Source organism: Streptomyces sp. NPDC094448, assembly GCF_044763775.1.
In the GTDB taxonomy this organism is placed as follows: domain Bacteria; phylum Actinomycetota; class Actinomycetes; order Streptomycetales; family Streptomycetaceae; genus Streptomyces.
In genome coordinates this window covers 191576-305785 of sequence record NZ_JBIWGU010000011.1, presented here as the reverse complement: position 1 = coordinate 305785, position 114210 = coordinate 191576, and the positions used below count along the sequence as shown (strand labels likewise).

Annotated in this window: 96 protein-coding genes, 13 tRNA genes, 1 other RNA gene, 4 pseudogenes and 1 riboswitch (2 of these 115 only partly in view); of the genes and pseudogenes, 52 read left to right on the top strand and 62 right to left on the bottom strand. The window is 71.6% G+C overall.

Going from position 1 to position 114210, the window contains the following annotated elements; all coding sequences use genetic code 11:
• Positions 1–596: the 3' portion of a tRNA (guanosine(46)-N7)-methyltransferase TrmB gene (trmB, locus tag ACIQ9E_RS23075; protein WP_403709822.1), read on the top strand. 316 nt of this gene lie to the left of the window's left edge; only the last 596 of its 912 coding nucleotides appear in the window; its start codon lies beyond the left edge, outside the window; the stop codon is at positions 594–596.
• A 436-nt stretch (positions 597–1032) separates the two neighbouring features.
• Positions 1033–2358 (top strand): PrsW family intramembrane metalloprotease, encoded by a 1326-nt coding sequence (locus ACIQ9E_RS23070; RefSeq protein ID WP_403709869.1) that lies wholly within the window; start codon positions 1033–1035, stop codon positions 2356–2358.
• A gap of 198 nt (positions 2359–2556) precedes the next feature.
• Here the strand turns inward: ACIQ9E_RS23070 and ACIQ9E_RS23065 are convergent, their stop codons facing one another.
• The 7 genes from ACIQ9E_RS23065 to ACIQ9E_RS23035 all read right to left on the bottom strand — a co-directional run bounded on the left by ACIQ9E_RS23065 (position 2557) and on the right by ACIQ9E_RS23035 (position 8863).
• Entirely contained in the window at positions 2557–3573 is a 1017-nt protein-coding gene (locus ACIQ9E_RS23065; RefSeq protein ID WP_403709820.1) for a M23 family metallopeptidase, read from the bottom strand.
• Between the two features lie 11 nt (positions 3574–3584).
• Positions 3585–3730, bottom strand: a riboswitch (cyclic di-AMP (ydaO/yuaA leader).
• 305 nt (positions 3731–4035) lie between these two features.
• On the bottom strand, positions 4036–5277 hold the full coding sequence (locus ACIQ9E_RS23060; protein ID WP_403709818.1) for a PP2C family protein-serine/threonine phosphatase: 1242 nt from the start codon (positions 5275–5277) through the stop codon (positions 4036–4038).
• A gap of 209 nt (positions 5278–5486) precedes the next feature.
• Positions 5487–5560 (bottom strand) — tRNA-Met (locus ACIQ9E_RS23055).
• A gap of 107 nt (positions 5561–5667) precedes the next feature.
• Positions 5668–6414, bottom strand: a complete 747-nt coding sequence (locus ACIQ9E_RS23050; RefSeq protein WP_403709816.1) for a MerR family transcriptional regulator — start codon at positions 6412–6414, stop codon at positions 5668–5670.
• A 117-nt stretch (positions 6415–6531) separates the two neighbouring features.
• Positions 6532–7863 carry an RNA polymerase sigma factor gene (locus ACIQ9E_RS23045; protein ID WP_403709814.1) on the bottom strand — a complete coding sequence of 444 codons (1332 nt, stop codon included), beginning with the start codon at positions 7861–7863 and terminating at the stop codon, positions 6532–6534.
• Between the two features lie 110 nt (positions 7864–7973).
• Positions 7974–8384, bottom strand: a complete 411-nt coding sequence (locus ACIQ9E_RS23040; RefSeq protein ID WP_403709812.1) for a YciI family protein — start codon at positions 8382–8384, stop codon at positions 7974–7976.
• A 224-nt stretch (positions 8385–8608) separates the two neighbouring features.
• Positions 8609–8863 (bottom strand): hypothetical protein, encoded by a 255-nt coding sequence (locus ACIQ9E_RS23035; RefSeq protein ID WP_403709810.1) that lies wholly within the window; start codon positions 8861–8863, stop codon positions 8609–8611.
• 282 nt (positions 8864–9145) lie between these two features.
• On the opposite strand from ACIQ9E_RS23035, the gene ACIQ9E_RS23030 reads away from it, so the two are divergent.
• Complete coding sequence (locus ACIQ9E_RS23030; protein ID WP_403709867.1) at positions 9146–9832, top strand: HNH endonuclease family protein; 687 nt, start codon at positions 9146–9148, stop codon at positions 9830–9832.
• 55 nt (positions 9833–9887) lie between these two features.
• Here the strand turns inward: ACIQ9E_RS23030 and ACIQ9E_RS23025 are convergent, their stop codons facing one another.
• Positions 9888–10958: a methyltransferase domain-containing protein gene (locus tag ACIQ9E_RS23025; protein ID WP_403709808.1), complete on the bottom strand. Its 1071-nt coding sequence runs from the start codon at positions 10956–10958 to the stop codon at positions 9888–9890.
• Between the two features lie 554 nt (positions 10959–11512).
• Here ACIQ9E_RS23025 and ACIQ9E_RS23020 point away from each other — a divergent pair.
• Entirely contained in the window at positions 11513–12121 is a 609-nt protein-coding gene (locus tag ACIQ9E_RS23020) for a choice-of-anchor C family protein (RefSeq protein ID WP_403709807.1), read from the top strand.
• A gap of 48 nt (positions 12122–12169) precedes the next feature.
• Here the strand turns inward: ACIQ9E_RS23020 and ACIQ9E_RS23015 are convergent, their stop codons facing one another.
• The 7 genes from ACIQ9E_RS23015 to ACIQ9E_RS22985 form a co-directional block, all read right to left on the bottom strand.
• Positions 12170–12907, bottom strand: a complete 738-nt coding sequence (locus tag ACIQ9E_RS23015) for a VOC family protein (RefSeq protein WP_403709805.1) — start codon at positions 12905–12907, stop codon at positions 12170–12172.
• 505 nt (positions 12908–13412) lie between these two features.
• Positions 13413–13485, bottom strand: a tRNA-Lys gene (locus tag ACIQ9E_RS23010).
• Positions 13486–13617: 132 nt separating this feature from the next.
• The gene (locus tag ACIQ9E_RS23005) at positions 13618–16518 is read right to left on the bottom strand and encodes a FlgD immunoglobulin-like domain containing protein (RefSeq protein ID WP_403709803.1); all 2901 of its coding nucleotides are present in this window, start codon (positions 16516–16518) and stop codon (positions 13618–13620) included.
• A 274-nt stretch (positions 16519–16792) separates the two neighbouring features.
• Positions 16793–19012: a DEAD/DEAH box helicase gene (locus tag ACIQ9E_RS23000; RefSeq protein WP_403709801.1), complete on the bottom strand. Its 2220-nt coding sequence runs from the start codon at positions 19010–19012 to the stop codon at positions 16793–16795.
• A 261-nt stretch (positions 19013–19273) separates the two neighbouring features.
• A complete protein-coding gene (locus ACIQ9E_RS22995; protein WP_403709799.1) occupies positions 19274–19861 on the bottom strand; it encodes a hypothetical protein in 588 nt (195 codons plus the stop codon).
• A 222-nt stretch (positions 19862–20083) separates the two neighbouring features.
• Positions 20084–20446, bottom strand: coding sequence for a fluoride efflux transporter FluC (locus ACIQ9E_RS22990; RefSeq protein WP_403709797.1), 363 nt, complete (start codon positions 20444–20446; stop codon positions 20084–20086).
• Positions 20443–20949 (bottom strand): fluoride efflux transporter FluC, encoded by a 507-nt coding sequence (locus ACIQ9E_RS22985; RefSeq protein ID WP_403709795.1) that lies wholly within the window; start codon positions 20947–20949, stop codon positions 20443–20445. The genes ACIQ9E_RS22990 and ACIQ9E_RS22985 overlap by 4 nt, the downstream gene beginning before the upstream one ends.
• A 306-nt stretch (positions 20950–21255) precedes the next feature.
• Here ACIQ9E_RS22985 and ACIQ9E_RS22980 point away from each other — a divergent pair, with 306 nt between their 5' ends.
• The 5 genes from ACIQ9E_RS22980 (at position 21256) to ACIQ9E_RS22960 (ending at position 23821) form a co-directional block, all read left to right on the top strand.
• Positions 21256–21606, top strand: coding sequence for a metallopeptidase family protein (locus ACIQ9E_RS22980; protein WP_006348244.1), 351 nt, complete (start codon positions 21256–21258; stop codon positions 21604–21606).
• Positions 21607–21756: 150 nt separating this feature from the next.
• The gene (locus ACIQ9E_RS22975; RefSeq protein WP_403709793.1) at positions 21757–23445 is read left to right on the top strand and encodes a metallophosphoesterase; all 1689 of its coding nucleotides are present in this window, start codon (positions 21757–21759) and stop codon (positions 23443–23445) included.
• Between the two features lie 80 nt (positions 23446–23525).
• Positions 23526–23598 (top strand) — tRNA-Glu (locus tag ACIQ9E_RS22970).
• A gap of 44 nt (positions 23599–23642) precedes the next feature.
• A tRNA-Asp gene (locus ACIQ9E_RS22965) sits at positions 23643–23717 on the top strand.
• Between the two features lie 30 nt (positions 23718–23747).
• Positions 23748–23821: transfer RNA gene (locus tag ACIQ9E_RS22960), tRNA-Phe, on the top strand.
• A gap of 56 nt (positions 23822–23877) precedes the next feature.
• Here ACIQ9E_RS22960 and ACIQ9E_RS22955 read toward each other — a convergent pair.
• The 3 genes from ACIQ9E_RS22955 to ACIQ9E_RS22945 all read right to left on the bottom strand — a co-directional run bounded on the left by ACIQ9E_RS22955 (position 23878) and on the right by ACIQ9E_RS22945 (position 26003).
• Positions 23878–24723 (bottom strand): cytochrome c biogenesis CcdA family protein, encoded by an 846-nt coding sequence (locus tag ACIQ9E_RS22955; RefSeq protein ID WP_403709791.1) that lies wholly within the window; start codon positions 24721–24723, stop codon positions 23878–23880.
• Complete coding sequence (locus tag ACIQ9E_RS22950; RefSeq protein ID WP_403709789.1) at positions 24720–25559, bottom strand: DsbA family protein; 840 nt, start codon at positions 25557–25559, stop codon at positions 24720–24722. Before ACIQ9E_RS22950 ends, ACIQ9E_RS22955 begins: the two co-directional genes overlap by 4 nt.
• 87 nt (positions 25560–25646) lie before the next feature.
• Positions 25647–26003, bottom strand: coding sequence for a hypothetical protein (locus tag ACIQ9E_RS22945; RefSeq protein WP_403709787.1), 357 nt, complete (start codon positions 26001–26003; stop codon positions 25647–25649).
• Positions 26004–26201: 198 nt separating this feature from the next.
• Between ACIQ9E_RS22945 and hrpA the strand changes: the two genes are divergently transcribed.
• Complete coding sequence (hrpA, locus tag ACIQ9E_RS22940; protein ID WP_403709785.1) at positions 26202–30134, top strand: ATP-dependent RNA helicase HrpA; 3933 nt, start codon at positions 26202–26204, stop codon at positions 30132–30134.
• A 120-nt stretch (positions 30135–30254) separates the two neighbouring features.
• Positions 30255–30329 (top strand) — tRNA-Asp (locus ACIQ9E_RS22935).
• Between the two features lie 706 nt (positions 30330–31035).
• Here the strand turns inward: ACIQ9E_RS22935 and bldC are convergent.
• Together bldC and ACIQ9E_RS22925 are read right to left on the bottom strand one after the other, a co-directional pair.
• Positions 31036–31242: a developmental transcriptional regulator BldC gene (gene bldC / locus ACIQ9E_RS22930; protein WP_003949541.1), complete on the bottom strand. Its 207-nt coding sequence runs from the start codon at positions 31240–31242 to the stop codon at positions 31036–31038.
• A 464-nt stretch (positions 31243–31706) separates the two neighbouring features.
• Positions 31707–32549 carry a hypothetical protein gene (locus ACIQ9E_RS22925; RefSeq protein ID WP_403709783.1) on the bottom strand — a complete coding sequence of 281 codons (843 nt, stop codon included), beginning with the start codon at positions 32547–32549 and terminating at the stop codon, positions 31707–31709.
• A gap of 162 nt (positions 32550–32711) precedes the next feature.
• Between ACIQ9E_RS22925 and ACIQ9E_RS22920 the strand changes: the two genes are divergently transcribed.
• Both ACIQ9E_RS22920 and ACIQ9E_RS22915 read left to right on the top strand, forming a co-directional pair.
• The gene (locus ACIQ9E_RS22920; RefSeq protein WP_403709781.1) at positions 32712–33812 is read left to right on the top strand and encodes a Leu/Phe/Val dehydrogenase; all 1101 of its coding nucleotides are present in this window, start codon (positions 32712–32714) and stop codon (positions 33810–33812) included.
• Positions 33813–34150: 338 nt separating this feature from the next.
• Entirely contained in the window at positions 34151–34405 is a 255-nt protein-coding gene (locus tag ACIQ9E_RS22915) for a DUF3073 domain-containing protein (RefSeq protein ID WP_006348237.1), read from the top strand.
• Between the two features lie 221 nt (positions 34406–34626).
• On the opposite strand, the gene purM is transcribed toward ACIQ9E_RS22915, so the two are convergent.
• The 9 genes from purM to purS all read right to left on the bottom strand — a co-directional run bounded on the left by purM (position 34627) and on the right by purS (position 43759).
• Positions 34627–35697 (bottom strand): phosphoribosylformylglycinamidine cyclo-ligase, encoded by a 1071-nt coding sequence (gene purM / locus ACIQ9E_RS22910; protein ID WP_006348236.1) that lies wholly within the window; start codon positions 35695–35697, stop codon positions 34627–34629.
• Positions 35698–35785: 88 nt separating this feature from the next.
• On the bottom strand, positions 35786–37303 hold the full coding sequence (gene purF, locus ACIQ9E_RS22905) for an amidophosphoribosyltransferase (protein ID WP_403709778.1): 1518 nt from the start codon (positions 37301–37303) through the stop codon (positions 35786–35788).
• 208 nt (positions 37304–37511) lie between these two features.
• The gene (locus ACIQ9E_RS22900; RefSeq protein ID WP_403709776.1) at positions 37512–38021 is read right to left on the bottom strand and encodes an META domain-containing protein; all 510 of its coding nucleotides are present in this window, start codon (positions 38019–38021) and stop codon (positions 37512–37514) included.
• 93 nt (positions 38022–38114) lie between these two features.
• Positions 38115–38921, bottom strand: coding sequence for a sterol carrier family protein (locus tag ACIQ9E_RS22895; protein ID WP_403709774.1), 807 nt, complete (start codon positions 38919–38921; stop codon positions 38115–38117).
• 10 nt (positions 38922–38931) lie between these two features.
• Positions 38932–39918, bottom strand: coding sequence for a M23 family metallopeptidase (locus ACIQ9E_RS22890; RefSeq protein WP_403709772.1), 987 nt, complete (start codon positions 39916–39918; stop codon positions 38932–38934).
• 25 nt (positions 39919–39943) lie between these two features.
• Positions 39944–40462, bottom strand: coding sequence for an ArsR/SmtB family transcription factor (locus ACIQ9E_RS22885; protein ID WP_403709770.1), 519 nt, complete (start codon positions 40460–40462; stop codon positions 39944–39946).
• 125 nt (positions 40463–40587) lie between these two features.
• On the bottom strand, positions 40588–42837 hold the full coding sequence (gene purL / locus ACIQ9E_RS22880; RefSeq protein WP_403709768.1) for a phosphoribosylformylglycinamidine synthase subunit PurL: 2250 nt from the start codon (positions 42835–42837) through the stop codon (positions 40588–40590).
• Positions 42834–43514, bottom strand: a complete 681-nt coding sequence (gene purQ / locus ACIQ9E_RS22875) for a phosphoribosylformylglycinamidine synthase subunit PurQ (RefSeq protein WP_006348229.1) — start codon at positions 43512–43514, stop codon at positions 42834–42836. Before purQ ends, purL begins: the two co-directional genes overlap by 4 nt.
• The gene (purS, locus tag ACIQ9E_RS22870; protein ID WP_006348228.1) at positions 43511–43759 is read right to left on the bottom strand and encodes a phosphoribosylformylglycinamidine synthase subunit PurS; all 249 of its coding nucleotides are present in this window, start codon (positions 43757–43759) and stop codon (positions 43511–43513) included. The genes purQ and purS overlap by 4 nt, the downstream gene beginning before the upstream one ends.
• Positions 43760–44258: 499 nt before the next feature.
• Between purS and ACIQ9E_RS22865 the strand changes: the two genes are divergently transcribed.
• The 8 genes from ACIQ9E_RS22865 to ACIQ9E_RS22830 all read left to right on the top strand — a co-directional run bounded on the left by ACIQ9E_RS22865 (position 44259) and on the right by ACIQ9E_RS22830 (position 49086).
• On the top strand, positions 44259–44594 hold the full coding sequence (locus tag ACIQ9E_RS22865) for an Lsr2 family protein (protein WP_403709765.1): 336 nt from the start codon (positions 44259–44261) through the stop codon (positions 44592–44594).
• Positions 44595–44830: 236 nt separating this feature from the next.
• Positions 44831–44902 (top strand) — tRNA-Gly (locus ACIQ9E_RS22860).
• Positions 44903–44980: 78 nt separating this feature from the next.
• Positions 44981–45053: transfer RNA gene (locus ACIQ9E_RS22855), tRNA-Gly, on the top strand.
• 209 nt (positions 45054–45262) lie between these two features.
• Entirely contained in the window at positions 45263–46180 is a 918-nt protein-coding gene (locus tag ACIQ9E_RS22850) for an ABC transporter ATP-binding protein (RefSeq protein ID WP_403709763.1), read from the top strand.
• Between the two features lies 1 nt (position 46181).
• Positions 46182–46991: an ABC transporter permease gene (locus ACIQ9E_RS22845; protein ID WP_403709761.1), complete on the top strand. Its 810-nt coding sequence runs from the start codon at positions 46182–46184 to the stop codon at positions 46989–46991.
• A gap of 35 nt (positions 46992–47026) precedes the next feature.
• A complete protein-coding gene (locus tag ACIQ9E_RS22840) occupies positions 47027–48382 on the top strand; it encodes a sensor histidine kinase (protein WP_403709759.1) in 1356 nt (451 codons plus the stop codon).
• A complete protein-coding gene (locus ACIQ9E_RS22835; RefSeq protein ID WP_403709757.1) occupies positions 48379–48990 on the top strand; it encodes a response regulator in 612 nt (203 codons plus the stop codon). The genes ACIQ9E_RS22840 and ACIQ9E_RS22835 overlap by 4 nt, the downstream gene beginning before the upstream one ends.
• 23 nt (positions 48991–49013) lie before the next feature.
• Positions 49014–49086 (top strand) — tRNA-Gly (locus ACIQ9E_RS22830).
• A 99-nt stretch (positions 49087–49185) separates the two neighbouring features.
• Here the strand turns inward: ACIQ9E_RS22830 and ACIQ9E_RS22825 are convergent.
• The 6 genes and pseudogenes from ACIQ9E_RS22825 to ffs all read right to left on the bottom strand — a co-directional run bounded on the left by ACIQ9E_RS22825 (position 49186) and on the right by ffs (position 58240).
• Positions 49186–50085 (bottom strand): phosphoribosylaminoimidazolesuccinocarboxamide synthase, encoded by a 900-nt coding sequence (locus tag ACIQ9E_RS22825; protein ID WP_403709755.1) that lies wholly within the window; start codon positions 50083–50085, stop codon positions 49186–49188.
• Between the two features lie 177 nt (positions 50086–50262).
• A complete protein-coding gene (locus tag ACIQ9E_RS22820) occupies positions 50263–51981 on the bottom strand; it encodes a N,N-dimethylformamidase beta subunit family domain-containing protein (RefSeq protein ID WP_403709753.1) in 1719 nt (572 codons plus the stop codon).
• A gap of 380 nt (positions 51982–52361) precedes the next feature.
• Positions 52362–54083 carry a hypothetical protein gene (locus ACIQ9E_RS22815; protein ID WP_403709751.1) on the bottom strand — a complete coding sequence of 574 codons (1722 nt, stop codon included), beginning with the start codon at positions 54081–54083 and terminating at the stop codon, positions 52362–52364.
• A 506-nt stretch (positions 54084–54589) separates the two neighbouring features.
• Positions 54590–55831, bottom strand: a pseudogene (gene purD / locus ACIQ9E_RS22810) (phosphoribosylamine--glycine ligase); the annotation flags it as partial.
• A gap of 61 nt (positions 55832–55892) precedes the next feature.
• Positions 55893–58076 carry a DNA polymerase III subunit gamma and tau gene (locus ACIQ9E_RS22805; RefSeq protein WP_403709749.1) on the bottom strand — a complete coding sequence of 728 codons (2184 nt, stop codon included), beginning with the start codon at positions 58074–58076 and terminating at the stop codon, positions 55893–55895.
• Positions 58077–58141: 65 nt separating this feature from the next.
• An RNA gene (ffs, locus tag ACIQ9E_RS22800) (signal recognition particle sRNA small type) lies at positions 58142–58240 on the bottom strand.
• A gap of 71 nt (positions 58241–58311) precedes the next feature.
• On the opposite strand from ffs, the gene ACIQ9E_RS22795 reads away from it, so the two are divergent.
• Positions 58312–58399: transfer RNA gene (locus ACIQ9E_RS22795), tRNA-Ser, on the top strand.
• A gap of 79 nt (positions 58400–58478) precedes the next feature.
• On the opposite strand, the pseudogene ACIQ9E_RS22790 reads toward ACIQ9E_RS22795, so the two are convergent.
• A pseudogene (locus tag ACIQ9E_RS22790) lies at positions 58479–58655 on the bottom strand (site-specific integrase); the annotation flags it as partial.
• A 49-nt stretch (positions 58656–58704) separates the two neighbouring features.
• On the bottom strand, positions 58705–58905 hold the full coding sequence (locus ACIQ9E_RS22785; protein ID WP_403709747.1) for a hypothetical protein: 201 nt from the start codon (positions 58903–58905) through the stop codon (positions 58705–58707).
• 422 nt (positions 58906–59327) lie between these two features.
• Between ACIQ9E_RS22785 and aspS the strand changes: the two genes are divergently transcribed.
• Positions 59328–60638: an aspartate--tRNA(Asn) ligase gene (aspS, locus tag ACIQ9E_RS22780; protein WP_403709745.1), complete on the top strand. Its 1311-nt coding sequence runs from the start codon at positions 59328–59330 to the stop codon at positions 60636–60638.
• 58 nt (positions 60639–60696) lie between these two features.
• On the opposite strand, the gene ACIQ9E_RS22775 is transcribed toward aspS, so the two are convergent.
• From ACIQ9E_RS22775 to ACIQ9E_RS22760, 4 genes are read right to left on the bottom strand one after another with little or no spacing between them, the layout of a single operon-like run.
• A complete protein-coding gene (locus tag ACIQ9E_RS22775; protein ID WP_403709743.1) occupies positions 60697–61509 on the bottom strand; it encodes a hypothetical protein in 813 nt (270 codons plus the stop codon).
• Positions 61506–62408: a radical SAM protein gene (locus ACIQ9E_RS22770; RefSeq protein WP_403709741.1), complete on the bottom strand. Its 903-nt coding sequence runs from the start codon at positions 62406–62408 to the stop codon at positions 61506–61508. The genes ACIQ9E_RS22775 and ACIQ9E_RS22770 overlap by 4 nt, the downstream gene beginning before the upstream one ends.
• A complete protein-coding gene (locus ACIQ9E_RS22765; RefSeq protein WP_403709739.1) occupies positions 62405–63706 on the bottom strand; it encodes a radical SAM protein in 1302 nt (433 codons plus the stop codon). The genes ACIQ9E_RS22770 and ACIQ9E_RS22765 overlap by 4 nt, the downstream gene beginning before the upstream one ends.
• Positions 63707–63711: 5 nt before the next feature.
• Entirely contained in the window at positions 63712–64071 is a 360-nt protein-coding gene (locus ACIQ9E_RS22760) for a hypothetical protein (protein ID WP_403709737.1), read from the bottom strand.
• Between the two features lie 338 nt (positions 64072–64409).
• Here ACIQ9E_RS22760 and ACIQ9E_RS22755 point away from each other — a divergent pair, with 338 nt between their 5' ends.
• On the top strand, positions 64410–65684 hold the full coding sequence (locus tag ACIQ9E_RS22755; protein ID WP_403709735.1) for a transcriptional regulator: 1275 nt from the start codon (positions 64410–64412) through the stop codon (positions 65682–65684).
• On the opposite strand, the gene ACIQ9E_RS22750 is transcribed toward ACIQ9E_RS22755, so the two are convergent.
• Both ACIQ9E_RS22750 and ACIQ9E_RS22745 read right to left on the bottom strand, forming a co-directional pair.
• Positions 65665–66324 (bottom strand): HAD family hydrolase, encoded by a 660-nt coding sequence (locus ACIQ9E_RS22750; RefSeq protein ID WP_403709733.1) that lies wholly within the window; start codon positions 66322–66324, stop codon positions 65665–65667. The two genes, ACIQ9E_RS22755 and ACIQ9E_RS22750, sit on opposite strands and share 20 nt — an antisense overlap.
• Positions 66325–67210: 886 nt before the next feature.
• Positions 67211–67999 carry a GntR family transcriptional regulator gene (locus ACIQ9E_RS22745; protein ID WP_403709731.1) on the bottom strand — a complete coding sequence of 263 codons (789 nt, stop codon included), beginning with the start codon at positions 67997–67999 and terminating at the stop codon, positions 67211–67213.
• 107 nt (positions 68000–68106) lie between these two features.
• On the opposite strand from ACIQ9E_RS22745, the gene ACIQ9E_RS22740 reads away from it, so the two are divergent.
• The gene (locus ACIQ9E_RS22740) at positions 68107–68514 is read left to right on the top strand and encodes an NUDIX hydrolase (protein ID WP_403709865.1); all 408 of its coding nucleotides are present in this window, start codon (positions 68107–68109) and stop codon (positions 68512–68514) included.
• Between the two features lie 379 nt (positions 68515–68893).
• Positions 68894–69201 (top strand): annotated as a pseudogene (locus tag ACIQ9E_RS22735) (cupin domain-containing protein).
• 70 nt (positions 69202–69271) lie between these two features.
• On the opposite strand, the gene ACIQ9E_RS22730 reads toward ACIQ9E_RS22735, so the two are convergent.
• A complete protein-coding gene (locus tag ACIQ9E_RS22730) occupies positions 69272–69745 on the bottom strand; it encodes a carboxymuconolactone decarboxylase family protein (protein WP_403709729.1) in 474 nt (157 codons plus the stop codon).
• 89 nt (positions 69746–69834) lie between these two features.
• Positions 69835–70653 carry a DUF817 domain-containing protein gene (locus ACIQ9E_RS22725; RefSeq protein WP_403709727.1) on the bottom strand — a complete coding sequence of 273 codons (819 nt, stop codon included), beginning with the start codon at positions 70651–70653 and terminating at the stop codon, positions 69835–69837.
• A gap of 277 nt (positions 70654–70930) precedes the next feature.
• Here ACIQ9E_RS22725 and ACIQ9E_RS22720 point away from each other — a divergent pair, with 277 nt between their 5' ends.
• Complete coding sequence (locus ACIQ9E_RS22720; protein WP_403709725.1) at positions 70931–72376, top strand: DUF2252 domain-containing protein; 1446 nt, start codon at positions 70931–70933, stop codon at positions 72374–72376.
• 71 nt (positions 72377–72447) lie between these two features.
• Here the strand turns inward: ACIQ9E_RS22720 and ACIQ9E_RS22715 are convergent, their stop codons facing one another.
• Positions 72448–73812: a DUF1266 domain-containing protein gene (locus ACIQ9E_RS22715; RefSeq protein ID WP_403709723.1), complete on the bottom strand. Its 1365-nt coding sequence runs from the start codon at positions 73810–73812 to the stop codon at positions 72448–72450.
• A gap of 256 nt (positions 73813–74068) precedes the next feature.
• Here ACIQ9E_RS22715 and ACIQ9E_RS22710 point away from each other — a divergent pair, with 256 nt between their 5' ends.
• The gene (locus tag ACIQ9E_RS22710) at positions 74069–74890 is read left to right on the top strand and encodes a lipase family protein (RefSeq protein ID WP_403709721.1); all 822 of its coding nucleotides are present in this window, start codon (positions 74069–74071) and stop codon (positions 74888–74890) included.
• Positions 74891–75090: 200 nt separating this feature from the next.
• On the opposite strand, the gene ACIQ9E_RS22705 is transcribed toward ACIQ9E_RS22710, so the two are convergent.
• Positions 75091–76692 (bottom strand): MFS transporter, encoded by a 1602-nt coding sequence (locus ACIQ9E_RS22705; RefSeq protein WP_403709719.1) that lies wholly within the window; start codon positions 76690–76692, stop codon positions 75091–75093.
• A gap of 193 nt (positions 76693–76885) precedes the next feature.
• Between ACIQ9E_RS22705 and ACIQ9E_RS22700 the strand changes: the two genes are divergently transcribed.
• Complete coding sequence (locus ACIQ9E_RS22700) at positions 76886–77677, top strand: TetR/AcrR family transcriptional regulator C-terminal domain-containing protein (RefSeq protein ID WP_403709717.1); 792 nt, start codon at positions 76886–76888, stop codon at positions 77675–77677.
• 107 nt (positions 77678–77784) lie between these two features.
• On the opposite strand, the gene ACIQ9E_RS22695 is transcribed toward ACIQ9E_RS22700, so the two are convergent.
• Positions 77785–78405 carry a rhodanese-like domain-containing protein gene (locus ACIQ9E_RS22695; RefSeq protein ID WP_403709715.1) on the bottom strand — a complete coding sequence of 207 codons (621 nt, stop codon included), beginning with the start codon at positions 78403–78405 and terminating at the stop codon, positions 77785–77787.
• A gap of 90 nt (positions 78406–78495) precedes the next feature.
• Between ACIQ9E_RS22695 and ACIQ9E_RS22690 the strand changes: the two genes are divergently transcribed.
• Positions 78496–78849 carry a metal-sensitive transcriptional regulator gene (locus ACIQ9E_RS22690; RefSeq protein ID WP_403709713.1) on the top strand — a complete coding sequence of 118 codons (354 nt, stop codon included), beginning with the start codon at positions 78496–78498 and terminating at the stop codon, positions 78847–78849.
• A gap of 48 nt (positions 78850–78897) precedes the next feature.
• Here the strand turns inward: ACIQ9E_RS22690 and ACIQ9E_RS22685 are convergent, their stop codons facing one another.
• From ACIQ9E_RS22685 to ACIQ9E_RS22670, 4 genes are all read right to left on the bottom strand, one after another.
• Positions 78898–79650, bottom strand: a complete 753-nt coding sequence (locus ACIQ9E_RS22685) for a sulfite exporter TauE/SafE family protein (protein ID WP_403709711.1) — start codon at positions 79648–79650, stop codon at positions 78898–78900.
• The gene (locus ACIQ9E_RS22680; protein WP_403709709.1) at positions 79647–81239 is read right to left on the bottom strand and encodes a rhodanese-like domain-containing protein; all 1593 of its coding nucleotides are present in this window, start codon (positions 81237–81239) and stop codon (positions 79647–79649) included. The genes ACIQ9E_RS22685 and ACIQ9E_RS22680 overlap by 4 nt, the downstream gene beginning before the upstream one ends.
• Before the next feature lie 216 nt (positions 81240–81455).
• Complete coding sequence (locus tag ACIQ9E_RS22675) at positions 81456–82280, bottom strand: class I SAM-dependent methyltransferase (protein ID WP_403709707.1); 825 nt, start codon at positions 82278–82280, stop codon at positions 81456–81458.
• A gap of 391 nt (positions 82281–82671) precedes the next feature.
• The gene (locus ACIQ9E_RS22670; protein ID WP_403709705.1) at positions 82672–83748 is read right to left on the bottom strand and encodes a LuxR C-terminal-related transcriptional regulator; all 1077 of its coding nucleotides are present in this window, start codon (positions 83746–83748) and stop codon (positions 82672–82674) included.
• A 261-nt stretch (positions 83749–84009) separates the two neighbouring features.
• Here ACIQ9E_RS22670 and ACIQ9E_RS22665 point away from each other — a divergent pair, with 261 nt between their 5' ends.
• The 5 genes from ACIQ9E_RS22665 (at position 84010) to ACIQ9E_RS22645 (ending at position 90402) form a co-directional block, all read left to right on the top strand.
• A complete protein-coding gene (locus ACIQ9E_RS22665) occupies positions 84010–86370 on the top strand; it encodes a glycosyl hydrolase family 18 protein (protein WP_403709703.1) in 2361 nt (786 codons plus the stop codon).
• A 342-nt stretch (positions 86371–86712) separates the two neighbouring features.
• Positions 86713–87429, top strand: coding sequence for a DUF1524 domain-containing protein (locus ACIQ9E_RS22660; RefSeq protein ID WP_403709701.1), 717 nt, complete (start codon positions 86713–86715; stop codon positions 87427–87429).
• A 157-nt stretch (positions 87430–87586) separates the two neighbouring features.
• A complete protein-coding gene (locus tag ACIQ9E_RS22655; protein WP_403709699.1) occupies positions 87587–87853 on the top strand; it encodes a hypothetical protein in 267 nt (88 codons plus the stop codon).
• Positions 87854–88029: 176 nt separating this feature from the next.
• Positions 88030–88638 (top strand): HhH-GPD-type base excision DNA repair protein, encoded by a 609-nt coding sequence (locus tag ACIQ9E_RS22650; protein ID WP_403709697.1) that lies wholly within the window; start codon positions 88030–88032, stop codon positions 88636–88638.
• Between the two features lie 234 nt (positions 88639–88872).
• On the top strand, positions 88873–90402 hold the full coding sequence (locus ACIQ9E_RS22645) for a M28 family metallopeptidase (RefSeq protein WP_403709863.1): 1530 nt from the start codon (positions 88873–88875) through the stop codon (positions 90400–90402).
• A gap of 44 nt (positions 90403–90446) precedes the next feature.
• Here ACIQ9E_RS22645 and ACIQ9E_RS22640 read toward each other — a convergent pair whose 3' ends face one another.
• A complete protein-coding gene (locus tag ACIQ9E_RS22640) occupies positions 90447–92024 on the bottom strand; it encodes a helicase HerA-like domain-containing protein (protein ID WP_403709695.1) in 1578 nt (525 codons plus the stop codon).
• A 108-nt stretch (positions 92025–92132) separates the two neighbouring features.
• Here ACIQ9E_RS22640 and ACIQ9E_RS22635 point away from each other — a divergent pair, with 108 nt between their 5' ends.
• Positions 92133–92429, top strand: a complete 297-nt coding sequence (locus ACIQ9E_RS22635; RefSeq protein ID WP_003955420.1) for a type II toxin-antitoxin system VapB family antitoxin — start codon at positions 92133–92135, stop codon at positions 92427–92429.
• A gap of 135 nt (positions 92430–92564) precedes the next feature.
• The gene (locus tag ACIQ9E_RS22630) at positions 92565–93209 is read left to right on the top strand and encodes a LytR C-terminal domain-containing protein (RefSeq protein ID WP_403709693.1); all 645 of its coding nucleotides are present in this window, start codon (positions 92565–92567) and stop codon (positions 93207–93209) included.
• A 50-nt stretch (positions 93210–93259) separates the two neighbouring features.
• Here the strand turns inward: ACIQ9E_RS22630 and upp are convergent, their stop codons facing one another.
• Positions 93260–93895, bottom strand: a complete 636-nt coding sequence (gene upp / locus ACIQ9E_RS22625) for a uracil phosphoribosyltransferase (RefSeq protein WP_403709691.1) — start codon at positions 93893–93895, stop codon at positions 93260–93262.
• A gap of 135 nt (positions 93896–94030) precedes the next feature.
• Here upp and ACIQ9E_RS22620 point away from each other — a divergent pair, with 135 nt between their 5' ends.
• The 11 genes from ACIQ9E_RS22620 (at position 94031) to ACIQ9E_RS22570 (ending at position 101104) form a co-directional block, all read left to right on the top strand.
• Positions 94031–94321: a hypothetical protein gene (locus ACIQ9E_RS22620; protein ID WP_403709861.1), complete on the top strand. Its 291-nt coding sequence runs from the start codon at positions 94031–94033 to the stop codon at positions 94319–94321.
• Between the two features lie 182 nt (positions 94322–94503).
• The gene (locus tag ACIQ9E_RS22615) at positions 94504–95022 is read left to right on the top strand and encodes a hypothetical protein (protein ID WP_403709689.1); all 519 of its coding nucleotides are present in this window, start codon (positions 94504–94506) and stop codon (positions 95020–95022) included.
• 74 nt (positions 95023–95096) lie between these two features.
• The gene (gene tadA, locus ACIQ9E_RS22610; protein WP_006348178.1) at positions 95097–95525 is read left to right on the top strand and encodes a tRNA adenosine(34) deaminase TadA; all 429 of its coding nucleotides are present in this window, start codon (positions 95097–95099) and stop codon (positions 95523–95525) included.
• A 79-nt stretch (positions 95526–95604) separates the two neighbouring features.
• Positions 95605–95689, top strand: a tRNA-Ser gene (locus ACIQ9E_RS22605).
• A 219-nt stretch (positions 95690–95908) separates the two neighbouring features.
• Positions 95909–96253: a hypothetical protein gene (locus ACIQ9E_RS22600; RefSeq protein WP_403709687.1), complete on the top strand. Its 345-nt coding sequence runs from the start codon at positions 95909–95911 to the stop codon at positions 96251–96253.
• Positions 96250–96561, top strand: coding sequence for a hypothetical protein (locus ACIQ9E_RS22595; RefSeq protein ID WP_403709685.1), 312 nt, complete (start codon positions 96250–96252; stop codon positions 96559–96561). Before ACIQ9E_RS22600 ends, ACIQ9E_RS22595 begins: the two co-directional genes overlap by 4 nt.
• Positions 96562–96915: 354 nt before the next feature.
• Entirely contained in the window at positions 96916–97080 is a 165-nt protein-coding gene (locus ACIQ9E_RS22590; RefSeq protein ID WP_403709682.1) for a hypothetical protein, read from the top strand.
• Between the two features lie 50 nt (positions 97081–97130).
• Positions 97131–97424: a Dabb family protein gene (locus ACIQ9E_RS22585; protein ID WP_403709680.1), complete on the top strand. Its 294-nt coding sequence runs from the start codon at positions 97131–97133 to the stop codon at positions 97422–97424.
• Positions 97425–97877: 453 nt separating this feature from the next.
• Positions 97878–98846, top strand: coding sequence for an RNA polymerase sigma factor SigF (locus tag ACIQ9E_RS22580; RefSeq protein WP_403709678.1), 969 nt, complete (start codon positions 97878–97880; stop codon positions 98844–98846).
• A 235-nt stretch (positions 98847–99081) separates the two neighbouring features.
• Positions 99082–100089, top strand: a complete 1008-nt coding sequence (locus ACIQ9E_RS22575; RefSeq protein ID WP_403709676.1) for an RNA polymerase sigma factor SigF — start codon at positions 99082–99084, stop codon at positions 100087–100089.
• A gap of 169 nt (positions 100090–100258) precedes the next feature.
• The gene (locus ACIQ9E_RS22570; protein ID WP_403709674.1) at positions 100259–101104 is read left to right on the top strand and encodes a hypothetical protein; all 846 of its coding nucleotides are present in this window, start codon (positions 100259–100261) and stop codon (positions 101102–101104) included.
• Positions 101105–101140: 36 nt separating this feature from the next.
• On the opposite strand, the gene ACIQ9E_RS22565 is transcribed toward ACIQ9E_RS22570, so the two are convergent.
• On the bottom strand, positions 101141–101365 hold the full coding sequence (locus ACIQ9E_RS22565; RefSeq protein ID WP_403709672.1) for a hypothetical protein: 225 nt from the start codon (positions 101363–101365) through the stop codon (positions 101141–101143).
• A 260-nt stretch (positions 101366–101625) separates the two neighbouring features.
• On the opposite strand from ACIQ9E_RS22565, the gene ACIQ9E_RS22560 reads away from it, so the two are divergent.
• Together ACIQ9E_RS22560 and ACIQ9E_RS22555 are read left to right on the top strand one after the other, a co-directional pair.
• A complete protein-coding gene (locus ACIQ9E_RS22560) occupies positions 101626–102159 on the top strand; it encodes a MarR family winged helix-turn-helix transcriptional regulator (RefSeq protein WP_403709670.1) in 534 nt (177 codons plus the stop codon).
• Between the two features lie 94 nt (positions 102160–102253).
• Entirely contained in the window at positions 102254–103900 is a 1647-nt protein-coding gene (locus ACIQ9E_RS22555; RefSeq protein WP_403709668.1) for an MDR family MFS transporter, read from the top strand.
• 25 nt (positions 103901–103925) lie between these two features.
• Here the strand turns inward: ACIQ9E_RS22555 and ACIQ9E_RS22550 are convergent, their stop codons facing one another.
• The 6 genes and pseudogenes from ACIQ9E_RS22550 to ACIQ9E_RS22525 all read right to left on the bottom strand — a co-directional run bounded on the left by ACIQ9E_RS22550 (position 103926) and on the right by ACIQ9E_RS22525 (position 108847).
• Positions 103926–104858 carry a TetR/AcrR family transcriptional regulator gene (locus tag ACIQ9E_RS22550; RefSeq protein WP_403709666.1) on the bottom strand — a complete coding sequence of 311 codons (933 nt, stop codon included), beginning with the start codon at positions 104856–104858 and terminating at the stop codon, positions 103926–103928.
• Positions 104859–105084: 226 nt separating this feature from the next.
• Complete coding sequence (locus tag ACIQ9E_RS22545; RefSeq protein WP_403709664.1) at positions 105085–106659, bottom strand: DHA2 family efflux MFS transporter permease subunit; 1575 nt, start codon at positions 106657–106659, stop codon at positions 105085–105087.
• Between the two features lie 99 nt (positions 106660–106758).
• Positions 106759–107079 (bottom strand): annotated as a pseudogene (locus ACIQ9E_RS22540) (winged helix-turn-helix domain-containing protein); the annotation flags it as partial.
• A gap of 156 nt (positions 107080–107235) precedes the next feature.
• Complete coding sequence (locus ACIQ9E_RS22535) at positions 107236–108111, bottom strand: DUF2797 domain-containing protein (protein ID WP_403709662.1); 876 nt, start codon at positions 108109–108111, stop codon at positions 107236–107238.
• A gap of 353 nt (positions 108112–108464) precedes the next feature.
• Positions 108465–108537, bottom strand: a tRNA-Arg gene (locus ACIQ9E_RS22530).
• Positions 108538–108756: 219 nt separating this feature from the next.
• Positions 108757–108847: transfer RNA gene (locus tag ACIQ9E_RS22525), tRNA-Ser, on the bottom strand.
• Between the two features lie 293 nt (positions 108848–109140).
• On the opposite strand from ACIQ9E_RS22525, the gene ACIQ9E_RS22520 reads away from it, so the two are divergent.
• On the top strand, positions 109141–109617 hold the full coding sequence (locus ACIQ9E_RS22520) for an SSI family serine proteinase inhibitor (protein ID WP_403709660.1): 477 nt from the start codon (positions 109141–109143) through the stop codon (positions 109615–109617).
• A 166-nt stretch (positions 109618–109783) separates the two neighbouring features.
• Positions 109784–113842 carry a PAS domain-containing protein gene (locus ACIQ9E_RS22515; RefSeq protein WP_403709658.1) on the top strand — a complete coding sequence of 1353 codons (4059 nt, stop codon included), beginning with the start codon at positions 109784–109786 and terminating at the stop codon, positions 113840–113842.
• A 182-nt stretch (positions 113843–114024) separates the two neighbouring features.
• Here ACIQ9E_RS22515 and ACIQ9E_RS22510 read toward each other — a convergent pair whose 3' ends face one another.
• Positions 114025–114210, bottom strand: the final stretch of a protein-coding gene (locus tag ACIQ9E_RS22510; RefSeq protein WP_403709656.1) for a long-chain fatty acid--CoA ligase. Its footprint extends 1467 nt past the window's final position; 186 of the gene's 1653 nt are visible here — the last part of the coding sequence; the start codon falls outside the window, past its right edge — the gene reads right to left on this strand; the stop codon is at positions 114025–114027.

Below are 114210 nucleotides of genomic sequence, written 5' to 3'. Positions count from 1 at the left end.
TCTGGCCGGTCTGGGGCCTCGATATCGACGGACGGGACCGGCTCGACCTCGCCGCGATGTTCGACGGACTGCCGGTGGTGCTGGAGATCGGCTTCGGCATGGGCGAAGCAACCGCGGCCATGGCGGCCGCCGATCCCGCGACCGGAATCCTCGCCGTCGACGTCCACACTCCGGGTCAGGGCAATCTGCTCGGCCTCGCCGAGCGGAACGGGCTGACGAACGTCCGGGTGGCCAACGGGGACGCGATCATCCTGCTGCGGGAGCAGCTCGCGCCGGGCTCCCTCGCCGGAATGCGGGTGTACTTCCCGGACCCGTGGCCGAAGAAGCGCCACCACAAGCGGCGGCTGATCCAGCCCGAGTTCCTGACGCTGGCCGCCGGGGCCCTGAAGCCCGGGGCGGTGCTGCACTGCGCGACGGACTGGGAGCCGTACGCGGACCAGATGCTGGAGGTGCTGACCGCGCACCCCGACTTCGAGAACACGGCCGAGGACGGCGGCTTCGCCCCCCGGCCCGGCTTCCGGCCCCGGACCCGCTTCGAGGGCCAGGGCCTGGACAAGGGGCACATCGTCCGCGATCTCCTCTTCCGCCGGGTCTGACCGCGGCTCCGGACCGGGTCTTCCGGACGCTCCGACCGACCGGAACGCCGTATCCCCGTCGCGTGTTGTCGGTGCAGGTCGTTAGTGTCGACAGGTGTCAGAGCCGTCGCCCCCGCAGTCCGAGTCCAGCCCGCAGCCGCCCCGTCCGGCGGACGCGGCACCTCCAGGGCCTCCCCCGCCTACCGTAAATACGGATACGGCGGGGCATTCCGCACCCCTCGGGGAGGCCGAACACCGGGCAACGCCTCCTGAACCCCGGCCCGCGCCGTCCACCCCCGGACCGGGCGCATCCGCCACCCCCGGCGGCAACGCCACCCGCGTCGGCCCCACGGCACCCACCGGGGCCACGGCCCCCGCCGGCCCCACGGGCCCTGCCGGGGCCACGGTCCCTGCCGGGATCATTGGCCCCACGGACCGCACAGCCCCCGCCGGGATCATTGGCCCCACGGGCCCCACGGGTCCTACAGGCCCCGCCGTCCCCGCCTATGCCGCGGAGCCGGTATTCGACGCACTGCCCGAGCGGTCGCGCTGGCGCTACAAACCGCGCGCCTCCCGGATCTGGCGGAGCAAGGTGCTCCGGGCCGGGGTGCTGATCGTCCTGCTCGCGCTCTGCGCCCTCGCCATCCTCGCGACGGTCCGCGACGAGACCGGGACCCAGGGCTTCCTCGTCGGTCTCGGCCTGGCGACCCTCCCGGTCCCGCTGCTCCTCGCCGCCTTCCGCTGGCTGGACCGGGTCGAGCCGGGCCCCTGGCGCAATCTGGCGTTCGCCTTCGCCTGGGGCGCCTTCGCCGCCGCCCTGATGTCGATCACGGCGAACACCTTCGCCATCCAGTGGATCGCCAACAGCACCGCGGATCCGACCGACGCGGACAACCTCGGCGCGACGGTGGTGGCGCCGATCGTCGAGGAGACCGCGAAGGGCGCCGCGATCTTCCTGCTCTTCTTCTTCCGGCGCCGGCATTTCACGGGTCTGGTCGACGGCATCGTCGTCGCCGGGTTCACCGCCACCGGCTTCGCGTTCACCGAGAACATCCTCTACCTCGGTACGGCCTTCGACGGCGACCGGCTGCCGGGCGAATCGGGCCTGGTCTCGGTGACGGCGACGTTCTTCGTACGGATCATCATGTCGCCGTTCGCGCATCCGCTGTTCACCGTGCTCACCGGTATCGGTCTGGGTCTCGCCGCGTCGGCCGCCCGCCGCCACCGGTTCCGGAGGTTCGCCTTCCCCGCGCTGGGGCTGCTGCTGTCGATGGGTATGCACGCCCTGTGGAACGGCTCGGCTTCGTATCTCGGCCCGATCGGCTTCTACCTGGTCTACGGGATGTTCATGGTCCCGGTCTTCGCGCTGCTGACCTGGCTGACGATCTGGTCCCGCCAGCGCGAGCTGCGGACGATCTCGGCGGCCCTGCCGCCGTATGCCACCGCCGGCTGGCTGGCACCGGCCGAACCCGCGGCGCTGGCGTCGATGCGGGCCCGTACCGAAGCCCGGAACGTCGCCCGGCGCACCCATGGACCGGCCGCGGCACACGCGGTGGCGGAGTACGTCCGCTTCGCGACGTCCCTGGCGTTCCTGCGCGACCGGGCGCAGCGCGGTACGGCGGATCCGGACTTCGTCGCGCGGGAGCAGGAGTTGCTGCACCATATGTGGCTGCGGAAGGCGGTGGCCGGTCCGGCGCTGACGTACGCGGCCAGGACGAGCGGTGTGGTCTCCGTACCGCCGCCGTACCGGGACTACGAGGGGTACAACCCGTACCGCGTCTGAGCCGAGCCGCACAGAGTACGGGCGGGTACGGAAGCGGCCGGCGAAAAGAACCGGCAGCCCTGACGTCGGGGGGTTGGTGCGTCAGAGCTGCCGGTGGTCACCAAGGGGCACCCGGGCCCCACAAGGCTTCAGGACCGCGAGAACCCAGGAGGGACGCAGGTCCGGGCGGGGTTCACGGGTGGCGGGGTCCCGCGGGCGTCAGGGCTGGAGGCCCTTGCTGCGCAGCCAGGCGCCGGGGTCGATCGTCGTACCGCCGGGCGTCTTGACCTCCAGATGGAGGTGGTTGCCGGTGGAGTTGCCGGTCGAGCCGACCCGTCCGACCATATCGCCCGCGACGACCTTCTGGCCCACGTTGGCGTTGATCGACGAGAGGTGGGCGTACATGACCTCGGTGCCGTCGTTCAGCTCGATGACGACCTGGTAGCCGTACGAGCCCGCGTAACCGGCGGACTTGACGGTGCCCGCGCCCACGGCCTTGACCGGGGTGCCCGCGGGGGCGGCGAAGTCGAGACCGGTGTGCTGGCCGGAGGACCAGAGTCCGCCGGACGAACCGAAGGTCGAGGTGATGTTGTACGAGGAGGTGGGGAGCGCGAAGCTCTTCGCCAGTTTGGCGAGACGCTCGGCCTCCGCCTTCTTCTTGGCTTCCTCGGCGGCCTTCTTCTTCGCCTCGTCCGCCTTCTTCTTGGCGTCGGCGGACGCCTTCAGCGCATCCGCGGCGGCGGCTTCGGCGGCGGCCTTCTCGGCCGCGGCCCGGCGCTCCGCCTCGGCCTGCGCCTGCTGCTGCTCGGCCTGCTGGAGGATCCGGGAGCGCAGCGCCTCACCCGCGTTGCCGTCGGCCTCGGACTGCTCGCCCGTCGCGGTCTCGGTGACGGTGTCGCCCATGGTGGCGAGGCCGGCGTTCTGCGCGCCGTCCTCGGTGCCGCCGAGCCCGTCGGGGAGGGAGATGGTGATGGGGGCCTTGTCCTGCGCGGTGGCGATGCCGCCCGCGCCGACCGCGGCGATCACACCGACACCGAGGACGGTGGAGCTGCGGGCGAAGGCCCGGCGCTGCTGACGCAGTACGCGGTGGCGGCCACGGTTCGGGAGAAGCGTTTCCGCGCTGGGGTTCCACTCGCCGGTGGCCGGCTCGGCACCACCGTCTTCACCGAAGCGGGTGCCGTTGCTCATGTACCCGGGCCCGGCAGGGGCTTGCGGGGCAGGACTGTTGGACGCCACTGAGGCGTACTCCTTTCCTTCCTTCTCGCCTACCGGGTTAGCTGACGGGTTCGGAGCAGGAAGGTCTCCTACGGTGTCTCCGCAGGCTGCGGAGGCATCCGATTCACCCCAAGAAGTGGTTCCCCGGTTCCCTTGCGGGATTCGGCGCATGAGCACGGAGCCGCCCTGACGGCGACTGGGACGACCGCGCTGCGTTATCGAACGTTAATAGACACCGGGAATGTTTTCCAAGTGTTCCTGATGATCCTTAAACCCGGACGGCGAATCAACCGGGACAGAAGGCTTTCAAATCGGGCGAGTTACCCGCCTCTGAGGCCCCTTCAGGGCCCTTCCGCCCCCTCCGCGCCCCTGATGGTTCGTCAGATGTTATGGCGACAGCGACGGTTCGATCACGCACCGTGCAGAAAACGGCAGTGCAATGGCATATAGCCCCCAGCACTTGGCCAATCGTTGGTCAACTCTTTATCCATCGGGCCGGAGGGGCGACTGTTCCGAAGACCTGCCCTCCGCCCCGGCCGCCCCGGCCTCGCGGGCCCCGCCGAAACCGCCCGGACCCCCGAGACCCTGACCTCCCTGGCCTCCGGGGCCTCCCGGACCGCCGTCTCCGTTCGGGCGGGTGACCGCGAGCAGCGCCATATCGTCCGTCGATCCGCCGCCCGTATGCCGTCGTACGTCGTCCACCAGCGCGTCCAGCAGCTCCCCCGGCCCCGGGAACGCCCGCCCGCCGAGCTGCTCCTCCGGGTCGTAGAACACCCCGGCCGCGTTCCGCGCCTCCGACAGCCCGTCCGTGTAGAGCAGCAGGGTCGACCCGTCGGGCATCGGATGCGATTCGGCCCGCCCCGGCCAGTTCCCCAGCTCCCTCATGCCCAGCGGCAGCGCCGCCTCGTCCGGCGGCAGCATGCGCAGCCGCCCGTCGGCGTGGAGCAGCAGCGGCTCGGGGTGCCCCCGGTTCAGCAGGCGTACGGCCCCGAGGCCCCGCGGGATCTCCGCGAACACGGCGGTCGCGAACCCCTCGAAATCGTCGAGATCGCCCGCTCCGCGCCGTAGCGCCTCCCGGACGAGCGCCTGCTCCAGCCGGTCCGCGACGCACTCCAGCGAGGCCTCCCGCTCGGCCGCCTCCCGGAAGGCCCCGATCAGGATGGCCACGGCCTCCACCGCCCCCAGCCCCTTGCCCCGGACGTCCCCGACCACCAGCCGAACACCGTGCGGAGTGTCCTGTACGGCGAAGAGGTCACCGCCGATGAAGGCGTCGGCGAGCGCCGCCTCGTACCGTGCGGCGATCCGCAGCCCGCCGATCTCCTCGGCGGGTGTGGGCAGCACGGCCCGCTGCGCGGCCTCGGCGATCACCCGGGCCGAGGCCAGTTTCTCGTTGCTCCGGGTGATGACCCGGTTGATGAAGAGCGCCAGGGCGGAGACGGTGACGACCGTACTCAGCTCGGTATAGGCCTGGGTCTGGCCGAGCGAGCGGTTGTAGATGTCCAGACCCAGTTCGGTCAGGACGGCGAAGACGCCCGTCGCCAGCGTGACGGCGAAGGAGAAGAAGGGGGCCGCGATCAGCGGGGCGGCCGTGAACATGGGCACGGCGGTGAACTTCGACGGGGTCGTGAGGTCGTACACCACCCCGATGACGATCATCAGCGACGGCAGCATCCGGGCGAAACGCCGGGCACTGCCGTATCCGTTCCGCTGTGTCTGCTCCGCCACAGGCGCTCTCCTCCCCTCCCAGCCTCGCGGCGGCGGGTGCCCGGGGCGAGCCGCACTGGACCGCCCGGGTGACCCCCGGGGCCCGGGGATCATGAGGCCCCTTGAGCCCCCTGGCGGCCCCGCGGCCGCCGGAGACCTCCAGGGGCCTCTTCGGATACGACAACGGCCCGGTGCTCTCGCAGAACGAAAGCACCGGGCCGTTTCTTCAGTAGCGGGGACAGGATTTGAACCTGCGACCTCTGGGTTATGAGCCCAGCGAGCTACCGAGCTGCTCCACCCCGCGTCGGTGAACACAACCTTACGCCATCCGGAGCACCTCTGGTGACCATTTCCCCCGCGACGCTGCCGAGAGTTCCCTCCACCCCCGCCATCTGCCCTTTTCCGGGCTGTTCAGTCGGTGAGGTGACGCTCCGCGTACACCCGCATCGCGTCCCGGACGAAGACCGCCGTCCCCGCCCCGTACTTGTCGTAGTTGCCGCCGAAGCGCGGGTCCGAGGCGAACATCTCGCCGAGACCCGTGAAATGGGACTTCGACGGAGCGGCCATCACCGACTGCCAGGCGTACATCCGCCGGGTGATCGCCTGGACGGTCTCGTCGCCGGGCGCGGCGCCGTCCTTCAGGGCCCGGGCGTAGTCCCGGGCGATCGTCTCGTGGTCGAGCAGATGCGCCCGCCGCTCGTCCTCCCCGAGCTGCTGCCACCGCCGGCCGCTCGCGCGCCAGGCGTCCGCGCCCCAGCGTTCCGTGACCTCCTTCTCGTACTTCGTGTGGTCGAAGCCGTCGAGTACGTCTTCCGCCATGAGTTCCTCCCCTAGTTCGGTCTTGCGGAGAGTGGTCCGCACGGACGCGATCCGGCGGGCGAGGCGGTCCCGCTCCAGCTCCAGCAGCTCCAGATGGGCCCGGAGCGCCGCGGTCGTGTCCTGCTGGCCCGCCAGCACCTCGGCGATGGCGGGCAGCCCGAGCCCCAGCTCGCGCAGGAGCAGGATCCGCTGGAGGCGCACCAGCTCGTCCGGCCCGTAGTAGCGGTAGCCGTTGGCCCCGGTCCGCCGGGGTGCCAGCAGCCCGATGTCCGCGTAGTGCCGCAGGGTGCGGCTGGTCGTCCCGGCACGCCGGGCGACCTCTTGGATCGACCACTCCATGACATGAACGGTAGAAGTTGACGTTACGTAAAGGTCAACCCATTCAATAAAGGTCAAACCATTAGGTAGGGGCCGGTACGCCGGATATCGGATATCGGATGGAGGCGGATCCCGGGATCAGCGGGGCAGCCGGGCGGCACGGGCGCGCAGATAGCGGGCCTCCGGAGCGCTGAGGGTGGCCGCCGCGGCCTTCTCGTACGCCTCCCGGGCCGCGGTCCGCTCCCCCGCCTCCTCCAGCAGATGCGCCCGGACCGCGTCGATCCGGTGGTGCCCGGGGAGCCGGTCCGCCACCGCCGCCACCTCGGCGAGACCGGCCGCGGGCCCGTGCACCCGGGCCACCGCGACCGCCCGCCCCAGCTCGGCCATCGGCTCCGGGGCGCGGGCGACCAGGAGGTCGTACAGCGCGAGGATCTGCGGCCAGTCGGTGTCCTCGGCGCGTCCGGCCTCGTCGTGCAGGGCGGCGACGGCCGCCTGGAGCTGGTAGACCCCGGCCGGTCCCTGCCCGAGCGCCGCCTCGACCAGGGCGGTGCCCTCGGCGATCGCCGTACGGTCCCAGAGCGTCCGGTCCTGCTCGTCCAGCGGGATCAGCTCACCGTCCGGCCCACTGCGGGCGGGCGTACGCGCCTCGGTGAGCAGCATCAGCGCCAGCAGCCCGGTGACCGCCCCTTCGCCCGGCAGCAGCAGATGGACCCGGCGGGTCAGCCGGATCGCCTCCCGCGCGAGTTCGGCGCGGTGGAGGTGCTCGCCGGACGAGGCCGTGTAGCCCTCGTTGAAGATCAGGTACAGCACTTCCAGTACGGCGGCGAGCCGCCGGTCCCGGTCCTCGGGCCCCGGCGGGACGAACGGCAGCCCTTTGATCCGCTGCTTGGCCCGGCTCACGCGCTGGGCCATGGTCGCCTCGGGGACCAGATGGGCGCGGGCGATCTCGGCGGTGGTGAGCCCGCCGACGGCCCGCAGGGTCAGCGCGATCTGCGCGGCGGGCGTGAGGTCGGGGTGGCAGCAGAGGAAGAGGAGGGTGAGGGTGTCGTCGTCGGAGGGGGCCCGGCCCTCGCCGGGCGGCGGTGCGGTGAAGGAGTCTCGCGGGGCGAGGTTCGCGGCGCTCTCCTCCCGGCGGCGGCGGGCCTCCTCGGCGCGGAGCAGATCGGTGAGCCGGCGCGCGGCGACTCTGATCAGCCAGCCGCGGGGGTTGGCGGGGAGGCCTTCGGCGGGCCACTGCCGGGCGGCGGCGAGCAGCGCTTCCTGGACGGAGTCCTCGGCGAGGTCGAAGTGCCCGTACCGGCGTACGAGAGCGCCGAGGACCTGCGGCGCGTGGCGGCGCAGCAGGTCCTCGACGGTGTCGGCACCGGTCCCGGCGGGCCGCGCGGCGCCAACGCCGTCGGCGCTGGAATCGGGCTCGGCGCTGGAATCGGGGTCGGCGTCGGCAGGGGTGTTCGTACGGCTACGGCTCATACAGCTGTACGTATCACGGCCCGGAGGCACGCCCTGCGGCTCCCGGCCCTTCCCGCACCGCACAGCGGTTCACGGCACCGCACCGGGATGCCCGTCCACCGGGATACCGGTCAGGAGTCGGGGCCCTCGCCGATCGGGCGGATCACCACCGGCACGGGGGTGCTGCCCGCGGGCTCGGGACAGGCGACGATCCGGGCCGCGATCTCGGTCACCCGCTCCAGGCTCTCGCAGTCGACCACCCAGTAGCCCGCGAGGACCTCCTTGGTCTCGCCGTACGGCCCGTCGGTGATCACCGGCTTGCCGTCGGGGCCCGCCAGGACGGTGCGGCTCTGTGCGGGGGCGGCCAGCCCGTTGCCGTCGACCAGCTCCCCCGTCTCGGCGAGGTCGTTGCCGATGGCACCCATATGCGCGAACATCGCGGCGAGATCGGCCTCGCTCCAGGCCGGGTTGCCCGGGGAGGGCTTGCCCGCCATCGCGTCGTAGGAGGCCTGGGTGCCCTGGATCATCACGAGGTACTTCATGGGGTCCACTCCCTGCGGTCGCTGTTCCTCCGGGCGGGATTTCCCCGCCGCTGCCCTTCGTGGGCAGCTTTCACAGGGGACGTCGGAGCCGGTGCCGGGTTCTCGACACCGGTCGACGGATTTCCCGGAAGTTTTTCCGCAGATCTTTCCGCAGACCTTCCGGAGGCCTGCCGGGACCTGCCCGGAGGCGGCGACGCTCGGGGTACGGGCTCCGCGGCCCGGCGTTACTGGAGGGCGCCCGCGACCTGGACGACCGGGTCGGTCAGCGGGGCGAGGTGGTTGGGGATCTCCATCAGCTGGTTGAGCTGGTTCAGGTCCTTGATACCGCCGTTGAGTGCCTGCACCCCGTCGGCGAGGGACGTCGCGCCCTGCGGCGTCTGCGTGCTGTGGTGTCCGTTCGCGGCGGCCGCGGAGACGGAGAGGGCCGAGGCACCGGCGGCGAGGGCGACGGCGGTGAGGATGCGCTTCGTCTTGGTCATGCCGGGACAACGCCCCCGCGGCGGGGCGGGTCACGGGCGCGGGCCCCCGGGCAGGGGGCCGCCCGGCTCACAGAAACGTTTCCTCGGTGAACGCGCGCCTCCATTCGGCCCAGCGGGCCGATTCATCGCATCGCGAAGGAGTGAATGCCACGTACTCAAGTTGACGTGATCAACCACACGAACCACACAGACCGCACCACCGGGCGCTCCTCGGGCCGCCGGAGTCTCCGGCGGGCCGCCACGGCCGCCGTCCTCGTCCTGCTCCCCCTCGCCGCCGTCACGGTGCCGGCGACGGCAGCCCCCGCCGTACCGGCTCCGGCGGCGGAGACCGGGCCCGCACCGGCGGCCGGGCCCGCGGCGGACCGGCCGGCCGGGGCCCCCGGGGCCGCCGCCGAGACCGTGCCGATCCTCACCGCCGTCGCCGGCCTGTCCGTCGCGGACGAGAGCCGCGCGGGCTACAACCGGGATCTCTTCAAGCACTGGAACGCGGGCCTCAACCCCTCCGACGGCTGCAACACCCGCAACGAGGTGCTGATCGCCGAGGCGGTCACAGCGCCGACCGTGGGTGCCCGCTGTGCGCTGACCGGCGGGCAGTGGTGGTCGTACTACGACGACACGTACGTCACCCCGGCGAGCGCGCTGGACATCGACCATATGGTTCCGCTGGCCGAGGCCTGGGACTCCGGGGCCACCGCCTGGACGGCGGCCCGGCGCGAGGCGTACGCGAACGACCAGGGCCAGTCGTCCTCCCTGGTCGCCGTGACGGCCAAGTCCAACCGCGCCAAGGGGGACCAGGACCCCGCCCAGTGGCTGCCGCCCGCGGCGGACGCCCTCTGCCACTACACGTCCGACTGGCTGGCCACCAAGCTCCGCTGGCGCCTGAGCATCGACGGGGCCGAGCAGAAGGCGCTGTACCGGCTGGCCGCGGGCTGCCAGGGCGACCAGGTCACGTACACCGTGGCCCCGTAGCCCCGGCACCGTAAACCCGTTCCTCGGAGTCAACCGCCCGTCCCTGCACCGTCGGTCAGGGGCGGGCCGCCGGGATCCCGGCCACGACCGCCGGGACCTCGGCCACGACGACGTACAGCGTCACCGACGCCAGGAAAGGGCCGCCGGAGGCCATATCCGCCAGGAGCCTCTCCCCCTGCTCCTCGGTCAGATATCCGGCGGCGACCGCCCGCCGGGTGTTGCGGTGGAGGCCGAGGATCTCATCGGCCGCCCCGGCGTCCCGGAAGACGGAGGTCGTCGCGGTGGCGCCCGGTACGACGAAGCCCGCCTCCTGGACGAGCCGCGGAAGCTGCCGTCCGATGATCCCGTTGCGGACGATCCGGTCCGTGATGTGCCGGGTGTAGGCGCGGGCGGCGTCCAGGTCGGCATGGTCCAGGGCGAGGGAGTCCCAGTCGGGTTCGGCGAGCACCAGCCGCCCGCCGGGCCGCAGGACCCGCCGGACCTCGGCGAGCACGGCGGCCGGGTCCTCGACGTGCTGGAGCACCCGGTCGGTACGGGCCCGGTCCGCGCTCGCGTCCGCCAGGGGCAGCCGGTGGATATCGGCGAGCCGTACGTCGACCGTGGCCAGCCCCCCGGTCCGCTCCCGCGCCAGCTCGACCATCTCGCGGCTGGCGTCGATGCCGATCACCGCGCCCGCGGGCCCCACGGAACCGGCGAGGGCCTCCAGATCGGTACCGGGGCCGCAGCCGAGGTCGAGGACGGTGTGCCCGGGTCCGGCCCGGAGTTCGTACCGTGCGATGTGCTTGTACGTCCGGCCCGCGCCGGTCGCGGCCACCCGGTCCAGATACCGCACCTCGTCGGGGGTGACGGTCTCGAAGACCTGTCCGCTGACCCGCTCCATGGTCCGGGCCTCGCGCGCCAGCAGCTCCCGGCCCCGGCCGGTGATCCGGTACGGCCGCCGGCGGCCCTCGAAGGCCAGGGCCTCGACCAGCCCCTTCTTCTCCAGCCGGGCGAGGGCGCCGTAGAGACTGCCCGCGCCGAGCGGGGCGCCGGAGAGCTTCTCGACGGCGGCGTTGACGGCGTAGCCGTGCAGAGGTCCCTCGGTGAGCGCGGTCAGAACGAGGGTCTGGGCGTCGTGGGTTCGCATGCCGCGGGATAGTACACAGGGCGTACTACGCGGCGCGAGGCATTCACCGTACGGCTGTTCACCCGCATATCCCGGTACGGGCCGGGCAGCAGCCCGTCAGGGCCCCGCCGCGCTCCCCCCCTCGCGGCGGGGCCCAACGCTCTTCCGTTCGCCGTATCCGAAACTCCCGTGCGACGCCCAGGAATTCGAAGGAAAACTCTTCCCCACTCACCATATTTCCTTCACTCACCGCAGGATCGTTTCCCCCTGCTCCTGGCCCGGAAATCCAGCCCCATGAAGCATTCTCCTCTCCACATACCCACCATGACCTGCGGCTACTGAGAACATCCGGAGACGGCGCACTCTTGGCACACCCCTGTTGAAACAGGCGCCCGGGGGTGCTCTTTATCGGCGTCGAGCCAAAATGCGCCGCTGCCCCGGGGTTGGCGCAGAGGCCGATCAACGGGAAATTCGTCGAGCGGGAAATACGCCCGCCGGGCGGGTCGACACGGACCGGTCCGGTCTCGTTCCCGTGTTCCCGTATTCCCGTTCCCACGCGTATTCACGGAGGTTCCATGTCAGCCTTGCGTGCCTGCACCACCGCCGTCGCCGGGGCGCTCGCCCTCGCCGCCGGCTGCGCCGTCCTCGCCGCGCCCGCCCAGGCGGCGGCGCTCAGCCGCTTCGACGACGGCAGCTTCGAGTATCCGGTCGCCCCCGCGAACTCGTTCAGCACCTTCACGAGCGGGCAGTCCCTGGGCCCGTGGCAGGTGACGGCGGGCTCGGTCGACCTCATCGGCAGCGGCTTCTGGCAGGCGGCCGAGGGGAACCAGTCCGTCGACCTCAGCGGCAACGGCCCCGGCACGGTCGCCCAGACCTTCACAACGGTGCCCGGAACGACGTACTCCGTCAGCTACTCCCTGGCCGGCAATATCGACGCCGCGTCCCAGCCGATCGTGAAAACGGGCCGGGCGCTGATCGACGGCCAGGTCTTCCAGGACTTCACCTTCGACATCACCGGTAAGACACGGCCGAATATGGGCTATGTGAACCGCCAGTTCACCTTTGTCGCATCGGCCGCTTCGACCACGCTCGCCTTCGCCAGCACCACCGCGGGCGCGCACGGTCCGGTGCTGGACAACGTCCAGGTCAAGGCCGCGTGTTGCGGCTGTTCGGCGAGCTGCTGAGCCTCTCGCACCCGGTACGGGCCCCGGGCGGGGCCCGTACCCCTGCTGTCACACCAGGCCGGTGACCGGGTCGCGGTCGGTGAGGCAGTACGTCCCGCCGGCCGGATCACGCATAACGGTCCAGTAGTCGAACACCTCGACCACGGTCGCCCCCAGCTTCTCGTGCGCGGCGGCGGCCGCGGCCCGGTCGGCGGCGGAGAAGTCCAGATGCGCACCGGTCGCCCGCGGCGCGTCGAGCCGCTGGAGCAGGACCCGTACCGGCAGACCCGCGGGGCCCTGCAGGGCGCGGTACTCGGAGAGCGGCGCGTTCAGCAGCGGCCAGCCGGTGAGCGCGCTCCAGAACGCGGTCTCCACCTCGTACGACTCCGGCGGGATATCCACGCAGATCTGGTCCGGGCGGGTGCCTTGGAACACCTCGGGGCGCCGGGACTCCCCCTGCCAGGACACCGCGCAGAAGGCCTGCCCGGCGGGGGACGCGAAGACGACGCAGCCGTCGAACTCCGCGACGATATCGGCACCGACGGCGACGGCGCGGGCCGCGAACGCGGATACGTCGTCGACGGAGAAGTCGATATGGGATCCGCGCAGCCCGTTGTCCCAGGAGCGGAGGCCCTGAAGCTTCAGATACGGATCGGCGGCCTGCGGATCCGGCAGGAAGGTCGCGTACTCGCCGTATTCGCCGCGGCGCGGGGAGAGTTGCGTCCCCGTCACCGCGGTCCAGAACTCCGCGGCCGCGTCCATCCGCTCCCGCGGCCGGTCCACGAACACACACACCCAGCGGATCATTCCGTGCTCCCCTCACCGATGATTCCTGCGCTCCGCAGCCTAGGCTTTCGGCCCCGATCACGCGGGGCGCGCGGGGCGCGGGCCTCGGAGCACCACGGTGTTCCGGACTGTCCCGATCCCTTCGACGGCAACGCTGCCCCAGTCCCCGCCTCGCAGCGGCACGGCCCCGTCCGGGGTGCCGGGCAGGAGGGTTTCGCCCAGTTCGAGGGTGAGGTCGGCGGCGATGTACGCGGGCTGTCCGAGACGGACCAGGTTCCCTCCCGGTCTCGGCCACCTCACTGCCGGCTGACCGGAGGGCACCCGCGTCCTCGTCCGGACCCGTCGCTGAGCGCTGAGCAAGGCGTCCGCAGGGTTCGTCAGGTCGGCTTATGGACGACGAGCCGGTTCCGCTCTCCTTCATCGCAACAGACCGACCAGCCCCCCAACAGCGAAGCGCCCCACCCGGCCGATGCCGGGTGGGGCGCTTCTTCGCAGGTCACGGGCTAGCGCCCGCCTCCGCATTCGGTAGGCCGCGTGGGACTCGAACCCACAACCAACGGATTAAAAGTCCGCTGCTCTGCCAATTGAGCTAGCGGCCCTCGGCCGAACCACACCTGAGCATAGCCGGACCCGGCGCGAGAGCCGATCGGGTATCCCGTGGTAGCGGTGTGGCGTCGGACAAAGAGGGCCGTCGCCGGGGTGCGGGAGCGCCCCGGCGACGGTTCCCGGGGTCAGTGCAGGGACGAGTACCGCTGCCAGCCCGTGCCCACCTGGACCGGGGCGGACAGGGTGCCCTTCCCGGTGCCCAGGTGCTGCCACAGACGGCCCGAAGTGTCCCGGGAGACCAGGTCCGCGTTGCCGTCGCCGTTGAGGTCACCGGTGCCCGAGAACGCCTTGCTGGTCACCGCCCAGTCCTTCTGGACCAGGGTCTTCGCGCCCAGCGTGCCCTTGCCGGTGCCGTTGTAGCGCCACAGCTCACCGCCCGCGTCACGTGCCAGCAGATCACCGTGGCGGTCGCCCGTCAGGTCACCCGCGGCGATCAGCGTCAGACCCTTGAAGGAGCCGCTGATGATCCCCGCCGAACGCAGGGCGCCGGTCGGGGTGACCGCGAACGCATACAGCTTTCCGTCCGGCTTGCGCGCCAGCAGATCGCCACGGCCGTCACCGGTCAGATCACCCGCGGGCAGGATCGTGTCGAAGGACCCGAAGCCCGTACCGATCCGGACCTTCACCGACGTCGGCCCCGGCAGACCGGTACGGCTGCCCTCGTAGCGCCACAGCTCACCCGCCGTGTTCCGGACCACCAGATCGTCGTAGCCCTGGTTGTTCATGTCGCCCATGGGCTGGACGGACGTGATGTTCTTCCAGCCCTTGGAGACGCGCTGCACCGCACCGCCCGCGGCCGTCTTCACCAGTCCCTGGTGGGTGACGAGGTCGGCGCCGAGGCGGGTGACGACCTCGGGGATGCCGTCGGCGGTGTAGTCGCGCGGCGCGTCATGGCTGCCGTACAGGCTGAGCCAGCTGCTGACGAGCGGACGCCCGTCGACGATCAGAACCACGCCGTACTTGCCGTTGGGCATGGCCCGGCCGGCCGCGTTCTTCCCGTCCCAGACGGCGCTGATCCGGGCACCGGTCTGAGGTACCGAGGCCTGCGGCAGGGTGCGTACGACATTGCCCGCCGCGTTCTTGACCGCCACGGACCAGGAGCCGGCCGGGCGGCTGAGCTGCCAGTGGCCGTTCCAGGTGCGGTCGTCGAAGGCGGCCTCGAGCGTGAAGGACCCGTCGATCTCGGATTCGGCGACGACGAGGGGGCTGCGCGGTACGTCCACGGGCGGGACCCGGATCGCCTGATCGGCGTCCACGTATGCGAGATGGCCGCCGAACTTGTCGACTGCCCACTTCGCGTTCGCCGGGACCGTGGCGACCGGGGCCGTAACCCCGGTGTGCAGGTTGGTCAGCGCCAGCTTGCCGCCGTCCTCACGGGCCACGAAGCCGTCTCCCAGCTTCGCCTCGCCGCCCGCCGTCACCGGAAGGTTCTTGGCCGCGGTGCGGTCGTACACCCCCGCCTTGGTGGTTCCACAGGACCAGTACAGCCAGCGGCCCACGGCCTGGAGGCTGTCCGGTACGCAGCCGGAGCCCAGCTTCAGTTCGGCACCGGCCTTCCTGGTCTTCAGGTCGAACGGGAGGACACTGCCGGCGGTCTTGCCGGGCGTCCACAGGGTGGTGCCCCAGACCGAAGCGGCCGTCTTGGCCCGCGACAGCACGACGCGTGCTCCGTAGTCCGTCCCGACATCGACAATGTTCTGCCGGTTGTCGCCGTCGTTGACGATCACATAGCGGCCGCTCGCCTCGCGCAGCTCCGGGTCCGACACCTGGACGCCCTTGTTCCGCGGGCCGATGACAGGCGTACCCGAACCCGTGATGTCATGGCTGTGGAGGTTCCACCACTGGCCTGTCTCCGTCTGCGCCGTATAGCTGAGCCTGCCGCCGCCGAGTGCGAAACCTTCGATCGTCGCGGTGATCGCCGGGATCCGGCGGGCGGTGGTCAGCTTGAGGGTGCCGTCCGCTTCCGCGGTGACCCGGCGTACGCCCCAGTCCCGGGACGTACTGCCGCCCGTGACGAGCACGCTGCCGTCGGGAGCCGTGGCGAACCGGTCGATCGAGTGCGGCAGCAGTTCCCGCGGCTCGCCGGTGTTCCCGATGGGGACGGCCATCAGTCTCGTGCCGAGCACGGGGGCCTTGTCGTGCGAGTAGACATCGCGGCTGACGAGGATCGTGTCACCGACCACGGTGAACCGGGGCGTCCACCCCTCGGCACCCTGCCGCTGGGAGATATCGGTCACCACGGGCGCCGCGTCGGGATTGCGCAGGTCGACGGTGGTGATCTTGTCGGTGAAGCGGTCGAAGCCGGTGATGACCTGGTGCCGGCCGGGCTGCTGGCCGCTCCAGCCGGGCAGCTGGGTGAGCCGCGCGGTGGCGTAGTCGAGGTGCCAGTAGACGTTGCTGCTGCTGCCGTTCTTGGCGGCGATGACGGCCCCGAAGCCGCTCTGCCCCTGCGGATAGGAGACCAAGGAGGTACTGATCCCCGGGGCGCCGGTCACCGGGGTCTCCTCGGTCGTGCCGTCGGCGGCCCGCCGCAGGATGCCCAGCGACGCGACGAGACCTTCGGCGTTCTTCCGGTAGACGACGATCGCGTCGTGGGTGTGGGCGAGGGTGTAGAAAACGTCCGGGGCCAGGGTGTAGACCGTCTTCCCGTCCGTGGCCAGGTCGGTGACGGTGACGGTCCGGGTGCCGTCCGCTCCCGTCGTCCGGGCGCTCCGCAGTCCGGAGTGGCCGGAGGTGTTGTCGACGGGCTTGGTCTCGCCCGTCGCGTAGTCGGTCCAGAGGCGGGTGCCGGAACCCTCGACCTCGGCCGTGTAGCCGGTGGGTCCCGCCTCGTGGAGTGCCACGCGTTGGGGCATCAGACGGTCCTGCGGCGGCAGTACGGCCTCACCGGCCGTGATGCCCTGCGAAGTCGTGGCCGTCGCGGCGGGTGCCACCGCCGTGACCAGGCCCGCGCCCAGGGCAACCGTGACCGCTGTCGCGACGGAGCGGCGGATGGCCGTACGAGGACGGCCGTTGTGGTGCTGCAAGGAATCCCCTCCCCTGGAACCGCAGCACCTGCAAAAGCGGTACGGCGGATCCGTCCTGCATCAGTGAACCCACGGACAACGGGAGGAGCGGACGCGAATCGGCCGCTGCCGGTGAAGAGAGACTCCCGTCCCGGGTGGCGGACATCGTAGCAACGGGATACGTGGCATGAGCAGCTGTTACGGGCCGAATACGGGACAGGGCCCGCGCCCCGGGAATTCGCCTTCCTGGGGTGCGGGCCCTGTCGCCTGCTGTCGGTGTTGCGGTGACCCTCGGTCAGCCGTTGCGCTTCCAGCGCGGCTTGTCGTCGCGGCGGCCGAACGAGCCGGAGCCGGAGCCCGAACCGCGGTGGTCGTCGCGGCGGCCGTACGGACGGTCCGAGGAGCCGGAGCGGAAGCCGCCCGAGGGACGGTCGTCACGGCGGTCACGGTTGAACGGACGGTCGCTGCCGCGGTGGCCGCCGCTGGGACGGTCGTCGCGGCGGAAACCGCCCGAGGGACGGTCGTCCCGGCGGTCACGGTCGAAGGACGGACGGTCGTCGCGGCGGAAGCCGCCCGAGGGGCGCTCGTCGCGACGGTCACGGTTGAACGGACGGTCGTCACGGCGGTCGTCACGGCGGAAACCACCCGAGGGACGGTCATCGCGGCGGTCGTCACGGCGGAAACCACCCGAGGGACGGTCGTCACGGCGGAAGCCACCGGACGGACGGTCGTCACGACGGTCGTCGCGGCGGAAGCCGCCCGAGGGACGGTCGTCCCGGCGGTCGTCACGGCGGAAACCACCGGACGGACGGTCGTCACGACGGTCACGGCGCTCGAAGTTGCCCCGGTCGTCACGGCGGTCGCGGTCCCGCTCGAAGGACCGCTCCTCGCGCTCCTTCTTCGCGGCGGCGGCAGCAGCCGCGGCCTCCGCCTCCAGCTCGGCCTCCACCGCGCCGGCGACCTCGGCCACCGCGGCCTCGGGGTCCTCGCCCCGCTCGCGCGCGGCCCGGGCCACCAGGCGGTCGGCCTCGTCGCGCAGCTCGACCGCGCGCCGCTGGATCCGCTCCAGCTGCCGGGCCAGGTCGGCGACCTCCCGCTCGGCCTGCTTGGCGGCGTTGTTCGCGGAGTCGGCCTGCACCTCGGTCAGCGACCGGGCGCCGGTGATCTCGGCGACCTCGGGGTCGAAGGCGCCCGCGCCGCCCACGATGTGGCGGGAGGCGTCCACGCCCGCGTCCTCCATCAGCCGGAAGATCTGGCGGCGCTGGTGGGGCAGGGAGAGGGAGACGACCGTGCCGGACTTGCCCGCGCGGGCGGTACGGCCGGAGCGGTGCAGATAGTCCTTGTGGTCACCGGCCGGGTCCACGTTCAGGACCAGGTCGATGCCGTCGACGTGGATACCGCGGGCGGCCACGTCGGTGGCGACGAGCACGTTGACGTACCCGTCCTTGAAGTCGGCGAGGGTACGGGTCCGGGCGCCCTGCGTCATGCCGCCGTGCAGCGCGTCGGACTTCACACCGGACTCGCGGAGCTGCTCGGCGACGCGGTCGGCACCGAGCTGGGTGCGGACGAAGATGATCGTACGGCCCTTGCGGGCGGCGATCGCGGCGGTGACCGGGGCCTTGTCCTTCGGCTTCACGACGAGGACGTGGTGGGTCATGGTGGTGACATTGCCCTGGGCGCTGTCGACCTCGTGGCTCACGGGGTCGTTGAGGTAGCGCTTCACCAGGGTGGTGATCTCGTTCTCCATGGTGGCGGAGAAGAGCATCCGCTGGCCGCCCTGCGGGACCTGGTCCAGCAGCTCGGTCACCTCGGGCAGGAAGCCGAGGTCGGACATCTGGTCGGCCTCGTCGAGGATGGCGACCTGGACCTGCTCCAGGGAGCAGGCGCCGCGGTTGATCACATCGCGCAGCCGGCCCGGGGTGGCGACGAGGATGTCGACGCCGCGCTCCAGGGCGTAGATCTGGTTGCCCATGGACGTACCGCCGCAGACGACCTTCATCTTCAGGCCGAGGACGTCACCGTACGGCTGGAGGGCGTCGGCGACCTGCATCGCCAGCTCGCGGGTCGGGGTCAGGATGACACCGCGGGGCTTCTTCTTCTCCGTACGGCCGCCGGAGAGGGTCGCGAGCAGCGGCAGACCGAAGGAGAGCGTCTTGCCGGAGCCCGTACGGCCACGGCCGAGGATGTCCTTGCCGGCCAGGGCGTCCGGGATGGTCGCGGCCTGGATGGGGAAGGGGGTCGTGACGCCGTTCTGCGCGAGCTTGCGCACGATGCCCTCGGGGAGACCGAGGTCACCGAAGGTGATGCCGGGCTCGGCGGAGTCGCCGTCACCGTCGATGTCGGCGTCAAGGTCGCCGTCGACAGCGAGGTCGGTGTCGACGTCGGCAGCCAGGTCGGTGTCGGCGTCGGTGCCGGTGGTCGCCTCAGCGGTGGCGACAGCGGTCTCGGCGGCTGCTACGGCCTCCGCGGACTCGTCCTCGGACACAACGATCTGATCAGAAGAGAAAGTGGACATGCGAAATGCGAAACCTTCCGGAGTCTCGGCACGCGCCCAACTCCGTGATTTCACAAAAGACCGCCTCGATGCGGTCGGCCACGGCAAGGGAGATACGCGCCACACGGCGCGCTCTTTTGGCGCCGGGCAATGGGATCAAACGATCTACCACCATACGCACCCTCCCCCTCCCGAGGCAAACCACGACCGCGTGACCCCCGTTACACGGCGGCGACCACCGGTGACCGGTCGCTCACCCGTACGTCACGCCGGTCCCGTACGTCACGCCGGTCCCGGCTGCGGCGACGCCGTCGGCCGCCCCCGCATCCCCCGCCCGTCGGCCTCCACCAGCCGCATCGCGCCCGCGTGCACCTCCGGCGCCGACGAGGCCGACGGCGGATCGGTCGGCTGCGGCGGCTCCGAGACCGGCGGATCGACGGGCTCCTCCACCGGCGGATCCACCGGGGGCGCCGGCTCCTCCGCCGACGGCGTGGGCCGGGGCGCGGGCGGCTTCGGCGCACCCGGCTGCGGCGGCTGAGGCCGCTCCGCCCCGGGTCCGGGCCGGTCCTCCTCGGGCGCGGCGGAGGCGCCGGGGCTCGGCGACAGCTCGGGCCGTCCGGCCTTGCGCCCGCCCCCGCCGGGCTTCCCCGAATCCGCGTGCCGGCCACCGCCGCCCGCGTGCCGGCCGCCGCCCGGACGCTCGTAGCCGCCGTCCGGGTCCGCGTCCGTGTCGCGCCGGTCGGGCGAGCCGCTGGGCGCGGGCTCGGCCCGCTCGTCGTCACCGACGCTCATGCACCCGGCCGATGCGGCGAGCGCGAGCGTGACGGCCAAGACGGCGGCCACACGGCCGGGGACGGACGACTGGCGCACGGGGGCACCTCCGGAGCAGAACGGGGACAAGGGCGCGCAAGGTGCGCCCGGGGCGCCCGGACACGAATCGCGCACCGCGCGCGGGGCTCGTTCCCGTACGCGGATCTCCCTGCCCAACTCCCGTCGGGCCGCCGGGGACACGCCCCGCGCTCTGACGAGTACACGACCGCGCCCCGGCTTCCGCGCCCCGTGCGCCCCCGGACCGCGACCGCCGTGCTCCCGTCACCCCCGCACCACCCCCGCCAGCTCCGCCCCGAGGACCAGGGCTCCCGTGCCCACCAGCACGGAAGCCGCGATATTGGCCGCCGCCATGGGCCACCGTCCGGTCTCGGCGAGCCTCAGGGTCTCGTACGAGAAGGTCGAGTACGTGCTGAGCGCCCCGCACAGGCCCGTGCCCAGCAGCGCGTACAGCTCGGTGGAGACGGCGGCGCCCGCGGTCGCGCCGAGGACCAGGCACGCGACGGCGTTGACGGTGAAAGTGCCCCAGGGGAAGGCCGATTCGTGCCGGGACTGCACCGCCCGGTCGGTCAGATAGCGCAGCGGCGCGCCCACGGCGGCGCCGAGCGCCACCAGCAGCCAGGTCAACGGCCCGCCTCCGGCCGCCCGAGCACCCACCGCGTCAGCGTGACGGCCGCCCCTACCGCGCCCAGAGCGCCCAGCAGGGTCCCGGCCACATATCCGAAGGCCGCCGCACCCTCCCCGCGCTCCAGCAGGTCGCGGGCGTCGAGCGCGTACGCGGAGAAGGTGGTGAACCCGCCCAGCACCCCCGTCCCGGCGAACGGCCGCAGCAGCGGATGGGGAGTGCGGCGGCCGTGGCCCTCGGCGACCGGCACCATCAGCACGCCGATCAGGAACGAGCCGAGGACGTTGATCCCGAGCGTGACGAGCGGGGTGGAAGCCGGTTCGCCCGGCCAGGCGCGGACCGCCGCACAGCGGGCGAGTGCGCCGATGACCCCGCCCGCGGCGACGGCGGCCAGCACCAGCAGGACATGCGCCCCGGCGGTCTCGGCGCGCTGGGCGGGGACATGCAGATCGACGTCCGGGTCGATCGGCGCCGGCTCGTCCCGGCCGCCGCCGGCCGGGCTCACGGCGCGCTCCCGGCCGTACGGCCGCTCCGCGTCCCGGGCCGCGGCACCCGAAACAGGGCGGGCAGGGGAACCACGGGGCGGCGGCGGGCTCTGCGGGTCGGCACGGCACTCATTCTTCCGCGCCGGCCTCCCTCTCCGCCCGCCAACGGCCGGTTCCTGTTCCGTGCTGCCCGGCCGGACCCGTTCCCCGGCGGGGTACGGAGTTACGGGCGTACGCCCCGGGGAGCACGGCCCGCTCCTCCCGCGCCGGGGGCCGCCCGGAGCCGCCCGGGACCGCCCGGGGCCGAGGTCGCGCAGAATGGCCGTGTGCTGGAGATGACGCGTGAAGCGTTCGAAGAGCTGGTGAGCGAGGCGCTGGACTCGATTCCGCCGGAGCTGACCCGGGTGATGGACAATGTGGCCGTCTTCGTGGAGGACGAACCCGACCCGTCCGATCCGGAGCTGCTGGGGCTGTACGAAGGCACCCCGCTGACGGAGCGCGGCGAGTGGTACGCGGGGGTGCTGCCGGACCGTATCTCCATCTACATGGGGCCGACGCTGCGGTACTGCGAGACCCCGGAGGACGTGGTCCACGAGGTCGCGGTGACCGTGGTCCACGAGATCGCCCACCACTTCGGCATCGAGGACGACAGACTCCACGAACTCGGCTGGGGCTGACCGGCCCTCCCGGGCCGGGTCGCGGGGTTCCGGGCCCGTCCGGAACCTGCCCGCCCGCGCAGGCCCCCACCCGTACCGCCTCCGCAGACCCCGCGGCCCGTGCCGCGCCCGCCCCGCATAGGGGCCGCCCCGGCCGGGCATACGGGCCCAATGACAGGCCCATCGGCACCTGCCCGGCAGTTCCGGCACCGCGCCCTGCGCGCGCTGCGCGCTCTCCGCGGGCGGGCCGCACCGGCCGGGCCGCGCACCCGCGCGCGGCGGCGGGGGCCCGGCGCCCGGATCCGTACCCTCATAGCCGCCCGGCGGCGGCCCGCCGCCGCACCCTCCCTCGCCCCCGCGCCCGGCCCCTGGGTCCGGGCCCTCGGGCTGGCCGTCGTCGCCGGGCTCGGGGCGTGGCTCGGGCTGCTGGTCGTCGGGAGCGTGCAGACGCAGGTCGGGCCGATGGAGACCAGCATGGCCCTGCGGCCCGATCTGACCGGCGGGACCCGGATCAACGTCTCCCCGCTCGGCGCGCTGGAGCTGGCGTCCCACACCGCGCCCCTCCGGCTCGACGTCGACGTGGAGCAGCTCGACCCGGCCCGCTCCAGTGCGCTCGTCGAACATCCGGAGCGGCTCTCCGGTCTGGAGGACGAGGTCGCGGCCGATGTCGTCGCCGGTACGACGGAGCTGGCCGTACGGTCCTGCGCGGCCGTCGTCGCGGGCGCCACCGCCCTCGGGCTCGTGGTCTACCGCCGGCCGCGCCGGGCCTTGGCCGCCGGGGGGCTCGCGCTCGCGCTGCTCGCCGCCTCCACCGCCACCGCCGCCGCGACCTGGAATCCGCGGTCCGTGCTGGAGCCGCGCTACTCGGGGCTGCTGACCAGCGCACCGTCCCTCATCGGCAACGCGCGGTCGATCGTCACCGAGTTCGACGTCTACCAGCAGGAGCTGGCCCGGCTGGTCACCAATGTCACCAAGCTGTACGACGCGACCTCGACGCTGCCCGTCTTCCGGCCGGACCCGGGCAGCATCCGGCTGCTCCACGTCTCCGACCTGCATCTCAACCCGGCCGCCTGGCACATCATCGCCTCGCTGGTGGAGCAGTACCGGATCGACGTGATCGTCGACTCGGGCGACACCATGGACCACGGTTCGGCCGCCGAGAACGCCTTCCTCGACCCGATCCGCGATCTGGGCGCGCCCTATGTGTGGGTGCGCGGCAACCACGACTCCCGGACCACCCAGGCGTATCTGTCGCGGATGAAGAACGTGACGGTCCTCGACGAGGGCCGGGCGGCCACGGTCGGCGGGCTGCGGATCGCGGGCACGGGCGATCCGCAGTTCACACCGGACCGCTCGGCGGTGGCCCAGGGCGCCCCGGCGGAGCGGATGGCGGGGATCCGGCTGGCGTCGGCGATCCGCGACCAGGCACGGGCGGGCACGCCCGTGGACCTGGCGGTGGCGCACAACCCGGACGCGGCCCGGGAGACCGACGGCACGGTCCCCCTCGTGCTCGCCGGGCATCTGCACCGGCGGCAGGTGGAGGTGATGAAGTTCGGCACCCGGCTGAAGGTGGAGGGGTCGACGGGCGGCGGCGGTCTGCGGGCGGTCCAGAACGAGAATCCGGAGAAGGTCCGGGCCTCGGTGCTCTATCTGGACCGGACGACCAAGCGGCTCCAGGCCTGGGACGAGATCACGCTCGGCGGGCTCGGGCTGACGACGGCCGAGGTCGGCCGCCATCTTCCGGAGGAGAACAAGCCGGGCGCGAAACCGTCCCCGGAGCCCTTCCCCAGGGTCTCGCCGACCGCTCCGGCGGCCCCTTCCCGAGGGCCTTCCGGACCCGCTCGTTCCACGGTGCCGTAAACCGTTTTGGCGATACCTCCCGCCATCCCATATGCTTCTCACGTCCCCGAGGCGCTGCAAAGCGCCCAGGCGGGCCCTTAGCCCTCATCGTCTAGTGGCCCAGGACGCCGCCCTTTCAAGGCGGTAGCACGGGTTCGAATCCCGTTGGGGGCACGCAACACCTGTGCGAGAATATCGCTCGCGCAGTTGCATTACCTGGTCCTGTGGAGCAGTTTGGAGTGCTCGCCACCCTGTCAAGGTGGAGGCCGCGGGTTCAAATCCCGTCAGGACCGCTACAGCTCGTGCGAACAGCACAGTTGTTTGGCTGGGTAGCTCAGTTGGTACGAGCGATCGCCTGAAAAGCGATAGGTCGCCGGTTCGATCCCGGCCCCAGCCACAGTTTCCGGCTCAGGCCCCGTCCTCCAGGACGGGGCCTGAGCCGTTTCCGGGCCCCTATGCCTCTCCGGCTTCCCGGGCGTCGGGGGTACGGCGGCGGGCGGCGCGGACCGCGAGCACGGCAGCGGCCACCGCCACCACCCCCGTCAGCAGCGCCCAGTCCGGCACGGCGGCCCCGGCCTCAGCGGCCCACTGCTCGGCCTCGAAGGAGCGGTCCACGGAGACCAGTCCCGGCAGGGCGGTCGCCCCGTCGAAGACCAGGAAGAGCACCCCGAGGAGCACGAAGAACAGTCCGGAGAGCAGTGAGGTGGTGTGCAGCCGGAGCCGCCCCACCGAGAAGCCCCGGCCGCGCAGCCAGCGCCGCCGGCCCAGGTCGAAGCGGTCCCAGAGCAGGGCCAGGAAGAACAGCGGTACGGCCATCCCCAGGGCGTACACGGCGAGCAGCAGCCCGCCGTAGACCGGGCTGCCGCTGAACGCGGAGACCGTGAGGACGCTCCCGAGGATCGGCCCGGCGCAGAAGCCCGCGAAGCCGTAGACCAGGCCGAGGGCGTAGACCGGGGCCGCCGTGGTGGGGCGGATCCGGCCGGAGAGCGCGGCGAGCCGGCGGGAGGCGAAGCCCAGGCCGAGGAGTTGCGCCACGCCCAGCGCGATGATCAGCCAGCCGCCGACGGCGACGAGCAGATCGCGGTTGCCGTAGAAGAAGCGGGCGGCGTACGAACCGGCGACGCCGAGCGGGACGAGGGTGGTGGCCAGTCCGGCGTAGAAGATGCCGGTACGGGCCAGCAGCCTGCCCGTCGAGTCGAGGGAGTAGGCGAAGAAGGCCGGGAGCAGCAGGGCGCTGCACGGGCTGATCAGGGCGAGCAGTCCCCCGAGGAAGGCGGCCAGATAGCCGATCTCGGTCATGAGCCCGATCCGTCCCCCGGTCCGGCGGGGCCGACGGACTCGGCTCCGCCGGGCTTTACGGCTCCGGTGCCGCCCGCGGACTTCAGGGCGGCCTCGATGGCGTCCGTGAAGGTCCGCTCGGGCTGGGCGCCCGCGATCGGGCGGCCGTTGATCAGGAAGGAGGGGGTGGAGGTGGCGCCCAGGGCGTAGGCCTCGTCCTGGTCGCGCTGGACGGACTGCTTCGCCGCGTCGCTCTCCATGTCCTCGGCGAACCGGTCCGCGTCGGGCACGCCCGCCTGCTTCGCCAGCTCCTTCACCCGGTCGGCGGAGAAGCCCTTCGCCTTGGAGCCCTTGGCGTAGGCGGCGGCGTGGAACTCCCAGAACCTGCCCTGGCGGGAGGCGGCCCAGGCGCCGCGGGCGGCGTTCTCGGAGGGTTCGCCGAAGATCGGGAAGTTGCGCCACTCGATGCGCAGCTTGCCCTGGTCGACGTACTTCTTGATGAGCGCGGGCTCGGTGTCCCGGGCGAACTTCCCGCAGAAGCCGCACTGGAAGTCGGCGTACTCGATCATGACGACGGGCGCGGTGGTGCTGCCGATCGCCAGCCCGTCGCCGGTCTCGCGGCGGGCGAGCCGCTCCAGCTCGGGGTAGGCGCCGGTCTCCTCCTCGACGCTTGCGGAGGGCTCACCGGGCCGGGAGGCGCCGGCAGCGGTGTCGGTGGGGCCGGTGGCCCGGACCGTGGCTGCCGGATCGTCCGGGCGGGTCGCGGTGTACGAGGCGAGGCCGAGCACCAGCGCGGCGGTCAGCACGCCCGCACCGATCAGCAGGGGTTTGCGCCGGTTGGCGGGGATCGACGGCATAGGGGAACACTCCTGAACGAAGGACGGAAAGAATGCGGACAGAAGCCCCGGATCCCGATGAACCAGGGCAAGGCATGCCTTCCCTGCCTATACGCGTAGGATCGACCGTTCCTCCGAAGAGAGGGGTATCGGCGGCGGACGCCCGTCCGCGACCGGCCCGGCCACGGTGGCGGCGCGGCCGTGCGGAGCCGTACCGCAGTGGGGGTCGTACGACGGTGCGGACGGCGGCTCAGGGGACGCGGTACCGCGCGGCGGGGTGGCGGGCTGTGCGTCGCGCTCCCCGGCGCCGGAGCCGTTGCCGCAGCCCGCGGCGCCCTCCGGGGCCGTCACCACGGGCCGGTCCGCGCGCTCCTGCGCCGCCTGCGCCGCACCCGCGGCCCCCAGCGCGGGACAGAGCACCAGCAGCACGACCGCCAGCGCACCGAGCGCCCCGAGCACCGCCACGGCCGGCCGCGGGCGCGACCGGACACGTCCCGGACGCAACGGCTGCGGCGGCATGGTGGCTGGTCCCCCCTGGATCGCGGCTGGCGGCGTCCGGCCCGGCGACGGTCCTGAACGATCACTCCATACTGCACCAAAGACCGGAAGAGCAGTGAAATGCGTTAGCCCTCGGTTTCCCGGGGGTGCGATGCTGGAGACCGTATGTCTACTTCCTTCGCCGACCTTCAGACGCTGCTGGCCGGGGCCCCGCTGCGGGACGCCCACCGGCTCGGCCGCCGACTCGAAGGCGCTCGCCGCATCCGTAAGCCCGAGGCGCGGCAGGCCGTGCTGGACGAGATCGCCGCCGAGGCGGAGAAGGCGGCCGCCCGGACCGCCGCCCGCCGCGGCCGAGTGCCGGAGGTGACGTACCCGGAGCAGCTCCCCGTCAGCCGTAAACGGGACGAGATCCTGGAGGCGATACGGGACCACCAGGTCGTGATCGTCGCGGGTGAGACCGGCTCCGGCAAGACCACCCAGATCCCGAAGATCTGCCTGGAACTGGGCCGGGGCGTCCGGGGCATGATCGGCCACACCCAGCCGCGCCGGATCGCGGCCCGTACGGTCGCCGAACGCGTCGCGGAGGAGCTGCGGACCCCGCTCGGCGAGGCCGTCGGCTGGAAGGTCCGCTTCACCGACCAGGTGAACCAGGACGCGACCTTCGTGAAGCTGATGACGGACGGCATCCTGCTCGCCGAGATCCAGACCGACCGCGAGCTGCGCGCCTACGACACGATCATCATCGACGAGGCGCACGAGCGGTCCCTCAACATCGACTTCCTCCTCGGCTATCTGGCGCAGCTGCTGCCCCGGCGGCCCGATCTGAAGGTGGTCATCACCTCCGCGACGATCGACCCCGAGCGGTTCTCCCGCCATTTCGGAGACGCGCCGATCATCGAGGTCAGCGGGCGGACCTATCCGGTGGAGGTCCGCTACCGGCCGCTCCTGGAGGAGGACGCCGAAGAATCCGCGGAGAGCGACCGGGACCAGATCACCGCGATCTGCGAGGCCGCCGAGGAGCTGATGGCCGAGGGGAAGGGCGATATCCTCGTCTTCCTCTCCGGCGAGCGCGAGATCCGCGACACCGCGGACGCCCTCAACAAACGGAACTACCGCTTCACGGAGGTGCTGCCGCTCTACGCCCGGCTCTCCCACGCCGAGCAGCACCGGGTCTTCCAGCCGCACACCGGCCGCAGGATCGTTCTGGCGACCAATGTCGCCGAAACCTCGCTGACCGTCCCCGGCATCAAGTACGTGATCGACCCCGGCACCGCCCGGATCTCCCGCTACAGCCATCGCACCAAGGTCCAGCGGCTGCCGATCGAACGGATCAGCCAGGCCAGCGCCAACCAGCGCAAGGGCCGCTGCGGCCGTACCTCCGACGGTATCTGCATCCGCCTCTACTCCGAGGACGACTTCGACGCCCGGCCCGAGTTCACGGACGCCGAGATCCTCCGCACCAATCTGGCCTCCGTCATCCTCCAGATGACGGCCGCCGGACTCGGCGATATCGAGAAGTTCCCCTTCATCGACCCGCCGGACCACCGCAATATCCGCGACGGCGTGCAGCTGCTCCAGGAGCTGGGCGCCTTCGATCCGGCGCAGAAAGACCCCAAAAAGAAGCTGACGCCCCTCGGGCGGCAGCTCTCCCAGCTCCCCGTCGACCCCCGGCTGGCCCGGATGGTCGTCGAAGCCGAGAAGAACGGCTGCGTCCGCGAGGTGATGGTGATCGCCGCCGCGCTCTCCATCCAGGACCCGCGGGAGCGCCCCGCCGACAAGCAGACCCAGGCGGACCAGCAGCACGCCCGCTTCAAGGACGAGACGTCCGACTTCCTCGCCTTCCTCAACCTCTGGCGGTACGTCCGCGAGCAGCAGAAGGAGCGCGGCTCCTCCAGCTTCCGCCGGATGTGCAAGCAGGAGTATCTGAACTTCCTGCGGATCCGCGAATGGCAGGACATCTACGCCCAGGTGCGGCAGGTCGCCAAGGCCATGGGCATCCAGGTCAACGAGGAGGACGGCCCGGAGTCCGGCGTCCATGTGTCGCTGCTGGCCGGGCTGCTGTCGCATATCGGGCTCAAGGACACCGACTCCAAGAACGAGTTTCTGGGGGCGCGCGGCGCCAAGTTCGCCGTCTTCCCCGGTTCCGCGCTCTTCAAGAAGCCGCCGCGGCTGGTGATGTCCGCCGAACTGGTGGAGACCTCCCGCCTCTGGGCCCGGGTCAACGCGAAGATCGAACCCGAGTGGGTCGAACCGCTGGCCCAGCATCTGGTGAAGCGGACGTACTCGGAACCGCACTGGGAGAAGGACCAGGCCGCGGTGATGGCGTACGAGAAGGTCACCCTGTACGGCGTGCCGATCGTCGCCCAGCGCAAGGTCAACTACGGCCGGATCGACCCCGAGACCTCCCGGGACCTTTTCCTTCGCAACGCCCTGGTGGAGGGCGACTGGCGGACCCACCACAAGTTCTTCGCCGACAACCGGCGGCTGCTGACCGAGGTCGAGGAGCTGGAGCACCGGGCCCGGCGCCGGGACATCCTCGTCGACGACGAGACCCTCTTCGACTTCTACGACCGGCGGGTGCCCGCGCACATCGTCTCCGGCGCGCATTTCGACTCCTGGTGGAAGCAGAAGCGCCAGGAGGAGCCCGAGCTGCTCGACTTCGAGCGCGAGATGCTCATCAACGAGAAGGCCGGGGCGGTCACCAAGGACGACTATCCGGACTCCTGGCGCCAGGGGCGGCTGAAGTTCCGCGTCACCTACCAGTTCGAGCCGGGCGCCGACGCGGACGGCGTCACCGTCCACATCCCCGTCCAGGTGCTCAACCAGGTCACCGACGAGGGCTTCGACTGGCAGATCCCCGGACTGCGCGAAGAGGTCGTCGTCGAGCTGATCCGCTCCCTGCCCAAACCGGTACGCCGGCACTACGTACCCGCACCGAACTACGCGAAGGCCTTCCTGGAGCGGGCCGTGCCCCTCCAGGAGCCGCTGACGGCGACCCTGGCCCGGGAGCTGAAGCAGCTGGTCGGCGTCCCGGTCCACCCCGACGACTTCGACCTCTCCAAGGTCCCCGACCACCTCAAGATCACCTTCCGGATCGTCGACGAACGGCGCCGCGGGCTGGCCGAGGCGAAGGATCTGGAGTCCCTGCGGCTGAAGCTGCGCCCCAAGGCCCGCCAGGCCCTCTCCAAGGCCGCAGCGGGGGCCGCGGGGCCGGCGGGCGAGTCCATCGAGCGCACGGGCCTCACGGACTGGACCATCGGCTCCCTGACGAAGGTCTTCGAGACCCGGCGGGCCGGACAGCCGGTGAAGGCGTACCCCGCGCTCGTCGACGACGGCGACACCGTCTCCGTACGCCTCTTCGACACCGAGGCCGAGCAGCGGGCCGCCATGTGGCGGGGCACCCGCCGGCTCGTCCTGCGCAATATTCCGGTGAACCCGGCCAAGTTCGCCTCGGACAAGCTGACCAACCCGCAGAAGCTGGCGCTCTCCAGCAACCCCCACGGCTCCATCCAGGCCCTCTTCGAGGACTGTGCGACCGCCGCGGCCGACAAGCTGATCGCGCACCACGGCGGGCCCGCGTGGGACGAGGAGTCCTACCGCAAGCTGTACGACGCCGTCCGCGCCGACCTCGTCGACACCACCGTCCGCACGGTCTCCCGGGTGCAGCAGGTGCTGGCCGCCTGGCAGGCCTGCGAACGGCGGCTCAAGGCCACCTCCAGCCCCGCGCTGGCGGCGAACACGGCGGATGTGCGCCGCCAGTTGGACACCCTGATGCCGGCGGGATTCGTCACCCTCACCGGACTGGGCCGGCTGCCCGACCTCATGCGCTATCTGGTCGCCGCGGACCGGCGGCTGACGCAGATGCCGTCCGGGGTCCAGCGCGACACCTCGCGTATGGAGAAGGTCCAGGACATGCAGGACGAGTACGCCTGGCTGCTGGAGCAGCTCCCCCAGGGGCGGCCGGTGCCGAAGGACGTCCTCGACATTCGCTGGATGATCGAAGAACTGCGCGTCAGCTACTTCGCGCATGCGCTGGGGACGGCGTACCCGGTGTCGGACAAGAGGATCGTGAAGGCGATCGACGCGGCGGCGCCGTAGCGGCGCCGGGCGCCGCGGAAGCTGTGACGGCGCCGTCACCGAGGGCGAGTTCGACCGGAGCGCCGATGCTGCTGTAGAGTCTCTTCTCGCAGCCCAGCGCAGGAATCGGGCCGCGAATCTGGTCCTGTGGAGCAGTTTGGAGTGCTCGCCACCCTGTCAAGGTGGAGGCCGCGGGTTCAAATCCCGTCAGGACCGCATCGTTTCCCCGAAGGGCCCGTGCCACTTGTTGGTGCGGGCCCTTCGGCGTACCCGCCGACCTCGCCGCTTCCAAGAGCCTTGAGTGCCGCCCGCGCCCCGCAGTGGGCCGTTCGCGCAGTTCCTCGCGCCCCTGGGTACTCGACCCGCCCGCACCTGCTGGATTGAGCGCCCGGGGGCCGCATATCAAGGTCGGTGAGGCGAAGGTGTCAGGGGCGCGGGGAACTGCGCGAACGGCCACGACGGGCCGCGGTCGGCCAACTCGCCGGAAGAGGCACCTCCATAGCCCTTCCGGGGGCGGGCCTGCCCGCAGGCGGATGCCCCCGGGGGGCGGGACCTTGGTCCCGGGGAAAGGGGACCTCGGGGGCATGGCGGGGAGCGGCGGAAGATGACACGCTCGACGTTGGCAAGGGTTGCAGCATGTGACGGGTGTCACCGTATAGGTTTTGCGTAGACAGGTTTTTAGGCCTCGTTTACAACCAACCAATTTAATATGTGCAATTGCACTGCCTCGATAACCTCCCCGCTCACCCCCCAAAAAAATCGCGCCGGACTCGGCGGAGTCCAGCGCGATCGGTGACCGACGGCCCGTTGGGGCGGGCGCCCGTCGTATGGAGCTATGGGGTGGGCTTACCGGAATGGGGGTCCCGGAACGCCCTGATCCGGAGAGGCCGCCGGGCAGTGGCCGACCTCGCCGGGACGAGGCTTATGCCTCGCTGCGCTGCTGCGGAATGCCCGCCAGCAGTGCGCGTACTTCCGCCTCGCGGTAGCGGCGGTGGCCGCCGAGCGTGCGGATCGACGTGAGCTTCCCTGCCTTGGCCCAGCGGGTGACCGTCTTCGGGTCCACACGGAACATCGTGGCGACCTCAGCCGGGGTCAACAGCGGCTCGGCGTCAGGGGTGCGAGCGGTCATGAGCGGCCTCCTCGGGAGAACCGAACCTTCTCGGTTCTTTCCTCTAAATTCTGCACCTTGACCCGCGTTGCCCGAAATGGCGTATGCGGGTTGAGTCGGTTATAGGACGAACGGCTTGTCCTCGGCACTACAACTACACCATCTGTCCAGCCGCCACGGCCAAACCGTTGGAATTGCCCTCCGAGGTGTTCATCAGTGGCGGAACTCCGATGGACCATGCCATAGCGGACAGTTACACCACAGTGACGATCAGTCACAGAGCGATCAGGAGCCACCAGACCCCCCATAGAGCACAATGCCGAGCGTTCCGCCCTCACTTGGACGGAAGGAACCCTCCCCGGACTCCTTGTCCTATTTTGACACGAGGGTAGGCGTTGGGCGCAAGAGCCCTGTTAGTGCAGTCCGTCACGCTTGACACAAAGGCCCGGATCGGGACCTAGGACCTGCCCCTTTCGGCCCCGTGGTCAGTTCGCGGACTGCAGGCCCCGCACGGCCCCCCACCGCTCGGCCAGGCGGGCGTAGGCGATCCGGGCCCCCTCCGCGTCGCCGGCCCGCAGCGCCGCGATCCCGGCGGCCACGTCCGCCGCGGAATGGTCATCCGCGAGCGCCGCACCGGACAGCGCGTGCACCAGTCCGCCGTAGTCCAGTTCCACGAGGGAGCGCGGATGGAATTCCTCCAGCCACTTCCCTACATCTACCAAACCCGCCGCGAGCTGCTCGCCGTCCTGGGATTCCCGCAGCGCCTTCAGCGCCCGCGCAACCCGCCGCCGGGCCTGGGCCATGGGGGTGCGGTAGCGCAGTCCGGGCGGCCCGTCCGGCCCATCCGGACCGTACTCCCGCTCCTCGTCCCCGAAGAGGGTGAACCACCGGACCGGGACCTGCCAGACCGCCGTGCGGATCCAGGGGCGCGCGTCCGGGTTCCGCTCGCGCCAGTGCTCCCAGTCCGCCGCGGCCTCCTTCCGCACCACCGGCGGCAGGACCGCGTCCAGCAGCGCCGCCGGGAAGCGCTCAGGTGCCTCCTGGAGCGCCAGCCGGCTCCTCAGCTTGGTCCGCCAGGGGCAGACCAGCACCACACCGTCCACTTCCGTCACGAACGCCTCGGTACTTTCATGGACCGGGACGGGAACGGGCGGTGTGGGCACCAAGTCCGCCAGCGAGCGGCGGAGTTCGTCCTGGGCCGTGGGAGTCTCTCCACGGGCCGCGTAGCGCGTCCAGTGGGCCCTTTCCGGCTCGGGGAAGGCGGCCAGGGGCTCGTACACCCGCAGATAGGCCGCATAGGGAACGATCACCGAGGACACCGCAGGCATACCGGAAATACTTCCACGTCCGAGCCGTCCTGCACCCCTCACCCGGGTGATCCTCCGCACGGAGGCCGATCCACGCCTCCGGAGGACTTACCCTCGTGCCGTCTGGGGGTTTCCCCCACCCCGGGAAACCCACCCGCCGCTTCGTACTTGGGAGTCACCACCGTGACCGACATGACCGGCGCCGCCGCCCCCGTGCTCCACACCCTGTTCCGATCCGACCAGGGCGGGCACGAGCAGGTGGTCCTCTGCCAGGACCGCGCCTCCGGCCTCAAGGCCGTGATCGCCATCCACTCCACCGCCCTGGGCCCGGCCCTCGGCGGTACCCGGTTCCACGCCTACGCCTCCGAGGAGGAGGCCCTCGCCGACGCGCTGAACCTGGCGCGCGGGATGTCGTACAAGAACGCCATGGCCGGACTCGGCCACGGCGGCGGCAAGGCCGTGATCATGGGCGATCCGCAGACGCTGAAGTCGGAGGAGCTGCTGCTGGCCTACGGCCGGTTCGTGGACTCCCTCGGCGGGCGCTATGTGACCGCCTGCGACGTGGGGACGTACGTCGCCGATATGGACGTCGTCGCCCGCGCCACCCGCTGGGCCACCGGCCGCTCCCCCGAGAACGGCGGCGCCGGCGACTCCTCCGTACTCACCGCCTACGGGGTGTACCAGGGCATGCGCGCCAGCGCCCGGCACCTCTGGGGCGATCCGGGGCTCGCCGGGCGCACGATCGGTGTCGCGGGCGTCGGCAAGGTCGGTCATCACCTGGTGAAACACCTGGTCGACGAGGGTGCCCGGGTGATCGTCACGGATGTCCGCGAGGAGTCCGTACGCCGGGTCCTCGACCGCCACCCCCAGGTCACCGCCGTCCCCGACACCGCCGCGCTGATCCGCACCGAGGGCCTGGACGTCTATGCGCCCTGCGCGCTCGGCGGCGCGCTGGACGACCATTCGGTACCGGTGCTCACCGCGGCGATCGTCTGCGGGGCGGCCAACAACCAGCTCGCCCACCCGGGGGTGGAGAAGGACCTCGCCGACCGCGGGATCCTCTACGCCCCGGACTACGTGGTGAACGCAGGCGGTGTCATCCAGGTCGCCGACGAACTGCACGGCTTCGACTTCGACCGGTGCAAGGCGAAGGCCGCGCTGATCTACGAAACCACCCTGGAAATCTTCGCACACGCAAATTCAGAGGGTGTTCCGCCGGCCGTGGCGGCCGACCGGATCGCTGAGCGGAGGATGGCCGAGGGTCACCGCCCCGAACCCGGCTGAGGGTCGGCTCGACAGCGGCCGGCCGGCTGCCGCGGGGCCGTTCCCGGGGCCCGGCCGGAGCCGTCCGCCCGTTCCCGGGGGTCCGGAATGACGAGACTCACCCCGGACGGGCGGGCCCACCGCCAAGAAGAGGTTAATATCGCAGATGACCAGCGAGGACGGGGCTCCTCGCGGGTTCTGCGACGTGGCACGTCATGCGGGCGGCGTACCGTATGGCCGCGGAAGCAGGTACCGTTGAAGCCCTACGGGCCGGTCTCCCCACGGGGAGTCCGTTCCGACTTATGAACGCGTGTCAAGACTCTGGGGCCGTCGAGCCCCGTCACCGAGGGGGTCGAGCCATGGGGCGCGGCCGGGCCAAGGCCAAGCAGACAAAGGTCGCCCGCCAGCTGAAGTACAACAGCGGCGGTACTGATCTGACACGACTGGCCACTGAGCTGGGCGCATCGACTTCGAGCCAGCCGCCGAACGCGGAGCCGTTCGAGGACGAGGACGAAGAAGACGACCCGTACGCACAGTACGCGGAGCTGTACAACGACGACGAGGACGAGGACGACGAGTCCGGTCCCGCGTCGCAGCAGCGCCGCGGCGCTTGACGCTGTACTGACCACCGACCCGGTCCAGGGGCGAAAGCTCCGGGACCGGGTTCCGTGCTGTGCGGACCCCGGTCCCGGAGGACCGGCCGACGACTGCCCCCGCGGGGGCGGGGCCGCGGCGGGCGGTGCGGCCCGGGGCCGTACCGCCACTGCCTCCGCGGGCTCCGTGCCCGTGGCTGTCCACCGTCGGATCCGCTACCGTGCGTCGCCGCGCCCGTACATCAGACCGCGTAGTCGCCGACGAGTGCGGCACCGGTGGTGTGCTCGCCGCGCTCGGTGATCTCACCGGCCACCCAGGCCTCCACACCGCGGTCCGCCAGTACGGTCAGGGCGGTGTCGGCCGACTCCTGCGGGACCACGGCGATCATGCCGACGCCCATGTTCAGGGTCTTCTCCAGCTCCTCCCGCTCGACCTGTCCGGCCCGGCCGACCAGATCGAAGACCGGGCCCGGGGCCCAGGTGGAGCGGTCGACGACCGCGTGCAGCCCGTCGGGGACGACCCGGGCGAGATTGTTCGCCAGACCGCCGCCGGTGACATGGCTGAAGGCATGGACCTCGGTGGTCCGGATCAGCGCCAGACAGTCGAGGGAGTAGATCCGGGTGGGCTCCAGCAGCTCCTCGCCGAGCGTCCGGCCGAACTCCTCGACCTGCTGCTCCAGCGCCATGCCCGCCCGGTCGAACAGCACATGCCGGACCAGCGAGTACCCGTTGGAGTGAAGGCCGGACGACGCCATCGCGATCACCGCATCACCCGTACGGATACGATCCGCGCCCAGCAGCCGGTCGGCCTCGACCACACCGGTGCCGGCGCCCGCGACATCGAACTCGTCCGGGCCGAGCAGTCCGGGGTGCTCGGCGGTCTCGCCGCCGATCAGGGCGCAGCCGGCCAGGACACAGCCCTCGGCGATGCCCTTGACGATCGCGGCGACCCGCTCCGGGTGGACCTTGCCCACACAGATGTAGTCGGTCATGAAGAGGGGCTCGGCGCCGCAGACGACGATGTCGTCGACGACCATGCCGACCAGGTCGTGGCCGATGGTGTCGTAGACGCCGAGGCGGCGGGCCAGATCGACCTTGGTGCCGACGCCGTCGGTGGCGGAGGCCAGCAGCGGGCGCTCGTAGCGCTTGAGGGCGGAGGCGTCGAAGAGTCCGGCGAAGCCGCCGATACCGCCGAGGACCTCGGGGCGGCGGGTCTTCTTCACCCACTCCTTCATCAGCTCGACCGCGCGGTCTCCGGCCTCGATGTCGACACCTGCGGCCGCGTAGCTGGCACCGGTGAACTCAGTGGTCATGACAGGGGGCTTTCTGGTTCTGAGGGCGGCGCCGTCGCCGTCGACGGCATCCAGGAGGCCGGGAGGGACAGCGGCGGCGCGGCGATCATCAGGGGCGGCGCAGCGCGTCGGCGGCGTCGGCGCCGCCCGCCAGCTCGGTTTCGAGGAGCTGCTTGCCGAGCAGCTCGGGATCGGGCAGCTCCATCGGGTACTCGCCGTCGAAGCAGGCCCGGCAGAGGTTCGGCTTGGGGATCGTGGTGGCCGCGATCATGCCGTCGATGGAGATATAGGCGAGGGAGTCGGCTCCCAGGGAGGCGCCGATCTCGTCGATGGTCATGCCGTTGGCGATCAGCTCGGCCCGGGTGGCGAAGTCGATACCGAAGAAGCAGGGCCACTTCACGGGCGGCGAGGAGATCCGTACATGGACCTCGGCGGCGCCCGCCTCGCGGAGCATCTTCACCAGGGCGCGCTGGGTGTTGCCGCGGACGATGGAGTCGTCGACGACGACCAGCCGCTTGCCCCGGATGACCTCGCGCAGGGGGTTGAGCTTGAGACGGATGCCGAGCTGGCGGATGGTCTGGGACGGCTGGATGAAGGTCCGGCCGACATAGGCGTTCTTGACGAGTCCGGAGCCGTACGGAATACCGCTGGCTTCCGCGTAGCCGATGGCGGCGGGGGTGCCGGACTCCGGGGTCGCTATGACGAGATCGGCGTCGGCGGGGGCCTCGGCGGCCAGTTTCCGGCCCATCTCGACCCGGGAGAGATAGACGCTGCGCCCGGCGATATCGGTGTCGGGGCGGGCCAGGTAGACATACTCGAAGACACAGCCCTTGGGCTTCGCTTCTGCGAATCGGGAGGTACGGATCCCGTTCTCGTCGATGGCGATCAGCTCGCCGGGCTCGATTTCGCGGACGAAACCGGCACCGCAGATGTCGAGGGCGGCGGACTCGCTCGCCACGACCCAGCCGCGGTCGAGGCGGCCGAGGACCAGCGGGCGGATGCCCTGCGGGTCACGGGCCGCGTAGAGGGTGGTCTCGTCCATGAAGACGAGGGAGAAGGCGCCCCGGACCCCGGGCAGGACCCGGGCGGCGGCCTGCTCCACGGAGAGCGGCTTGCCGTCCTCGTCGGTCTGCCCGGCGAGGAGGGCGGTCACCAGATCGGTGTCGTTGGTGGCGGCGACCTGGGTGGCACGGCCGTCCTGGCGGGGCAGCTCGGCGACGAGCGCGGCCAGTTCCGCGGTGTTGACCAGATTGCCGTTGTGGCCGAGGGCGATGGAGCCGTTGGCCGTGGCGCGGAAGGTGGGCTGGGCGTTCTCCCAGACCGAGGCGCCGGTGGTGGAGTAGCGGGCATGTCCGACGGCGATATGTCCCTTGAGGGAGCCGAGGGAGGTTTCGTCGAAGACCTGGGAGACCAGTCCCATGTCCTTGAAGACGAGAATCTGTGAACCGTTGCTGACCGCGATACCCGCGGATTCCTGGCCTCGATGCTGGAGGGCGTAGAGCCCGAAGTAAGTGAGCTTTGCGACCTCTTCTCCCGGGGCCCAGACCCCGAAGACGCCGCAAGCGTCCTGGGGGCCCTTCTCGCCGGGAAGCAGATCGTGATTGAGTCGACCGTCACCACGTGGCACGGCACCGAGTGTAGGCGAGATCGACCACTGGTCCGAATTGGCGAAGGTCACATCGCGGACTCGCCTTCGGGCCGGGTGGTGGACCGGGCCCCGGACCGTACCGATCGTCGGCCGGCCGTACGGTGCCGTGGGACCGCCGCGAGGCCGGATCCGGCCCGGTGCAGGCCCGGGTCCGGCCCCGGAGGGCGGGGTTCCGTGGGGGTTGCGGTCAGCCCGCGGTGGCGCGGAGGCCGCTGCCGTCGGCACCGGTCAGGGTGAGGGTGCGGCCGTTGACGGTGTACGCGACTTTTCCGGCCAGCACCTTGGACAGATGCTGCTCGACCTCTCCCCTGCCGCCGTCGCAGAGCATCTTGGTCCCGGCGACCGGGCCGACGGCGAGCGCGGTGCCGGTGTCCTTCGCCGTGGCCGTGAAGCGGTTGCAGCCGAGGCTGCCGCGGAGGGTGCCGTCGCCGCCGAGGGTGAAGTGGGCGGCCTTCGCGGTGCCCGGGGGCAGGTCGCGGCTGGTGCCCGCGCCGGTCAGCGCGGTCACGGTCCAGTCGGTGCCGGTCAGCGGTTCGGGCGAGGGTTCGGTGGTGACCTCGGCGGCGGGGGGCTGTCCGTCGCCGTTCTTCTCCGCCGCTCCGTCCCGGCCGGGGGCCTGCTCGCTGCCGCATCCGGCGGCGGCGAGCAGCGCGAGGAGGAGCAGGGCGGTGGTGGGGGTGCTCGGGTGCCTGGGCATGCCCCTGGGACGTGACCGGGCCGCGACCGGTTCCCGCCGGGGGGACACGGCCGAGGGGCTGGTGGCCGGGCCCGGCCGGCGGTTTCGGCGGTATCAGCCGAGGACGGGCAGGACGGCGGAGAGGTCGGCCCGTTCGCCGCTGGCACCGGCCTTCGCGGAGGCCACGGCCGCCGCCCAGTCCAGCCGGCCGGTGGCCAGCCGGATCCAGGTCAGCGGATCGGTTTCGACGACGTTGGGCGGGGTGCCGCGGGTGTGCCGGGGGCCCTCGATGCACTGGACGACCGCGTACGGCGGCACCCGTACCTCGACGGAACCGCCGGGTGCCGCGCCCGCCAGGGCATCGGCGAGGAGCCGGGTGGTGGCGGCGAGCGCGTCCCGGTTCAGGGGCAGTTCGATTCCGGCGGGGGCGAGGGCGTCGTTGAGGTCGTCGGTGTGGACGGTGAGTTCGACGGCCCGGGTGACCAGGTAGTCCGGGAAGCGCATCGGCCCGACCCTGGTGACGACCCGCCGTTCGTCGGGGGTGCCGGAGAGGGCCGCGCCGAGTTCGCCCGCGAGTTCGCCGTACGCCTCGGGGAGCGGGCCGTCGGCCGCCCGCTGCCGGGCGTCCTCGCCGATCGGCCCGGCGTGGGCGCGGATGGCGTGGGGCCACTGCTCCAGGGCGAGGGTCGCCTCACCGCGGGGCGGTTCGGGCGCGGTGGTGACGGTGACGATGTGCCGGGACGCCAGGAGGATATGCGCGGCCAGCTCCCGGACGGTCCAGTCGCCGAGCCGGGTGGGCAGCGCCGACTGCTCGGGCGTGAGCGCGGCGACCGCGGCGCGGACGGTGCCGTACTGGCCGAGGACGGCGGTACGGAGCTTGGCGGAGTCGTAACGGCGGGGACGCTTCTTGGCCGGTGGCATGGGCGCGAGCTTAGGGCTTGTCGGCCGCCGCGACGGGGGCGGTGTCCGCGGACGCGGACTCGGTTCCGTGGTGCGGTGGTACGGGCTCCGCCGGGGAGGCGGCCGCGGGCTCCGGCCCGGTGCCGGGCTCGGGTGCCGTGAAGATCTCCTTGTTCTCGGGCAGGCCCACCCCGCGCCAGCGGAACGGGATGCCCCGGGCCGTCTCGGGGTCCGGCCCGTCCATCAGCTGGAAGTGGACGTGCGGTTCGGTGGAGTTCCCCGAATTGCCGCAGGCGCCGATGGTCTGTCCCGCGCGTACCCGGTCGCCGTCCCCGACCGTCAGGGAACCACGCTTGACGTGCGCGTACAGGGCGTACGTCCCGTTCCCGAGGTCGAGCACCACATGGTTGCCGGTGATGCCCCACGGGCCGCGCAGGGAGCGGACGAAGGCCTCCACGAGCATCAGATAGACGACCATCGGCAGGGAGTTGCGGCTGAGGTGGTCGCGCTGTCCGTCCCGGGCCCGGACGACGGTACCGTCCGCGACCGCCAGCAGGGGGGCGCCGAAGGCCGGGAAGGCGGAGCTGCGCCGGACCGGCGGCCACACCCAGCGGAAGGCGGGGGACTCGGGGCCGTCGGCCGGAGCGGCGACGATGTCGATGGCGTACGACTGGGCGAGCTGGTGCGTGCCGTGGCTCGGGACCTTGTCGGCCGGGCTGTTGTGGGCCAGCCAGCGGCCGCTGACGGGGGCGTCGACCAGGACCGCGGCGGGTGTTCCGGCATCCCGGTGCCCTGCGGTGTCGAACCGGGAGCGGAGCAGGTCGAGCGCGATGGCCACGGCGGCGGGGACGAACGGCAGCCACCAGCCGCCGGGCCGGTTCAGTACGAGGTCCAGCAGGATCAGGGCGATGACCAGCCACCAGCAGACCCGGGCCCCGACGGCGACGCCTTTGTTCAGACGGTCGCGGCCGCGGCGCTCCGCGGGCGGGGTGACGGGCTGGTGCTGGGGCTCGGTCATGGCGGTCTCCCGGGTCCGGGGGCGATCAGGGCTGGGCGGCGGTGAGCGCGACCAGCAGGGGCACGGTCCGGGCCGGCGGTACGGCGTACCGGCCGCGGCCCGTGGTGTGGAGCCAGCCCGCGGAGCCGAGCTGGCGGAGGTGGTGGTAGATCTGGCCGGAGGTGCCGAGACCGTCGAGTTCGGCCAGTTCGGCGGCGGTACGGCGGCCCCCGAGGATCTCCCTCAGCAGCCGGAGCCGTACCGGATGGCCGAGCGCGGCGAGCGCCTCCGCCGACGCGGTCCAGTCCCGGTCCAGCAGGTCGTCCGTGAGCAGGCCGAACTGCCACTCGTACCGCTCGCCGGTCGGCAGGGCGACGTCCCCGGTGAACAGCACCCCTCCGGTGTCCGCGCCGAGGCCGGACAGTTGCTCCTTCAGACCTTTCAGGGCCCAGAAGGACTCCTGTCCGGTGTCCTCGCCGGACCGGCCGGCCGGGCTGAAGGTCTCCCTCTCCTCCAGTGCGGCCAGCCGGAGTTCCAGCTCGGCGACGCGCTGTTCCAGGTCCATGGCACCCATCCTACGTAGTTACGAAATTACGTGCAAGCATCGTTCGGGAACGGGCCGGGGAACGGCCGAGCCCCCGCCCGCGCGAACGCGGACGGGGGCTCGGAAGGGCCGTTCGGGCCGGACCGTCAGGCCAGCAGCGCGGGGATCGTCCCCTCGTACGCCGTACGCGCCTCGTCCAGCGGGATCGTGAACTCCCCCTGCACCTCCAGCGCATCGCCGTCGACCACACCGATACGGGTCACGGGCAGCCCGCGCGCCCCGCACATATCGGTGAACCGCAGCTCCTCGCTGCGCGGCACGGAGACCACCGCACGCCCGGCCGACTCGCTGAACAGGAAGGTGAAGGCGGAGAGACCGTCCGGGACGACCAGCCGCGCGCCGTGCCCGCCGCGCAGGGCCGACTCCAGCACCGCCTGCACCAGACCGCCGTCCGACAGATCGTGCGCCGCGTCGATCATCCCGTCGCGGGAGGCCGAGATCAGGATTTCGGCCAGCAGCTTCTCCCGGTCGAGGTCGACCGCCGGGGGCAGCCCGCCGAGGTGGTCGTGGACCACCTGCGACCAGGCCGAACCGCCGAACTCCTCCTTCGTGTCGCCGAGGAGGTAGAGCAGCTGCCCCTCTTCGGCGAAACCGATCGGGGTACGGCGGTTGACGTCGTCGATCACACCGAGCACGGCGACGACCGGCGTCGGGTGGATCGCCGTCTCCCCGGTCTGGTTGTAGAGGGAGACATTGCCGCCGGTGACCGGCGTACCGAGGTGCAGACAGGCGTCCGCCAGACCGCGCGTGGCCTCCGCGAACTGCCACATCACACCCGGGTCCTCGGGCGAGCCGAAGTTCAGGCAGTCGGAGACCGCCAGCGGCCGGGCGCCGGAGGCGGCGACATTGCGGTACGCCTCCGCGAGCGCGAGCTGGGCGCCCGCGTACGGGTCGAGCTTGGCGTACCGGCCGTTGCCGTCGGTCGCCATCGCCACACCGAGGTTGGTCTCCTCGTCGATCCGGACCATGCCCGCGTCCTCGGGCTGCGCGAGCACCGTATTGCCCTGGACGAACCGGTCGTACTGGTCGGTGATCCACGCCTTCGACGCCTGGTTCGGCGAGGAGAGCAGCCGCAGCACCTGCGCCCGCAGCTCGGCGGAGTCCGCCGGCCGGGGCAGCGCGCCCGCGTCGTCCGCCTGGAGGGCGTCCTGCCACTCGGGGCGGGCGTAGGGACGCTCGTACACCGGGCCCTCGTGGGCGACGGTCCGCGGCGGTACGTCCACGATCTGCTCGCCGTGCCAGAAGATCTCCAGCCGCTCGCCCTCGGTGACCTCACCGATGACGGTGGCGATGACGTCCCACTTCTCGCAGATCTCCAGGAAGCGGTCGACCTTGCCGGGCTCGACGATCGCGCACATCCGCTCCTGCGACTCGCTCATGAGGATCTCCTCGGGCGAGAGCGTGGCATCGCGCAGCGGAACGGTGTCGAGGTCGATGTGCATACCGCCCGAACCGGCACTGGCCAGCTCGCTGGTCGCACAGGACAGTCCGGCGCCGCCCAGGTCCTGGATCCCCGCGACGAGCTTCTCCCGGAAGATCTCCAGGGTGCACTCGATGAGCAGCTTCTCCTGGAAGGGGTCGCCGACCTGGACTGCGGGCCGCTTGGCGGGGCCGGTGCTGTCGAAGGTCTCGGAGGCCAGCACGGAGACGCCGCCGATACCGTCGCCGCCGGTCCTGGCGCCGTACAGGATGACCTTGTTACCGGGGCCCGAGGCCTGCGCGAGATGGATGTCCTCGTGCTTCATGACCCCGATACAGCCCGCGTTGACCAGCGGATTGCCCTGGTAGCAGGGGTCGAAGACGACCTCGCCGCCAATGTTCGGCAGACCGAGGCAGTTGCCGTAGCCGCCGATGCCCGCGACCACGCCCGGCAGGACGCGGCGGGTGTCGGGGTGGTCGGCGGCGCCGAAGCGGAGCGGGTCGACGACGGCGACCGGGCGGGCACCCATCGCGAGGATGTCGCGGACGATACCGCCGACTCCGGTGGCCGCGCCCTGGTAGGGCTCGATATAGGAGGGGTGGTTGTGCGATTCGACCTTGAAGGTGACCGCATAGCCCTGGCCGACGTCGACGACGCCCGCGTTCTCGCCGATGCCGACGAGCATCGCGTCGTTCTCGGGGGCCTTCTCGCCGAACTGCCGGAGATGGACCTTGCTGGACTTGTACGAGCAGTGTTCCGACCACATGACCGAGTACATGGCCAGTTCGGCACCGGTCGGGCGACGGCCGAGGATCTCGCGGATACGGGCGTACTCGTCCTGCTTCAGCCCCAGCTCGGCCCAGGGCTGTCCGGCGTCGGGCGTGCCCTCGGCGTGCTTGACCGTGTCGAGGCTCATGCTGCCACCAGCTTCTTGATGATCGACGTGAAGAAGGGGAGGCCGTCGGTGCGGCCGGTGCCGATCAGCGGCTCCACGGCATGCTCCGGGTGCGGCATCAGCCCGACGACATTGCCCTCGGCGTTGGTGATACCGGCGATGTCGCGCAGCGAGCCGTTGGGGTTGGTGCCGAGATAGCGGAACGCCACCCGGCCCTCCGCCTCCAGTTCGTCGAGGACGCGCTCGTCGGCGACGTACCGGCCGTCGATGTTCTTCAGGGGTACGGAGATCTCCTGGCCCGCCGAGTAATCGGAGGTCCATGCGGTCTCCGCGTTCTCCACCCGGAGGCGCTGATCCCGGCAGATGAAGTGGAGATGATTGTTCCGGAGCATGGCGCCGGGCAGCAGATGCGACTCGGTGAGGATCTGGAAACCATTGCAGATACCGAGAACCGGCAGGCCGGCCCTCGCCTGTTCGATGATCGTCTCCATCACCGGCGAGAAGCGGGAAATGGCACCGGCCCGGAGATAGTCGCCGTAGGAGAACCCGCCGGCGAGGACGACGGCGTCCACCTGGTGGAGATCTTTGTCACGGTGCCAGAGGGAGACGGGTTCGGCGCCGGCGAGACGGATCGCCCGAAGGCTGTCCCGGTCGTCGAGCGTGCCGGGGAACGTGACGACCCCGATACGAGTTGTCACGACTCGTCTACCTTTACAACGAAGTCTTCGATGACGGTGTTGGCGAGAAACGTCTCGGCCATCTCATGGATACGGGCGAGGGCGGCGTCGTCGACCGGCCCCTCGACCTCCAGCTCGAAACGCTTTCCCTGACGTACGTCCGCGATGCCGTCGAATCCGAGGCGGGGCAGTGCGCGCTGCACCGCCTGCCCCTGCGGGTCGAGGATCTCGGGCTTGAGCATGACGTCGACTACGACGCGTGCCACGGGCACTCCCGGGGTGATGTGGTGCGAAGGCGGTCCGCTCAGCGTACCCGGCCGGAAAATCTACTCGCGTAGATATCCGCAGGTCACACCGGGGAACATCACAGGAACACCACAGGAACACCCAGAGCGGCAAACGGTGGAAATCCAGCAGAATTTCCCGGTCGCTTTGCCGGACTCCGATGTGTTCCACTGGGGCGGGTGGTGCGAACCGGAGGCGGGATCGCGGTCCGGTCCCGGCCGAAACGGACCCTGCATCCCGGCAACACCCCCCGGCCCGCCCCCGTTCGCGTTCGGGCGCCTCAGTACGGGTTCGGCCACGGAAGACGCGCGGGCAATTGCCCGCTCTTCACAATGCCCGGTCGGTCGCTGTACAAAGGAATACGTAACCCTCATTGCCGGAAAGTCGGTATCACCATCCGGAGCCGGTGACGGAACCGGCTGCACCCTTACCCGGCCCTTCGGCCGGAGGATGCGATACCGCGGGAAAGGACCGATATCCGTGGCTCAGCGAGTAGTGGTCGCACTCTTCGACGACATCGACGGAGGCGAAGCGGCGGAAACGGTCACGTTCGGCCTGGACGGGAAGTCGTACGAGATCGACCTCAATACCGCGAACGCCAGGAAACTGCGTTCGGCGCTCGCCCCCTACCTGACGGCCGGGCGCAAGCAGCCCGCCGGCGGCCGGCGGCGGCCGGCCAGGACCGCGTACAAGCACACGACGCTGGAGCCGTCCCCGGCCGCCGTACGGGCCTGGGCGCAGTCCAACAAGATGGAGGTGCCGGCCAGGGGCCGGATCCCCAAGGCGGTGTACGAGGCCTTCCGCAAGGCGAGTTGAGCGACGGCGGCGGGCTCGGGGAGGGCGGCCGGGGCCGCACCGCCGGAAAGCCGTGACGCGGAGCCCGCTGTGGGCGCGTTCCGGCCGCCCTTCGGCCGGGCTCAGCGGGTATCCGCGGGTCAAGATCCACTCATGAACCGGCCCGGCCCGGTTCCGAGTTGCACAACCCCCCGGTGAGTCGGCTAAAGTCTGACTCACGCCGAGGGGCGAGGCCGAAAAGCCCACCTCAGCAGCGTGCGGGTGTAGTTCAGTAGTAGAACATCCCCCTTCCAGGGGGAAGGCGCAGTGTGCAATCCCTGTCACCCGCTCTCATCACTGTCATCGACCACTCCGGTGGATCGGGTACAGTGGTGTTCGCACCGCAGGCGAAAGCCGAGCGGGAGCATGCGGACGTAGCTCAGTTGGTAGAGCGCAACCTTGCCAAGGTTGAGGTCGCCAGTTCGAACCTGGTCGTCCGCTCAGCGATAAGGCCCCGGTCGAAAGACCGGGGCTTTTCGCATTTCCAGGCCACTCCGGCTTCCTCGCCCGGACTTCCGTCGACTCGCCCGGACTTCCGTCGCGGGGCCTCCTTGCCCGCGCTTCCCTGGGGCTTCCGCCATGACAAATGTCATCGGCCCCGGTGACAGCCCGCACTGCCCGCGGCCGCCGGGCGGCGGAAGCCTTGAGGCATGACCACTGACGAGTACGTGATCACCGCCGAGGATCTGCGGCGCAGGTATGCGGGAGGCTTCGAAGCCGTCCGCGGAGTCTCCTTCTCCGTGGCCCGCGGCGAGATCTTCGCCCTGCTCGGGACGAACGGCGCCGGAAAGACCTCGACGGTCGAGCTGCTCGAAGGGCTCGCCGCCCCGTCCGCCGGATCCGTACGCGTCCTCGGCCACGATCCGTACCGCGAACGGGCCGCCGTCCGCCCCCGGATCGGGGTCATGCTCCAGGAGGGCGGCTTCCCCTCCGACCTCACGGTCACCGAGACCGCCCGGATGTGGGGCGACTGCACCAGCGGGGCGCGTCCGGTGGCCGAGGCACTGGACCTGGTGGGGCTGACGGCGCGGGCCAGGGTCCGGGTCAGTCAGCTCTCCGGCGGCGAGCGGCGCCGGCTCGACCTGGCGCTGGCGCTGATCGGCCGCCCCGAGGTCCTCTTCCTCGACGAGCCGACCACCGGCCTCGACGCGGAGGGGCGGCGGGACACCTGGGACCTGGTGCGGGCGCTGCGGGACACCGGGACGACCGTCCTGCTGACCACGCACTATCTGGAGGAGGCGGAGACGCTGGCGGACCGGCTGGCGATCATGCACCAGGGGGTCATCGTCACCACCGGCAGCCCCGCAGAGGTCACGGGCGCCCGGCCGGCCCGGATCCGGTTCCTGCTGCCGCCGGACGTACCGGCCGCCCGGCTGCCGCTCGCCCTGAAGGCCGGGGCCATCGGACGGCAGGTGGAGATCCAGACCCATGAACTCCAGACGTCCCTGGAGGAGCTGCTGCGGTGGGCGCGGGAGCAGCAGGTGCAGCTGGAGGGCCTCGACGCCCGTGCCGCCTCCCTCGAAGAGGCGTTCCTCGAAATAGCTCAGACCGAAATGGCGGGTATGTGACATGGCGGCGACGGTGTTGGACGGTACGGGTGCGGGCACGGCCCGCCGGACCACGGTGGCGCAGCGGCTGACCGCCCTCGGCCGGGCCGAGCTGATCCTGCTGCTGCGGAACCGGACCGCGCTCTTCATGGCGCTGGCGATGCCGCTCGCGCTGGTGCTGACGATGCAGGCATCGCTTAAGGAGATGGACCTCGGCAAGGCCGGGATGAGCATCGCCGAGGCCGCGGTGATCGGCGGTACCGGCTTCATCCTGCTGCTGGTCGTCCATGTGAACCTGGTCTCGGCCTATGTGGCGCGGCGCGAGGAGCTGGTCCTCAAGCGGCTGCGCACCGGGGAGGTCTCCGACCGGGAGATCCTCGCGGGGACGGCACTGCCCTCGGTGGGGCTGGCGCTGGTCCAGATCGTGCTGCTGCTGGTGGCGGCGGTGGCGTTCCTCGATCTCCGCGCACCCGAGCGGCCCGAACTCCTGCTGGCCGGGGTGGTGCTGGCCGTGGCGGTACTCACTTCGCTGGCGGCGCTGATCTCGGCCTGGACCCGGACCGTGGAGAGTTCCCAGCTCACCGTGATGCCGATGCTGATGATCTCGTCGATCGGCTCGGGGCTCTTCGTCCCGGTCGAGCTGATGCCGGACAACATCCGCGCGGTGGCGGAGCTGCTGCCGATGACCGGGGCGATGACGCTGGTCCGGGACGGGTGGCTCGGGGTGTCCGACGGCAAGGACCTGCTGGGGGCCGCGCTCACGGCCTTGGCGTGGGTGGCGCTCTCGGTGTTTGCTGTGAACCGGTGGTTCCGCTGGGAGCCACGCCGCTGACCTGTAGTTTTGCCGGTGAGAGCCAGGGGGTTGCTGTGCGTGTGAAGGGCTGGACCGGGCGCGGCAAGCTCGCCAAGATCAATATCTACTCCCGCGGCACGGTGTACTTCACCCACTGGGTCAACGCGGCCTTCTTCCTTCTGATGATCGTGATCGAACCCATCAGGGAGCGGACTCCCGCGATCGCTGTGACCGGGGTACTGACCGGCACCGTCTCGGCCTTCGTCTGCGCCCGGCTGCTCCGCCGGGCGATGGACGCCTATCTGGGGCAGGGCGAGGTCTCCCGGGTCCTGCTGGTGGCGGGCGGCGCGCTGGGTGCGGTGAACGCCGGTCTCGGACTGGTCGTCGCCTTGACCGGGGTGGTCGACCAGCGCGACGAGGGTCTGGTGTATCTGGCCGTCGGCGGACTGATCCCCTTTCTGCTCGTGCACAGTCTCCTGGTGCCGGTCCGGACCACAGTCCTGGTCCAGGGTTCGCTGGTGACCGGGATCACCGGGCTGCTGGCGCTCGGCGGCGCCCCGTGGTCCGTCCTGGTGGGCACCTTTCTGTCCGCCGCGTTCATGACCGGGTGGATGGCCTTCGCGGTGATCGCTTCGATGTGGGGACTGAAGGTCGTCGGAGAGCTGCGGGACGCCCGGGATGTCCGGGCCCGGCTGGCGGTCGCCGAGGAGCGGCTGCGGTTCGGACGGGATCTGCACGATGTCCTCGGCCGGAATCTGGCGGTGGTGGCGCTCAAGTCGGAGCTGGCGGTGCAGTTGGCCCGGCGAGGCCGGGCCGAGGCCGTCGACCAGATGGTCGAGGTGCAGCAGATCGCCCAGGACTCGCAGCGCGAGGTGCGCGAGGTGGTCCGGGGCTACCGGGAGGCGGATCTGCGGGTCGAGCTGGAGGGGGCCCGGTCGGTGCTGGGTGCGGCCGGAATCATCTGCAAGGTCATCGCGGACGAGGTGGACGAGCTGCTGCCGGCACCGGCGCGGTCGGCGCTGGGGTGGGTGGTCCGGGAGGCGACGACCAATGTGCTGCGGCACGGGGACCCGCGGCGCTGCACGATCTCGTTGGGAGTCGTCGGCGGCGCGGTCGTCCTGGTGGTGGAGAACGACCGTGCGGACACGGCGTCGCTCCGCCCGGACGGCGGCGGCTCCGGCCTCGCAGGCCTGCGGGAGCGGCTGGCAGCGGTGGGCGGCACCTTGGAGGCGGCCCCGGTCCGCGGCGGCCGCTTCCGGGTGACGGCCCGGATCCCGGCGGCGGACGTTCCGGCGGAGAGTGGTCCGGCAGCGGGTGTTCCGGCGGCGGACGTTCCCGCGGCGCGCGGGGCAGGGCCGGACGGGGACTTTGGACCGAAGAGGGAGGGGCCGGGCCGGGACGCCGTGGCCGGTGGGGAGGACAGGGCATGACTTCCGTACGCGTACTGCTCGCCGACGACGAGCATCTGATCCGCGGTGCCCTGGCCGCGCTGCTCGCCCTGGAAGACGATCTGGAGGTCGTCGCCGAGGCCGCGTCCGGCCCCGAGGCCCTCGCCATGGCCCGGATCCACCGCCCCGATGTCGCCGTACTGGACCTCCAGATGCCGGGGGCAGACGGTGTGAGTGTCGCCACATCCCTGCGGGCCGAACTGCCCGGCTGCCGGACCATGATCGTGACCAGTCATGGTCTGCCGGGCCATCTCAAACGCGCCCTGACCGCCGGGGTCCGCGCCTTCGTCCCCAAGACGGTCAGCGCCCAGCGGCTCGCCGAGATCATCCGTACCGTCCATGGGGGAAACCGCTATGTCGACCCGGAGTTGGCCGCGGACGCGATCTCCGCGGGGGACTCCCCGCTGACCGCCCGCGAGGCCGAGGTACTGGAGCTGGCGGCGGACGGGGCGCCGGTCGCGGAGATCGCCCGGCGGGCCGCGCTCTCCCAGGGCACGGTCCGGAACTACCTCTCGTCGGCGGTTTCGAAGCTGGGCGCCGAGAACCGTCACTCGGCGGCCCGTCTCGCCCGCGAGCGCGGTTGGGTATAGTAGGCAGCGCGCAACGGCGCAGTGCGGACGTAGCTCAGTTGGTAGAGCGCAACCTTGCCAAGGTTGAGGTCGCCAGTTCGAACCTGGTCGTCCGCTCGGTGAAAAGACCCCGGTCCTCTTCGGAGGGCCGGGGTCTTTCGCGTACGCCTGCGGACTGCCCCGGGCCCCCGTCCGACGGAAGCCCGGGGCCGGGTCTCACCAGGTCTCGCCGGTCAGCATCTCGTACGCCTCCACGTACTTCGCCCGGGTCGCGGCGGTGACCTCGGGCGGCAGCGGGGGCGGCGGCTGCTCGCTCCTGCGGTCCCAGCCCGACGCGGGCGACGTCAGCCAGTCGCGGACGTACTGCTTGTCGTACGACGGCTGGGCGCGGCCCGGCTGCCACTGGTCGGCCGGCCAGAAGCGGGACGAGTCGGGCGTGAGGACCTCGTCCGCGAGAACGAGCTGCCCGGTGTCGTCGTAGCCGAACTCGAACTTGGTGTCGGCCAGGACGATGCCCCGGTCGCGGGCGATGTCCCGGGCCCGGCCGTAGACCGCGAGCGTCGCCTGCCGCAGCAGCGCCGCGGGCTCGGCGCCGATCCGCCGGGCGACCTCCTCGTAGGGGACGTTCTCGTCGTGGTCCCCGACCTCGGCCTTGGTGGCGGGGGTGAAGATCGGCGCGGGCAGTTCGGAGCCGTCGACGAGCCCCTCGGGGAGCGCGAGACCGCAGACCGTACGCGTCTCGTTGTACTCGGCGAGCCCGGAGCCGGTGAGATAGCCGCGGGCGACCGCCTCGACGGGGATCATCCGCAGCGACTTGCAGACCAGGGTGCGGCCCTCCCAGTCGGCGGGGGCACCGGCGGGCGGTTCGGTGCTCAGGACGTGGTGGGGGATCAGATCGGTGAGGCGCTCGAACCACCAGAGCGAAAGCCGGGTGAGGACCCGGCCCTTGTCGGGGATCTCGGTCGGCAGCACCCAGTCGTAGGCGGAGATGCGGTCGGTCGCGACCATCACGAGGTCGCCCGCGTCGTTGCGGTACAGCTCCCGCACCTTGCCGGTGTGGAGGTGGACCAGCCCCGGCACCTGCGGCGCCTCGGGCTTTTCGACGAATCCGGACACGGCTGCTCCTGGTGGTTTCCGACGTGCGTGGCTGAGGCCGATTCTCTCAGCAGGGTCCGGACGTCTGCCTGACGGGCCACCCGTACCTCGGTCGCGCGTACCTCGGTCGCGCTTGCGGCCGGCGCGCTCGTGTCCGGCGCGTTCGTATCAGTCGCGCTCGTATCAGTCGCGCTCGTATCAGTCGCGTTTGCAGATCCGGTCCAGGAGGTTGGCGGTGGCCCGCTGGATCCGGGGGTCGGCGTGGCCGGGCCGGTCCAGCGCGGGTGACCAGGCGAAGGTGCCGGAGGCGAAGACGAGGGCGCCGGACGGCGCGCGGTAGAGGGAGGTCTCCTGGTGGCGCAGCACGCCCGCGCCGTCCGGGTAAGGGGAGTGCGCGAGGAGGATCCGGCGGCGGTGCTCGGGCAGCGGGGCGCGCGGGAAGTAGCGGTCGGCCTCACCAGCGACCAGACCGGGCAGTTCGTCGCCCTCCCCGGCGCCGGTGGCCTCCCAGAGCCAGTGGTCCGCGTTCCGTACGACCAGGGGATGCGGTTCGGGCACCCGGCCCGCGTACTGGATGCCGAGTAACTGCTGCTCGGCGCGGTCGGCCTCGCGCCAGAGCGCCGATCTGCCGGGGCCGCGGCGTTTACGGCAGGTCAGCAGGCGGTTCTCGGCGCCGGAGGGGGACGGGCCCAGCTCGACCTGCCAGTAGAGGGTGTTGGCGGAGAGGAAGACGAGGGAGGTGCCCCGGTCGCGGGCGGCCTCGGCGGCGCGGCGCATGGGGACGGACCAGTACTCGTCGTGGCCGGGGAAGACCAGTCCGCGGTAGGTGGTCGGGTCGATGCGTCCGGCGTGCAGATCGCGGGTGTCGGCGTAGGCGAGGTCGTAGCCGTACCGCTCGGCCCAGCGGATGAAGTCGTAGGCGTGGCCGACGTGCAGCGGCAGTCCGGAGCCCGCGTACGGCCGGTCGAAGGAGAGCGTGGTCGCGGCGGAGTCCTCGCCGAGCAGCCGGCCCTCCTCGTCCCAGGCGTGGTAGAAGCTGGCGCCGGTGCGGCCGTCCTCGGGGTAGAGGTTGTACGCCTGCCAGGTGATGTCGGGCAGCACCAGCAGCAGATCGGCGGGGCGGTCGTCGCGGACCGTGAAGGGGATGTGCGAGCGGTAGCCGTCGGCCGTGGTGAGGACGGCGACATAGGCGCCGACGGCCCAGTACGAGGGGATCTGGAGGCGCCAGGAGAGCCACCAGTGGTGGCAGGAGACCGTGCGCCCGGCGGCGAGCGGGGGGTGCTGGACGATGCCGGAGAGCCGGGGGCTGGTGGTGACCTTGAAGGCGCCGTGTCCGGCGTAGTGGCCGATGCGGTAGACGTCGACGAGGAACTGCTGGGGCGGGTCGACGGTGATGTGGAAGTCGATGGACTCGCCGGGTGCGACCGGGCCGTTGGAGACGAAGCCTTTGATCTGCCGGTGGACGTCGTCGGCGGTGCGGGGGGCGCGGGTGCTGCGGCCGCGGTCGGGGTCGGCGTACCAGGGGACGGCGCGGCCGGTGTCGTCGAGGTACTGCTCGCTGCTGCGGAGCCACGGGAGCGGCCCCTGGCCGAAGGGGTCGGTCACGGCGTGGGCGAGGGCGCCGGACTCCCAGCGGCGGACCCGGGGCGGGGGCGGGGGTGTTGCTGTGGTGGGGCGGGGGGTGCGGTGGACGTCCGGCGGACCGCCGGGACCGTTCGCGGGGTCCGTACGATCCACGCCGCTCCCGCCCTGCGTACCGCTCCCGGCGTCCGGACCGGTCCCGGCGGGTGTATCGCTCCCGCTGCGCGTACCGGTCCCGCTGCCCGTACCGGTCCCGCTGTCCGTACCGGCGGCCGGGGCTCCGACGGCGGTGCGGCCGCCGCGGAAGCCGTTTCCGGCGGTCCCCCTGCTCTCCATGGGCCCCGTCTCCCCCATACCGTCGCGCCCCTTCTCGTACGACCGCTGCTCCGTACGCCGTGCTCCGCGATGCCGCCGGGGTCCCGGTGTCCCAAGGCGTACGGCACGGTTCGGTGGACCGTAGGCGGCAGCCCCGGTACGCCGCCGGGAGCGCGACCCCAGCACATCACATTACGCGCTCGGACCGTCACCCTTCGTCGTGAAAATGTGCCCGGACGGGCAGCGGTAAGCCGGTTTTGCCAGGGTTTCTACGGGAAGGTGAGACGGCCGTGATGGGGGGCCGGGCACATCGGTACGCCGGTACGCCGGCAGGGCGGCAGGGCGGCAGGGCGGCAGGGCGCTGGTAGGCGGCGGGGCGTCACGGCATGAGCGGCCCCCGGCTACACCAGGCGTACGGGCTTCTCCGCACGGACGCCCGTCGCCGTGAGCCAGGCGCGCAGCGGTCCCGGGTCACCGTCCTCCGTGAGGGCGAGGACCCCGGACGAGAGATCGGCGCACCGCTCGCCGTGCAGCAGCAGGACCGGGCCGTCCAGCCAGTCGAGGCCGGGGAGGGCTCCGGCGGTGTCGACGGCGGCACAGCAGACCATCGCGGTGACATGGTCGGCGAGGAGGTCCCGGCCGGTGCGCGGCGGCTGGAGCGGGAAGAGGGGCAGCGGATCGGCGCCCCAGCCGTGGGGCGGGTCGACGGCTGCCGGGGCGGCGGACCTCCGGTCGTCTCCCGCCGGGTCCGGGGCGCCGCCCCGCTGGGCCCGTGCGGTCTCCTCGCGGGCGACGGCGGCGGTGATTCCGGCGGCGAGCCGGTCGGCGGCTTCCGGGCGGGGGCCGGAGAGATGGGCCAGGATCCGTTCGAGGGTGGGGTCGTCGTCGGATCCGGCGGCGGCGGGTTCCGATGCGTCGAGTACGTGGTGGAGGCGGGCCGCCTCCGTACGCCATTTGCGGTCCACGACCTCTTCCGGATACTGCCGCCAGTCGACGGGTGACCAGTCGGGTCCGGGTGCGGCGGGGCCGCCGTGGAAGAGGCGGGCGGCGAGCAGGGACGTGGCCTCGTCAACGGCCCCCGGCTCCTCCAGCAGATCGCAGGCGGGCCGCTCGCCGAGCCGGGAGGCGAAGCCCTCGGCGAGCCGGTCGCGGCGGGACAGCTCGGTGAGCGCGGACACCACTCCGGCGTCCAGCCGGGAGGGCCAGCGGCCCATCCGCCAGGCGGGCAGCGCGACCCGGGTCAGCAGCCGGTCCCAGCCCGCGTACGCCAGGCCCACCTGCTCCTGGGCGACGATCCGGAGACCGTAGTCGACGGACTGGGCGCGCTCGGACGCGGCGGCGGCGACCCCGCGTTCCATCTCGGCCGCGTGCACCCGGCAGCTCCGCAGCAGAAGGCGGGCGATCCGGCCGGTGAACCCGAGGGCGAGCCGGCGGGGGAACCGGAGGAGCCCGGCCGGCGCGAAGGTGCGGCCGGAGCCGCGGGCGGGCCGGGCGGCGAGGGCCACCGCGGCGTCCAGGCCCCGGACGAACCGGCGCGCGGTGGCTATGTCGGGCTGGGCCGCCGATGCCGTACCGGCGACGACGGGGGCGAGCAGGGCGCGCAGCTCGGCCACCCGCATCCACCAGAGGAACGGGGAGCCGATGACCAGGACGGGTGTCCGGTCGCTGCGCCGCAGCCGGTTGCCGGGACGGCCCGCAGCGGTGTGGGCCGGGTGGGTGCGGTCCTCCAGCCAGCTGTCGCAGTCGGGGGTCAGCGCGACCGCGGAGGGCGCGGGCACGTCGAGCCGCTCGGCGAGATCCCCGACCAGGCGGTAGAGGTCGGGGGCCGACCGCTCGGACAGTTCGACGGTCGGGCTGAGCGCCGGCTCGGCGCGCGCGATCACCGCGGCGACGGCGAGCGCGGCCGCTCCGGTGGCGACGGCGATCACCGCGGCGACGGTGCGGGCGGTGTCCCAGCCCCCGCCGGTCAGATGGCCGAAGACACCACCGGCGAAGAGCACCACGGCCACGGCCGCGGGAAGGATCGCGACGGCGACCGCCCGGCTACGGATCCGCAGCACGGCAAGCGCCCGTGCACGCGCGGCCCGCGCACCGATGGACTCACTGATTCCGGTCATGGACACGGTTGGTCCTCACCCCCTCTGCCCCGCGACGGTGGACGGTGTAGGTGCACTCCCACTGTGGCACCCGCCACCGACATCGCAATGCCGGTGGGCCAAGTGCCGGAACGCCCTCGCCGCACCCTAGTTGGGGCGGTCGCGGGCGTCATCCGGATGGCCGAGCGTCACTCGATGGAATGGCCTTGGGCAAAGGTGCTGACGAATGGGTGGGCGGTGTGATTTCCCTGTGTAGACAGCGTGAATGCGCTGTTCGGGGGCGGGGGACGGTGCGGAGCGGCCCCGTACCGCGGACGGCGGTGCCCGGAGACGTACCACCGGGGTGTACGGCAACGGGCCGGGCCCGGGGATCGTCCCCGGGCCCGGCCCGTTGCCCTGCGGCGTCCGGCCCTCTGCGGACGCGCCGTATCCGTATGAACGCCCTCTGTCTACGCGGACTCGACGGACTCGGCGGCCGTGGCGGATCCGGCGGGCTCGGCGGCCGTGGCGGATCCGGCGGGCTCGGCGGGCTCGGCGGCCTTGCGGGCGATGTCCGTACGGTGGTGGGAGCCGTCGAGGCCGATCCGGCCGACGGCGGCGTACGCACGCTCCCGGGCCTCGCGCAGATCCTTTCCGGTCGCGGTGACGGAGAGCACCCGGCCGCCCGCGCTGACGACGGTGTCGCCGTCCTGCCGGGTACCGGCGTGGAGGACGTACGCGTGCGGAGCGTCCTGTCCCGCGACGTCCGCGAGCCCGGTGATCGGATCGCCGGTACGCGGGGTGTCCGGGTAGTTGTGGGAGGCGACGACGACGGTGACGGCCGCGTCCTCGTGCCAGCGCAGCGGCGGTTCGTCGGCGAGGGTGCCCTGGGCGGCGTGGAGCAGGACGCCCCCGAGGGGGGTCCGCAGCCGGGCGAGGACGACCTGGGTCTCCGGGTCGCCGAAGCGGGCGTTGAACTCGATGACACGGACGCCGCGGGAGGTGATCGCCAGGCCCGCGTAGAGCAGTCCGGCGAACGGTGTACCGCGGCGGCGCAGCTCGTCCACGGTCGGCTGGAGGACCGTGGTCATGACGTCGTCGACGAGCTTGGGGTCGGCCCAGGGCAGCGGGGAGTAGGCGCCCATACCGCCGGTGTTGGGGCCCTCGTCGCCGTCGAGGGCGCGCTTGAAGTCCTGGGCGGGGGTGAGCGGGACGACGGTCTCGCCGTCGGTGATCGCGAAGAGGGAGACCTCGGGGCCGTCGAGGTACTCCTCGATGACGACGCGGTCGCAGGCGAGGGCGTGCGCCCGGGCGGTGGCGAGGTCGGCGGTGACGACGACGCCCTTTCCGGCGGCCAGGCCGTCGTCCTTGACGACGTAGGGAGCGCCGAAGGCGTCGAGGGCCTCGTCGATCTCCTCAGCGTTCGTGCAGACGTAGGAGCGGGCGGTGGGTACTCCGGCCGCGGCCATGACGTCCTTGGCGAAGGCCTTGGAGCCTTCGAGCTGTGCCGCTTCCCGGGAGGGCCCGAAGCACGGGATCCCGGCGGCGCGGACGGCATCGGCGACCCCGGCGACGAGCGGTGCCTCCGGTCCCACGACGACGAGACCGGCTTCCAGATCGGCCGCGAGGCGGGCGACGGCAGCACCGTCGAGTGCGTCGACCGGGTGCAGTTCGGCGACCTCGCCGATGCCCGCATTGCCGGGCGCGCAGTGCACAGCGGTGACGTCGGGGTCGAGGGAGAGAGAGCGGCACAGGGCGTGTTCGCGGGCGCCGCCGCCGATGACGAGGACCTTCACGGGCGCCAGCCTAACCGGCCGGAAGCCGTGCCCTTCTGTACGGGCCTCCCAAGCGGCCGCTCTACTCGTTCGTATATTCCTCCAGGATGGTGGCGCCCAGCTCGCGCACGATCAGGTCGTGGCCGGAGAGCGCGGAGTCGACGAGGTCGGGGTCGTCGTCCTCCGGGGTGTCGTCCTCGGGGGCGACGGGCGGGGGGCCGCCGTACGCCTCGGGGGCCGGCGGCGGGGGCTGCGCGGCCGGGGGGCGCTCGGCGGGCGGCTGCTGTGCGGGGGCCGACGGGGCCTGGGCGGGCGCGGGCGGGGGGCCGCTCGGGGCGGCGGGGGCCGCGGGGCGCTGGGGTGCGGCGGGGGCCGGGGACGGCCTGCCGTAACCGCCGCTTCCACCGCCGCCGGGGCCCGAGGGCCCGCCGGCGCCACCGGTGGGGTCGACGATGGCTTCGATCTTCCACTGGACGTGGAACTGCTCGGCCAGGGCCTGGCGGAGGACCTCTTCGCTGCCGCTGGTCGCGAAGTTGTCGCGGGCACCGGGGTTGAGGAAGCCGATCTGGAGGGTGGTGCCGTCGAACCCGGCGACCTGGGCGTTCTGGCTGAGGAGAATCCAGGTGAAGCGGCGGCGGTTCTTCACGGCTTCCAGGATCCCGGGCCACATGTTCCGCACCTGGGCCGCGCCCTGCGCCATTCCGGGCGCGGGGGCGGAGGCGGCGGCCTGGGGCTGGGGTTCCGGAACCGGCGCGGACGGCGCCGCGGGCGCGGCCGCGGGCCGGGTGCCCTCGCCGGGCGCGGTGGCGGTGGGCCAGCCGCCGGGCCGCCGGCCGCCGTCGCCCGCGGAGGAACCGGCCCCGGGCCAGGCACCGGGCCGCTGCTGGGACTGCTGGGGCTGCTGCTGTGGAGCGGGGGCCTGTTGCTGCGCGGGCTCGGGGGCGGCGGGCGGGGGGCCCTGCGGCGCGACGGGGGCCACGGGCTCGGGGGCGGCGGGCACAGCCTGGGGAGGGTGCGCGGCGGAGGCCGCTCCCCCGCCCCCGTACCCCATGGGCACACCACCGGGCGCGGGCGCGGCAGGCCCGGCGGAGAAGGTCGCACCCGCGGCGGCGCTGCGCTCCAGCCGGTCGAGCCGGGTCTGGAGCGAACGCTCGTCGTCGAAGGCGCCGGGCAGCAGCACCCGGGCGCAGATCAGCTCCAGCTGGAGCCGGGGCGCGGTGGCCCCGCGCATCTCGGTGAGCCCGGTGTTGACCAGATCGGCGGCGCGGCTCAGCTCGGCGGCGCCGAAGACTCCGGCCTGTGCCTGCATCCGCTCGACGACATCGGCCGGGGCGTCGATGAGGCCCTTCTCGGCGGCGTCCGGGACGGCGGCCAGGATCACCAGATCGCGCAGCCGCTCCAGCAGATCGGCGACGAAGCGCCGGGGGTCGTTGCCGCCCTCGACGATCCGGTCGACGACCTCGAAGGCCGCGGCGCCGTCCCCGGCGGCGAAGGCGTCCACGACGGAGTCGAGCAGGGAGCCGTCCGTGTACCCGAGGAGACCGGTGGCCATGGCATAGGTCACACCCTCCTCGGTGGCCCCCGCGAGCAGCTGGTCCATCACCGACATGGAGTCCCGCACGGACCCGGCACCGGCCCGGACGACCAGCGGCAGGACCCCGTCGGCAACGGGGATCTTCTCCTGCCCGCAGACTTCGCCCAGATAGTCCCGCAGGGTCCCGGGGGGGACCAGCCGGAACGGGTAGTGGTGCGTACGCGAGCGGATGGTCCCGATGACCTTCTCCGGCTCGGTGGTCGCGAAGATGAACTTCAGATGCTCCGGCGGCTCCTCGACCACCTTCAGCAGGGCATTGAAGCCCTGCGGGGTGACCATATGGGCCTCGTCGATGATGTAGATCTTGTAGCGGCTGCCCGCCGGCCCGAAGAACGCCTTTTCCCGCAGGTCACGGGCGTCGTCCACACCGCCGTGCGAGGCCGCGTCGATCTCGATGACATCGATGGACCCGGGCCCGTTGCGCGCGAGGTCCCGACAGGACCGGCACTCTCCGCAGGGCGTCGGCGTCGGCCCCTGCTCGCAGTTCAGACAGCGCGCCAGGATCCGCGCACTGGTCGTCTTGCCGCACCCGCGCGGCCCGCTGAACAGGTACGCGTGATTGACCCGGTTGTTCCGCAGGGCCTGCTGCAACGGGTCAGTGACATGCTCCTGCCCGATGACCTCGGCGAACGATTCCGGGCGATAGCGGCGGTACAACGCAAGCGACGACACACCTACGAGGCTATCGGTCCCCACCGACAACCGTCCCCCACTGCCCCCACCCGCACCCCCCGCACAACGCAAGCGCCCCCCACGCACCCGCCAGAGCCGACCTACCCTTGCTGCCTTCCGGCCCTGGGGGAGTTCAGTCAGATAGCGCCACGTGAGGGGCTCCGCACAGGGTACCCGATCCCGGGGGTGGGAACGAGTTCGCGAGCACTGCTCAACGTCTTGTATTGTTTGCCGCGGAGGATTCGCCTAGTGGCCTAGGGCGCACGCTTGGAAAGCGTGTTGGGGGCAACCCCTCACGAGTTCGAATCTCGTATCCTCCGCCAGTGCCTCACCGGGCACTAACGTCGAAGGGCCCGCTGCTTGCAGCGGGCCCTTCGACGTTTCTCCGTCTTAGTTTCCGTCTCAGTCGCCTTCGGCCGGTCCCCAGAGCGCCCCGCCCACCTGCCCGGCCACTTTTCGCAGCACCGCCCCGGTGACCTGCATGTATCGGGCCCGCATCCGGGCCGCTCCCCCGGGCTCCCATCCCATGATCGCGTCGACCACCCCATCGGGGACGCCGAGGATCAGCAGCACGGTCGCCACGAGCGGCAGGGCGGGAACCAGGAGTATGTAGATGTTCGACCGGGACTCAGGTGTCGGCGAATCTGAACCGCGCCCCGGCTTCCGCGAGGACGTGGAGGCGGAAGATCCGCCGGTACCAGTCCGGACCGGTGGAGATCAGGAGGTAGCGCGGGCCTTCCCAGCGCCCCATGGAGGCGTCTTCGAGTGCGCGCCGCAATGCCTCGTCGCCCCGGGCCGGATGTGTGACAAGGGATTGGCCGGGCGCCATGCCCTTTCACCTCCGCCCGCGCTGTCGCGCTGTGACGGCGAAGGCCCGTCGCCCTGTCCAAGATCACGATCAGGCCGCTCCCCGGGCCTCTGGGCCAGTCGGAGCCGTATGTGATTGCGGGCATGGTCGCGAGGTCCGTATCCTGCTGGGCAACGCGTTGACGGAGACGAGTAGCCAGGGTTCACGCGAGCAGAGAGAGCCGCCGGTAGCTGGGAAGGCGGTCTCGCGCCCCAGGGTGAAGACCCTCCTGAGCGCGGGGAGGAACGGCCACGTCCGGTGGCCCCATGCCCCGCCGGCCGACCCCCGTGACCGGGTACGAACGAGGCCGCCACCTGGTGGCGGCGAAAGTGCGGTGGTACCGCGAGTTCCCCTTCTCGCCCGCACTCCCAAGGGATCATGACGAAGTCCTTCGGAGGACCGAAATGATCCACAGCCGCGTACACGTCTCCGACCTGCGAGAACACGTTGGCCGTACCGTCTCCGTCTGCGGGTGGGTGAACACCCTCCGTCTGCAGAGCAAGATGCAATTCGTCGTCGTACGGGACGGCACCGGCATGGTGCAGGTGACCCACCGGCGCGACGGCGGACCGCTGGAAGCCCGGCTCGAATCCCTCACCCCCGAGTCCGCCGTCCGGATCACCGGCCGCGTCGTCGACGCCGCCCAGGTCAAGCTCGGCGGCCTGGAGATCGTCCCCGAGACGGTCGAGATCCTGAACTCGGCCGACACCCCGCTGCCGATCGACGAGCACACCGGTCTGGAGCAGCGCCTGGACTGGCGCTTCCTCGACGTACGCCGCCGGCCCGCCACCCAGCTGATGTTCGCCGTGCAGACCACCCTGGAGCAGGGCATGCGCGAGTACGCCTACGCGCAGGGCGCCACGGAGATGCACACCCCCAAGCTCATGGGCACCGCCTCGGAGTCCGGTGCGGAGGTCTTCAAGCTCGGGTACTTCGACCGCAGCGCCTATCTGGCGCAGTCGCCGCAGTTCTACAAGCAGATGGCGATCTCGGCCGGGATCGAGAAGGTCTTCGAGATCGGGCCGGTCTTCCGCGCCGAACCGTCGTTCACCTCCCGGCACGCGACCGAGTTCACGGGCGTCGACGTCGAGCTGGCGTGGATCGACGACGTCGAGGACGTGATGGCGTTCGAGGAGCAGATGCTCACCCATGCAATCGCCAAGGTCGCCGACGCGCACGGTGAAGCGATCGCCGAACACTTCGGTGTCGAGGTCACCGTCCCCACGACGCCCTTCCCCCGGATCACCATGGCCGAAGCACACAAGATCCTGCGCGAGGGCGGCTGGGACCCGGAGGGGATAAAGGAGGACCTGGACCCGGAGGGCGAGCGGAGTATCTCCGCCCACGTCAAGGAGGCCACCGGGCACGAGTTCGTGTTCATCACCAACTACCCGGTGGGCATCCGGCCCTTCTACCACATGCGGTCGGCCGACGACCCGGGCGTGACGCTGAGCTTCGACCTGTTGTGGAAGGGGCTGGAGGTCACCACCGGTGCCCAGCGTGAGCACCGGTACGACGTTCTGTTGAAGCAGGCTGCCGAGAAGGGCATGAGCCCCGAGCCGCTGCGGGACTACCTGAACGCGTTCCGGTACGGCTGCCCGCCGCACGGTGGTCTCGGCATGGGGCTCGGGCGGGTGCTGATGGTCATGCTCGGCCTGGACTCCATCCGAGAGGCCAGCTTCCTCTTCCGGGGGCCGAACCGGCTCACCCCGTAATCGGGCGGGAGCCGGGCCCCACGACGCGGATCGCTCGCCCGTGCCGTAGGGCCCGGCCTCAGTAGCGGACATGGCGCAGATCATGCGTCCATGCCTCGCCGGGGTTCTTGTCCCAGTAGGACCGCAGCGCCAGCTCCCGCTCGGAGAAGTGGCCCCGGTGGCACAGCCCGCCGTGGGAGAGGGTGACGCTCATGGCGAGCGCCGACTCGGTGGTGACCCAGTGCGGCGTCAGGACGTGACTCCACAGCTGGTCACCGGGCCGCATCGTGATGGACTGACGGTCAGCACGATCATGCTCGGGCGGCTCCTCGGCGGTGGTCTCCCCGATGACGGCCGCCTCGGCCGACAGGTGTTTGTCGGGGCTGAGGTAGCTGTGGAAGGACTTGGTGCCGTGGACCTGCCAGACCAGGCCGTGTGAGTTGTCGTTGTGGTAGGTCGAGGACGCGCCCTCGGTGGAGAGGAACAGAATCGGCGCCAGGCGCTGCCAGGTAAAGCCCCGGGCGGACAGATGGGTGCGCCAGGGGATCATGACGTCTTCCTGGAAGCCGCGCAGGAGGTCGCCGTAGAAGCGGCTGAGGTTGAAGTGCACCAGCCGGAACGGCCAGGTGACGATCTCCTCGATCGGCGCGGTATGGAAGGCGGCGGTGCGGTCCATCCGTACCTGCCAGTCTTCGTCCCCGAGGATCGTGAACCGGACTTCCTCGTCTCGCCGGAGATGGTCGAGGAAGTCGACAGCGGGCAGAAACAGGTAGTCGAAGCGGAGGTCGAGCGGGAAGTTCGGCGGCTGTCGCCACCTCTGGGTGAAGTCTTCGGGTGTCGTGATCGTCATCGGTCGGTCCAGGGAGTCGTGGTAGTCAGGTCCCGTGCTCACGCGGGCACGCTGCACGGCGCTTCGCGGTCGTCGGGCGTGACGGAGGGGCGGCAGATGGCGGCGCAGTCAGGGGTCACCCGGTCCTGCGCCGGATCGGTGAGGAACCGTCCGATCTCGGCACGGGGTGCGAGGAAGCTGACCGACGCCTGACCGTAGGGGCAGCGCCGTATGAGGCCGTCGGCGGACACATACGCGGTCGCCGAGCGGCACTGCCGCCGCTCGCCCTCGGCCGGCAGTTGAAGATCCCGCAGCTCATCGAGATAGCCCCGGTACCGATCGGACAGGTCGAAGTAATGTCCCAATACCTCGGCGTCGAGCCACTGCCGTGCCAGATACTCCTGGACCACCATGCCGCCGCGGCGCAGGGCATGCTCGTCGAGAACGACGGGGCTGAACTGGACCTCCACCCCGGCCTCGGTCACGAGGCCGGCCAAGGCCCGGCACTCGCTGTCGATCAGGTTCCAGCAGGTGACGTGCAGGATCTTCGTCCCGGTGCTGGTGGCACGCAGTGTGTCGATACCCGTTGCCGCCGTGCGGCTGGTGCGTCCCAGCAGCATCGCGCCCCGGGAATCCGCGGAGACGGTCACATTGGCCAGGAGATCAGCCACGTGCGAGAGGGCGATCACGTCGGTCACGGTGCGGGCCGAGGTGACCATCGACACCGACATGCCGAACTGGTGGGCCAGTCGTACGAGCTGCCTGAGGTGCGGATGGTGGGTCGGCTCGCCGCCGGTCAGACACACGCCGTCCACGCCCGTCTCCTTCAGCCGGGACAGGGTGCGGGTGTACGTCGGAGTGTCGAGGAAGCCGTGGGCCCGGTCGGCACGGAAGCAGAATCCGCAGGCCACTTTGCAGTGCCCGGCCGTGGAGATCAGCGCGGTACGAACGTGGCCGCTCATTGCACCCCCGTGTTGTCCCAGACGGCGATCTCCACGGTGTTCGTGTAGAAGGCGCACATCTCGGGGTCCGGGGTGCCGCCGCCGATGAGGGCCTGTTCGTTGCGGGACGGTCCGCCGCAGATGGCGAGCGCCGGGCAGTTCCCGCACTCGGGGATCGGGGCGACCTTTTTCGTCACTCCGGCGAGGAGTCCGGGATCGGCGCGTAGCTCGTCGAGGGTGTGCTGGAATGACGGCTCGGTGAAGTTGATGTCGCACAGGCTGACTCGGTTGCCGGGCAGCAGGGCGGCGTTCAGGCTGCGGTCGCCCTGCATGTGGTCGAACAGCATCGGCCGCCGCGTGTCGAGGGCCTGGAAGGCGCGGTCCAGGACGGAGAACAGCATTCCGCCCCGCGTCAGAGCGGCCTGGCGGGCCTCGTACAGCTCCCGTGCAAGGTTGGTGCCGTTAACCTGCCAGCGGCCCGCGGTCGGGATTGGCGTGTTGGCGTAGATGAACTTCAGCCCGAGGTCGTCGATGATCCACCGGACGGTCTCGGCGAGGCGCCCGATGTTCGCAGCGGTCGGGGTCAGGTTGCAGCCCACATGCAGCCCGTCCGCCTTGATGAACCGGGCGACGTTGCGGCGAATCCGGTCGTCCGCGGGCTGCCCGCCGAGGAGGAGCCGGTGCGCGGAGTTGATGCCCGGCGGCCCGTCTATGGAGATGCCAACTCCGTACTCGTACGCGACGAAGTGGTCGAGTGCTTCCTCGGTCAGCCGGGCTCCGTTGGTGACCACGGTGCGGCGCACCCTGGCCACGTCGTAGCGGGCGGCGAGGGAATCGGCGAGCTGGTCGCCGTACCGCATGAGGTCGAAGCGGATGGTCGGCTCGCCGCCGAACCACTGGATGGACACCTCTTCCTGGCCGGCGTTCTGCTCGAACAGGAACTCCAGCCCCTCCGAGAGCTCTTCCTTCGTCAGGTCCGGCTTGCCGCTGTTCGTATCAACGAAGCAGTAGGTGCAGGCCATATTGCAGCGGTCGGTGAGGACCACGCGCAGGCCGCTGATACGGCTGGGAGCGCGGTCGAGGCCGAGGAGTCGAAGACGGTCGTGGAGTGCTTCGCGCCGGTCAGCAGCAGGGCCACCAGGGGTGAAGCCGAGCCCGGCGAGGGCTTCATGGGTCTCGGTCGGGGGGACCCCGGCAAGGTCGTGGACCTCGCCGGAGTCGATGAACACACTGTCCAGCGCGACCGGGTCGAGGAGAACCGCTTCCCCGTCCCGTTCGTACTGGAAGTACTTCCCCCACAGCATCCGGGGGACGGCCATGATGGTCAGGCCGCCGCTTCCTCTTGGGCTATCCCGAGCTCGCCCATGACCTCGCGGACGGTCTCCTCGGCGGCGGCCTGGAGCTTCGCGGAGGTGGCCGGCGAGCCGCCATCGGCGAGGACGATCACGCCGGGCAGCGTCGGGTTCGGCGCGATGACGGTGATACCGGCCGGGTCGGCGCTGATAACCATGATCGCGTCCTTCAGCTCGACCCAGTCGGCCCGCTCCTTGAGGGCCTCGATGATGCGGCCCTGCTTCTCCTGGAAGGAGGCCCGCTCGCCCATCCACACGCCCGCCTTGGACTTGGAGTCCACGACGTCCGCGTAGATCAGGTGATCCTTCTTCTCTCGCCTGGCTTGAGGCATGGCTGATCCCTTCTGTGTGCTGGATGAGCTGAACCGACCCCTTGGATATGCAGGGTCGGACGGCCACCAGCTCGCTGCGAGCTGGACGGAACCGGTACTGGACGCCTTGGTGGGCGCCGGTGCGTGGCATCGGCCGCAAAGATCACTGACACCTTGCTGCGACACGGCTTCAGTGCGACGCGGTGACATCATGTCGATCGACCAAAGCCCCCTTCGAGGACTCTGAGCGGTCATCAGAAGGACTTCCAAAGGACCTACTTGATGCCCGGCGAAGGTTGTTCGCCGCCATGAGGACATCGCATGGCACGCTGGGACGAGAGCTCGCCACGGAGGAGACCATGCCCCGCCCTACAGGCAACACCAGGCTCAAGGCCGCTCGCCTGTCCGCCGGATACAACTCCCAACAAGCCCTGGCCGACGCCATTACCGAAACGGCACTGACCCTCGGTATCAGAGGTCTGGCCGTCGGCGTCCGACAGGTCAGGCGCTGGGAGTCCTCCACTCCTCCCTGGCCACAGCCAGATGTGCACCGGGTTCTCACCCATGTTCTGGGCCAGAGCATGGAGGACCTCGGATTCGCTCCGCCGTGGGGCAGCGCACGGCCCCAGCCCGGCAGAGCGACCGGGAACACCCTGCGGGCGTCGCAGCCTGGGGCGCGGTTGGCCCCCGTCCCTCTTGAGGGCATATCCGCGAAGCAGCCGGCCACCGTCGGCAGGGATTTCGGGGCCGTCACCCGCTCGCACCGGCACTTGTACTGGTCCGTTGCCCCTGCCGTGCTGCACCCGTCAGTGCTGGAACACACTCGTCTGGGGTGCGCACTCCTCCCGGAGACGGCGAACCCCGCCCGCCAGGCGCTCGCAGCGGCGCTGGCCGAGTCCTACCTGCTGGCCGGCCGCATCGAGTTCTTCGATCTACGGCAGCCGGACCGGGCTTCCGAAACCCTTCTCCGCGCCCTCCAGGCGGCAGGGGAAGCCGACGATCCACTGCTCGGAGCGGCCATCCTCGCCCATATGGCCTTCATCCCTGGATGGGCGGACGATCAGGAGGGGGCGATCGAACGGATGACTGCGGCCCGTACGTACGCCCGTCGTGGAACGGCGTCGGCGGAGTTCTGGGCGTGGCTGGACGCGGTCGAAGCGGAGTGCGAGACCCGCTGCGGCAACCCTCACACGGCGCTGAGACTGATCCACCGCGCGGAGGACACTCTCTCCGCGGGCGCCGAGCACGCCAGCCCGGAGTGGATGGACTGGTTCAGCCCTGTGCGCCTGTCCGCGTTCAAAGGGAACACTCAGCTGAAGGCCGGGCACCTACCGCAGGCGCGGCAGACGCTCCACGACGTGCTCGACAGGCTGCCACCCGAATCCGCCAAACAGAGCACCATCGTCCTCGGAGATCTCGCGGCGGTCGAAGCCTTTGACGGAAGGCCCGTGGAGGCGTGCCGCTATGCCATCCAAGCCCTCGACCAGCTGGCGCTCACCTGGTACGCCACCGGCATGGACCGCGTGCGTGAGGTCCGGCGCATGCTCGCTCCCTGGCAGAACGAGCCGTGCGTCCGGGACCTCGACGACCATCTCTACGACTGGGGCACCACGGTCAGCGCTCTCCAGCGTTGAACTTGGCGATCTTCTCCGGCAGCTCCGCCAGTGAGTCGATCCGCATTGTCGTGATCGCGTCGGCGTCCGGATCGCGCTGTTGGATCGTGCCCCAAGGGCCGCGCCGGATGAGGGCTGTCAGGAGCCCCGCCTGTACGGCCGGGCGGATGTCGTTGTCGAGCCGGTCACCGACGTACAGGATCTCGGCCGGCTCGGCAGGCGTGGCGTCGATCACCCGCTCGAAGAACTCCACGTCAGGCTTGGACGCTCCCCAGTCGTCACTGGTGGCGATCAGGTCGGAGGGCAGCTCCAGCCCGCGCAGCAGGCCGCCGGCCCGTACGGTCTGGTTTCCCGCGATGCCCACCCACAACCCGGCGTCCCGAAGCGCCGCGAGCGTCGGCCGTACATCCGGGTAGAGATCGTCTTCTCCAAACCACTCCGGCTTCCCGGCCGCCGCGCGCTTCTCCCGCTGCTCGGCGAGGTCGAATCCGGGCTGGAACTCCTGGAACGTCTCGCGATAGTCGCGCCCCTGCGCGATGACCGCGCCGAACATGGCCGCGAAAGTATGACGGGGCACCCCCAGCCAGTCCGCCCAGGTCCCGTACTCCCTGGTCTCGTCCACCAGGCACTCACCGACGTCGAACACCACAGCACGAATCATGCTCGGCAGGTTAGACGGTGCCGAACGAGACAGCGGCGGGGCCTCTGGGCGGCGGCTGAAAACAGTCGTCAGCGGGAGATACTGTCCGGCTTCACCACCCAGGAGCCCGGCCGTGCCAGCGGGTGACCGGGGCCGGATCCAGGTCTCATTCGCCGCCGTCCGCACCAGTCCGGACGAGGCCCCTCCGAAAGCTCCACCGCAGGTCAGGACAGGCGTGAACCCACCCGGACCACCGTACGAACATATGGAAAGCGTGTTGGGAGCAACCCCTCATGAGTTCGAATCTCGCATCCTCCGCCAGCGCCTCACCGGGCACTGACGTCGCAGCTTCCGTCTCAGCCGCCTTCGGTCGGCCCCCGGAGCACCCCGCCGGCCTGCCCGGCCACCTTCCGCAGCACCGCCCCGGCGACCCGCATGCCCCGGACCCGCATCCGGGCCGCGCCCCGGACCCCCATCCCATGATCGCGTCGACCACGGCATCGGGGACGCCGAGGATCAGCAGCACGGCCGCCGCGAGCAGCAGGGCAGGAACCAGGAGTAAGTTTTATATAAGGGTACTTCTATATCCGGGGAGTTGGCGGGCAAGACTGCCGAGCTGACGGCGTCCTTGGCGATCTCGCCCGTCTTCCGGTCGCAAACCTTGGGCTCGGGAGCCTCGGTCCGCAGGATCGTCGCCGCCGAGGTCTCCACGCGGATGGTGTGCATCAATCCACCTCCCCAACTACTCGTCTAGGCAAGAACCGTCGCGCGCCTGCAAGTCCGGAGGTGCGGACGATCACCTTGGCACACAATTTGCTCACTCGTCTACACGAGTATGCCTGTGGGGAGGTGCGAGTTCGGAGAGGGGGCCCGCGCATCACCGTTCACCGCTGGTCTGGTCAGGCCATCAGGTCGCCGGAAGCTGGTAGTTGAGGACGTATGCGTCCGCCGCCATGACGGTGTCGCAGACTTCGACGGCCCGGCCCTCGGTGTCGTACGCGGTCCGGATCAGATGGAACACGGGCACGCCGGACGCCAGCCGGAGCGTCTTCACCTCCGTGGGGGAGGGCATCCGGGCGCGGATCTCCTCCTCGAAGCGGTCGAGCCGGTGGCCGAGTTCTTCGAGGCGGGCGTAGATGCCGCCGGGGCCGGGGTTGGGCTCGGCAATCTGCGTACCGCGGGCGATGTCGAGGGGGAGGTACGAGGTCGCGAACTCGACCGGGCGGCCGTCGAGGAGGTAGCGGCGGTGCCGGGCGAGGACGCGGCGCACGGAACCGAGCCGCGCGGAGATGTCCTGGCCGGCCTTCTCCTCCTTGACCTCCAGGCTGTCCACCTGGGGGTGCCCGCCGGCCACGTCGGCTTCGACGAGGAACGCGGACTTGCCCTGGTTGCGGTGGCGGCGGGCGAAGCGGTCGGAGGCGAGTCGGCGCACGGGCGGCCGGGGCCGGACGAACACGCCCTTGCCGTGTTCGGCATGGACCAGGCCCTCGCCCTGGAGAACGGAGAAGGAGTTGCGGACGGTCATCCGGGAGACGCCGTAATGCTCGACCAGTTCGGCTTCGGAGGGCAGCTTCTCCCCCTCCCGGAACCGGCCGCGGTCGATGGCTTCGCGAAGCTGGTCCGCGATCTGCCGGAAGACCGCGCGATCGCTCGTGGGGTCGAGATCACCGATGATGCCGGTCGGAAGCGAGGTCATGCGTACTCCTTTAGGTATCTAGACGAGTGGGCGAGTGTTGTTGCTACGGTGGTGAGCCTAGCCAGCCGAGAGGGCCGAGGAACGTGAGCACTGACCGTCCGCACTCCGTGAGCGTCGCCGGGGTCGTCGTGGACGAACAGGGCCGGGCCCTCCTCATCCAGCGGCGCGACAACGGCAAGTGGGAGCCCCCGGGCGGGGTCCTCGAACGCGAGGAAACCATCCCGGACGCGCTCCAGCGCGAGGTTCTCGAAGAAACCGGCCTGAAGATCGCACTTCCCGCGACCCTCACCGGCGTCTACAAGAACATGACGGGCCTGATCATCTCCCTCGTCTTCCGCTGCCAGGCCGCGGACGGCACGCCCACCACCGGAAGCGAGACCCGCGCACTGCGCTGGGCCACCCGCGAAGAGATCACCGAACTCGCCGACGAGGCGTACGCGATCCGGGTGCTCGACGCCCTGGACGCGACATCGCCACCAGCCGTCCGCGCCCACGACGGCGTGAAACTCGTCTAGCCCGAACCCGCTGCACATGCGGCCTACCAGCACGGTGGAACTTGTATGCACGAGTATACGAGCAGGGCGCAGGTTTGGGGACTGTCCTGCCCGGGCCCGCCGCTCCTGTCTCCGCCCCACTCTGGCCCCGGCCCAGCCGACCGCGCAGAGCGGCAGCACGCTGAAGTGAAGTCAAACCTTCCGCGGCCAGGACGGTTGCGAGTGGGGCCTCAAGACGATGGCTCCGGCGGGGGCGCTCAGGCTCCGGGATGGGGTGCCCGTAAGCGGGCGCCGGCACCCCTCGGCGCCCCTGGCAGGAAAGTACCCAGTGATGTCTTTGCCGACACTCGGCACGGCTCGGGCGGGCGGTCGGGCTGAGTCCATGACGACAGCACAGAACATGCCCGGCTACGTCTGCTCCGCCGTCGACGACGCCCCCGTGCGGGAGATCTTCCCCGGTATCCGCATCCGTCCCCTCTGGCAGGGGGAGCGTCGGCGCAGGTGGTGGAGATGGATCCGGGGGCCTGCTGGGAAGGGGTCGATGTGCACGAGCCCGGTCCCGAGGAGGTCTTCGTGGTCTCCGGGGTCTTCAACGACGGGTACCGGGACTATCCCGCCGGATCCTTCATCCACGCGCCCGCCGGGTCCTCGCACATTCCGCAGACGGCGGCCGGCTGCACCCTCTTCGTCTTCTATCCGGAGGGGTGACCGGCGCGGAGACCCCGAAGGGCCCCACCGGGCGCGGTGGGGCCCTTCACGGATCGCGGGTCGGGAGAGGTCAGGCGAACTGGCCGACCCGATAGCTCCCGCCGGGCTGCTGGGTCATCACATTCAGCCGGTTGAAGGCGTTGATCGTGGCGATCAGGGAGACCAGCGCGATGAGCTGCTCCTCGTCGTAGTGCTTTGCGGCGTCCGCCCACGCCTCGTCGGTGACTCCGCCGGACGCGTCGGCGATACGGGTGCCCTGCTCGGCCAGCTCCAGCGCGGCGCGCTCGGCGTCGGTGAAGACCGTCGCCTCCCGCCAGGCCGCGACCAGGTGCAGGCGCGTCGTGTCCTCACCCGCCGCCGCGGCTTCCTTGCTGTGCATGTCGAGGCAGAAGCCGCAGCCGTTGATCTGGCTTGCGCGGATCTTCACCAGCTCCTGTGTCGCCGCGGGAAGCCCGGTGGCGGAGACCACTGCACCGGTCGAGGCGAGGCTCCTGATGACCTTGTTCGCGGTCGGGTTGCCGAAGAGGGTCAGTCGGGCGTTCATGGCGCGGGCTCCTCTGCCGTTGTCGTTGGCTACATCCCTATGACCGGCGGGCGCCCACGGATGTGACAGAGGCGGATGTGACCTGCGTCTCAAGGGCGGAAGCCACTCCGGCGGAACTCCCGGGCCCCGCGCGCGATCACCACGGTCACGCTGATCAGCAGCGCCCACGACGCCCATTTCGTCACCGGCACCGGCGACCAGGTGTCGAGCTGGTGGGGGTAGGACCAGGCGCCGAGGTAGGTGGCCAGGTTCTCGGCGACCCAGAGGAAGAAGCCGATCAGTACGAAGGCGAGCGCGAGCGGCATCCGGAGGCGGATCGTGCCGACCGTGTACGCGACCCTGGTTCCGCCCGTGGCCAGGAGCAGCAGCCCGGCCAGTACCCAGCGAGCGTCCGGCAGCCAGTGGTGGCTGAGGAAGTTGAGGTAGACGAGGGCGGCGAGCACGGCGGTCGCGCGCGGGCGGTAACCGGACAGTTCCAGGTCGAACAGGCGCCATGAGCGGCAGACGTAACTTCCCACCGCCGCGTACATGAAACCGCCGTACAGCGGGACACCGGCAACCTTGGTGAGCGCGTCCTCGGGGTACGTCCACGAGCCCACCTGCACCTTCACCACCTCGAACGCGAACCCGAGCAGATGGCAGACCGCCACCACCGCGATTTCCCGGCCCGTCTCCCAGCGCATCGCGTATCCCAGGGCCGTGATCGCGACGCCGTAGAGGAGCAGCAGGTCGTAGCGGGACACCGGCAGGCCGTCGGGGAGCGCCTCGGCCGCCGCCATGCCGAGGAAGAGCGCGGCGGCGAAGACACAGGCCCGGGTCTGGATCCAGCCGAAGACCAGCAGATGGCGGGTGAAGGCGAGAAGCCGACGGGGGAGGGCGGGGAGCGCAGGGGACGGAGAAGCGTTCATGAGTTCCTTCCAGGCCGGAGAAGAAGAGGAAGGGGAAGGGGGGGAAGGGGAGGAAGGAGGAGAAGCACGAGAAGGAGGTGGAGGAAGGGGAGCGGGAGGAGGGGGAGGAGCGGAGGCGTCATCGCGTTCACGTTCCGGCGGGGTCTCTTCGTTGCACCCGGATGGATCATGTGGGGCACGTCACGCAACATGCAGCCGATGGGGCAGAAGGGGAGAATGGGATGGAGTGGGTGGTGGTGCTGCGTCCGCCGCTGCCCGGCTGGAGGTGTCGTGGCATATGGCTGACCGACGATCCCGGCATGGAACCGGGGAGCGCGACCGTTACGGCGCCCGCCCGCTCCCCACCCCGCAAGAGCGCGCCGAGCGGGGCCGCGCGGCCCGTAAGACCGCATCCCGCTCCTCGCACGCGGAGTACGACCCCGCCCCCGGCCGGCCCGACCCCGTCGGCATCGTCGAGACCCAGTCGGCGGCCCGGGTGCCCGAGCTGGTGCCCGTACGGTACGGGCGGATGACCGAGTCGCCGTTCCGGTTCTACCGGGGCGCCGCCGCGATCATGGCCTCCGATCTGGCCGCCGCGACGCCCGCGTCCGGGCTCACCGCCCAGCTCTGCGGCGACGCCCACATGATGAACTTCCGGCTCCTCGGCTCCCCCGAGCGACGGCTCGTCTTCGATATCAACGACTTCGACGAGACCCACCCCGGGCCCTGGGAGTGGGACGTCAAACGGCTCGCCACCAGCCTGGTCATCGCGGGCCGTGAGAACGACTGGCCGAAGAAGGAGCGGATGGCGATCGTCCGGTCGGCCGTCCGCGTCTACCGGCAGCGGATGCGGGCGTACGCGGGCCTGGGCCATCTGGACGTCTGGTACGACCGGGGCGATATGGAGCAGGTGCAGGCCCTCGCCGACGAGCGGCTCGACCAGCGCGGCCGGCTGAGGCTGGCCGAGGCGATGGCGAAGGCCCGTACCCGCGACAGCATGAAGGCCTTCGAGAAGCTGACCGAGATCCGCGACGGCGGGCGCCTGTTCGCCGCCGATCCGCCGCTGGTGGTACCGGTCGACCAGCTCCTCCAGGGGGCCGAACTCGACCGGCTGGTCGGTGAACTGCACACCCTCGTCGGCCACTACGGCCGCAGCCTCTCCATGGAGCGGCGGCATCTGCTCTCCCAGTACCGGATCGCGGACATCGCCCGCAAGGTCGTCGGCGTCGGCAGCGTCGGCACCCGCTGCTGGATCCTGCTGCTGCTCGGCCGGGACGACACCGATCCGCTGATCCTCCAGGCGAAGGAGGCCGACCGCTCGGTGCTGGAGCCGTACACCGGACAGAGCAGGTACGAGAACCAGGGGCAGCGGGTCGTCGCGGGCCAGCGGCTGATGCAGGCCGTCGGGGACGTGTTCCTGGGATGGGACCGGGTCACGGACGTCGACGTGCCGTACCGCGACTTCTACATCCGGCAGTTGCACGACTGGAAGGGGATCGTCGTACCGCAGGCGATGGTGCCCAAGGGCATGCGGCTCTTCGCCGAACTCTGCGGCGCCACCCTGGCCAGGGCGCACGCCCGCTCCGGTGACCGGATCGCGATCGCCGCCTATCTGGGCGGCGGGGACGTCTTCGACGCGGCCGTCTCGGAGTTCGCCGAGGTGTACGCCGACCAGAACGAGAAGGACCACGCGGCACTGGTCGGAGCCGTACGGGAAGGTCGGGTGAAGGCGGCGGAGGCGTAACGGGGAAGCGTAAAAGGGAGGAAGGGAGGAAGGGAAGGAGGGAGGAAGGGAAGGAGGGGGGGGAGGCGCGGCTACTTCCAGGGGATGTTCAGCCAGGGGCTCGCGGGATCCGTCGTCAGGATCCGGTGGCAGGCGAGTGCGTTCTCGTACCAGTCGCCGAACTCCTCCTCGTCGAAGTGGAGACAGCGGCCGAGGATGTACGCGGCGGAGAAATCCTCCCAGGAACGGTAGTTCGCGCGGGCCGCACCGCCCGCCCGGACCACCGCCGCCTCGGTCTCCGCGAGGGTGCCGAAGCGGGCGGCGAGGCCCCAGCGGGCCATTCCGGAGGCCCGGCCGTAGTCCCAGGCCTCCAGGGTGCGGATGAACCGGCCCTCCTCCAGCAGGCCGTCGGCGCGGAACCGGGCCTCGTAGCGGGCGATCCGGCCGATCAGCCGCCGTACCCCGGCGGCCTGTGCGGACACCTCGCCCTCGTCGGCGGGGGTGCCCGGCGTGACGCCTTCGGGGGTGATCCGGGGCTCGGCGGCGCGCTCCGCGTTCCGGCGGACGACCCGTTCGGCGACGGTCCGCCAGTGGTCCGGTTCGACGGCGCCGCCGAAGTCGAGGGCGAGACCGCGGCGGACCCGGAGCGCGAACTCCCAGACCGGGCTGACCATTTCCGCGGAGAGCAGCCGTTCGAGCGTGTCACGCCACTCCTCGGGCGTGGTGATGTCCCACCACTCCTGGAGCCGGGTGCGTTCGCGCCGGTAGCCGCGGCCGTGGTAGCCGAGGGCGTTCCACAGTTCGCCGTTGTTGACGGAGAGCAGGGCGCCGCAAGCGAGGCCGTGCGCGACCGTGCCGTGCAGGGCGCCGCCGACGTGGAGGGCGCGCAGCCGCAGTCCGGGGCGGATCACGGCGGCGGTGTGGTGCTTCCACCGGGCACGGTGTTCGGGGGTGGTGAGGAAGTAAGCCTCGGAAGGCGTACCGGGGTTGACCGCCAGCCACGGCGGATCGGTCCGGTCCCAGGCGTCCGCGTACCAGGACAGGGATGCCGAGGCGTAGACGGGGTCCGCGACGGGCGCGGGGAGTACGCCTTCGGTGAGGACGGTCAGGCACACGCCGCCGACCTGCGGGGAGAAATGCGGCAGGAACTGGACTTCGCCGGGGTGGGTGTCGAGGAAGGCCCGGCGCTGGGCCGTGTAGAGCCAGTTCCGGCCGAGCACGTCGAAGTAGGCGGACCAGTCGCCGCGGGTCTTGGCCTCGTACAGCTGCCGTTCGACAGGGCTGGGGGCCTGCCAGCGGGCGGGGGGTACGGACGGTGCCGGGGGGCCGTACGGCCCCGGGGGCCGGGCGGCCGGGCGGGAGCCGGGGGGCGCGAAGGGGTTGCCGTGGTACGCCGGCGGGCCGTAGCCGTCCGGGACACCGTCGTCGCCGTTCCCCCACCCCGTCCCCGTACCCATGCAAAAACTCTAAGCGGTGCCCGCGCGGTAGTGCCGTCCGCCCGGTGAGGGCCGGTGCGTGCGGGCCCGTTCCGTAGGCCGGGCGGGGGACGGTGGGGCGGGGCGTCGCGTGGCGAGCGGCCCGCGGACGGGCCGGTACGGGTTGAGTACGGGAGCGGCCCGGGGGACGCCGCCGCCGCCCCGTCCGGCAGCCCGGACCACGACACTGCACAGCACAAGCACAGCGCCGCGCCGCGCCGGAGAGAGGAAGACGACCGTGCCCGTACCGTCCTTGCCCGACCAGCACGCCACCGGCTACAGCCTGCCGCACGCCTACTGGTTGGCCCGTGCATCGAAGCTTGCGTACGCGAACCAGGGCGACGTTCTGCGGCAGGCGCGGGAGTGGGGATTCGACCGGGTACGGCACCACGAGTCGCTCTTCGAGCCGCCGTTCGCCCTGGAGGACGCCCAGGCGTACACGCTGGCCGGGGAGCGGATGATCGTGACCGCCTTCCGCGGCACCGAGCCCGCGCAGATCCGGGACTGGCTGTCGGACGCGAGCACCCCGCCGTGGCCGGGCCCGGCCCGTACCGGCTATATGCACTACGGCTTCGCCGAGGCCCTCGACTCCGTGTATCCCGGGGTCAGGGACACGATCGCCGAACTCCGCGACAACGGGCAGACGGTGTGGTTCACCGGGCACAGTCTGGGCGGGGCGCTGGCGATGCTCGCGGGCTGCCGGATGTATCTGGAGGAGCCGCGGCTGCGGGCGGACGGGGTCTACACCTACGGCCAGCCGCGGACCTGCGACCGGATCCTGGCCGCCGCCGTGAACAAGGGCTTCCCCGATCAGGTGTTCCGCTTCGTCAACAACAACGACATCGTTCCGCAGCTGCCGCCGGAGCCCGCGTACTCGCATACCGGCACGGTCCGCTACTTCGACGCGAAGGGGCGACTGCACACGTCGATGCCGCTGCTCGGGACGGCCGTGGACCGGGCGCGGGGGCTGACGGCGGATGCGCTGGCCCCGGCGGCCGACGGGGTGCGCGACCACTTCATCGACAGCTATCTCGCGGTGCTGGAGCGGAATCTGGACTGAGGAGCGTCGTCCGGGCGACGCGGGACGGGATTTTGGCGGGGTGCGCGGGAAGGGCCGGGGGTGCGCGGGAGGGTCCAGGGGTGCGCGGGCGCGCGGGAGGGTCCGGAGGTACACGGGAAGGTCCGGAGGCACGCGTCGGGGGCCGCTCGTCCTGAGCGGCCCCGCGTCCCGTACCTCCGTACCTCCGTACCTCCGTACGGTCAGTGCGCGACCGTCTGCTCCGGCCCGGCAGCGGACGGCTCCGGGGCGGACGGCTCCGGGGCGTCCGGCCCGGCCTTGGCGGGCTCCCGGCCCTGGAGCAGCACCGCGGCCAGGACCGCGGCCGCCACCACCCCGATACCGCCCGCCACGAAGCTGTTCGACATCGCCTGGGTGAAGGCGTCCCGCGCGGCGCCCGCCAGACCGGGGAGCTTCAGTGCCACCGCCACCGACTCCTTCGCGGTCTCCGGGGCGTCGCCCGGCAGTTCGTTCCGGTACGTCCCGGAGAGCACCGCGCCGAGGATCGCGACCCCGAGCGCCGCGCCCGCCTGCTGGATGGTGTCGTTGAGCGCGGAGCCGACCCCGGCGTGCTCCTCGGGCACGGCGCCCATCAGCGCGGCGATCGCCGCGGGCATCGCCAGTCCGCCGCCGGCCCCCATCAGCAGCATGGCCACCGACAGCAGGCCCCAGCCGTCGCCCGCGGAGAGGGTGGCCAGGACGCCGAACCCGGCGGCGATGGTGAGGAGTCCGGTGACGGCCATGACGCGGTTGCCGGTCCTGGGGAGCAGGGCGGCGCCGACGGTGTTGAAGGCGATCACGGCGAGGGCCATCGGCGCGAAGGCGAGTCCGGTCTCGGTGGCGCTGTAGCCGACGACGAACTGGAGGTACTGGGTGAGCACCAGCATCAGACCGCCGTTGGCGAAGGTCAGCAGGACCAGGGAGAAGCTGGCACCGGTGAAGACCTTGTTGCGGAACAGCTCGACCGGGACCATCGGCGCGTCGGTCCGCGACTCCCAGACGGCGAAGACGACGAGGGAGACGGCGGCGGCGATGGCGGCGGTCAGCGTGAGGGGGTCGCCCAGGCCGGTCTTCGGCGCCTCGATGATCGTCCAGACCAGCGCGGTCATACCGGTCATCGACAGCAGCATCCCGGGGATGTCGGGCTTGCGCCACGGGCCCTTGGACTCGGGCATCAGCAGCAGGGCGGCGCCGATGGCGAGCGCGGCGATCGGCACGTTGATCAGGAAGACGGCACCCCACCAGAAGTCGGCGATCAGCGCGCCGCCGAGGACCGGGCCGCCGACCAGGCCGACCATCGCGACCGCGGACCAGGCGGCGATCGCCTTGGGGCGCTCGTCCTCGTCGAAGACGGTGATCAGGATGGAGAGCGTGCTCGGCATCACCAGCGCACCGCCGACGCCCATCAGAACCCGGGCGGCGATCAGTGTTTCGGGGCTGCCCGCGTAGGTCGCGACGAGTGAGGCGGCGCCGAAGAGCGCCAGGCCCAGGATCATCACCTTCCGGCGGCCGAAGCGGTCGGAGAGGCTTCCGGCGGTGAGCAGCAGTCCGGCGAAGACCAGGATGTACGACTCGATGATCCACTGGACGTCGGTGGTGCTCGCGTCCAGATCGTCGGTGATCGCGGGGACGGCGACGGTCAGCACCATGTTGTCGATCACGAGCACGAGGGTGCTCAGGCAGAGCACGACCAGGATCCACCAGCGCCGCGGATCACGGACCGGGGGCCGGCCGCCCCGGTCCCGAACCTGCTGCCCGTCCGCGTGTCCGGCCGCCCCGGGCTCGTGCTGAGGCTCCCACTCCATGGTCTTCCCCTCCGAAAGTTCGTACGGCGTCGTCCACGCTCCGCCGTACGGCGTGCGCTCTGTCGAACACTGTACGGAGACCGAACACTGTGCGCAAGGGCGTACGGCGTGCGGAGCCTGCGCTAGGGTGAGGCGGAGAACGGGCACGGGACACGCTCGGGACACGCTCGGGAAGGCGAGAGGAGCCGGAGACATGGCGGTCGAGGAGCGCACGGACACGCCCGCGGGCGCGGCGAAGGCGGCGGGGCAGACGGCGGACGAGGGGTTCCCCTCCGTCTGGACCCGCCCCCCGCGCCGCAGGCGCGAGCAGCCCGCGCTGAGCAGGGACCAGATCGTCGCCGAGGCGCTCGCCCTGCTGGACAGCGACGGCATCGAGGCGCTGAGCATGCGCAAACTGGGCGCCCGGCTGAAGGCGGGCGCCACCTCCATGTACTCGCATGTCGCGAACAAGGAGGAGCTGATCGAACTCGTCGTCGACGAGGTCTTCGGCGAGATCGACGTTCCCGAGCCGGCCGGGCCGGACGACTGGCGCCCGGCGCTGGAGCGGCTCGCGCACAGCTTCCGGGACGCGATCCTGCGGCATCCGTGGATGGCCTCGGTGCTGGGCGAGGTCGGGATGTCCTATCTGGGGCCGAACATGATGCGGCTCTCCGACCGGGTGCTCGGCATCTTCGAGGCCGCGGGCTGCGACGACGTCGAGGCGGCCGACACCTACAGCAGCACGCTCATCGCATTCGTCCTGGGCACCGCGCTGACCGAGGCGGCCTATCTGACGACCCTGGCGCGCAGCGGCCGGACCGAGGAGGAGTGGGCGGCGGGCGTACGGCCCGCGATGGTGGCGGCTGCGGAGCAGTTCCCCCGGCTGCGGAAGCGGTACGCGATCCTGGCCGACGGCGCGCAGGAGGTGGAGAGCACCCGCGGTTCGGCGTTCGACCAGGGGCTGGCGTGTGTGATCGACGGGATCGCGGTGCGGCTGGGGGGGTAGCGGTTACGGATACGGGGGGCGGGTCGGCCTGTCGAGCCGCCCCGCCCCGCCCTCGTACCGGCTTCCGGCTTCCGGATCCCCGCCCTCGTACCGGCTACCCGCTACGGCTACCGGTTGCCACCCGCCCGCAGCCGCTCCAGCGCCGCGTCGAGGTCGGCTCGGGCGGGCCGGTTGTGCGGCAGCTTCGCCAGCACGGCGGCCATTCCGCAGGTGTTGGTCAGGGCCGAGAACACCAGCCCGGCCGCGATCCCGCCGGACAGCAGCAGCCACGCCGGATGCAGGGCCGCCCCGAGAACCGTGCCCAGCAGGACGAGGGCGCCCGCCGTGAAGCGGACCTGGCGCTCCATGGCCCAGGTGCCCCTGGGGACGGCGCACGCGCCCGGCGCCGTACCGTCGCCCGGACGCTCCAGGGGGTATCCGCGCCCGGCCCACGCCTGCGTACCGCCGCTCAGGCTCGCCGCCCGGACCCCGCGTCCGGCCAGCAGTTCGCAGGCGCTGCCCGACCGGGCGCCCGAGGCGCAGACGATCAGCACCTCCCCGCGCCCGGCCGCCCCGGCGATCTCCGGGACCGCCCGTCGCACCTGGTCGAGCGGGATATTGACGGCGCCCGGGAGATGACCGGACGCGTACTCGCCGGGGGTCCGGACGTCGATCACGGTCAGCGCACTGATCCGGGCGCTGACCTGGTCGGGGTCGTGGAGGTCGGGGGTCGGGCTGCTGCGGTGCATCGGTGATGCCTCCTTCGGAGGGCAGAGGGAGTAAATTACCCCCAGGGGTATATGAACGCCCGGGGTGGTACCAGGAGAGGAGTGGATGTCGTGGAGTTGGATCTGGCGGCCGCCGAGATGAAGGCCGTGCTCAACCGTCTGCGCCGGGCACAGGGTCAGATCACCGGGGTGATCAGGATGATCGAAGAGGGCCGGGACTGCGAGGAGGTCGTGACCCAGCTCGCCGCCGCGTCCCGGGCCCTGGACCGGGCCGGGTTCGCGATCATCGCCTCGGGGCTCCAGCAGTGCCTGGCCGAGATGGAGCAGGACGGCCGGAGCGGACGGACCGATCAGGACGGTCAGGACGGCCGGGACGGTCAGGACGGCACCGGCCGGACCGGCGGCCGGGAGACCCCGGAGCAGATGCGCGCCAAACTGGAGAAGCTCTTCCTGTCGCTGGCCTGAGCGCGGCACGGGCAGCGACCTGAAAGCCCGGCCGGCGCGACCCGGGGGTCACACCACCCCCACCGCGTCCGCCGCCATCACGGCCGCCACCGCGGCCAGTGACCAGGCGAAGGCCGTCCGGAGCGCACCTGAGCCGACCCGGTCGGCGAGGCGTTTGCCGTCCCACGCGCCCAGCACCGCCGCACCCGCGAAGGGGGCTATCAGACCCCACTCCAGCCCCTGTGCGGTGCCTGAGCGGGTCGCCAGGGCGGCGATGGAGTTGACGGTGATGACGAGCAGTCCGGTGCCGACGGCCGCCCGCATGCCGAGGCCGATGGTCCTGATCAGCGCCGGTACGACGAGGAAGCCGCCGCCCACGCCCAGCACCCCGGTCAGCGCGCCGAGCCCGGCGCCCGTCCCGGCCGTGGCACCCGGACCGCGGACCCGTTCGACCGGCTCGCCCTCCGACCGCAGCATCCCCGCCGCCACCACGGCCGCGATCACCGCGAACGCGCCGGTCAGCACGGCGTCGGGCAGTTCTGCCGCCGCCGCGCCCCCGAGGACCGCGGGCACCACCCCGGCCGCCGCGACGAGCGCACCCGTACGCCAGCGGACCTGTCCGTCGCGAGCGTGCGCGTACAGCGCGGTGGCGGAGGTGAGCGCGACGATCACCAGGCTCGCGGTCGTCGCGGCGGCGGCGTCGAAGTCCAGGAGGTAGATCAGCGCGGGGACGGCGAGCACGCTGCCGCCCCCGCCGAGGGCGCCCAGGGCGATCCCGACGACGGCGCCCGCGGCGAGCGCGAGCAGCACGGCGCCGCTCATATGCCCGGGGTGGACGTACAGGAAGTGCCGCCGTCCGCGCCCGTACGGAGAGTGCCGCCGTCCGCGCCCGTACGGAGAATCCCGCCGTCCGCGCCCGTACGGGAGACACCGCGGGTGCCACTCGTACGGGAGACGCCGCCGCCCGTGTCGCTCGTACGGGAGACACCGTCGCCGCCGGTACCCGTCACCACCAGGCCCGCCGCCTCCGCCGCGGCGAACGCGTCGTCCACGGCCACGACCTCCCGCCCCGCCGCATCCAGCAGCGATGCGCCGATCGCGGCCCGCAGACCGCCCGCGCAGTGCACCCAGACGGTCCCCGGGGGTATCTCGGACAGTCGTGATCGCAGTTCGTGCAGCGGTACGGGGACGGAGCCCGCGATCCACCCCTGGTCCGCACGCTCCGATTCCCGGCGCACGTCGACCACGACGAGCGGACCCGCCGATGCATCACCGGCCACCGATGCATCACCGGCCACCGATGCGTCACCGGCCGCGGCCGCCAGATCGGCGAAGGCCGCCCGGCGGAAGGAGCGGGCGGTGTCACCGTCGCGCAGCCAGTCGCCGACGTCCCCGGTCGCCGCGGCCGCGGGCCGGTCGATGCCGACCCGGACCAGCTCCCGCTGGGCCTCGGCGAGCTGCCCGGGGGTCTCCGCGAGCAGGGTGACCGGCCTGCCCCACGGCACCAGCCAGGCCAGATGGGTCGCGAGCTGCCCGCCCGCCTCGACATTGACCGTCCCGGCGACATGGCCCGCCGCATAAGCGGTACGGCTGCGCAGATCGACCACCCACTCCCCTTCCGCCAGCCGGGCCGCCAGCTCCGCGGCGTCCGCGACGGCGGGCGGGGTGAGGTCGACGGGCGCCGGGCCGCGGGCGTTCAGCGGGCCCATATGCACGTAGTAGGCGGGGATGTCGCCCAGGGAGGCGAGGAGTCCGGCGACGAAGGTGTCGGCGTCCTGGAGCAGGGCGCCGTTGCCGCGCCGCTCGGCGCCGATGGTGCTGCCTGCGGCCCCGGCGGCACCCGGCCCCGAGGAGCAGAAGCTGCCGAACCCGTGGGTGGGCAGTACGGCGGCGGAGTCGGGCAGCTCACCGGCGAGCCGGTGCACGGACGCGTGCTGGGCGCGGGCGAGGTCCTCGGTGAGGCGCGGTTCGACCAGGTCGGGACGGCCGACGGTACCGATCAGCAGCGATCCGCCGGTGAACGCGGCGACCGGTGTGCCGGTCTCCTCCAGGACGTAAGCGGTGTGGTGCGGGGTGTGCCCGGGGGTGGCGACGGCGCGCAGGACGAGGTCCGTGTCGATGTCCGTACGGTCGCCGTCGGCGACGGGCACCCGGGGGTACGAGACCCGGGCCCCGGCCGGTAGGTGGTAGTCGGCGCCGGTGAGCCGGGCCAGTTCGAGACCGCCGGTCACATAGTCGTTGTGGACGTGCGTCTCGACGACATGGGCGATACGGACGCCTCGCCGGGCGGCCGCGCCGAGGACCCGGTCGATGTCCCGGGGCGGATCGACGACGACGGCGGTACGGGCGCCGCCCGCGAGATAGCCGCGGTTGCCGAGCCCGGGCACGTCGAGGGTGTCGATGAAGAACACTGGTGATCCTTTCGCGTCCAATTACCCCCCGGGGTATATCTACGACCGTACCAAATTACCCCGGGGGGTATTCAAGGCGGTGTGAAGGACCTCATGGGGGCAGGGTGCGGGCTCTTCCTACGGCTGTTCCTACGGCTGTCACAGCCGTTACCGCCGTTACCGCCGTTACGGCTGCTGAGGCTGCTACGGCTGCCGGGGCCTGCCGAACGGGCCGGATCAGTTCTGCCGTACCCCTGTGACCAGGTACGACACAAACTCCACCTGGGCCGAACCGTCCCCCGTCGTCCAGGGTGCGAGCAGTTCGCGGACCCGGTCCGCGGCCCGGTCGAGGTTGTCGGGACGGGCCTCGGCGAAGGCCTGCCCCCAGGGGGTCGCGCTCATAAAGCCGGGAACGAAGGCGGTCAGCGGCGGCAGGGCGACATCGGCGATGACCTCGTGCGCGGTGATGGCGGCAAGCCCCGCGTCCCGCAGCAGGCCGGTCGATTCGGCGGCGCCGCCGCTGAAGGCGGAGGCGTACCAGTCGGTGATCCCGGGGCCGCCGAACTCCTCGAATGCGCGCTGCTGGGCGGCGAAGAAGGGCGAGCGGTCCATCGGCGCCCAGACCGTGGCGGCGATCAGCCCGCCGCCCGGGCGGACGACCCGGACCGCCTCCGCGACAACCGCGGGCGGGTCGGGGAAGAACTGCATGCCCTGCTGGCAGACGACGGCGTCGAAGGTGCCGCCCGCGTACGGAAGGTCGACGGCGTCCGCTTCCTGCCACTCGATGACAACGCCCTCGGCGGCGGCACGCGCCGCGGCGGTGTCCAGCATCCCGGGCACCAGGTCGACCCCGACGATCCGGGTGCCGCTGCCCGCGGTCCGCCCGGCGGCGGTCCTGGCGGTGAAACCGGTCCCGCAGGCGATATCGAGCAGCGCCTGTCCGGGCGCGAGTGCGACCGCGTCCAGAAGGGCGGCGACGAAAGGCGCCATGACGGGTGCGGCGTACCGCTCGTACCGCTCGGGAGCGCGGTCGGTGAGGCGGAAGCCCCGTTCGTCTCCCATAGGTCGACCATAGGTTCGGCGGAGGGGCGGCGCATGTCGGTGGGACCTCCCGCCCCCGGGTGGACACGGCTCTCGGCCACCCCCACCGGCCACCCCGGCTAGCCGGAAACCCTCCCCCGTGCACCGGAGAGTGCCGCAGTCGCCCGCGGACTGGTCCGTACGGCGCTCAGCGCCTGGGGACTGCACTCCCTGGACCGCTCCCGGGTGATGCCCACAATGCGGCCGGACTGCGGCGGCGACCGTGGCGACGGCCGGGGACTCGTCTCGGCTCCCGCCGGACCGGTTGCCGGGGAACCGGTCTCCACCACTGGGGCCGACAAGTCCGGGGAGTACTGACTCATGAGCCGACGGGGCGGCCGGTGGGAACTGAACGCCGCAGCGAGACATGCGTTCACTGCGGGCGCCCTGTCGACGCCGCCCGCGGAGACCCGGCCCCGGTCCACGTCTCCCGCTGAGCGCCCCGGGGATCCCCCGGCGGTCCCGTTCCCCGGGTCAGCTCCGCCGCCCGCAGCCCCGCCTGGAACCGGGTCCGCGCGCCCAAGGCGTTCATGATCCGCCGCATCCGGCGTTCCACCGTGCGCTGGGCGACCCCCAGCCGGCGGGCGATGGCCCGGTCCGTCAGGCCGGACGCGGAGAGTGCCAGCAACCGGCCGTCTTCGTCGGAGAGTCCGTGCGCACCGGCGGCGGGCGGTACCAGGGGTACGGCCCGTTCCCAGAGCAGTTCGCCGAGTGCCAGCACCCCGTCCAGCAGCGCCGAGGGGCGCAGCACGAGCGCCGTCGCACCGTCCCGTACCAGCGCTGTCGTACGGTCCACCGCGAGCAGCACCATCGGCACCTCCGCCAGCACCCGGCTCCGCTCCCCCAGCCCTGCCGCGGCGTCCCGGGCGGCGGCCAGCCGCTCCGGCGAGTCCAGCCAGGCGTGGTCGTAGACCGCGCGCCGCCGGGCCCCGGGCGCGGCGGCGGCGGGCAGCGGCGGGGCCCCGAGCACCAGCACCTCCCGCCGGGCCGAGGCCTGGAGGCGCGACGCGAACCGGTCCACCGCCTCCGGGCCGCCGCCGAAGGTCTCCACCACGGGCCGGCCCCCGGAGCGGAACCCGTCCGCCAGGGCCGCCGCGACCAGCCGGGCGCGCTCGATCTCCTCCCGGCGCCGCAGGGCCAGCGCCTCCAGGGCCGGACCGGGCGGGGCCGGGCCGAACCTGGCCGGGCGGCCGGGGAGCCGGACCAGCAGGCCCCACCGCTCCAGCGCCAGGGCGCGGCGGCGGACCCGGGCCGGGTCCCAGCCGGTGGCGGCGGCGAGTTGGGCGACCGTCGCTCCGGGGCGGGCCAGCGCCGCACGGTAGAGCGCCTCCGCATCGGCGGGGACACCGAGCGGGCCCAGCCCGTACGGAGGAGCACCGGCACCAGCTCCGGCACCGGCACCGGCCGTGGCTCCAGCAGCACCGACCTCGGCACCGACGTCCCCCGCCATCCCGCCCCCTCCCCACCTCGTGCACCGACCGGCGGCGCCCGCGGCGGCGCCGCGCCCCGTGCCATGAGCGCCCCGGACCCCGGGCCCGTACGCACGGAAAGGTACAGACCACTTGGCGCCGCGCCTACCCGTCCGCGGCGGGATGCCGACAGTGGCGGAAAGCCGCCCCTCCCGGGCACCTTCCGCACTGGTCCAGACCAAGTAGCTTGGGAGGTTGATCGTCCTGAGCACGGCCACGCACCCCTTACCCCAGGGAGAGCCATGTTCAAGAACATCCGCAGATCCCCCCACCAACCCCCCCACCAACACCTTCACGAACACCCCCGCAGAACCAAGCGCCCCCACCGCACCCTCCGCAACCGCATCGCGGCCTTCGCCGCCGCGCTGCTCCTCCCGCTCGCCGGTCTCACCGGGCTGAACGCCTCGCCCGCGCAGGCCGCCGGAACCCTGACGGCCACCTTCACCACCGAGAACAACGGCTCCTGGTGGCGCGGCATCTACACCATCCGCAACAGCGGCACCGCGGCCGTCAACGGCTGGACGCTCCAGTTCGACCTCCCCGCCGGGGTCACCGTCACCGGTCACTACCACGGCGACGCCACCGTCAGCGGCAACCGCGTCACGGTGAAGAACGCCCACTACAACGGAACGATCCCGGCCGGCGGCACCAGCAACCCCTGGAGCTACTGGTTCATCGGCAACGGCCCCGTCGGCACGCCCACCGGCTGCACGGTCAACGGCGACAAGTGCGACGGCACCCCCGACGTACCGCCGACCGCCCCGGGCGTACCGCGCGCCACCGCGATCACCGCCCGTACCGCCGCCCTCACCTGGCCCGCCTCACAGGCCGGCGACTATCCGGTGGCCTCGTACGACGTCTACGGCAACGGCGTCCTGGTGGCGAACTCGGCCACCACCGACGCCACCGTCACCGGGCTGCAACCGGCCACGGAGTACACCTTCACCGTGCGGCCCAAAGACACCCGCGGCAATGTCGGCCCGGGAAGCCCACCGCTCGTCGTCCGGACGGTCGACCCGGCGACCGACCCGGTGCCGCCCAGCGCGCCGGGGAATCTGCGCACCACCGCGAAGACCGCGTCCACGGTGAGCCTGGCGTGGAACGCGTCGACGGACAACGTCGCCGTCGCCGCCTACGACGTCTACCGCGGTCAGATCCTGGTCAAGACCGTGACCACCCTGACGGCCACCGTCACCGGGCTGTCGCCCGCGACCGCCTACACCTTCACCGTCAAGGCGCGCGATACCGCCGACAACTCGTCCGCCGCCTCCAACTCCCTCCCCGTCACGACCGACGACGTCGCCGGTCCCGGCAACTACTACAAGGTCGGCTACTTCATCCAGTGGGGCCTCTACGGGCGCCAGTACTTCGTCAAGAACCTGGACACCTCCGGCGCCGCGGCCAAGCTCGATGTCGTCAACTACGCCTTCGAGAACATCGACCCGGTCAATCTGACCTGCCAGGCCGGGGTCACCAAGGGCATCTCCGGCAATCCGCAGGACCCCGACGAGGGCACCGGCGCCGGTGACGCCGACGCCGACTACGGACGGCCCTTCTCCGCCGCCCAGTCCGTCGACGGCGTCGCCGACGACGGCTGGGGCAAGCTCCGCGGCAACTTCAACCAGATCAAAAAGCTGAAGGCCAAGCATCCGCACCTCAAGTTCGTCGTCTCGCTGGGCGGCTGGACCTTCTCCAAGTTCTTCTCCGACGCGGCGGCCACCCCGGCCTCGCGCGAGAAGTTCGTCCGCTCCTGCGTCGACATCTGGATCAAGGGCAATCTGCCGGTCTACAACGGCGCGGGCGGCCCCGGCACCGGCCTCGGGGTCTTCGACGGCATCGACATCGACTGGGAGTGGCCGGGCGCCGAAGGACACGCGGGCAACCGCTGGGGTCCGCAGGACAAGGACAACCTGACCGCGCTGCTCGCCGAGTTCCGCAGGCAGCTCGACGCACTCGGCGGCGAGCACAAGCTGCTGACCGCCTTCACCCCGGCCGATCCGGCGAAGATCGCGGCCGGCTGGGATCTGACGAAGATCTTCGACTACCTCGACTTCGCAAACGTCCAGGGGTACGACTTCCACGGCGCCGGCAGCGACAACTCGTGGGAGCCCAACCGCACCGGACACCAGGCGAACCTCCACCGGGACGCCCAGGACCCGTACCCCTTCGACTTCAGCATCGAGAAGGCCGTCCAGACCTATCTCGACGCCGGGGTCCATCCGCGGAAGCTGACCGTCGGCTTCCCGTTCTACGGCCGCGGCTGGAAGGACGTGGCGGCGGGCGCACCGGGCGTCAACGGCGAATGGCAGACCGCGAACGGCGCGGCGCCGGGACAGTTCGTGGAAGAAGCGGGAATCCGCGGCTACCAGAACATGATCACCAGCTATCCGAATATGACCGTCTACCACGACACCCAGTCGATCTCGACCTACGGATACACCGGTCCCGGCGGTACCTGGTGGAGCTTCGACGACGCCTGGTCCATCGGGAAGAAGGCCGAGTGGATCAAGTCCAAGGGGCTGCTCGGCGGGATGGTCTGGGAGATGTCCGGTGACACCCCGACCGGCACCCTGATGAACGCGCTGCACGCCGGACTGCCGTGACCGGCCCGGCCGTGAGTCCTACGGCATAAGGCACAGGGCACAGGGCACAGGGCACACGGCACGGTCTCCGCACGCCGGGATCCTGCCGACGGACGGGGACGCACAGCAGGAGGGTACGGGTGTACGGCCGCGGCTGCCGTACACCCGTACCCGTACTCCCGTACGCGTCCGTGCACCTCGCCGCGTGCGCCGTACCCACGCCGTCGGCTGCGACGTACGTACGGCGCTCGGGCACCTGTCCGGACGCACCGCCCCCGCCCCGCCCGGGACGGTACGCCCGGACGGGTGGGCGGGGCCCCGCCCCGCACGCCGGACACCCCCCGGCACCGCTATCAACGTGGCATGACCCCTCACCGGAAGAACCGCATCCGCCGCACCTCCGCCGCCCCGCCGGCCCTCGCCCTGATGCTCGTACTGGCCCCGCTCGCCGGCGGCCAGGCCGGCGCCGCACCCACGGCACCCGCTTCGTCGTACGAGATGTACCAACTGGAGGACGCCATCTCCCTCCTCGTCGAGGCGGACGAGGACCGGACCGGCTACACCCCCTCCGCCTTCCCCCACTGGAACGCGGGCCTCGACCCCGCGGACCACTGCGACACCCGGCGGGAAGTCCTGCTCTCCGAGGCCCTGGAAGCGCCCGACACCTCCGCGGGCTGCGCCCTGAGCGGCGGCCGCTGGCACTCGTACTACGACAACCAGTCCACGACCTCGCTGCGGGACCTCGCGGTCCTCCACGCCGTACCGCTCGCCGAGGCCTGGGGCTCCGGCGCGCGGAACTGGACGGCCGAGCGGCGCGAGGCGTACGCCAACGACCAGGGCGCGAACGGCAGTCTGAACGTGGTACTGGCCAGGACCGCCCGCGAGCGCGGCGACCAGAACATCAACCAGTGGCATCCACCGGCCGACAGCGCCCTGTGCCGCTACGCCAAGGACTGGGTGGCGACCAAGCTCCGCTGGGGCCTGACCGTCGACAAGAACGAGAACGAGGCGCTGAAGTCGCTGGCCGACAACGACCCCTGCGAGTCCTTCTGGGTCATTTACCGCCCGGCGCCCGCCTGATCACCATCCGCCCCTCCTCAACCCTGAGCGCCCCCATTTTTCCTACCGCCGAACGAGTGAATTGTGTGCTCGGCTGCTCGTACGCCGTGACCTGGAGGCCCGTCCGGCGGATACACCCCGTGAACGGACCGAGACGGGCCCATCAGCCGGAGGACAGATGACCAGCGCGACACGTCGTACGGGGCAGGGGAACCGGGGCAGCGGGGCACGGCGGACCCGGCTGCTGCTGACCGTGCTGGGCACGACGGCGCTCGCGGGCACCGTCCCCGCCCAGCAGGCCGCCGCCGACGAGACCCGGACCGGGCACCAGCTGACGCTGGTCTCCATCGGCCAGATCGACGATCCGGCGGAGGACGTCCTGGAGCACGCGGTCATCCTCAAGAACGCCCAGCTCCTGCCGACCACCCACAACCACTACCACTGAGAGCCGGGGCCGCCGCCCCGGGCGAGCAGGCCCCCGCCACGGACCACCGGGGCCCCGCCGTACACGGCGGCGGGGCCCCGGTGCCGTATCCGCAGCCTTACCCGCAGGCTTACCCGCAGCGGGGCGGTGCGGCGCGCCGCTGGCGGGCCGCCGTCGGCCGGGTGACCATCGGAACCATGAGCCCCAGGAGCGACACCCCCGCCGCCGAGCTGCACCTCGCCCAGCAGCCCGAGGCCGACGCGCTGCTCAGCCGCAGCCCGCTCGCCACGCTCGTCGGCATGCTGCTCGACCAGCAGGTCCCGATGGAGTGGGCGTTCTCCGGCCCGTACACCATCGCCCGGCGCATGGACCGGGACGATCTCGACGCCGCGGAGATCGCCGCGTACGACCCCGAGGCCTTCGCCGGGCTGCTGAAGCAGAAACCGGCCGTTCACCGCTATCCGGGCAGCATGGCCCAGCGGATCCAGACACTCTGCCGCTATCTCGTCGACGAGTACGGCGGCGATGCCACCGCCCTGTGGCAGGGCGCCGCGGACGGGCCCGAGCTGCTGGCCCGGCTCAAGGCGCTGCCCGGCTTCGGGGAGCAGAAGGCGAAGATCTTCCTGGCCCTGCTGGGCAAACAGCTCGGGGTCCGGCCCCCGGGCTGGCGCGAAGCCGCGGGGGACTACGGCATGGCGGGCTCCTACCGCTCGGCCGCCGACATCACGGGCCCCGAATCCCTGGCCAAAGTGCGGGCGCACAAACAGGAGATGAAACGAGCGGCAAAAGCCGCGAAAGCGTCGTAGCCGATCCGGCGACACAACCGCCCCCACCCCCACCCATCTCATCCACTCGGGCGAAACCTCCGCGCCCGGGCACAAAAAACAAGCCATTCAGGGAAAGGAGAAGTATGGCAATGCCATGACATGGGAAGTGAGTTGGGGCACAGGCGTTCCCAGGGACACTCCGTCCCCGCTAGCTTCCCGTTCGACATGTCCATTACGGGAAGGAACTCTGTGAAGGCAACCCGTCGCAGAGCCGTGGCCACCCTGGCCGCCGCCGCACTCGCGACCCCGCTGCTGCTGGCCTCCGCGTCCCCCGCCACGGCCGACCGCCACACGCCCGGTCAGCGGGACGCATCGAACGCCGCAAAGCTGGCGGCCAAGCTGGTCAAGAAGTCGTCCGCGGACGATGCCTTCGACCATCTGGAGAAGTTCCAGCAGATATCCGACACCACCGGCAATCGCGCCGCCGGGTCCCTGGGATACGACGCCTCTGCGGCGTATGTGTTCAAGGAGCTGAAGAAGCTCGGCTACAACGTGTCGTACCAGCCGTTCACGTTCCCCTACATCGAGACGCAGGCCGAGTCGCTCGCCGTCGTCTCCCCCTCGCCCCGCACCGTCGGGGTCGTGGCGATGGACTACACCAAGTCCACCCCGGTCGGCGGGATCACCGCCGACCTCGCTGCCGTCCCGGCCGACGCCACCACCGGCTGCGAGGCCGCCGACTACGCTTCCGGCACCTACACCGGCAAGATCGCCCTGATCAAGCGCGGCGGCTGCACCTTCGCGCAGAAGCAGGCCACCGCCGCCGACGCCGGCGCGATCGGCGCCCTGATCTTCAACAACATCGAAGGCTCCATGGGCGGCACCCTGGGCGACCCGGCCGGGGTGAAGATCCCCACCGGCGGCATCGTCCTGGCGGAGGGCGAGAAGTTCGCCGCCGAGCTGGCGAACGGCCCGGTCCGGGTCACCCTGGACGTCCGCCAGCTCCAGGAGACCCGTACCACCCGCAATGTCATCGCCGAGACCAAGCACGGCAACGCCGCCAACACGGTGGTGCTGGGCGCCCATCTCGACAGCGTCTCCGAGGGCGCGGGCATCAACGACAACGGCTCCGGCTCGGCCGGTCTGCTGGAGGTCGCCGAGGAGCTGGCGAAGGCGGAGAAGCGGCCCACCAACAAGATCCGCTTCGCCTGGTGGGGCGCCGAGGAGAACGGCCTGCTCGGCTCCGAGGCCTATGTCGCGAGCCTGACCTCCCTCGGCAAGAAGGAGATCAAGGCGTACCTCAACTTCGACATGATCGCCTCGCCGAACTACGGCATCTTCCTCTACGACGGTGACGACTCGGACGGCGTGGGCGCGGGCCCCGGCCCCGAGGGCTCCGCCCAGATCGAACGCGATATGCAGAAGTTCCTGGACGGCCGCGGCACCCCGCACGAGGGCACCGACTTCTCCGGCCGCTCGGACTACGGCCCGTTCATCGAGATCGGCATTCCGGCCGGCGGCACCTTCACCGGCGCCGAGGTCAAGAAGACCGAGGCGCAGGCGGCGAAGTTCGGCGGTACGGCCGGGGTCGCGTACGACCCCAACTACCACGGCGCCGGGGACAACCTTGACAACGTCAGCATGAAGGCGTTCGGGATCAACATCGGCATCATCGCCAACGCCGTCGGCACCTACGCCCACGACATCAGCTCGCTCTCCAAGCCGGTCACCCCGGCCGGCCCGAACGGCGGCCAGTCCGGTAGCGGCGGGCTGCGCGACGGCCACGCGGTCGTCACCGAGTAGCACCGGGCCTGCTCCGTTGAGGCTTCCCGGCGGAGGCGCGTCGTTCAGCGCCTCCGCCGGGAAGTGCCGAAAAGGGAACGGGTGATCTCCCGCCCGAGCTGCGTCCCCACCGAGCGGGCCAGCGACTTGAAGGCACTGCTCCCCATGACCTGCGCGACCAGCGACTCCTGCTCGCGCGGCGGTACGGCCTCCGGCCCGTGCTCCGGCGCCCTTTCCGCAGTCCGTTCCGCAGCCTGTTCCGGAGCGGGCGGTACGGGTTCGGGCCGCGCGCTCAGCTTCTCGTACGCCGACTCCCGGTCGACCGCCCGCGCATACGTCCCGTACAGCGGCGACGCCGCCACCGCCGCATCCAGCGCCGCCGCGTCCACCGGCCCCATCAGCGACTCCGGCGCCCGCAGCCGGGTGACCGCGACCGGCGTCGGCGCCCCCGACTCGCCGAGGACCGTCACCACCGCCTCGCCCGTACCCAGCCCGGTCAGCACCTCTTCCAGGTCGTACGGCGACTTCGGGAAGGTCCGGACCGTCGCCTTCAGCGCGGTGGCATCGTCCGGGGTGAACGCCCGCAGCGCGTGCTGCACCCGGTTCCCCAGCTGCGCCAGCACATCACCGGGTACGTCCTTCGGGGTCTGGGTGACGAAGAAGACGCCGACACCCTTGGACCGGATCAGCTTCACGGTCTGCGTGATCGACTCCAGGAACGCCTTCGACGCGTCCGTGAAGAGCAGATGCGCCTCGTCGAAGAAGAACACCAGCTTCGGCCGGTCGAGATCGCCGACCTCCGGCAGCTCGTGGAAGAGATCGGCCAGCAGCCACATCAGGAACGTCGAGAAGAGCTGCGGCCGGTCCCGGACCGCCGCCAGCTCCAGCACCGAGACCACACCCCGCCCGTCGGGCGCGGTCCGCAGCAGTTCACCCGTCCCGAACTCCGGCAGCCCGAAGAACCCGGCCGCGCCCTGCTGCTCGAAGACGGTGACGGAGCGCAGGATCACCCCGGCGGTCGCCGCCGACAGCCCGCCGACCGTCTTCAGCTCGGCCCTGCCCTCGTCGGACACCAGGAAGGCGATCACCGCCCGCAGATCCTTGAGATCGTCCAGCTCCAGGCCCTTGCCGTCCGCGTAGTGGAAGACCAGACCGAGGGACTGCTCCTGCGTCCGGTTGAGCCCGAGGACCTTCGCCAGCAGCACGGGACCGAAGTCGGTGACCGTGGCCCGGACCGGAATGCCGGGACCGATACCCCCGAGCCCGTAGAACTCCACGGGAAAACCCTGCGCCCGCCACTCCTGTCCCACCTCGGCGGCCCGCTCGCGGACCTTCTCACCGGGCTCGCCCGGGGCGGAGATCCCCGACACATCCCCCTTGATGTCCGCCAGGAAGACCGGCACACCGTTCGCCGACAGCTGCTCGGCGATCAGCTGGAGCGTCTTCGTCTTGCCGGTGCCGGTGGCCCCGGCGACCAGACCGTGCCGGTTGAGCGTCGCGAGCGGTACCCGGACGGGCGCGTCCGCCCGGCAGACGCCGTCCCACAGCAGCGCGCCCAACTCCAGGGCGGGGCCCTCGGTGACGTACCCCCCGGCGATCCGCCGGACAGGATCCGGATCCGGCTCCGTACCACTGTCGGCCATCTCGCACCCCGATTTCCACGCCGGATTTCTGCTTTGTCAGCCTTCGCCCAGGATCGCACCGGCCCGCCATGGCTGCGCCCGGAGGGGCTTGACCGGTAGGCTTTCCGTGTGATCTTCAAGCGCATCGGAAACGGACGGCCTTACCCCGACCATGGCCGGGAATCCACCCGGCAGTGGGCGGATGTCGCCCCGCGCCCGGTCCGCCTCGACCAGCTCGTCACCACCAAGGGGCAGCTCGATCTGGAGACGCTCCTCGCGGAGGACTCGACCTTCTACGGCGACCTCTTCGCACATGTCGTCAAGTGGCAGGGCGATCTGTATCTGGAGGACGGCCTGCACCGCGCGGTCCGCGCCGCGCTCCAGCAGCGCCAGGTGCTGCACGCCCGCGTCCTCGAACTGGGCTGACCCCCGCGCGGCCCCCCGGTCACGGGGCCGATCGTGGCAGCGCACTGAGCCTTTCGGGCTCATTCCGGGGCCGTACGGGCGCAACCCGTTGATCATCTTGTAGGCACAGCGTCCCGCTCCCACTACGCTGCGCCCATGAGCATGCTGACTCCTCCCGGGATGGGGGGAAAGTACCGCATCACGGGCGATAAGTACCCCCGGATGCGCCGTCCCCGCCAACGCCGCAGGATCATCACGGCGGCCGTCGCCGCGGTGGTCGCCCTCGGCCTCGCGGGCTGGGGGACGGTCCAGCTCATCGACGCCTTCGACGGCGACTCCGCGAAGAAGACCACCGCGGGCCGCAAGCCCGGCTGCGTACCGGCGAAGAACGGTGGCCCATCCGCACCGCCGCCGCCTCAACCGGCCGTGAACCTGAAGCCCGCTCAGATCACCGTGAACGTCTACAACGCGACCCCGCGCGGCGGGCTGGCGAAGGCCGCGGCGGAGGAGCTGAAGGCCCGCGGCTTCACCATCGGCAAGGTCGGCAACGCCACCGCCGACTACGACAAGAAGATCCCCGGCACCGGCATCCTCCTCGGTGCCCCCGGGGCCGTGAAGGGCCCGTTCTCGGTCCTGGGCACCCAGCTTCCGGGCGCCCCCACCAGAACGGACACCCGGACCACGGCGGACGTGGACCTGATCCTCGGCACGGCCTTCACCACTCTGGCCCCGCGTCTATCCGCCGACAAGGCCCTGACCATCCTGGCCAACCCGGTCCGGCCCGCTTCTTCCTGCCTGTAGAGGGCCGGTCCCGAGAGGCCCGGCTGCCGGGCCTCGGGGCTGATCCGCGGCTAATCCGCCGTGCCGTACATCCGGTCGCCCGCGTCGCCCAGGCCCGGGACGATATAGCCCTGCTCGTTCAGCTGCTCGTCGACCGCCGCCGTGACCACCGTCACCGGCGCGCCCGCCAGCTCGCGCTCCATCACCTCGACACCCTCGGGCGCCGCCAGCAGCACGACCGCGGTGACATCGTCCGCGCCCCGCGCGATCAGCTCGCGGATCGCCGCGACCAGCGTGCCGCCCGTGGCGAGCATCGGGTCGAGGACGTACACCTGCCGCCCCGACAGGTCCTCCGGCATCCGCGTCGCATACGTCGACGCCTCCAGCGTCTCCTCGTTGCGGATCATCCCCAGGAAGCCCACCTCGGCGGTCGGCAGCAGCCGGACCATGCCGTCGAGCATGCCGAGCCCGGCCCGCAGGATGGGCACGACCAGCGGCCGGGGGTGGGAGAGCTTGACCCCGGTCGTCCTGGTGACCGGAGTGTCGATGTCGACCTGCTCCGTCCGCACGTCACGGGTCGCCTCGTAGGCGAGGAGGGTGACCAGCTCGTCGGCGAGCCGCCGGAAGGTGGGGGAGTCGGTGCGCCTGTCGCGCAGCGTTGTGAGCTTGTGCGCCACCAGCGGGTGGTCGACAACGTGGATCCGCATGCCTTCCACAGTAGCCGGGTCGCATCAATCGAGGTGAGCGAGGGAAGGTGGAGGCATACGCAGACCCCTTGGGTGGTGAGGCCCGTGCCGGAGCCAGGTCGCGAAGGACGCGCGACACCGTGTGAGAAGCACTACATCGATAAGGACCCGAAGGACGCGAAGGACCCGGAAAGCGCGAAGGGCGCGAAGGGCGAGAAGGAGGGGACCGGGCGTGCCGCACCGCACGAGAACCCCGGCGAGAACACCGATGAGAGCACCGCGGCTCGCCCCGGGGCCACCGAATCGGAGGAGGCCCGCCGCCGTCGCCGCGCCGCGTTCCTGCGGGAACTGAACGAGGCGAAGGCCCTGCGGGACCGGGTCAGACCCCGCCGGGCACGGGCCGCCCGGATGCGCCAGCAGATGCGGATGCGGACCTTCCGCTGGTGACCGCCGCCCGGGTGAGCCCGATGGCCGCCGGGTAACTCCGATGGCGCGCGGAAAAAGAACTGATGGCCGACGCAACGACGGAAGACCTCTCGCAGAGCCCGGGTTTCTGCCACGATTCCGATGGGGCGGGGCACCAAGCCGCGCCACCGGTCGTCACACCTCTGAACAGTGGGAGAGTCACGGTGTACTTCGCCGCACTGCTCGCGCGCACTCAAGACGGGTGGGAAGCGAGCGACACAGAGCTCGACGATGTGGAGACCCTGTCCGACCTGGCCGATCTCGCCCGAGAGGCCACCAACGACGAGACGGTCGTCGTCTTCATCGAGCAGGAGGACGCCTGGTTCGGCCTCGTGCGCGTGGACGGCGAGGACGACCCCCGGGTCTACGTCTCGAACGCGGCCGCGGCCGCCCGCTCCTCGTACGGGGAGATGCTGACCAAGGAGGTGCTCGGCGGAGAGGACGACGACCCCGCCGGGGATCTCGACGCACTCGACCTCGACGGCACCGAGGAGGGCGAGCCCGAGACGGCCGACGACGGCCACGGCTCCGAGGGCGCGGTCCCGGCGGGCCCTGTCGGCGACAGCCGTCTGCTGGAGGACCTCGGTGTGCCGGAGCGCGAGCTGCTGGCCCTGGACACCGACGCCCTCGCCGAGATCGCGGACGCGCTCGGTGCCGGTGAGGTGCTGGAGGCCGTGCGCTAGTGGCAGTCCCCGCGGAGCGGGAGCCCGTACACCGTCCGGCAGTGGATCCGGTACGGGCTCCCTGGGAAGCGTCGATGCGTCTCGCCCTCGCCGAGGCCGGCCGCGCGGCGCTCTCGGACGATGTCCCGGTCGGTGCGCTGGTGCTCGACGCCGACGGCCGGACGCTGGCCACCGGCCACAACGAGCGCGAGCTGACCGGCGACCCCACGGCCCACGCCGAGGTGCTGGCGATCCGCCGCGCCGCCGAGGGCCGTCCCGGCTGGCGGCTGACCGGCTGCACGCTCGTGGTGACGCTGGAGCCGTGCACCATGTGCGCGGGGGCGATCACCCAGTCCCGGCTGGACCGGGTGGTGTACGGCGCCCGCGACGAGAAGGCGGGCGCGGCGGGCTCCCTCTGGGACCTCGTCCGCGACCGCCGGCTCAACCACCGCCCGGAGGTGATCGCGGGCGTACTGGAAGACGAGTGCTCCGCGGCCCTGACGGCGTTCTTCCGCAACCGCTGACGCCCTCCCGGACGCCTCCCCGGCCCCCTCCCTCCAAAGGATTTCGGCGCAGGGCCCACCTTGGGCTAAGCTCTCTCCCGGTAGCGTGTCCGAGCGGCCGAAGGAGCTCGCCTCGAAAGCGAGTGTGGCGCAAGTCACCGAGGGTTCAAATCCCTCCGCTACCGCTCCCACACCCCCTGAACTGCGGAAACGCAAGTCAGGGGGTGCTGTGCATCAGCAGTGAAGGCAACGGCAGAGGCGGCAACGGCCCCGGCGGGCCATGACCGTCCCCGGTGGGTGGCACCCGGGAGTTTCCCAACCTCGCGTTCCACCGACCCGGCGGCGATACGCTGACCCGAGAATCGCCGCACGGAGCGGGCCCCGGCCCGACGAGGAGCGTATTCATGACCACTGCCGCACTGGGCGGACCGTGCCCCCCGCCCATGCCCGAGCGAACGCCGAAGGCTCTGCGCGAGGCCATCTCCCAGCACGCCCCGCAGCTGCTCGCCGATTTCGACGCCCACTGGAAGCGAGCCGTCGCCGATACGTACGACATCGCCCCGGTTCCCGCCTTCATGGCCCGCTGGTGGGGCGAGTACGCCATCGCGCGCGATCCGCTCCTGGAAGAGCGGGTGCACCGCCTGGAGGACGAGGCGCGGGACGCCACCGATGCCGACCGGGCCAAGGCGCTTCTTGAGGAGGCCGGACACATCCGCCGTACCGCGCGTCAGACGGAGCCCGGCCGGTGACCGAGGGCTTCATGGGCCCGCCGTGGCAGGCGGACTGGGTCGAGGCTGCCCGTACCTACCGGGACGGTCTCCCCGATGACGTGCGAAAGCAGATCCGGGACGGCATGGCCGAACTCATCACGGCTCGGAACCCCTGTCGGCCGCAGGACGCCCTGCCGGACGGCTTCTATCTGGAACCCGCCCGGTCCAGCCGTCCGCTCGGTGCCCACATTCTCTACTTCGACCACGGCAGGGGCTGGCTGCGGTTCACGTTCGTGGGACGTGCCGAGGACCCGCAGATCGTGGTGGAGGAGATCTTCTGGCAGTGAGCCGTGCGCCCACCGGCGGCCCTGCCTTCCTGAGAGAAGCAAAAAAAAGGAAGGGGAGAAGGTCGGGGGAAGCGGCATCGGGGGAGAGCCGCTCCCCCCGGCGGGGACCGGATCGCCCTGTATGCCGGGGCCGCGCCGCGATCGGGGGGAAGCTGCGGCGCGTACGTCCCGCAGTGCGGACCGGTCGCGCTCCCGACCGGATTCCTGCCAAATCCGAACGGGTTCTCTGCCATCCTCCACCCCGGAAGGCTCGTATCCGATCGGCAAAGGGCCCCCATCGCAGGGCCCTTGGTCCATAAATGCTCGGTTAGACTTCCGCGACTGCGACGCGAACGGTCCGGGGAGGCGAAGCGAATGGCACAGGCGCAGAAGATCGCGTTCTATCTCGTCATCGTATTCGTGCTGTACACGATCATCAACGATCCCGAGGAGGCCGCGGACCTGGTCCAGATAGGCTTCGAGGCCATATCGGACTCGGCCCGGGCGGTCGGCGACTTCATGACCGAGCTGGTCAGCTGAGTCGGTCGTAGCGGCCCCGGGCGCACCATCACCACCGAGGAGCCGTCACCGTGATCCGTCATCTGGTGCTGTTCAAGCTGAACGAGGGCGTCGAACGGAGTGAGCCGCGGGTCGCCGCCGGAGCGGCGGCGTTCGAGGCCCTGGCCGGGCAGGTGCCGGAGATCGCGCACTGGGAGTGCGCCTGGAACTTCTCGGACCGCCCGATCGCCTACGACTACGCCATCAACTGCGCCGTGGCCGACCGCGATGCACTGCGGCGCTATCTGGAGCACCCGGCGCACCAGGCAGCCGCCGGACAGTGGCGGGAGTTCGCCACCTGGGTGATCGCCGACTACGAGTTCTGAACTGCATCCGGCCCGCTGCCGGGCCGCGCACCCCCCGCCACGCGATATTCCGACGCCCCTTGCCTCTGAGGCAAGGGGCTTTTTAAGGTTTGGACCCCAACTTGCCTTCAACACGGCTTTATCAGGTGCTTGCACACAGTGGACATGTCTTGTGATGCTATGACCGCTTTTGACGGATGAGTTGACCGTAGTTGACCGCGAAGGGGTGGCGTCATCGTGCCGGCCAGTACCGCGCCTCGTCAGGCGCCGCCCCAGACCCCGTCCCCGTCCCCTCCTTCTCCCCCGCAGCCCTCCCCGGCCCCGGACCCCGCCCCGGACCCCGCCGGGCCCGTCACGCCGCCCCCGCCGCCGTCCCGGGCACGGCCGGATACGGGAACAGGGACGCCCGCTCCGGCTCCGGGGCAGGGCGGCGCCCCGGGCGAGCCCCCGGCGCCCCGGGATGCCCCGGGGGAGATGTCCGGTACGGGCGAAACGGAAGGCAGCGCAGACAGCGGCCCGGCAGGCGGTTCAGCAGGCGGTACGGCAGGCGGTACGGCAGGCGGTTCAGCAAGTGGTACGGGAGAAGGTACGGAAGCCGGACCTGAAACCGACCCCGGACGCGACCCCGAACCCGGACGCGGGCCGGGCAGCCGCGCCCCCGGCAACAGCGGCGGCAGCAGCCGCGGCGCCGACACCCGTGCCCTGACCCAGGTGCTCTTCGGCCGGCTGAAGTCCCTCGTCCCCGGCACCCCCGAGCACGGCCGTGTCCGGGGCGCCCTCATCGAGGCGAACCTGCCGCTGGTGCGGTACGCCGCGGCCCGCTTCCGGAGCCGCAACGAACCCATGGAGGACGTCGTCCAGGTCGGCACGATCGGGCTGATCAACGCGATCGACCGGTTCGACCCGGACCGCGGGGTCCAGTTCCCCACCTTCGCCATGCCCACCGTCGTCGGCGAGATCAAACGATACTTCCGGGACAACGTACGCACGGTCCACGTCCCCCGCCGCCTCCACGAGCTGTGGGTCCAGGTCAACGGCGCCACCGAGGACCTGACCACCGCCCACGGCCGCACCCCCACCACCGCCGAGATCGCCGAACGGCTGAAGATCGGCGAGGACGAGGTGCTGGCCTGTATCGAGGCGGGCCGCTCCTACCACGCGACCTCCCTGGAAGCGGCCCAGGAAGGCGACGGGCTCCCCGGGCTGCTCGACCGGCTGGGGTACGAGGACCCCGCGCTGACGGGGGTCGAACACCGCGATCTGGTCCGGCATCTGCTCGTACAACTGCCCGAACGGGAGCAGCGGATCCTGATGCTCCGTTACTACAGCAACCTGACGCAGTCGCAGATCAGCCAGGAACTGGGGGTCTCACAGATGCATGTGTCAAGACTCCTCGCCCGGAGCTTCGCCCGATTGCGATCCGCAAACAGGATCGAGGCCTAGCCGGAACGGGTAGAGACCTGGACGAGGCCGCCCCGCGGATCACCTTCCGCGCACCCCCCGCTTCCTGCGCCGATTCGTTTCTCAACTGTCGACTTGTCACTTCAGCGCGTTGCCGACATGTGACATTCTGCGGGAGACGCGTTTGCCGCAGCCTTCCCGCCGGTATCTCAGGGGCAGGCTGCGTTCCTCCGTTGGTCGCGGCCACCGCGACCGACCGCGACCTCAAGGGGGTGGCATGTCCGCAGAACAGGGCAGCTCGAAGGTGCTCACGCTCACGCCCGCGTCCACGTCGGAAGCGACCGCAACGCCGATGCCGGAGGCGCTCACGGACCTCGCCGGACTGTCCGAGCCGGGGGCACCGGTTCCGGACACGCCGGTCGGCTCCGGCCCGGACGCGGGCGCCGAGTTCGGTGCCGTGACGCCCGGGACGTCCGGGACCACGAGTGCCGGGGGCTCGTCCGCGCCGGACGCCATCGACACCCGTACGCTGTCCCGCTCCCTGTTTCTGCGGCTGCGCGCCCTGGACAACCAGGGGACGGGTGAGAGCCCGGAGCGCACCTATGTCCGCGACACTCTCATCGAGCTGAACCTCCCCCTGGTCCGTTATGCGGCGGCCCGTTTCCGCAGCCGCAACGAACCGATGGAGGACATCGTCCAGGTCGGCACGATCGGGCTGATCAAGGCGATCGACCGGTTCGACTGCGAACGGGGCGTGGAGTTCCCGACGTTCGCGATGCCGACGGTCGTCGGGGAGATCAAGCGCTTCTTCCGCGACACTTCGTGGTCGGTGCGGGTGCCGCGCCGGCTCCAGGAGCTGCGGCTGGCGCTGACCAAGGCGAGCGACGAGCTGTCCCAGCGTCTCGACCGCTCCCCGACCGTTCCCGAACTGGCCGCGGTGCTCGGGGTGTCGGAGGAGGAAGTCGTCGACGGCCTCGCCGTGGGCAACGCCTACACCGCCTCCTCGCTGGACTCGCCCTCCCCCGAGGACGACGGCGGCGAGGGTTCGCTCGCCGACCGGCTGGGGTACGAGGACTCGGCGCTGGAGGGCGTCGAGTACCGCGAATCGCTGAAGCCGCTGCTGGCCAAACTGCCGCCCCGCGAGCGGCAGATCATCATGCTGCGCTTCTTCGCCAATATGACGCAGTCGCAGATCGGCGAGGAGGTCGGCATTTCGCAGATGCACGTCTCCCGGCTGCTGACCCGGACGCTCGCGCAGCTTCGGCAGGGCCTGACCGCCGACTGACCGCCCGGCCCGGCTCCGGTGGATCCCGCCGGGCCCCGGCCCGGTCCACGGGACGCGCCCTCGCCCCGATCCGTTCCGCCGCCGGCCGGGACCGGCCGATCCCGGCCGTTCCGCGCCGTGACCGGTCCCGCAGGTTCCTTACTGACGGATCGTCAGTCAGACTGAGCCGATGCGACGACGACGCCAGAAGGCAGTCCTCGCGGCGATGGCGCTCTGTCTGGGCGGGGCGTTCACCGCGGCGTGCGGAAGCGGAGACGACGACGGTTACGCGGCGGTCGGCCCGATCGGCCCCGAGAGCGCGTCCGGCGCCCCGGAGGGTGTGGTTCCGCCGAAAGGCGGGGTGAGCCTGCTCCCCCTGGAGCCGACCGGAACCCCTGTGGCCGGTGGCGCCCGGCCGCGGTCCGCGGATTCCGCCGCCTCGTCCGCTGCGACACCGTCGCCTTCCTCCAGCGCCCCGGGCGCCGGCCTTCCGTCGGTGCCGTCACCATCGGACCGGGAATCCGTATCCGGTGGTACGGAAGGGAGCACGGGCGGCGGTACGGCTCCGCCCACCGGCCCCCCGACCACGCCCGAAGGCCCCGACGGGCCCAACGGACCCGATCGACCCAACGGGCCCGACCGGCCCGGCGGTTCCGGCCCCGGCGGCCCGAAGCCACCCGGTTCCAGCCCGCCCACCGTCCCGCCGCCCGGTGCGAAGCCGCCCGCGGGCCCGGCGGTGATCACGACCGGTGCCCCCGCCCGGGCGCCCATGGACCGGCGCTGGTGCGAGCGGGTGACGGTCCAGTTCCACAACACCGGTGGCAGGGCGGCCGCTTCGGGCACGGTGACCTTCGGCACGCACATCATCGGCGCACTCGGCATCGACTGGGCCACCGTCACCACGCGGCAGCCGCTCCCGGCACCGATCGCGGCGGGCGCGGCCAGATCGGAGACGTACACCGTGTGCGTGGACGCGTGGCGCGTACCGCCGGGCATGCGCATCGAGACCCGGGACGTCCGGGCCCACTGGTCCTGAGACCGGCCGCCGTGGCTCAGGGACCGGCGCCGCGGATCAGGAGAGGGCGAGCCAGACGACGCCGCCGAGGACCAGCAGCCCGATCACCACTCCGGCGATCAGTCCGACCGGCGGTCCGGAACGCTCGGCGGCGGCGGCCCGGCGACCGCCGGTCCGCGGTGCGTCCTCGTCCACGAACGCACGGAACATCTGGGTACTGCCCGCGGGGTCGTGCGTGCCCTCGGGGCCCTGGCCGTGCGGAACTTGGGGGTTGTGTGCCATGGGTCCCGACCCTAGCGAACCCCCGATGACGGCCCAAGCCCCGGCCCGGCCACCCCGCCGCACGCCGGCCCGAACCCCAGCCCCAGCCCGAACCCAAGCCAGAACCCAGGCGCAGGCCAAAACCCGGCCGACGCCCGGCCGGTACCCGGTGATTCCTTGAGCATCCCTTTACTTCTGCAAGCCCCCTTTTCGTTTGCCTTGAGCAACCATCCACTTTATGGTTGCTCTAAGCAACAACTACTCTGGGGAGGATCCGGGCCATGGCCGCCGAGACCCTTTACGCGGAACTGGCCCGCCAGCTCAACTCCATCGGCGCGCTCCGCCGCGGTCTGCTGCGGGCGCTGCCCGCCGACTGTCCGTCGGGGCCCGCGGCAACGCTGTCCCTGCTCCACCGGCACGGCGAGATGAGGATGAGCAGGCTGTCGGAGCTGCTCGCCGTCGATATGTCGGTGACCAGCAGGCATGTGGCCCACACGGTGGACCGGGGCTGGGTGGAGCGCGCCCCCGATCCCGGCGACCGCCGCTCCAGGCTGCTCCGGCTCACCCCCTCGGGCACCGCCAAGCTCCGCGAGCTGCACCAGCGGAGTGCGGTGCTGTTGTCGCGGCAGCTCGCGGAGTGGTCCGACGGGGAGATCGGCGACCTGATCGGGATGCTCGAACGGCTGCGGCACTCCTTCACCGGGGAGCCGCGGGAACGGACCGGACCACCGGTGGGGGAGAAGCGGCCGGAGCACCCGGAGCCGTCGCGGCGGACCGGACTCCCGGAGGCCGTACCGCGGCGCACTCCCGCGTGACTCCCCGCACCCGCACAACTCGCCGTACCCGCGCGACTCCCCCGTATCGAACACCTCTCCACCCACCCCACCCCGAAGGACGGACCGGACGGACATGGCTGTGACCTCTCAGCGGGCCGGAACGGAGGCCGACGGCACCGCTCCGATGACCCACCGGCAGATCATGGAGGCACTCTCCGGACTGCTGATCGGTATGTTCGTCGCCATCCTGTCGTCGACGATCATCTCCAACGCGCTGCCGCAGATCATCACGGATCTCGGCGGCGGCCAGAGCGCCTATACCTGGGTCGTCACCGCGGCCCTGCTGTCGATGACGGCGACCACCCCGCTCTGGGGCAAGCTCGCCGATCTGGTCAGCAAGAAGCTGCTGGTGCAGATAGCCCTGCTGATCTGGATAGCGGGCTCCCTGCTGGCCGGCCTCGCGGGCAGCACCGGCGCGCTGATCGCCTGCCGGGTGGTGCAGGGCATCGGCGTCGGCGGTCTGAGCGCGCTGGCGCAGATCATCATGGCCGCGATGATCGCGCCCCGGGAACGCGGCCGCTACAGCGGCTACCTCGGCGCCACCTTCGCGATCGCAACGGTCGGCGGTCCGCTGCTGGGCGGGGTGATCACCGATACCGACTGGCTCGGCTGGCGCTGGTGCTTCTACGTCGGGGTGCCGTTCGCGCTGCTCGCCCTGGCCGTCCTCCAGAAGACCCTGCGGCTGCCGGTCGTGAAGCGGGACGTGAAGGTCGACTGGGCGGGAGCGACGCTGATCAGCGCCGCGGTGTCGCTGCTGCTGATCTGGGTGACGTTCGCCGGTGACAGCTACGCCTGGGCGTCCTGGCAGACGTTCGCGATGCTCGGCGGTACGGCGCTGCTGACCGCGGTCTTCCTGTACGTGGAGTCCAGGGCGGACGAGCCGATCATCCCGCTGCGGCTCTTCCGCAACCGGACCATCTCCCTCGCCTCCGCCGCCTCCCTCTTCGTCGGCGTCGCGATGTTCGCGGGCACGGTCTTCTTCAGCCAGTACTTCCAGCTGGCCCGCGGACTGTCACCGACCATGTCGGGCGTGGCCACGATTCCGATGATCGCGGGGCTGTTCCTCTCCTCCACCGTCTCCGGAAAGCTGATCACCCGGACCGGCCGGTGGAAGGGGTGGCTGCTCGCGGGCGGCATGCTGACGACGGCGGGGCTCGGTCTGCTGGGCACCATCCGCCACGACACCCCCTACTGGCACACGGCACTCTTTATGGCCGTCCTCGGTCTGGGCATCGGCATGACGATGCAGAACCTCGTGCTGTGCACCCAGAACCAGGTCACCGCGGCGGACCTCGGCGCGGCCTCCTCGGTCGTCACCTTCTTCCGCTCCCTGGGCGGTGCGATCGGGGTCTCCGCCCTCGGCGCGATCCTCGGTACCCGGGTCACGGGCTATGTGGAGGACGGGCTGCGCGCCCTGGGACCCGAGGGCGCGGCGGCCGGGCAGCGTGCGACGGCCGGGGGCGGGATCCCCGATCTCGACCTGGTGCCGGAGCCGGTCCGGTCGGTGCTGGAGAGCGCGTACGGGAACGGGGTCGCGGATGTCTTCCTCTACTCGGCGCCGTTCGCCCTGCTGGCTCTGGTGGTGACGGCGTTCATCAAGGAGGTGCCGCTCAAGTCCCGTACGGTCACCGGTGACACCGACACCGACGCCGACACCGACGCCGACACCGAGAGCGCGCCGGAGCCGGCCGTGACCCCGGCCGGAACCACGACGGGCTGACGGACCGGCCGGGTCCCGGCCCCGGTCAACCCGCCCGGCCGGCGCGGGCCACCATCGCCTCGACCCCCGCCAGGATCATCTCCAGGGCGAAGTCGAAGTCCCGGTCCCGCATTTCGGCCACGGTGGTGCCGCCGCGCGCGTCCATCATCTCGGCCGCGGCCTCCGCGTACTCGCTGAGTTCCGGAAGAGCGTTGACGGTGCCCATGGCACGGGCGACGTACTCGTCCTCGGAGATTCCGGCGGTGGCGCAATGGGCGACGAACTTCCCCTCGATGGTGCCGAAGCCGTAGACGAACTGGTAGATGGCGGCGAAACCGGCGATCTGCCCTTCGGGCGGCAATCCGGCGTTCCTGACGGCCTGGTGGGCGGCGAGGACGAAGGACACCGAGTTCGGCCCGATATTGAGGAAGTGACCGACGAGACCGGCGGTCCAGGGATGGCGGACGAGAAGGCCCCGGTACTCGGTGGCGAGGGTACGGAGCTGCTCGCGCCACTCGGTGGGGTCGGAGACATCGGGGAGCCGGACACCGCCGTAGACCGCGTCGAGGGCGTATTCGAGGAGGTCGTCCTTGTTGTCGACGTACCAGTAGACGGACATGGCGGTGACGTCGAGTTCGGCGGCGAGCCGTCGCATGGAGAACTTGGCGGCGCCTTCGGCATCCAGCAGCCGTACCGCCGTGTCCACGATCTTCCGGCGGTCGAGGGAGGCGGGCTGCGCCGACCGGCGGCCGCGCTCGGGACGTCCGCCGGCCTGCCAGACACTGGTCCGTACGCTGCTGACACCGCTCTCGGCACCCTTGGCACCCCTGGCGCCCTCGGCGCTCGCGCCGCTGCCGGACCGGCGTCCGCGGGCAGGAGCGGGTCCCCCGGCGTCCCCGGCTCCCCCGGCGGGCGCTCCGGCCTGCCCGGCCTGCCCGGATCGTTCGGGATTTTCCGTACGGTCGGCCGCGCTCACCATCGTGCCGCCTCCTTGCTCTCCAGGGCGTCCACCATCGGAGCCGGGACCCCGGCGGTGCGACGCTCCACCGTCCGTCCTCGCCTTCTTCGATGGTATGCGGCACGGGACGGGTGACGCGTGGAGGTCCGGGCGCGGCCGCACGGGTGTCCGGGAGTGCCCGGTACGGCGCGCACGGCCGCAGTAAGGGAACCCCGTCAGCCGCGGAAGCCCGCTGGAGCGGACCCCGTCACTGCGGCGCGCCCTCGGCGGGAGCCACCGCGGCTCCGGCACCATCCGCTGCCCCGGCCCCGGCCCCGTCTCCGTCCCGGCGCTCGGCGCGCCGGAGCAGCAGGGCGGCCAGCAGTCCGCCCAGGAGCACGGCGATCGCGCCGACGAGCTGGCTGGTCTCCAGGCCCGTGGCGAAGGCGTCTCCGACCGCGGCCCGTTCGGCCTCGCCGTCGGCTGCGGCGAGCGCGGCGGGCAGGGACGCGGCTCCCACCGCGGCCGGGACCAAGGCGGCGAACCGGGCGTTGAGGACGGCACCGAGGACGGCGACCCCGAGGCCGTTGCCGAATTCGGCGAGCGTGCCGTTGATCCCGGCACCGACCCCGGCCTTCTCCGGCGGTATGGCGCTCATGATGGCGTTGGCCATGGCGGGCATCGACAGGGCGACGCCCGTACCCATGACGACCAGTCCCAGCAGCATTCCGCCGTATCCGTCCCCGCCCAGCAGGGCGATGGCCGCCAGCCCGGCCGAGACCAGGGTCATGCCGAGGGCGATGGCCGCGGGCGTACCGATCTTCAGCACCAGCCTGGCACCGGCCCCGCTGAGGTTGACGAGGACGACCGCGAGGGCGAGCGGGGCCGTGCGCAACCCGGCGTCCAGGGCGTCGTACCCGAGGACGAACTGGAGGTGCTGGGTGAGCAGGAAGAGGGAGCCGGTCATCCCGAAGGCGACGAGGATCGCACCCGCGACCGCCCCGACGAAGCGCCGGTTGCGGAAGAAGTGCATGTCGAGCATGGGGTACGGGATCCTCAGCTCCCAGACCACGAACGCCGCCAGCACCGCGATGCCGGTCACGGCGGCGATCAGCACCTCGGCGGAGGTCCAGCCGTGGTCGGGCCCGGAGATGATCGCGTAGACGGCGGCGGTCATACCGATGGTGGAGAGCACCGCGCCCGCCAAATCGGGCCGGTCACCCTGCGGATTCTTGGACTCCGGCACCAGGGCGGCGACGGCGAACAGCCCGAGCGCGGCCACCGGCAGGTTAATCAGGAAGATGGCGCCCCACCAGAAGTGGTCGAGCATGAACCCGCCCAGCAGCGGACCGCAGGCGAACCCGAGGGAGCTGACGGTCGACCAGATGCCGATGGCCTTGATCCGCTCGGTGTCGTCGAAGATCTGGACGATGACGGCGAGGGTCGTGGTGAGCAGCAGCGCGCCGCCGACGCCCATGCCGGCGCGGGCGGCGATGAGCTGGGCGGAGGTCTGGGAGAGCCCGGCCGCCAGCGACCCGGCGCCGAAGAGGACGAGCCCGGACAGGAGCATCTTCTTCCGGCCGTAGCGGTCGGCGGCGTTGCCCGCGGTGAGCAGCAGTCCGGACTGGACCAGCGAGTAGGCGTTGATCATCCACTGGACGTCGGAGGTCGAGGCGTCCAGTTCCCGGGTGAGGGAGGGGATGGCGACGTTGAGCACGGTGTTGTCGATCAGGACGACGAGCTGGGCGAGACAGATCACGCCGAGGATCAGCCAGCGCTGGGGGTGTCCACCGGATGGCTTGAGGGTCTTGCCGGGCCCGGACGTAGTGGCGGGAGCAGCCATACGGGCACCTCCTTGTACGGTGTAGGGGAGCAGTCGCTGTACACCGTACAAGGATTCTTCTACGCCGTATAATTATTTTCCCCGAAGGACCTCCGGGGCCTACCGCCCGCTGCTCCCACCACTCTCAGCGGGCCGGATCAGATACCCCGACCCCCGCCGGGTGTGGATCATCGGCGACCGCCCGGCGTCGATCTTCTTCCGCAGGTAGGAGACGTACAGCTCGACGATGTTGGCCTGCCCGCCGAAGTCGTACGACCAGACGCGGTCGAGGATCTGCGCCTTGCTGAGCACCCGCCGCGGATTGCGCATCAGATACCGCAGCAGCGCGAACTCGGTCGCCGTCAGCCGGATCGGATCGCCGGACCGCCACACCTCCCGGCTGTCCTCGTCGAGAACGAGGTCCCCGACCACGAGCAACCGGCCGGAGGAATGCTGCGAGGGGCCGCTCCGCGCGGGGCGGACGAGGGCCTGGTGCGTTGTCGGCGTCATGGACGCGACGCTAGGCGGCGCCGCTCAGAAGCCCCTTGCGGCAGCATGGGAATTCCCTGAGAAACGGACCGGACCTAAGGGCTGCCCTTAGAAGAGCCCGTCCTGGGTGCCGCCGCTGCGGGCGGCGGCGTCGGCGAGGGGGACGGAGACCCCGCTCGCCGGATCGGCGCCGACGAGGGACCAGCCGGCCAGCAGCCGGGTGTCGAGGACGACCTGCCGCCCTTCACCGATGCCGAGATGGAGATCGGGCCCGGCGACGGCGACCAGGGTCCCGGCGACGGCACCGCCGTCGACGAGCTGCCGGACGACGGGCGCGGTCGGGGCGAGCCGGTCGAGCCCGAAGGCCCCGGCGTGGTCCGAGGGTTCGTACGGCAGCGGGTGGAGCGTCTCCGTCCAGCCGCCGACCCCGAGGGCCCGGCGGTGCAGCTCCTCGACCTCGGCGGCGCGCTCGGCGGGATCGGCAGCCAGCAGGGGCCGTACGGCGCGCTTCTCGGCGTACGCGATACGGTCCGGGACCCCGAGCGCGCTCCGCAGCACCTCCTCGGTGCGCCGCGCGGCCATCAGCGGACCGCGCCCCAGCCAGCTGAACACCACGGCCCCCTGCTCCAGCAGCCGGGCCGGGCCGCGCTCCTCGGCGGTGATCCCCACCTTCACCATGCCGGGCCCGAACCAGGCCAGATACACCCGGTACGTCCGCGGATCATCGGGCACACCGTCGGCGGCCACCGACCCCACCCGGTCCAGCGCGGCGCACTCCCGGCACAGGGCCCGCGCCGCCCGCCCGGGCACCCCGGCCCGCAGCGGACACGGATTCCCCCGCGCCCCGACACACACCCGCTCCCCGTCGGCCCGGAACCCGAGCCGCTTCCCCGGCGTCAACGGGCTGATCCGCCCGCCCTCCCACCGCAGCACCGCTATCCGCGCCTCGGCCGGCCAGCCAACCCCGGTGCACCGCCACGTCATACGCACCTCCGGCGCACACTGCCACGACCAGAACGACCAAAAAGACCAAAAGGCCCCGCATGAACACAGGGACGAAAGCGCAGAGGGTACCCGAGGCAACCGACTCCCCCGGCCCTGCCCACCACATTCCGGCCGCCCCGGAACGCCCACCCACCCCTTACCCGCCCACGTCAGCCCCGAACACCCGGACCTCCGCCCTGTCCGAAACCCCTCACCACCCCGACCACCCACCGGGGCCGGGATCCGGCCGTCCCCCACCACCGCCCGCCCCGGGCGTTCCACCGCACCCCACCGCACTGCGGCCGGAAAACACCAGAGGCCCCGGACTCTCGCCCGGGGCCTCTGGCTTGCTGTGCACTCGGCAGGATTCGAACCTGCAACCTTCTGATCCGTAGTCAGATGCTCTATCCGTTAAGCTACGAGTGCTTACTTTGCTCCGCACTTTTGGGCTTTTCTGCCCGGTCGGCGTTGCGGGAACAACATTACATGACCTGCGCCGTCACGCGAAATCCATTAGCCGCACCCCTTCTGACCTGCACAAATGCCTTCAGGAGGGCCTCGGCGGTTCCCTCGGACGAGGGAGGCCGGGCGGCCGGGAAACACCAGAGCCCCGGGCGGGGCCCGGGGCTCTGGTGATCTTGACGGCGGAGGCGGAGGGATTTGAACCCTCGATGGGCGGTAAAACCCAAACCGCATTAGCAGTGCGGCGCCATAGACCGGACTAGGCGACGCCTCCAGCACCACCGCGCGGGCGCGAGTGGTGTGCAGATGATGACACAGTCACGCGGCGTGTCACCAATCGCCGTCCACGGTACTAGGCGCGCGGGGCCGAGAGCAAAGCAGATCCGGGGCCCCGAAGCGGCCCCCGGCGGCGGTCCGGGCGGGGCCGGGACGGGGCCGGGACGGGGGTTCGGGCGCAACGCCGGAGGGGTGGGCGCGTTAGACGCGGTGGGGCTTCGGGGCGGGCCGCCGTGCGCGGCGGGCTCCGGGGCCGGTTCCGTACCTCGTACGAACAGAACAGGAGCGCCCATGCTGCGCCGCATCGCCCTCACCGCCACCGCCTCCGCCGCCGTACTCTCCGCCTTCGCGGGGTCCGCGGCCGCGTCGTCGCCCGCCTCCCTGCTGCCGGTGCCGCTGCCGCCGCTGTTCGGGCAGTCCGAGGACCGGCTGACGGTCGTGGTGTCGGAGACGGGCAACTCCCTGATCGACGGGCGGTACGAGCTGGACTGCGGGCCCGCCGGGGCCGAGGCGGCCGCGAGCGGGAACCATCCGGCGGCCGAGGAGGCGTGTGCCCGGCTCGACGAGCTGGCGCGGGCCGGGGAGGACCCCTTCGCCCCGGTCGGCCGGGACACCTTCTGCACCCAGCAGGCCGGCGGCCCGGCCACCGCCCATGTCACCGGCGTCTGGCAGGGCCGCCCGGTCGACGCGGCCTTCTCCCGGCAGAACGGCTGCGAAATCCACCGCTGGAACAACCTCACGCCGGTCCTGCCGAGCCCCGGGGCGTAGCCGGCGCCCGAGGCCGGGGGCGTACCCGAAAAGGTCACGGGGGGCACACCGGTCCCCCACACCCCGGGGGTGAGAGGTGCCCCTCATCCCCCGCTCCGCCGGACCCCCTGCCCTAGACTCCCTCCAGTGACAGGCTGATGTCCGTAGTTCAGGAGGAACCGTCGTCGTGAGCAGCAGGCCATCCCGAGGCGCTGCTCGCCTCGCAGCCATACTCGACGCACTTCCCGACGGTCTGGTGCTCGTCAACTGCAACGGCACCGTCGTCAACGCCAACACCATCGCCCTCGAACTCTTCGAGACCCCCGGCACCGCCCTCGTCGGCCGCGGGCTGCTCGACCTGCTGCCCGCCTTCGACTCGCGGCTGATCCCGGGTTCGATGCGGCGTCCGGAGGCCGCGGACGCCCGCGGCCGTACCAAGCCGACGCGGATGACCGCCCGGCGTACGGACGGCAGCGAGTTCCCCGTGGAGGTGACCAGCGCGAGCCTGGAGGACGGGCGCGAGGCGTACGACGCTCAGCACTCCCTCTACACGGGCGACGAGCTGCTGATGCTGGTGGTGCGGGATCTGTCGGGGACCGTGGACACCGAGGCGGAGCTGGCGCGTTCGCAGCGGCAGACGGAGATGATCCTGCGGGCGGCGTCCGAGGGCGTCGTCGGTACGGATACGGAGGGCCGGGTCGTCCTGGTCAATCCGGCGGCGGCGCAGATCCTCGGCTACCGCGCCAGTGACCTCGGCGGCCGTGAGCTGCACTCTCTGGTGCTGCACTCCCGCGAGGACGGCAAGCCGTTCCCGTACTACGAATCGCCGCTCGCGGACACGCTCAGGTCGGGCCGGAAGCACCGGGTCCGGGGGCAGGTGCTGTGGGCGAAGGACGGCTCGCGGGTGCCGGTGGATCTGACCACCGCGCCGGTACGGGACGGGGACCAGCTGGTCGGCGCGGTGATGACCTTCATCGACCGCCGGCCGGCCGAGAAGCTCGCCGCGCAGCACGAGGCCGCGCTCACCGAGCTGGCCGAACGGCACGCGGCCGAGCTGACGGAGACGACCGAGCGGCTGACCTCCGAGCACGAGCGGACCAAGGAGGAGTACGTCGCCGAACTGGCCGACAAGACCGAGCGGTACGCCGCCGATGTGGAGACCCGTGACGAACGCCACCGCGAGCTGGCGGAGCGGCACGGCCAGCTGACGGCGGTCCTCGGCGAGGCCCTGCGCGGGCCGCTGGAGGAACTCCGTACCGAACTGGGCACACTGGCCGCCGATCCCGCCGGGCAGCTCTGGCCGGAGGCGAACCAGATCCTCCACCATCTCGCCGCCGGATACGCCCGGATGACCACGCTCATCGACAATGTCCTCGCCTTCCAGCGGCTGGACACCGGCGAGGAGCGGCTCCACAAGGCGAACACCCTGCTCGACTCGGTCGTCGCGGCCGGGGTCGAGGGCGCGGTCGAGCTGATCGGTCCGGGCCGGGCGCAGTTCGCGGTGCATGCCCCGCCCATCGAGGCGGAGGTCGACGGGGTGCGGCTGGCGACGGCGCTGGCGCATCTGATCGCCGATGTCGCCGGGGTCGACGCGACCGGGAAGTCCCGGCAGCTCGCGATCGGCAACGGCCCCGCGGGCTATGCGGACTCCACGATCGTGGTCGCGGCGGCCCAGCGCGGCGAGGTCGTACGCATCGAGGTCCGGGGCCCCTTCACCGGCGGCGACGGGGTGCACCGGCCGATCGTGCGCGGGATCGTGACGGCGCACGGCGGGGTGGTGCAGACGCACGAGGTGCCCGGCGCGGGCGGGAGCGCGTATGTCCTGGAGGTGCCGATCGGCGCGGGTTCGGGCGCGGTCCCGGCTCCGGCGCCGGTCGCCCCGGACAGCGGCGGTCTCGGCGGCGGGGGCACGGCCGGCCGGCCCGGGCAGGCGCTCGCGCTGCCGGAACAGGCGTCGGGCGAGACCCTGGGCGGCGGTCGGCGGCGGGCCCGCCGGGGGTCCACGGACGCGTTCCTGGAGAGTCCCCTGGCGGCCGACCACGCGGGTGAGGGTGCTGTTGCCGCAGGTGGTGAGGGCAGTGAGCTGATTCCGGCGCAGGACTCGGGCGGTACCGGGCGGCGGCGCGGGCGGCCGAGTCCTGCGGAGGGCGCGGTCGCGGCCGCGGAAACCGGGACGGCCGGGACGGCCGGGACGGCCGCGGTGGCCGTACCGCCGCAGGGCATGGGCATGGGTACGGGACCGGATGCAGGTACGGATCCGGGCGCGGAGCAGGCGGCGGGGCGCCGGGCGCGGCACAGCGGTGTGCCCGAGCTGCCGGTGGCACCCGGGCTGGTTCCGGCGGCGGGGCCGGGGATGTCGGCACCGGTTCCGGCCCAGGGCATGGCGCAGAGTGCGGGGCAGGGGGGCGCGGCCGGAGGGCGGCGCGCTCGGCGTGCGCTGGCGCCCGCGCCGGCAGCGGACGCCGCGAGCGCCGGAGCGCCGGATCCGCAGGTACGTACCGCCTTCGCGCTGCCGCCCGCCGACGCGGACCGTGCGTCGGAGGCCGGTGACACGAGTGGGCACGGGATTCGGCACGAGACGGCCCGGTTCGGGCCGGGGGGCGACCAGCACACGCCGCCGCAGCCGCATCCCCTTCCGGGGCCGGTACCGGTGCCGGTACCCGGGCAGGGTTCCGGGCCGGTTCCGGCGCCGACGGGGCGTCGCAGGGGGCGTCCGGAGCACGGTGCGGCCGACGACACGGCCGGAGCCGGGTTCCCCGGTGCCGATGCGTCTCCCGGGGCTCCGACGGTTCCGGTGACTGTGGCTCCGGGGACTCCCGAGGCCTCGGAGCCGACGGAGGCCGTGGTGGCCGTGGTGGCTGCTGCCGGCGCCGAGGCGCCCGCGCCGTCCGACGCCCCGCAGCCGGCAGCACAGCCGCAGACCCAGGCACAGGCACAGGCACAGGCACAGGCACAGGCACAGGCAGAAGCACAGGCACAGGCTCCTTCGCAGAGCACCGGCTCGTTGTCGCTGCCGCTGCCGCCCGCGGAGCCCGTACCGGCCGCCCGTCCGGCCGGTGGGCCCACGGTCCGTCCGGCCGCACAGCCGCTGCCCGCGGAGACCCCGTCCGGTTCCGTCCCCCTGCCGCCCGACGCTTCGCAGGGCCGGGCCTTCAGCGTGCGCGCCCTCGGCCAGGGCGGGCCGGCCCGTACCGCGGCGGCCGCACCCGGCCCCGTACCGCCGCAGCAGCAGTCGTCCGGTTCGGGACGGCGCCGCAAGCTCGGCACTCCGCCGACCGCCGACCGGCCCGAATCCGCCGGCACGACGCCGACGCCCGCGGCCGGAACCCCCGTCCCGGTGCCGTCGCTTCCGGCCCCCGCGCCGCAGTCCGCACTGGACCGCGACGGCGACGCACCGGGCCGGGCGTACGCCATCAGCGCGCCCGACGAGGGTGCCGCGGAGGGCCCCGAGCCGCTGGACGGTCCGGGCGGTGCGGTCGAGGTCGCCAACCGTCCGCTGCCGCAGCCCGTCGACGACGAGCTGCCGCCCGAACCGCTCGACAACCCCCGCCGGCTGCTGGTCTGGCCCGCGCCCGACGTCTCCACCCAGCAGGCGCTCAGCGAACGCGGCTACCGTCCGGTCGTCGTGCACTCGCGCGAGGAGGTCGATGCCCAGATCGCGGCCTTCCCCGCCGCCCTGTTCGTCGACCCGCTGACCGGTCCGATCACCCGGACCGCGCTCCAGTCGCTGCGCCAGGCCGCCGTGGCAGCGGAGGTTCCGGTGCTGGTCACGGCCGGTCTGGGGCAGGCCACCCGGGAAGCCGCCTATGGCGCCGACCCCGCAGTCCTGCTCAAGGCGCTCGCCCCGCGCGACAGCGAACAGCACCCCTCCCGGGTCCTGCTGATCGAAGAGCACGAGGAGATCGCGCTGGCACTGACGGACGCGCTGGAACGGCGGGGCATGCAGGTCGCGCGGGCCGCGGCCGACGCGGACGCGGTCACGCTCGCTTCGCAGATGCGGCCCAACCTGGTCGTGATGGACCTGATGCAGGTACGGCGCCGGCGCGCCGGGATCATCGACTGGCTGCGCGCCAACGGGCGGCTCAACCGCACCCCGCTGGTCGTCTACACCTCCGCCGGGCTGAACCGGGCGGAGCTGCCGAGGCTGTCGTCGGGGGAGACCGTACTGTTCCTGGCCGAGCGGTCGACGAGCACCGAGGTGCAGTCGCGGATCGTGGACCTGCTCGCCAAGATCGGCACCAACTGACGGCTGCCGGGCCCGGGAGCCGCCGCCGTACGTCCGTACGGCGAGGGCCCGCCCACCGGTCCTGGGGACACGGAGGCGGGCCCTCGGCGTCGTACGGCTCCCTCGGCGTCGTACGGGCTCCCCCGGCGTCGTACGGCTCCCCCGGCGGTGGCTCCGTACCGCCTCGGCCGTCGCCGTACCGCTCAGACCTCGACGACGTCCAGCTCACCGTCCGCGTACTGCCTGCGGATCGCCCGCTTGTCGAACTTCCCGATATTCGTCTTCGGCACCTCCCGCACCAGCGACCAGCGCTCCGGAAGCTGCCACTTCGCGACCGTCTCCCCGAGGAAGGCCTTCAGCCCGGCGAGATCGGTGGTCGCCCCCTCCTT

Bases quoted from the DNA above. Each gene is read 5' to 3' on its own strand.
- ACIQ9E_RS23050 (WP_403709816.1), bottom strand. From the start codon at position 6,414: ATGGAGTGGTCGATCCAAGAGGTCGCCCGGCGTGCCGGGACGACCAGC.
- ACIQ9E_RS23045 (WP_403709814.1), bottom strand. From the start codon at position 7,863: ATGAGCCGTAGCCGTACGAACACCCCTGCCGACGCCGACCCCGATTCC.
- ACIQ9E_RS23040 (WP_403709812.1), bottom strand. From the start codon at position 8,384: ATGAAGTACCTCGTGATGATCCAGGGCACCCAGGCCTCCTACGACGCG.
- ACIQ9E_RS23035 (WP_403709810.1), bottom strand. From the start codon at position 8,863: ATGACCAAGACGAAGCGCATCCTCACCGCCGTCGCCCTCGCCGCCGGT.
- ACIQ9E_RS23025 (WP_403709808.1), bottom strand. From the start codon at position 10,958: ATGCGAACCCACGACGCCCAGACCCTCGTTCTGACCGCGCTCACCGAG.
- ACIQ9E_RS23020 (WP_403709807.1), top strand. From the start codon at position 11,513: ATGTCAGCCTTGCGTGCCTGCACCACCGCCGTCGCCGGGGCGCTCGCC.
- ACIQ9E_RS23015 (WP_403709805.1), bottom strand. From the start codon at position 12,907: ATGATCCGCTGGGTGTGTGTGTTCGTGGACCGGCCGCGGGAGCGGATG.
- ACIQ9E_RS23000 (WP_403709801.1), bottom strand. From the start codon at position 19,012: ATGTCCACTTTCTCTTCTGATCAGATCGTTGTGTCCGAGGACGAGTCC.
- ACIQ9E_RS22975 (WP_403709793.1), top strand. From the start codon at position 21,757: ATGACAGGCCCATCGGCACCTGCCCGGCAGTTCCGGCACCGCGCCCTG.
- ACIQ9E_RS22955 (WP_403709791.1), bottom strand. From the start codon at position 24,723: ATGACCGAGATCGGCTATCTGGCCGCCTTCCTCGGGGGACTGCTCGCC.
- ACIQ9E_RS22950 (WP_403709789.1), bottom strand. From the start codon at position 25,559: ATGCCGTCGATCCCCGCCAACCGGCGCAAACCCCTGCTGATCGGTGCG.
- hrpA (WP_403709785.1), top strand. From the start codon at position 26,202: ATGTCTACTTCCTTCGCCGACCTTCAGACGCTGCTGGCCGGGGCCCCG.
- bldC (WP_003949541.1), bottom strand. From the start codon at position 31,242: ATGACCGCTCGCACCCCTGACGCCGAGCCGCTGTTGACCCCGGCTGAG.
- ACIQ9E_RS22925 (WP_403709783.1), bottom strand. From the start codon at position 32,549: ATGCCTGCGGTGTCCTCGGTGATCGTTCCCTATGCGGCCTATCTGCGG.
- ACIQ9E_RS22915 (WP_006348237.1), top strand. From the start codon at position 34,151: ATGGGGCGCGGCCGGGCCAAGGCCAAGCAGACAAAGGTCGCCCGCCAG.
- purM (WP_006348236.1), bottom strand. From the start codon at position 35,697: ATGACCACTGAGTTCACCGGTGCCAGCTACGCGGCCGCAGGTGTCGAC.
- ACIQ9E_RS22900 (WP_403709776.1), bottom strand. From the start codon at position 38,021: ATGCCCAGGCACCCGAGCACCCCCACCACCGCCCTGCTCCTCCTCGCG.
- ACIQ9E_RS22895 (WP_403709774.1), bottom strand. From the start codon at position 38,921: ATGCCACCGGCCAAGAAGCGTCCCCGCCGTTACGACTCCGCCAAGCTC.
- ACIQ9E_RS22890 (WP_403709772.1), bottom strand. From the start codon at position 39,918: ATGACCGAGCCCCAGCACCAGCCCGTCACCCCGCCCGCGGAGCGCCGC.
- ACIQ9E_RS22885 (WP_403709770.1), bottom strand. From the start codon at position 40,462: ATGGACCTGGAACAGCGCGTCGCCGAGCTGGAACTCCGGCTGGCCGCA.
- purL (WP_403709768.1), bottom strand. From the start codon at position 42,837: ATGAGCCTCGACACGGTCAAGCACGCCGAGGGCACGCCCGACGCCGGA.
- ACIQ9E_RS22850 (WP_403709763.1), top strand. From the start codon at position 45,263: ATGACCACTGACGAGTACGTGATCACCGCCGAGGATCTGCGGCGCAGG.
- ACIQ9E_RS22845 (WP_403709761.1), top strand. From the start codon at position 46,182: ATGGCGGCGACGGTGTTGGACGGTACGGGTGCGGGCACGGCCCGCCGG.
- ACIQ9E_RS22835 (WP_403709757.1), top strand. From the start codon at position 48,379: ATGACTTCCGTACGCGTACTGCTCGCCGACGACGAGCATCTGATCCGC.
- ACIQ9E_RS22820 (WP_403709753.1), bottom strand. From the start codon at position 51,981: ATGGAGAGCAGGGGGACCGCCGGAAACGGCTTCCGCGGCGGCCGCACC.
- ACIQ9E_RS22785 (WP_403709747.1), bottom strand. From the start codon at position 58,905: ATGGCGCCCGGCCAATCCCTTGTCACACATCCGGCCCGGGGCGACGAG.
- aspS (WP_403709745.1), top strand. From the start codon at position 59,328: ATGATCCACAGCCGCGTACACGTCTCCGACCTGCGAGAACACGTTGGC.
- ACIQ9E_RS22770 (WP_403709741.1), bottom strand. From the start codon at position 62,408: ATGAGCGGCCACGTTCGTACCGCGCTGATCTCCACGGCCGGGCACTGC.
- ACIQ9E_RS22765 (WP_403709739.1), bottom strand. From the start codon at position 63,706: ATGGCCGTCCCCCGGATGCTGTGGGGGAAGTACTTCCAGTACGAACGG.
- ACIQ9E_RS22760 (WP_403709737.1), bottom strand. From the start codon at position 64,071: ATGCCTCAAGCCAGGCGAGAGAAGAAGGATCACCTGATCTACGCGGAC.
- ACIQ9E_RS22755 (WP_403709735.1), top strand. From the start codon at position 64,410: ATGCCCCGCCCTACAGGCAACACCAGGCTCAAGGCCGCTCGCCTGTCC.
- ACIQ9E_RS22750 (WP_403709733.1), bottom strand. From the start codon at position 66,324: ATGATTCGTGCTGTGGTGTTCGACGTCGGTGAGTGCCTGGTGGACGAG.
- ACIQ9E_RS22745 (WP_403709731.1), bottom strand. From the start codon at position 67,999: ATGACCTCGCTTCCGACCGGCATCATCGGTGATCTCGACCCCACGAGC.
- ACIQ9E_RS22730 (WP_403709729.1), bottom strand. From the start codon at position 69,745: ATGAACGCCCGACTGACCCTCTTCGGCAACCCGACCGCGAACAAGGTC.
- ACIQ9E_RS22725 (WP_403709727.1), bottom strand. From the start codon at position 70,653: ATGAACGCTTCTCCGTCCCCTGCGCTCCCCGCCCTCCCCCGTCGGCTT.
- ACIQ9E_RS22720 (WP_403709725.1), top strand. From the start codon at position 70,931: ATGGCTGACCGACGATCCCGGCATGGAACCGGGGAGCGCGACCGTTAC.
- ACIQ9E_RS22715 (WP_403709723.1), bottom strand. From the start codon at position 73,812: ATGGGTACGGGGACGGGGTGGGGGAACGGCGACGACGGTGTCCCGGAC.
- ACIQ9E_RS22705 (WP_403709719.1), bottom strand. From the start codon at position 76,692: ATGGAGTGGGAGCCTCAGCACGAGCCCGGGGCGGCCGGACACGCGGAC.
- ACIQ9E_RS22700 (WP_403709717.1), top strand. From the start codon at position 76,886: ATGGCGGTCGAGGAGCGCACGGACACGCCCGCGGGCGCGGCGAAGGCG.
- ACIQ9E_RS22695 (WP_403709715.1), bottom strand. From the start codon at position 78,405: ATGCACCGCAGCAGCCCGACCCCCGACCTCCACGACCCCGACCAGGTC.
- ACIQ9E_RS22685 (WP_403709711.1), bottom strand. From the start codon at position 79,650: ATGAGCGGCGCCGTGCTGCTCGCGCTCGCCGCGGGCGCCGTCGTCGGG.
- ACIQ9E_RS22675 (WP_403709707.1), bottom strand. From the start codon at position 82,280: ATGGGAGACGAACGGGGCTTCCGCCTCACCGACCGCGCTCCCGAGCGG.
- ACIQ9E_RS22670 (WP_403709705.1), bottom strand. From the start codon at position 83,748: ATGGCGGGGGACGTCGGTGCCGAGGTCGGTGCTGCTGGAGCCACGGCC.
- ACIQ9E_RS22665 (WP_403709703.1), top strand. From the start codon at position 84,010: ATGTTCAAGAACATCCGCAGATCCCCCCACCAACCCCCCCACCAACAC.
- ACIQ9E_RS22660 (WP_403709701.1), top strand. From the start codon at position 86,713: ATGACCCCTCACCGGAAGAACCGCATCCGCCGCACCTCCGCCGCCCCG.
- ACIQ9E_RS22655 (WP_403709699.1), top strand. From the start codon at position 87,587: ATGACCAGCGCGACACGTCGTACGGGGCAGGGGAACCGGGGCAGCGGG.
- ACIQ9E_RS22650 (WP_403709697.1), top strand. From the start codon at position 88,030: ATGAGCCCCAGGAGCGACACCCCCGCCGCCGAGCTGCACCTCGCCCAG.
- ACIQ9E_RS22640 (WP_403709695.1), bottom strand. From the start codon at position 92,024: ATGGCCGACAGTGGTACGGAGCCGGATCCGGATCCTGTCCGGCGGATC.
- ACIQ9E_RS22630 (WP_403709693.1), top strand. From the start codon at position 92,565: ATGAGCATGCTGACTCCTCCCGGGATGGGGGGAAAGTACCGCATCACG.
- upp (WP_403709691.1), bottom strand. From the start codon at position 93,895: ATGCGGATCCACGTTGTCGACCACCCGCTGGTGGCGCACAAGCTCACA.
- tadA (WP_006348178.1), top strand. From the start codon at position 95,097: ATGCGTCTCGCCCTCGCCGAGGCCGGCCGCGCGGCGCTCTCGGACGAT.
- ACIQ9E_RS22600 (WP_403709687.1), top strand. From the start codon at position 95,909: ATGACCACTGCCGCACTGGGCGGACCGTGCCCCCCGCCCATGCCCGAG.
- ACIQ9E_RS22590 (WP_403709682.1), top strand. From the start codon at position 96,916: ATGGCACAGGCGCAGAAGATCGCGTTCTATCTCGTCATCGTATTCGTG.
- ACIQ9E_RS22580 (WP_403709678.1), top strand. From the start codon at position 97,878: ATGTCCGGTACGGGCGAAACGGAAGGCAGCGCAGACAGCGGCCCGGCA.
- ACIQ9E_RS22575 (WP_403709676.1), top strand. From the start codon at position 99,082: ATGTCCGCAGAACAGGGCAGCTCGAAGGTGCTCACGCTCACGCCCGCG.
- ACIQ9E_RS22570 (WP_403709674.1), top strand. From the start codon at position 100,259: ATGCGACGACGACGCCAGAAGGCAGTCCTCGCGGCGATGGCGCTCTGT.
- ACIQ9E_RS22565 (WP_403709672.1), bottom strand. From the start codon at position 101,365: ATGGCACACAACCCCCAAGTTCCGCACGGCCAGGGCCCCGAGGGCACG.
- ACIQ9E_RS22560 (WP_403709670.1), top strand. From the start codon at position 101,626: ATGGCCGCCGAGACCCTTTACGCGGAACTGGCCCGCCAGCTCAACTCC.
- ACIQ9E_RS22555 (WP_403709668.1), top strand. From the start codon at position 102,254: ATGGCTGTGACCTCTCAGCGGGCCGGAACGGAGGCCGACGGCACCGCT.
- ACIQ9E_RS22550 (WP_403709666.1), bottom strand. From the start codon at position 104,858: ATGGTGAGCGCGGCCGACCGTACGGAAAATCCCGAACGATCCGGGCAG.
- ACIQ9E_RS22545 (WP_403709664.1), bottom strand. From the start codon at position 106,659: ATGGCTGCTCCCGCCACTACGTCCGGGCCCGGCAAGACCCTCAAGCCA.
- ACIQ9E_RS22535 (WP_403709662.1), bottom strand. From the start codon at position 108,111: ATGACGTGGCGGTGCACCGGGGTTGGCTGGCCGGCCGAGGCGCGGATA.
- ACIQ9E_RS22520 (WP_403709660.1), top strand. From the start codon at position 109,141: ATGCTGCGCCGCATCGCCCTCACCGCCACCGCCTCCGCCGCCGTACTC.